Annotated in this window: 111 protein-coding genes, 1 tRNA gene, 1 pseudogene and 1 riboswitch (2 of these 114 only partly in view); of the genes and pseudogenes, 58 read left to right on the forward strand and 55 right to left on the reverse strand. The window is 68.1% G+C overall.

Annotation, left to right across the window (positions count from 1 at the left end):
* From B9C99_RS08100 to B9C99_RS08110, 3 genes are all read right to left on the reverse strand, one after another.
* Nucleotides 1–18, reverse strand: the 5' portion of a protein-coding gene (locus tag B9C99_RS08100) for a TetR/AcrR family transcriptional regulator (RefSeq protein ID WP_088897514.1). It extends 585 nt beyond the left edge of the window; only the first 18 of its 603 coding nucleotides appear in the window; the start codon lies at nt 16–18; the stop codon falls past the left edge of the window.
* A 105-nt stretch (nt 19–123) separates the two neighbouring features.
* Nucleotides 124–1,545: an adenylosuccinate lyase gene (gene purB / locus B9C99_RS08105; protein WP_016693981.1), complete on the reverse strand. Its 1,422-nt coding sequence runs from the start codon at nt 1,543–1,545 to the stop codon at nt 124–126.
* A 44-nt stretch (nt 1,546–1,589) separates the two neighbouring features.
* On the reverse strand, nt 1,590–2,204 hold the full coding sequence (locus B9C99_RS08110; RefSeq protein WP_088897515.1) for a TetR/AcrR family transcriptional regulator: 615 nt from the start codon (nt 2,202–2,204) through the stop codon (nt 1,590–1,592).
* 145 nt (nt 2,205–2,349) lie between these two features.
* Here B9C99_RS08110 and B9C99_RS08115 point away from each other — a divergent pair, with 145 nt between their 5' ends.
* On the forward strand, nt 2,350–3,993 hold the full coding sequence (locus B9C99_RS08115) for a GMC oxidoreductase (protein ID WP_088897516.1): 1,644 nt from the start codon (nt 2,350–2,352) through the stop codon (nt 3,991–3,993).
* Between the two features lie 22 nt (nt 3,994–4,015).
* Here the strand turns inward: B9C99_RS08115 and B9C99_RS08120 are convergent, their stop codons facing one another.
* The 4 genes from B9C99_RS08120 to B9C99_RS08135 all read right to left on the reverse strand — a co-directional run bounded on the left by B9C99_RS08120 (nt 4,016) and on the right by B9C99_RS08135 (nt 9,042).
* Nucleotides 4,016–5,215 (reverse strand): pyridoxal phosphate-dependent aminotransferase, encoded by a 1,200-nt coding sequence (locus B9C99_RS08120; protein WP_026061522.1) that lies wholly within the window; start codon nt 5,213–5,215, stop codon nt 4,016–4,018.
* Between the two features lie 31 nt (nt 5,216–5,246).
* Complete coding sequence (locus tag B9C99_RS08125) at nt 5,247–7,028, reverse strand: CocE/NonD family hydrolase (protein WP_237451062.1); 1,782 nt, start codon at nt 7,026–7,028, stop codon at nt 5,247–5,249.
* A gap of 84 nt (nt 7,029–7,112) precedes the next feature.
* Complete coding sequence (gene purD / locus B9C99_RS08130) at nt 7,113–8,366, reverse strand: phosphoribosylamine--glycine ligase (protein WP_088897517.1); 1,254 nt, start codon at nt 8,364–8,366, stop codon at nt 7,113–7,115.
* 10 nt (nt 8,367–8,376) lie between these two features.
* Nucleotides 8,377–9,042: a nucleoside/nucleotide kinase family protein gene (locus B9C99_RS08135; protein WP_026061702.1), complete on the reverse strand. Its 666-nt coding sequence runs from the start codon at nt 9,040–9,042 to the stop codon at nt 8,377–8,379.
* Between the two features lie 131 nt (nt 9,043–9,173).
* Between B9C99_RS08135 and B9C99_RS08140 the strand changes: the two genes are divergently transcribed.
* Genes B9C99_RS08140 through B9C99_RS08155 form a run of 4 tightly spaced genes read left to right on the forward strand, consistent with a single transcriptional unit; the run spans nt 9,174 to nt 12,795 of the window.
* Nucleotides 9,174–10,283, forward strand: coding sequence for a serine hydrolase (locus B9C99_RS08140; protein WP_064852814.1), 1,110 nt, complete (start codon nt 9,174–9,176; stop codon nt 10,281–10,283).
* Nucleotides 10,280–10,786 (forward strand): helix-turn-helix transcriptional regulator, encoded by a 507-nt coding sequence (locus B9C99_RS08145; protein ID WP_231913212.1) that lies wholly within the window; start codon nt 10,280–10,282, stop codon nt 10,784–10,786. The genes B9C99_RS08140 and B9C99_RS08145 overlap by 4 nt, the downstream gene beginning before the upstream one ends.
* Before the next feature lie 25 nt (nt 10,787–10,811).
* Nucleotides 10,812–11,237, forward strand: a complete 426-nt coding sequence (locus B9C99_RS08150; protein ID WP_006551872.1) for an HIT family protein — start codon at nt 10,812–10,814, stop codon at nt 11,235–11,237.
* 58 nt (nt 11,238–11,295) lie between these two features.
* Nucleotides 11,296–12,795 (forward strand): MDR family MFS transporter, encoded by a 1,500-nt coding sequence (locus tag B9C99_RS08155; RefSeq protein ID WP_088897518.1) that lies wholly within the window; start codon nt 11,296–11,298, stop codon nt 12,793–12,795.
* Nucleotides 12,796–12,819: 24 nt separating this feature from the next.
* On the opposite strand, the gene B9C99_RS08160 is transcribed toward B9C99_RS08155, so the two are convergent.
* The gene (locus B9C99_RS08160) at nt 12,820–13,917 is read right to left on the reverse strand and encodes an alpha/beta hydrolase (protein ID WP_088897519.1); all 1,098 of its coding nucleotides are present in this window, start codon (nt 13,915–13,917) and stop codon (nt 12,820–12,822) included.
* Nucleotides 13,918–14,065: 148 nt separating this feature from the next.
* Between B9C99_RS08160 and B9C99_RS08165 the strand changes: the two genes are divergently transcribed.
* The 3 genes from B9C99_RS08165 (at nt 14,066) to B9C99_RS08175 (ending at nt 15,602) form a co-directional block, all read left to right on the forward strand.
* Nucleotides 14,066–14,272, forward strand: coding sequence for a hypothetical protein (locus B9C99_RS08165; RefSeq protein WP_088897520.1), 207 nt, complete (start codon nt 14,066–14,068; stop codon nt 14,270–14,272).
* A gap of 40 nt (nt 14,273–14,312) precedes the next feature.
* Nucleotides 14,313–14,378: riboswitch (guanidine-III (ykkC-III) riboswitch) on the forward strand.
* A 13-nt stretch (nt 14,379–14,391) separates the two neighbouring features.
* The gene (locus tag B9C99_RS08170) at nt 14,392–14,706 is read left to right on the forward strand and encodes a multidrug efflux SMR transporter (protein ID WP_026061704.1); all 315 of its coding nucleotides are present in this window, start codon (nt 14,392–14,394) and stop codon (nt 14,704–14,706) included.
* 65 nt (nt 14,707–14,771) lie between these two features.
* Nucleotides 14,772–15,602 carry an ABC transporter gene (locus B9C99_RS08175; protein ID WP_088897521.1) on the forward strand — a complete coding sequence of 277 codons (831 nt, stop codon included), beginning with the start codon at nt 14,772–14,774 and terminating at the stop codon, nt 15,600–15,602.
* A 22-nt stretch (nt 15,603–15,624) separates the two neighbouring features.
* Here the strand turns inward: B9C99_RS08175 and B9C99_RS08180 are convergent, their stop codons facing one another.
* Nucleotides 15,625–16,494, reverse strand: a complete 870-nt coding sequence (locus B9C99_RS08180; protein WP_088897522.1) for a ribokinase — start codon at nt 16,492–16,494, stop codon at nt 15,625–15,627.
* 39 nt (nt 16,495–16,533) lie between these two features.
* Entirely contained in the window at nt 16,534–17,151 is a 618-nt protein-coding gene (locus B9C99_RS08185; protein ID WP_016694819.1) for a TetR/AcrR family transcriptional regulator, read from the reverse strand.
* Between the two features lie 134 nt (nt 17,152–17,285).
* Between B9C99_RS08185 and B9C99_RS08190 the strand changes: the two genes are divergently transcribed.
* From B9C99_RS08190 to B9C99_RS08220, 7 genes are all read left to right on the forward strand, one after another.
* Nucleotides 17,286–17,759, forward strand: a complete 474-nt coding sequence (locus B9C99_RS08190) for a general stress protein (RefSeq protein WP_088897523.1) — start codon at nt 17,286–17,288, stop codon at nt 17,757–17,759.
* A 181-nt stretch (nt 17,760–17,940) separates the two neighbouring features.
* Nucleotides 17,941–18,183, forward strand: a complete 243-nt coding sequence (locus tag B9C99_RS08195) for a hypothetical protein (RefSeq protein WP_026061175.1) — start codon at nt 17,941–17,943, stop codon at nt 18,181–18,183.
* 122 nt (nt 18,184–18,305) lie between these two features.
* A complete protein-coding gene (locus tag B9C99_RS08200; protein WP_088897524.1) occupies nt 18,306–18,488 on the forward strand; it encodes a hypothetical protein in 183 nt (60 codons plus the stop codon).
* A gap of 94 nt (nt 18,489–18,582) precedes the next feature.
* A complete protein-coding gene (efeU, locus tag B9C99_RS08205; RefSeq protein WP_088897525.1) occupies nt 18,583–19,464 on the forward strand; it encodes an iron uptake transporter permease EfeU in 882 nt (293 codons plus the stop codon).
* A 43-nt stretch (nt 19,465–19,507) separates the two neighbouring features.
* Nucleotides 19,508–20,647: an iron uptake system protein EfeO gene (gene efeO, locus B9C99_RS08210; protein WP_088897526.1), complete on the forward strand. Its 1,140-nt coding sequence runs from the start codon at nt 19,508–19,510 to the stop codon at nt 20,645–20,647.
* A complete protein-coding gene (gene efeB / locus B9C99_RS08215) occupies nt 20,644–21,900 on the forward strand; it encodes an iron uptake transporter deferrochelatase/peroxidase subunit (protein WP_088897527.1) in 1,257 nt (418 codons plus the stop codon). The genes efeO and efeB overlap by 4 nt, the downstream gene beginning before the upstream one ends.
* A 46-nt stretch (nt 21,901–21,946) precedes the next feature.
* Nucleotides 21,947–22,243 (forward strand): hypothetical protein, encoded by a 297-nt coding sequence (locus B9C99_RS08220; protein ID WP_088897528.1) that lies wholly within the window; start codon nt 21,947–21,949, stop codon nt 22,241–22,243.
* Nucleotides 22,244–22,280: 37 nt separating this feature from the next.
* Here B9C99_RS08220 and B9C99_RS08225 read toward each other — a convergent pair.
* A tRNA-Thr gene (locus tag B9C99_RS08225) sits at nt 22,281–22,352 on the reverse strand.
* A 145-nt stretch (nt 22,353–22,497) separates the two neighbouring features.
* Between B9C99_RS08225 and B9C99_RS08230 the strand changes: the two are divergent.
* Nucleotides 22,498–23,892, forward strand: a pseudogene (locus B9C99_RS08230) (threonine/serine exporter ThrE family protein); the annotation flags it as partial.
* A gap of 345 nt (nt 23,893–24,237) precedes the next feature.
* Here the strand turns inward: B9C99_RS08230 and B9C99_RS08235 are convergent.
* The 3 genes from B9C99_RS08235 to B9C99_RS08245 form a co-directional block, all read right to left on the reverse strand.
* Nucleotides 24,238–24,474, reverse strand: coding sequence for an MbtH family protein (locus B9C99_RS08235; protein ID WP_006551884.1), 237 nt, complete (start codon nt 24,472–24,474; stop codon nt 24,238–24,240).
* Nucleotides 24,471–25,862 (reverse strand): lysine N(6)-hydroxylase/L-ornithine N(5)-oxygenase family protein, encoded by a 1,392-nt coding sequence (locus tag B9C99_RS08240; RefSeq protein ID WP_088897530.1) that lies wholly within the window; start codon nt 25,860–25,862, stop codon nt 24,471–24,473. Before B9C99_RS08240 ends, B9C99_RS08235 begins: the two co-directional genes overlap by 4 nt.
* A gap of 233 nt (nt 25,863–26,095) precedes the next feature.
* A complete protein-coding gene (locus tag B9C99_RS08245) occupies nt 26,096–26,896 on the reverse strand; it encodes an alpha/beta fold hydrolase (RefSeq protein WP_088897531.1) in 801 nt (266 codons plus the stop codon).
* Between the two features lie 195 nt (nt 26,897–27,091).
* On the opposite strand from B9C99_RS08245, the gene B9C99_RS08250 reads away from it, so the two are divergent.
* Nucleotides 27,092–27,301, forward strand: coding sequence for a hypothetical protein (locus B9C99_RS08250; RefSeq protein WP_016692417.1), 210 nt, complete (start codon nt 27,092–27,094; stop codon nt 27,299–27,301).
* Nucleotides 27,302–27,386: 85 nt separating this feature from the next.
* Nucleotides 27,387–28,898 (forward strand): trehalose-6-phosphate synthase, encoded by a 1,512-nt coding sequence (locus tag B9C99_RS08255; RefSeq protein WP_016692416.1) that lies wholly within the window; start codon nt 27,387–27,389, stop codon nt 28,896–28,898.
* Nucleotides 28,899–28,908: 10 nt separating this feature from the next.
* Here B9C99_RS08255 and B9C99_RS08260 read toward each other — a convergent pair whose 3' ends face one another.
* From B9C99_RS08260 to B9C99_RS08315, 12 genes are all read right to left on the reverse strand, one after another.
* Nucleotides 28,909–29,544 (reverse strand): twin-arginine translocation pathway signal, encoded by a 636-nt coding sequence (locus tag B9C99_RS08260; RefSeq protein WP_088897532.1) that lies wholly within the window; start codon nt 29,542–29,544, stop codon nt 28,909–28,911.
* Nucleotides 29,541–30,053: a hypothetical protein gene (locus tag B9C99_RS08265; protein WP_016692414.1), complete on the reverse strand. Its 513-nt coding sequence runs from the start codon at nt 30,051–30,053 to the stop codon at nt 29,541–29,543. Before B9C99_RS08265 ends, B9C99_RS08260 begins: the two co-directional genes overlap by 4 nt.
* On the reverse strand, nt 30,053–31,465 hold the full coding sequence (locus tag B9C99_RS08270) for an MCE family protein (RefSeq protein ID WP_088897533.1): 1,413 nt from the start codon (nt 31,463–31,465) through the stop codon (nt 30,053–30,055). The genes B9C99_RS08265 and B9C99_RS08270 overlap by 1 nt, the downstream gene beginning before the upstream one ends.
* Nucleotides 31,462–32,679, reverse strand: a complete 1,218-nt coding sequence (locus B9C99_RS08275) for an MCE family protein (protein ID WP_088897534.1) — start codon at nt 32,677–32,679, stop codon at nt 31,462–31,464. Before B9C99_RS08275 ends, B9C99_RS08270 begins: the two co-directional genes overlap by 4 nt.
* Nucleotides 32,676–34,001, reverse strand: a complete 1,326-nt coding sequence (locus B9C99_RS08280; protein WP_088897535.1) for an MCE family protein — start codon at nt 33,999–34,001, stop codon at nt 32,676–32,678. Before B9C99_RS08280 ends, B9C99_RS08275 begins: the two co-directional genes overlap by 4 nt.
* Nucleotides 33,998–35,056 (reverse strand): MCE family protein, encoded by a 1,059-nt coding sequence (locus tag B9C99_RS08285; protein WP_088897536.1) that lies wholly within the window; start codon nt 35,054–35,056, stop codon nt 33,998–34,000. The genes B9C99_RS08280 and B9C99_RS08285 overlap by 4 nt, the downstream gene beginning before the upstream one ends.
* Nucleotides 35,053–36,072 carry an MCE family protein gene (locus tag B9C99_RS08290; protein WP_088897537.1) on the reverse strand — a complete coding sequence of 340 codons (1,020 nt, stop codon included), beginning with the start codon at nt 36,070–36,072 and terminating at the stop codon, nt 35,053–35,055. The genes B9C99_RS08285 and B9C99_RS08290 overlap by 4 nt, the downstream gene beginning before the upstream one ends.
* A gap of 2 nt (nt 36,073–36,074) precedes the next feature.
* Nucleotides 36,075–37,253 carry an MCE family protein gene (locus B9C99_RS08295; protein ID WP_016692408.1) on the reverse strand — a complete coding sequence of 393 codons (1,179 nt, stop codon included), beginning with the start codon at nt 37,251–37,253 and terminating at the stop codon, nt 36,075–36,077.
* A gap of 10 nt (nt 37,254–37,263) precedes the next feature.
* Nucleotides 37,264–38,112, reverse strand: a complete 849-nt coding sequence (locus B9C99_RS08300) for an ABC transporter permease (RefSeq protein WP_026061170.1) — start codon at nt 38,110–38,112, stop codon at nt 37,264–37,266.
* Between the two features lie 16 nt (nt 38,113–38,128).
* Entirely contained in the window at nt 38,129–38,893 is a 765-nt protein-coding gene (locus B9C99_RS08305) for an ABC transporter permease (protein WP_006551898.1), read from the reverse strand.
* Between the two features lie 463 nt (nt 38,894–39,356).
* A complete protein-coding gene (locus tag B9C99_RS08310; RefSeq protein ID WP_016692406.1) occupies nt 39,357–40,283 on the reverse strand; it encodes a 3-oxoacyl-ACP reductase in 927 nt (308 codons plus the stop codon).
* 133 nt (nt 40,284–40,416) lie between these two features.
* Nucleotides 40,417–40,602 (reverse strand): ferredoxin, encoded by a 186-nt coding sequence (locus B9C99_RS08315; RefSeq protein ID WP_016692405.1) that lies wholly within the window; start codon nt 40,600–40,602, stop codon nt 40,417–40,419.
* A gap of 132 nt (nt 40,603–40,734) precedes the next feature.
* On the opposite strand from B9C99_RS08315, the gene B9C99_RS08320 reads away from it, so the two are divergent.
* The 12 genes from B9C99_RS08320 (at nt 40,735) to B9C99_RS08375 (ending at nt 53,701) form a co-directional block, all read left to right on the forward strand.
* Nucleotides 40,735–41,919: an acyl-CoA dehydrogenase family protein gene (locus B9C99_RS08320; protein ID WP_016692404.1), complete on the forward strand. Its 1,185-nt coding sequence runs from the start codon at nt 40,735–40,737 to the stop codon at nt 41,917–41,919.
* Nucleotides 41,920–41,933: 14 nt separating this feature from the next.
* On the forward strand, nt 41,934–43,049 hold the full coding sequence (locus B9C99_RS08325; protein ID WP_016692403.1) for an acyl-CoA dehydrogenase family protein: 1,116 nt from the start codon (nt 41,934–41,936) through the stop codon (nt 43,047–43,049).
* Nucleotides 43,050–43,053: 4 nt separating this feature from the next.
* Nucleotides 43,054–44,688, forward strand: a complete 1,635-nt coding sequence (locus tag B9C99_RS08330; protein ID WP_088897538.1) for a long-chain-fatty-acid--CoA ligase — start codon at nt 43,054–43,056, stop codon at nt 44,686–44,688.
* Between the two features lie 119 nt (nt 44,689–44,807).
* Nucleotides 44,808–45,572 (forward strand): ABC transporter permease, encoded by a 765-nt coding sequence (locus tag B9C99_RS08335; RefSeq protein ID WP_016692401.1) that lies wholly within the window; start codon nt 44,808–44,810, stop codon nt 45,570–45,572.
* 25 nt (nt 45,573–45,597) lie between these two features.
* Nucleotides 45,598–46,458, forward strand: a complete 861-nt coding sequence (locus B9C99_RS08340) for an ABC transporter permease (RefSeq protein ID WP_037190328.1) — start codon at nt 45,598–45,600, stop codon at nt 46,456–46,458.
* Between the two features lie 5 nt (nt 46,459–46,463).
* Nucleotides 46,464–47,621 carry an MCE family protein gene (locus B9C99_RS08345; RefSeq protein WP_253250008.1) on the forward strand — a complete coding sequence of 386 codons (1,158 nt, stop codon included), beginning with the start codon at nt 46,464–46,466 and terminating at the stop codon, nt 47,619–47,621.
* Entirely contained in the window at nt 47,618–48,634 is a 1,017-nt protein-coding gene (locus B9C99_RS08350) for an MCE family protein (protein ID WP_088897540.1), read from the forward strand. The genes B9C99_RS08345 and B9C99_RS08350 overlap by 4 nt, the downstream gene beginning before the upstream one ends.
* Nucleotides 48,631–49,650, forward strand: a complete 1,020-nt coding sequence (locus B9C99_RS08355; protein WP_253250009.1) for an MCE family protein — start codon at nt 48,631–48,633, stop codon at nt 49,648–49,650. The genes B9C99_RS08350 and B9C99_RS08355 overlap by 4 nt, the downstream gene beginning before the upstream one ends.
* Nucleotides 49,647–50,864 (forward strand): MCE family protein, encoded by a 1,218-nt coding sequence (locus tag B9C99_RS08360; RefSeq protein WP_088897542.1) that lies wholly within the window; start codon nt 49,647–49,649, stop codon nt 50,862–50,864. The genes B9C99_RS08355 and B9C99_RS08360 overlap by 4 nt, the downstream gene beginning before the upstream one ends.
* Nucleotides 50,861–51,955: an MCE family protein gene (locus tag B9C99_RS08365; protein WP_088897543.1), complete on the forward strand. Its 1,095-nt coding sequence runs from the start codon at nt 50,861–50,863 to the stop codon at nt 51,953–51,955. Before B9C99_RS08360 ends, B9C99_RS08365 begins: the two co-directional genes overlap by 4 nt.
* Complete coding sequence (locus tag B9C99_RS08370; RefSeq protein ID WP_088897544.1) at nt 51,952–53,163, forward strand: MCE family protein; 1,212 nt, start codon at nt 51,952–51,954, stop codon at nt 53,161–53,163. The genes B9C99_RS08365 and B9C99_RS08370 overlap by 4 nt, the downstream gene beginning before the upstream one ends.
* 16 nt (nt 53,164–53,179) lie before the next feature.
* Complete coding sequence (locus tag B9C99_RS08375) at nt 53,180–53,701, forward strand: DUF3253 domain-containing protein (RefSeq protein WP_088897545.1); 522 nt, start codon at nt 53,180–53,182, stop codon at nt 53,699–53,701.
* 16 nt (nt 53,702–53,717) lie between these two features.
* Here the strand turns inward: B9C99_RS08375 and B9C99_RS08380 are convergent, their stop codons facing one another.
* The 8 genes from B9C99_RS08380 to B9C99_RS08415 all read right to left on the reverse strand — a co-directional run bounded on the left by B9C99_RS08380 (nt 53,718) and on the right by B9C99_RS08415 (nt 64,440).
* Nucleotides 53,718–54,848: a nitronate monooxygenase gene (locus tag B9C99_RS08380; RefSeq protein WP_016692392.1), complete on the reverse strand. Its 1,131-nt coding sequence runs from the start codon at nt 54,846–54,848 to the stop codon at nt 53,718–53,720.
* Nucleotides 54,849–54,999: 151 nt separating this feature from the next.
* Complete coding sequence (locus tag B9C99_RS08385) at nt 55,000–56,178, reverse strand: CaiB/BaiF CoA-transferase family protein (protein ID WP_232622131.1); 1,179 nt, start codon at nt 56,176–56,178, stop codon at nt 55,000–55,002.
* A 91-nt stretch (nt 56,179–56,269) separates the two neighbouring features.
* Nucleotides 56,270–57,745, reverse strand: coding sequence for an aldehyde dehydrogenase family protein (locus B9C99_RS08390; RefSeq protein WP_016692390.1), 1,476 nt, complete (start codon nt 57,743–57,745; stop codon nt 56,270–56,272).
* Nucleotides 57,745–59,088 carry a homogentisate 1,2-dioxygenase gene (gene hmgA / locus B9C99_RS08395; RefSeq protein ID WP_016692389.1) on the reverse strand — a complete coding sequence of 448 codons (1,344 nt, stop codon included), beginning with the start codon at nt 59,086–59,088 and terminating at the stop codon, nt 57,745–57,747. The genes B9C99_RS08390 and hmgA overlap by 1 nt, the downstream gene beginning before the upstream one ends.
* The gene (locus tag B9C99_RS08400; protein ID WP_016692388.1) at nt 59,085–60,137 is read right to left on the reverse strand and encodes a lipocalin-like domain-containing protein; all 1,053 of its coding nucleotides are present in this window, start codon (nt 60,135–60,137) and stop codon (nt 59,085–59,087) included. Before B9C99_RS08400 ends, hmgA begins: the two co-directional genes overlap by 4 nt.
* A gap of 39 nt (nt 60,138–60,176) precedes the next feature.
* On the reverse strand, nt 60,177–61,454 hold the full coding sequence (locus B9C99_RS08405; RefSeq protein WP_016692387.1) for an oxygenase MpaB family protein: 1,278 nt from the start codon (nt 61,452–61,454) through the stop codon (nt 60,177–60,179).
* Nucleotides 61,451–62,626 carry an alpha/beta hydrolase gene (locus tag B9C99_RS08410; protein ID WP_088897546.1) on the reverse strand — a complete coding sequence of 392 codons (1,176 nt, stop codon included), beginning with the start codon at nt 62,624–62,626 and terminating at the stop codon, nt 61,451–61,453. The genes B9C99_RS08405 and B9C99_RS08410 overlap by 4 nt, the downstream gene beginning before the upstream one ends.
* The gene (locus B9C99_RS08415; protein WP_016692385.1) at nt 62,623–64,440 is read right to left on the reverse strand and encodes a multicopper oxidase family protein; all 1,818 of its coding nucleotides are present in this window, start codon (nt 64,438–64,440) and stop codon (nt 62,623–62,625) included. The genes B9C99_RS08410 and B9C99_RS08415 overlap by 4 nt, the downstream gene beginning before the upstream one ends.
* A gap of 110 nt (nt 64,441–64,550) precedes the next feature.
* On the opposite strand from B9C99_RS08415, the gene B9C99_RS08420 reads away from it, so the two are divergent.
* On the forward strand, nt 64,551–65,372 hold the full coding sequence (locus B9C99_RS08420; protein ID WP_143543547.1) for a triacylglycerol lipase: 822 nt from the start codon (nt 64,551–64,553) through the stop codon (nt 65,370–65,372).
* 38 nt (nt 65,373–65,410) lie between these two features.
* Nucleotides 65,411–65,992 (forward strand): TetR/AcrR family transcriptional regulator, encoded by a 582-nt coding sequence (locus B9C99_RS08425; RefSeq protein WP_037190326.1) that lies wholly within the window; start codon nt 65,411–65,413, stop codon nt 65,990–65,992.
* 141 nt (nt 65,993–66,133) lie between these two features.
* Here B9C99_RS08425 and B9C99_RS08430 read toward each other — a convergent pair whose 3' ends face one another.
* Both B9C99_RS08430 and B9C99_RS08435 read right to left on the reverse strand, forming a co-directional pair.
* Nucleotides 66,134–67,246: a nitronate monooxygenase family protein gene (locus B9C99_RS08430; protein WP_016692382.1), complete on the reverse strand. Its 1,113-nt coding sequence runs from the start codon at nt 67,244–67,246 to the stop codon at nt 66,134–66,136.
* Between the two features lie 8 nt (nt 67,247–67,254).
* A complete protein-coding gene (locus tag B9C99_RS08435; RefSeq protein ID WP_088897547.1) occupies nt 67,255–68,922 on the reverse strand; it encodes an acyl-CoA synthetase in 1,668 nt (555 codons plus the stop codon).
* A gap of 81 nt (nt 68,923–69,003) precedes the next feature.
* On the opposite strand from B9C99_RS08435, the gene B9C99_RS08440 reads away from it, so the two are divergent.
* Nucleotides 69,004–69,867: a crotonase/enoyl-CoA hydratase family protein gene (locus B9C99_RS08440; RefSeq protein ID WP_026061165.1), complete on the forward strand. Its 864-nt coding sequence runs from the start codon at nt 69,004–69,006 to the stop codon at nt 69,865–69,867.
* A gap of 129 nt (nt 69,868–69,996) precedes the next feature.
* The gene (locus tag B9C99_RS08445) at nt 69,997–71,526 is read left to right on the forward strand and encodes an AMP-binding protein (protein WP_088897548.1); all 1,530 of its coding nucleotides are present in this window, start codon (nt 69,997–69,999) and stop codon (nt 71,524–71,526) included.
* A gap of 76 nt (nt 71,527–71,602) precedes the next feature.
* Here B9C99_RS08445 and B9C99_RS08450 read toward each other — a convergent pair whose 3' ends face one another.
* Complete coding sequence (locus B9C99_RS08450; RefSeq protein WP_016694659.1) at nt 71,603–72,640, reverse strand: LLM class F420-dependent oxidoreductase; 1,038 nt, start codon at nt 72,638–72,640, stop codon at nt 71,603–71,605.
* Between the two features lie 90 nt (nt 72,641–72,730).
* Here B9C99_RS08450 and B9C99_RS08455 point away from each other — a divergent pair, with 90 nt between their 5' ends.
* The 8 genes from B9C99_RS08455 (at nt 72,731) to B9C99_RS08490 (ending at nt 79,199) form a co-directional block, all read left to right on the forward strand.
* On the forward strand, nt 72,731–73,702 hold the full coding sequence (locus B9C99_RS08455; RefSeq protein ID WP_016694660.1) for a Zn-ribbon domain-containing OB-fold protein: 972 nt from the start codon (nt 72,731–72,733) through the stop codon (nt 73,700–73,702).
* Nucleotides 73,703–73,716: 14 nt separating this feature from the next.
* Nucleotides 73,717–74,778, forward strand: coding sequence for a thiolase domain-containing protein (locus B9C99_RS08460; protein ID WP_016694661.1), 1,062 nt, complete (start codon nt 73,717–73,719; stop codon nt 74,776–74,778).
* A complete protein-coding gene (locus B9C99_RS08465) occupies nt 74,778–75,953 on the forward strand; it encodes a thiolase domain-containing protein (RefSeq protein ID WP_088897549.1) in 1,176 nt (391 codons plus the stop codon). The genes B9C99_RS08460 and B9C99_RS08465 overlap by 1 nt, the downstream gene beginning before the upstream one ends.
* 9 nt (nt 75,954–75,962) lie before the next feature.
* The gene (locus B9C99_RS08470; protein WP_088897550.1) at nt 75,963–76,844 is read left to right on the forward strand and encodes a TIGR03619 family F420-dependent LLM class oxidoreductase; all 882 of its coding nucleotides are present in this window, start codon (nt 75,963–75,965) and stop codon (nt 76,842–76,844) included.
* Nucleotides 76,841–77,254: a nuclear transport factor 2 family protein gene (locus B9C99_RS08475; protein WP_088897551.1), complete on the forward strand. Its 414-nt coding sequence runs from the start codon at nt 76,841–76,843 to the stop codon at nt 77,252–77,254. Before B9C99_RS08470 ends, B9C99_RS08475 begins: the two co-directional genes overlap by 4 nt.
* Nucleotides 77,255–77,264: 10 nt before the next feature.
* On the forward strand, nt 77,265–77,837 hold the full coding sequence (locus B9C99_RS08480; protein WP_088897552.1) for an NTP transferase domain-containing protein: 573 nt from the start codon (nt 77,265–77,267) through the stop codon (nt 77,835–77,837).
* 79 nt (nt 77,838–77,916) lie between these two features.
* The gene (locus tag B9C99_RS08485; RefSeq protein ID WP_088897553.1) at nt 77,917–78,519 is read left to right on the forward strand and encodes a TetR/AcrR family transcriptional regulator; all 603 of its coding nucleotides are present in this window, start codon (nt 77,917–77,919) and stop codon (nt 78,517–78,519) included.
* Nucleotides 78,516–79,199, forward strand: coding sequence for a hypothetical protein (locus tag B9C99_RS08490; protein ID WP_143543548.1), 684 nt, complete (start codon nt 78,516–78,518; stop codon nt 79,197–79,199). The genes B9C99_RS08485 and B9C99_RS08490 overlap by 4 nt, the downstream gene beginning before the upstream one ends.
* Before the next feature lie 9 nt (nt 79,200–79,208).
* Here B9C99_RS08490 and B9C99_RS08495 read toward each other — a convergent pair whose 3' ends face one another.
* On the reverse strand, nt 79,209–79,562 hold the full coding sequence (locus B9C99_RS08495; protein ID WP_088897555.1) for a hypothetical protein: 354 nt from the start codon (nt 79,560–79,562) through the stop codon (nt 79,209–79,211).
* Between the two features lie 66 nt (nt 79,563–79,628).
* Here B9C99_RS08495 and B9C99_RS08500 point away from each other — a divergent pair, with 66 nt between their 5' ends.
* Nucleotides 79,629–80,183: a helix-turn-helix domain-containing protein gene (locus B9C99_RS08500; protein ID WP_088897556.1), complete on the forward strand. Its 555-nt coding sequence runs from the start codon at nt 79,629–79,631 to the stop codon at nt 80,181–80,183.
* A 64-nt stretch (nt 80,184–80,247) separates the two neighbouring features.
* Here the strand turns inward: B9C99_RS08500 and B9C99_RS08505 are convergent, their stop codons facing one another.
* Nucleotides 80,248–81,501: a cytochrome P450 gene (locus B9C99_RS08505; RefSeq protein ID WP_088897557.1), complete on the reverse strand. Its 1,254-nt coding sequence runs from the start codon at nt 81,499–81,501 to the stop codon at nt 80,248–80,250.
* A gap of 181 nt (nt 81,502–81,682) precedes the next feature.
* Here B9C99_RS08505 and B9C99_RS08510 point away from each other — a divergent pair, with 181 nt between their 5' ends.
* The 3 genes from B9C99_RS08510 to B9C99_RS08520 all read left to right on the forward strand — a co-directional run bounded on the left by B9C99_RS08510 (nt 81,683) and on the right by B9C99_RS08520 (nt 84,071).
* Nucleotides 81,683–82,846, forward strand: coding sequence for a steroid 3-ketoacyl-CoA thiolase (locus tag B9C99_RS08510; protein WP_088897558.1), 1,164 nt, complete (start codon nt 81,683–81,685; stop codon nt 82,844–82,846).
* Between the two features lies 1 nt (nt 82,847).
* Complete coding sequence (locus B9C99_RS08515) at nt 82,848–83,321, forward strand: nitroreductase family deazaflavin-dependent oxidoreductase (RefSeq protein ID WP_016694672.1); 474 nt, start codon at nt 82,848–82,850, stop codon at nt 83,319–83,321.
* A 90-nt stretch (nt 83,322–83,411) separates the two neighbouring features.
* On the forward strand, nt 83,412–84,071 hold the full coding sequence (locus B9C99_RS08520) for a GNAT family N-acetyltransferase (RefSeq protein ID WP_016694673.1): 660 nt from the start codon (nt 83,412–83,414) through the stop codon (nt 84,069–84,071).
* A 59-nt stretch (nt 84,072–84,130) separates the two neighbouring features.
* Here B9C99_RS08520 and B9C99_RS08525 read toward each other — a convergent pair whose 3' ends face one another.
* Complete coding sequence (locus B9C99_RS08525; protein ID WP_088897559.1) at nt 84,131–85,045, reverse strand: SDR family oxidoreductase; 915 nt, start codon at nt 85,043–85,045, stop codon at nt 84,131–84,133.
* The gene (locus tag B9C99_RS08530; RefSeq protein WP_088897560.1) at nt 85,042–85,818 is read right to left on the reverse strand and encodes an SDR family oxidoreductase; all 777 of its coding nucleotides are present in this window, start codon (nt 85,816–85,818) and stop codon (nt 85,042–85,044) included. The genes B9C99_RS08525 and B9C99_RS08530 overlap by 4 nt, the downstream gene beginning before the upstream one ends.
* Nucleotides 85,819–86,013: 195 nt before the next feature.
* On the opposite strand from B9C99_RS08530, the gene B9C99_RS08535 reads away from it, so the two are divergent.
* From B9C99_RS08535 to B9C99_RS08560, 6 genes are read left to right on the forward strand one after another with little or no spacing between them, the layout of a single operon-like run.
* Entirely contained in the window at nt 86,014–86,568 is a 555-nt protein-coding gene (locus tag B9C99_RS08535) for a MaoC family dehydratase N-terminal domain-containing protein (protein WP_088897561.1), read from the forward strand.
* Nucleotides 86,565–86,972: a Zn-ribbon domain-containing OB-fold protein gene (locus tag B9C99_RS08540; RefSeq protein WP_088897562.1), complete on the forward strand. Its 408-nt coding sequence runs from the start codon at nt 86,565–86,567 to the stop codon at nt 86,970–86,972. Before B9C99_RS08535 ends, B9C99_RS08540 begins: the two co-directional genes overlap by 4 nt.
* Nucleotides 86,969–87,379, forward strand: a complete 411-nt coding sequence (locus B9C99_RS08545; protein ID WP_006551927.1) for a MaoC/PaaZ C-terminal domain-containing protein — start codon at nt 86,969–86,971, stop codon at nt 87,377–87,379. The genes B9C99_RS08540 and B9C99_RS08545 overlap by 4 nt, the downstream gene beginning before the upstream one ends.
* Nucleotides 87,376–88,560, forward strand: a complete 1,185-nt coding sequence (locus tag B9C99_RS08550) for a lipid-transfer protein (protein ID WP_088897563.1) — start codon at nt 87,376–87,378, stop codon at nt 88,558–88,560. Before B9C99_RS08545 ends, B9C99_RS08550 begins: the two co-directional genes overlap by 4 nt.
* Before the next feature lie 39 nt (nt 88,561–88,599).
* Nucleotides 88,600–89,832 carry an acyl-CoA dehydrogenase family protein gene (locus tag B9C99_RS08555; RefSeq protein WP_016694679.1) on the forward strand — a complete coding sequence of 411 codons (1,233 nt, stop codon included), beginning with the start codon at nt 88,600–88,602 and terminating at the stop codon, nt 89,830–89,832.
* Between the two features lies 1 nt (nt 89,833).
* Nucleotides 89,834–90,964: an acyl-CoA dehydrogenase family protein gene (locus B9C99_RS08560; RefSeq protein ID WP_088897564.1), complete on the forward strand. Its 1,131-nt coding sequence runs from the start codon at nt 89,834–89,836 to the stop codon at nt 90,962–90,964.
* Nucleotides 90,965–91,035: 71 nt separating this feature from the next.
* Here B9C99_RS08560 and B9C99_RS08565 read toward each other — a convergent pair whose 3' ends face one another.
* Complete coding sequence (locus B9C99_RS08565; protein ID WP_225623709.1) at nt 91,036–91,641, reverse strand: TetR family transcriptional regulator; 606 nt, start codon at nt 91,639–91,641, stop codon at nt 91,036–91,038.
* Nucleotides 91,642–91,879: 238 nt separating this feature from the next.
* Between B9C99_RS08565 and B9C99_RS08570 the strand changes: the two genes are divergently transcribed.
* The gene (locus B9C99_RS08570) at nt 91,880–92,398 is read left to right on the forward strand and encodes a flavin reductase family protein (protein WP_088897565.1); all 519 of its coding nucleotides are present in this window, start codon (nt 91,880–91,882) and stop codon (nt 92,396–92,398) included.
* 214 nt (nt 92,399–92,612) lie between these two features.
* Here B9C99_RS08570 and B9C99_RS08580 read toward each other — a convergent pair whose 3' ends face one another.
* Nucleotides 92,613–92,924, reverse strand: a complete 312-nt coding sequence (locus tag B9C99_RS08580; RefSeq protein WP_088897566.1) for a hypothetical protein — start codon at nt 92,922–92,924, stop codon at nt 92,613–92,615.
* Nucleotides 92,925–93,074: 150 nt separating this feature from the next.
* Between B9C99_RS08580 and B9C99_RS25820 the strand changes: the two genes are divergently transcribed.
* Nucleotides 93,075–93,212 (forward strand): hypothetical protein, encoded by a 138-nt coding sequence (locus tag B9C99_RS25820; protein ID WP_172414897.1) that lies wholly within the window; start codon nt 93,075–93,077, stop codon nt 93,210–93,212.
* A gap of 138 nt (nt 93,213–93,350) precedes the next feature.
* Here B9C99_RS25820 and B9C99_RS08585 read toward each other — a convergent pair whose 3' ends face one another.
* From B9C99_RS08585 to B9C99_RS08615, 7 genes are all read right to left on the reverse strand, one after another.
* On the reverse strand, nt 93,351–95,246 hold the full coding sequence (locus B9C99_RS08585) for an ATP-binding protein (RefSeq protein WP_253250011.1): 1,896 nt from the start codon (nt 95,244–95,246) through the stop codon (nt 93,351–93,353).
* A 687-nt stretch (nt 95,247–95,933) separates the two neighbouring features.
* The gene (locus B9C99_RS08590) at nt 95,934–97,400 is read right to left on the reverse strand and encodes an FAD-dependent oxidoreductase (protein ID WP_088897568.1); all 1,467 of its coding nucleotides are present in this window, start codon (nt 97,398–97,400) and stop codon (nt 95,934–95,936) included.
* Nucleotides 97,401–97,560: 160 nt separating this feature from the next.
* Entirely contained in the window at nt 97,561–98,733 is a 1,173-nt protein-coding gene (gene hsaA, locus B9C99_RS08595) for a 3-hydroxy-9,10-secoandrosta-1,3,5(10)-triene-9,17-dione monooxygenase oxygenase subunit (RefSeq protein WP_060653698.1), read from the reverse strand.
* 431 nt (nt 98,734–99,164) lie between these two features.
* Complete coding sequence (gene bphC / locus B9C99_RS08600; protein ID WP_088897569.1) at nt 99,165–100,088, reverse strand: biphenyl-2,3-diol 1,2-dioxygenase; 924 nt, start codon at nt 100,086–100,088, stop codon at nt 99,165–99,167.
* 34 nt (nt 100,089–100,122) lie between these two features.
* Nucleotides 100,123–101,301 carry an acyl-CoA dehydrogenase family protein gene (locus B9C99_RS08605; protein WP_016694687.1) on the reverse strand — a complete coding sequence of 393 codons (1,179 nt, stop codon included), beginning with the start codon at nt 101,299–101,301 and terminating at the stop codon, nt 100,123–100,125.
* Nucleotides 101,302–101,470: 169 nt separating this feature from the next.
* Nucleotides 101,471–102,337, reverse strand: coding sequence for an alpha/beta fold hydrolase (locus B9C99_RS08610; protein WP_088897570.1), 867 nt, complete (start codon nt 102,335–102,337; stop codon nt 101,471–101,473).
* A gap of 105 nt (nt 102,338–102,442) precedes the next feature.
* Complete coding sequence (locus B9C99_RS08615; RefSeq protein ID WP_026061674.1) at nt 102,443–103,330, reverse strand: IclR family transcriptional regulator; 888 nt, start codon at nt 103,328–103,330, stop codon at nt 102,443–102,445.
* Nucleotides 103,331–103,610: 280 nt separating this feature from the next.
* Between B9C99_RS08615 and B9C99_RS08620 the strand changes: the two genes are divergently transcribed.
* From B9C99_RS08620 to B9C99_RS08630, 3 genes are all read left to right on the forward strand, one after another.
* The gene (locus B9C99_RS08620; RefSeq protein WP_088897571.1) at nt 103,611–104,756 is read left to right on the forward strand and encodes a 12-oxophytodienoate reductase; all 1,146 of its coding nucleotides are present in this window, start codon (nt 103,611–103,613) and stop codon (nt 104,754–104,756) included.
* Nucleotides 104,757–104,982: 226 nt separating this feature from the next.
* Nucleotides 104,983–106,329 carry an MFS transporter gene (locus tag B9C99_RS08625; protein WP_016694691.1) on the forward strand — a complete coding sequence of 449 codons (1,347 nt, stop codon included), beginning with the start codon at nt 104,983–104,985 and terminating at the stop codon, nt 106,327–106,329.
* A gap of 117 nt (nt 106,330–106,446) precedes the next feature.
* On the forward strand, nt 106,447–107,499 hold the full coding sequence (locus B9C99_RS08630) for a ferredoxin--NADP reductase (protein WP_016694692.1): 1,053 nt from the start codon (nt 106,447–106,449) through the stop codon (nt 107,497–107,499).
* A gap of 171 nt (nt 107,500–107,670) precedes the next feature.
* On the opposite strand, the gene B9C99_RS08635 is transcribed toward B9C99_RS08630, so the two are convergent.
* From B9C99_RS08635 to B9C99_RS08655, 5 genes are all read right to left on the reverse strand, one after another.
* The gene (locus B9C99_RS08635) at nt 107,671–108,474 is read right to left on the reverse strand and encodes an SDR family oxidoreductase (protein WP_016694693.1); all 804 of its coding nucleotides are present in this window, start codon (nt 108,472–108,474) and stop codon (nt 107,671–107,673) included.
* A gap of 37 nt (nt 108,475–108,511) precedes the next feature.
* On the reverse strand, nt 108,512–108,781 hold the full coding sequence (locus B9C99_RS08640; protein ID WP_016694694.1) for a hypothetical protein: 270 nt from the start codon (nt 108,779–108,781) through the stop codon (nt 108,512–108,514).
* 11 nt (nt 108,782–108,792) lie between these two features.
* Nucleotides 108,793–109,974 (reverse strand): Rieske 2Fe-2S domain-containing protein, encoded by a 1,182-nt coding sequence (locus B9C99_RS08645; RefSeq protein WP_016694695.1) that lies wholly within the window; start codon nt 109,972–109,974, stop codon nt 108,793–108,795.
* A 167-nt stretch (nt 109,975–110,141) separates the two neighbouring features.
* Complete coding sequence (locus B9C99_RS08650; protein WP_088897572.1) at nt 110,142–111,821, reverse strand: AMP-binding protein; 1,680 nt, start codon at nt 111,819–111,821, stop codon at nt 110,142–110,144.
* 26 nt (nt 111,822–111,847) lie between these two features.
* Nucleotides 111,848–112,657 carry a MaoC/PaaZ C-terminal domain-containing protein gene (locus tag B9C99_RS08655; protein ID WP_088897573.1) on the reverse strand — a complete coding sequence of 270 codons (810 nt, stop codon included), beginning with the start codon at nt 112,655–112,657 and terminating at the stop codon, nt 111,848–111,850.
* Between the two features lie 236 nt (nt 112,658–112,893).
* Between B9C99_RS08655 and B9C99_RS08660 the strand changes: the two genes are divergently transcribed.
* Nucleotides 112,894–113,599: the beginning of a class I adenylate-forming enzyme family protein gene (locus tag B9C99_RS08660; protein ID WP_088897574.1), read on the forward strand. 974 nt of this gene lie beyond the right edge of the window; the window shows 706 of its 1,680 coding nt (coding positions 1–706); its start codon is at nt 112,894–112,896; its stop codon lies beyond the right edge, outside the window.

The raw sequence follows: 113,599 nt of genomic DNA on the forward strand, positions 1-113,599 counted from the left end.
TCGCGCTGCGTCACGCACCCGACCCGTATTTCCCGGTTTCACCGACACTTCGTTCTCCCCTGCTGATACCGCCACCCCCATCGGACATTCCCCCGTTGGTCGGCTCCCGTGATCCCGTGATTCCTACAGAATCGGCGCCGGCGTGTACTTCGCCGCCTCGGGATACTGCGTTACGAGGTCCTGCACCGCTGCGACGACCGCTTCGACCTGCGCGACCGCGGCTCCGGCGAAGACCTCCCGGTCGGCCAGCGCCGCATCGAGCGCGGCGCGGTCGAGCGGGAGCCGGTCGTCGGCGGCGAGACGGTCGAGCAGATCGGGTTCGCGGCCCTCCTCGCGCATCGCGAGTGCGACGGAGACCGCGTGCTCCTTGATGACCTCGTGGGCGGTCTCGCGACCCACCCCGGCCCGGACCGCAGCCATGAGGACCTTGGTGGTCGCGAGGAACGGCAGGTACCGCACGAGTTCCTTCTCGATCACCGCCGGGTAGGCGCCGAACTCGGCGAGGACCGTCAGGAAGGTCTCCATCTGGCCGTCGATCGCGAAGAAGGCGTCCGGTAGGGCCACACGGCGGACGACGGAGCAGAAGACGTCGCCCTCGTTCCACTGCGCGCCGGCGAGCTCGGCCGCCATCGAGGCATAGCCGCGCAGGACGACCTGCAGGCCGTCAACGCGCTCGCACGAACGGGTGTTCATCTTGTGCGGCATGGCGGACGACCCGACCTGGCCGGGCTGGAAGCCCTCGGTGACGAGTTCGTGGCCGGCCATGAGCCGGATGGTGTGGGCGAACGACGCGGGGCCGGCACCGACCTGCACGAGCGCGGAGAGCACGTCGTGGTCGAGCGAACGCGGGTAGACCTGGCCGACGCTCGTGAAGACGTTCGCGAAGCCGAGATGCTGCGCGACCTTCTGCTCGAGCTGCGCGAGCTTGGCGGAATCACCGCCGAGCAGGTCGAGCATGTCCTGGGCGGTGCCCATCGGGCCCTTGATCCCGCGCAGCGGGTAGCGGGCGATCAGTTCCCGGACGCGCTGCAGCGCGATGAGCAGTTCGTCGGCGGCCGACGCGAAACGCTTGCCGAGGGTGGTGGCCTGCGCCGCGACGTTGTGCGAGCGACCGGCCATGACGAGCGAGGCGTACTCGGTGGCGCGCTCGGCGAGGCGTGCGGCCACGGCGACACCGTGGGAGTGGACATGTTCGAGCGACCGCAGGATCTGCAACTGCTCGACGTTCTCGGTGAGGTCGCGGCTGGTCATGCCCTTGTGGACGTGCTCGTGACCGGCGAGGGCGTTGAACTCCTCGATGCGAGCCTTGACGTCGTGGCGGGTCACGCGTTCGCGCTGCGCGATGGACTCGAGGTCGACCTGCTCGACCACGCGTTCGTAGTCTGCGATCGCCTCGGCGGGAACGTCGATCCCGAGTTCGGCCTGCGCCCGCAGCACCGCGAGCCACAGCTGCCGCTCGAGCACGATCTTGTACTCGGGCGACCACAGGTCCCGGAGTTCGGGGCTGGCGTAGCGGGTGGCGAGGACGTTGGGGATGTGGCTCACAGAAGTGAGTTTACGGTCCGGGCCTGCTCCCGTATTCCCCGACCTCAATCCTCGACCGGGGGCGCGACGGTCTCCACGACGTCGAGCAGGATGCCGCGCGCGAGCGAGCGCGGGTCGGGATCGAGCTCGCCCAGTCCGCCGAGGACCGCCCCGTCCACGACCGCCACGAGCCGGCGCACCTCGCGGGGCCGCACCGATCGGCAGCAGCGTTCGAGCAGGTCGGTGAGCAGATGGTCGATCTGTTCGCGCATGCGTACCTGCACGTCGCGCAGTTCCGGATAGCGGGCCGTCGCGACGCACCGCTCGTACCGGGAGATCAGGCGCTCGCGGTCGATGCCGCCGTCGCAGTCCCGCGGTCCGATCAGCAGGTCGACGATGAGATCGGCCGTGCCCTCGAGACTGCGCGGGAGCGGCTCGATGTCGCGGACACGCTCCCGCATCGTGTCGAGTTCCCGCTCGCTGTTGTAGTCGACCGCGCACGCGACGAGGTCGTCGAGCGATTCGAAGTAGTAGGTGGTCGATGCGAGCGGCAGGCCCGCGCGGGTCGCGACGGCCCGGTGGCGGACGGCGTCGATCCCCCCTTCGAGGATGAGGTCGGCCGCTGCCTCGACCAGCGCCTGACGGCGCCGTTCGCCCTTCGGGGTCGCAGCAATCGACACCTTCTCATGGTGACAGTCCCGAGCGTCTCACCAGGGGAAAACGGAATTGGAGACCAACCGGTACCATTGCGCCCGCCCGCGCGTGTCGAGTCCTCGGCGGGCGCCGCCCCGCGAGTAGGTCATCGAACGATCGGAGCCGTACCGGATGAGACGTCGACGCTTTCTGCAGGCCTCGTTTCTCGGGGCCGCCCTGGCGGGTGCCGGCGCCGCGGCCCCGGGTCTGTCCGGTGTCGGCCTCCCGCGTGCGGATGCGCTGCCCGTCGGGGTCGACGAGTACCGCCGTCTCGTGCCCGAGCTGTTCGTTCCACCGCCCGCACCGCCGGAGCATTCCGAGGTCGTCGTGGTGGGCTCCGGTTTCGGGGCGAGCGTCGCCGCGCTGCGCCTGGCCGAGGCGGGGAACCGGGTCACGATGCTCGAGCGCGGCATGCGCTGGCCCCGCGACCCGCACCGCGAGATCTTCACGACCGACCTGCTCGCCGACGGTCGCGGCTACCACCACCGCACCCGGTTCACCGGCCCGACGGGCATCCCGGTGGTGTGCGACGACTTCGCCGGCGTCCTCGACGTGGTCGACTACCCGAACATGTCGGTGTGGCGCGGCGCCGCGGTGGGCGGCGGATCGATCGTGTTCACCGGCGTGATGATCGCTCCCGAACGGCACTTCTTCGAGCACGTCTTCGGCGGCCGTCTCTCCTACGACGAGATGGCGTCCACCTGGTACCCGAAGGTGCGCTCGATGCTGCGCCTCGATCCGATGCCCGACGACATCTACAACGCCGCCGAGTTCACGCACTCGCGGCGGTGGGACGACGACGCCCGCGCCGCCGGTTACAGCCCGCACCGCATCGACGGCATCTGGGACTGGGACGTCGTGCGCGCCGAACTCGCCGGCTCGGTCCGCCGCTCGGCTGTCGCGGGCGAGAGCAATCTCGGCAACTCGAACGGTGCGAAGTTCGATCTCACGCAGAACTACATCCCGGCGGCCGAGGCCACCGGGCGCACCCTGGTGTGCCACGGTCATCGGGTTCTCGCGGTCGGTCAGGACGGCGACGGCCGCTACTGGCTCGACGTACAGGCCGTCGACCCGACGGGTGCGGTGCTGCGCACCACCACGATCACGTGCGATCGCCTCGTCCTCGGCGCCGGATCGGTCGGCACCACCGAACTGCTCGTCAAGGCGCGGCACACCGGTTCGTTGCCGAACCTCGACGAGCGTGTGGGGCGGGGCTGGGGCACCAACGGCGACGCGGTGCTCGTCCGTTCGTTCGCGCTCACCGAGGGTTTCGGCGGCGACCAGGGCGCGCCGTCGGCGTCGCGCATCGTCGACGAGTCCGGTCTGCCGCTGAGCCTCGAGAACTGGTTCGTCGCGGGCACCGCGAAGGACGTCGGAATGCTCGCCTCCCTCGGCATGACCCTCGACCCCACCCGCGCCGACTTCGCGTACGACCCGGGTGCCGATCGCGCGGTCCTGAACTGGCCGGCCGGTGGCGAACGCGAGAGCGTCGATGCCCTGCGGGTCGTGCACAACGCGATGGCGCAGGCCGGGGGCACGATTCCGGGCGCATCGCCGATGGCCGAGGACGTCAACGCGACCTTCACGGCACATCCGCTCGGTGGTGCGGTGCTCGGCGACGCGACCGACGGCTACGGCCGTGTGCACGGCCATCCCGGCCTCTACGTCGTCGACGGCGCGCTGATCCCGGGCAGCACCGGCACCGCCAACCCGTCGCTGACCATCGCGGCGCTCGCCGAACGGAACATGGCGCGGATCATCGCCGACGGACGGTGACCGCCCCGCGGCAGACCCGTGATCAGGAGACGGGTAGCCAGCCCGCGAGCCGGTCGAGCGCCGCCGTGACGTCGGCGGTCGATCCCGCGAACGACAGTCGCACGGTCTCGTCGCCGCGCACGGTGTCGAAGTCGACGCCCGGTGCGAGCGCGAGACCGGTGTCGTGGAGCAGCCGCGCGCACCACGCTGTCGAGTTCTCGCCGTCGAGCAGATGGCCGATGTCGGCGTAGACGTAGAAGGCGCCGTCGGCCGGTGCGAGTTTCGTGATGCCGAGATCCGGCAGCCCTTCGAGCAGCAGTTCCCGGTTCACGGCGTAGCGGGAGACGTGCCCGTCGAGTTCGGTGCGGGCCTCGGTCCCGAACGCCTCGATCGCCGCGAACTGGGAGATCGACGGCGGGCACACCGTCATGTTCGACGCGAGTCGCTGCAGGGCCGGACGCATCGTCTCGGGCGCGAGCATCCAGCCGAGCCGCCAGCCGGTCATCGAGAAGTACTTCGACACCGAGCCGATCACCACCGAGTCGCGGGAGGTCGCCCACGCCGTGGAGGTCGCCGGTGATCCGGTGCCCTCACCGGTCTCGGACCGGGCGGTGCCGAACTCGATGCCGTGGTAGATCTCGTCGGAGATGAGCAAACTGCCGTGCTCGTCGCACCAGCGTGCGAGCGCCGCGAGCTCGGACGGTTCGATCATCGTGCCGGTCGGGTTGGCGGGGCTGGCGACGACGATTCCCGCGGGCGGAGCGTCGAGTTCCTCGAGCATCGCGACGGTCGGCTGGTAACGGGTCTGCGGGCCGCAGTCGAGTTCGACGACGCGGCAGCCGAGCGCGGCGAGGGTGTTGCGGTAGGCCGGATAACCGGGGCGGGCGACGACCACGGTGTCGCCGACGTCGAAGGCCGCGAGGAACACCAGCGTGAAGGCTCCGGAGGAGCCGGTGGTGACGACGACGTCGTCCGCGTCGACGTCGATGCCGTACTTGTGGCGGTGGTACGCCGCGATCTCCTCGCGCAGCGGCAGGATGCCGAAGGTCTCCGTGTAACCCAGCAGTTCGGCGTCGATCGCGAGGTTGGCGGCGCGGAGCACGGGAGCGGGTGCGGGGGTCGACGGTTGTCCGGCGGCGAGACTCAGGACGTCGCCGTGGCTGCGCTGCCGCTCGGCAGCCGCCTTCCACACATCCATGACATGGAACGTCTCGATACCGGAGCGTTGGGATTCGGGGCGCACGTCGACGACGGTAGTACGCGCGCGTCGTTCGTCAGAGCCGGACGCGCTGAAGTCGGGTGAGGGCGCCCCACGCGATCGGATAGTCCTGACGGTCGACGACCTTCGCGGGCACGACCTCCGCGTCGGCGGCCGTCTCGTCGGGTTCCGGCTCCGGTTGCGGCACGACCGGCAACAGCAGATGCGAGTCGAACTGTCCGCCGGCGTGCACGATGTGGAAGCCCTTGTTGATGGTGCGGTCGTGCCCGACGCGCGGGTTCTCGTCGAGGTCGTGGCCGGCGATGACGAGCACGAGACTCGATCCGGCCTCGAAGAAGGTGCTGTGCGGCATGATCTCGATGTCGACCGGCACGATCTGCTCGGGCAGCAACGGCCAGTACTTCTTCTGGTCGTGGACGGGCCGGTAGGCGGTGGAGGCCTCCGGGTCCAGCGCTCGGCGCGAGACCCGCATCCACCCGTGGGCGACGAATCCCTTCTCGTATCCACCGTGGCCTTCGAACCACACGTCGCGGCCGTGCTCGTCGCGCTTGGCGAGTCCGACGAACAGGTCCATGTCGTTGGCGTCCTTCGCCTGCACCCACAGACGCAGCGCCGCGTGCCCGGTGATCTCGGTGTCCTCGTCGAAGGCGTGGGTGAAGACGAGTTCGTCGCCCGCGACGGGGAAGGTGCGGCGGAACTGGCGGCTCTCGCACGGGGTGGTGCTCAGGTCGGCGTTCGCGTGGTCGAGGTGGAGTGCGACGTAGCGGGTGTCGGGCACCGGCCACTCGGATTCGAGGCGTTCGGAATAGGTGCGCAGGTCGTGGCGGGTCTCGAGGCGGATGCGCGGGGTGTCCTCGAAGCCGTTGTCCTCGTCCTTGAGGAAGCGGTCGAAGAATCGTCGCTGGTAGTCGAGGGCCTCGTTGCCGTAGAAGGTCTGCCACATCTTCCGGCCGTGGGTGTAGAGCCACTTGTGCTCCGACCCGATGCGGCGGTAGCCCTCGACCGAACCGCGGGCGCGCGGGCCCTGATCGGACCACGAGACGCCGACGAGGGCGGGCACGGTGACGTCCTCGAGCCGGGGCGGCGGGGCGACATGACGGAAGAAGTCGGGGAACCGGCGCAGCAACCACGGGGTGAACCGCCGGAGGGAGGCGGCGCCGCAGCGGGCGCCGGTGTTCATCGCGCTGTACCAGAACTCGCTGTAGCGGGTCTCGGGGATGCCGCCCTGGGTGAGGATGTCGCGGCAGGGGTCGCTTACACCCTCCCAGGGTGCGATGGCCGCAAGGTAGGGCGGGTTGAGCGCGGCGGTGTACCACTGCAGCGTGGCGAGATAGTCGGCGCCGGCGAGACCGACGCGGCCGTTGCTCCACTCCTGGCCACCGGCCCATTCCACGACGGACGCGCAGTCGAGCGCGGCCCGGCCGAGCAGCAGGCGGGGGCGGCCGCCGCTCGCGTGATGGCCGCGCATGTCCGCGACGACGAGGACGTAGCCGCGAGGAACCCAGTAGGCGGGGTCGGGTGCTTCGAAGGAGGTGCAGTCGCTGATCTCGAGATCGCCGACGTGGTTGCCGGATTCGGCGAGGTCGTCGAAGTCGACGGGATAGCGGTCGACGCCGGCGTCCTTGCCGTAGGGGGTGACGGCGACCAGCACGGGGCAGCGGTCGTGCTCACCGGAGTCGGCAGGGCGGTAGACGTCGGCTCTCAGTACGGTGCCGTCGCCCGTGCGGATGGGCACGTCGCGCTCGACGAGGACGTCGTCCGGCAGCCCGTGGACGACGACGTGGTGGTGCCGTAGCGGTGTCGGGTCCGGCGTCGGCGTTCGTCTTCGAGAAACCATGCAGTCACCCCTGGCGGCATCAAAGATGCACCGAGTGTGCAACATACACCCGGTAGGTGCAAGGTGAAGGACGCGGGTGAAAGGCTAGACCGAGATCCGGCCCTCGACGGCTGCCAGACCGATGTCGCGGCGGAAGTGACCGCCCGGCAGCTTGACGTCGGCGAGCCGATCATAAGCGGCCTCGCGCGCGGACGCGAGGTCGGCACCCACACCGATCACGTTGAGCACGCGCCCACCTGCGGAGACCAGTGCACCGTCGTCGCGACGCTTCGTGCCGGCGTGCAGCACGGTGTCGCCCTCGGCGCCGGTGATCACGTCGCCGGTGCGCGGGGTGGACGGGTAGTACTCGGCGGCGAGCACCACGGTCACCGCGGCGCCGTCCTTCCAGCGCAGCGGCGGGAGCTCGGCGAGCGTGCCGGTGGCGACCGCGTTCAGGGCCTCGCCCAGCGGCGACTCGAGCAGGGCGAGCACGGCCTGGGTCTCCGGGTCGCCGAAACGGCAGTTGAATTCGACCACGGCCGGGCCCTCGGCACCCATCGCCAGACCCGCATAGAGCAGTCCGGAGAAACCGCATCCGCGGCGCACCATCTCGGCCGCGACGGGCTCGACGACATCGGAGACGATCCGCTCGACGCTGCCCTCGGGCAGCCACGGCAGCGGCGTGTAAGCGCCCATGCCGCCGGTGTTGGGGCCGGTGTCGCCCTCGCCGACACGCTTGTGGTCCTGTGCCGGGAGCAGCGGCACGACCGTCTCACCGTCGACGAGGCAGAACAGGGAGACCTCGGGGCCGTCGAGGAAGGACTCCAGCAGGACGGGGTGCCCGTTCTCGAGGATCTCGGCGGCGTGGTCGCGGGCGGCGGCGCGGTCGGGAGTGACGACGACGCCCTTACCGGCGGCGAGACCGTCGTCCTTGACCACCCAGGTCGGTCCGAACCGGTCGAGCGCCTCGTCGAGGGTCGCGGGGCTGTCGACGACCTCGCTGTGGGCGGTGCGCACACCGGCGGCGGCCATGACGTCCTTCGCGAACGCCTTCGAGCCCTCGATGCGTGCAGCGGCGGCCGACGGTCCGAAGCAGGGGATGCCCGCGGCGCGGACGGCGTCGGCGACGCCGAGTACGAGCGGGACCTCGGGACCGATGACGACGAGGTCGGCCTTCTGCTCGGTGGCGAGGGCGACGACGCTGTCGGCGGAGGCCGCGTCGACCGGGAACAGCTCGGCGACGTTCGCGATACCGGGGTTGCCCGGCGCGGCCAGCACGGCGGTCACGCCCGGGTCGCGGGACAGAGCGAGAGCAAGAGCATGTTCACGGGCACCGGAGCCGATAACGAGTACGCGCACGCAGGACAGACTACGGGACCGGTCTCCACACGAGATCGGCGCGGGAGCGCGTGCGCTGGACGGCTTCCGCATTGGGCAGATCGACGGTCCGCACCCATTCGCGTGCTCCGTCGTCGTCCCGCCCGTGGTGCCGGTGCCGGCGCACGAGACGTCGGGTGAGCGTGCGGCGGGGTGTGTCGATGTAGATGACGAGGTCGAGCAGCGGGCGGATGTGTTCCCATCCCCCGGTCTCGAACATCAGGTAGTTGCCCTCGGTGACGATCACCCGCGCGTCGGCCGGCACGGCGTGCACCGCCGCGATCGGTTCGTCGAGCGGCCGCGAGAAATCCGGGGCGTAGATCGTCTCGTCGCGGCACTGCCGCACCCGGCTGAGCATGTCGCGGAAGCCGGCGACGTCGAAGGTGTCGGGTGCTCCCTTCCGGTCCCGCGCGCCGAAGGTGTCGAGCTGCCGGTTGGACAGGTGATAGCCGTCCATGGGCACCTGCCCGGTGGAGACCCCCGCGCACCGGAGGGCGTAGACGAGCAGCGCCGCGGCGCGGCTCTTCCCGGCACCCGGCGGCCCACACAGACCGACCACCGTGCGCCGATCCGCGGGAAGCCCGACGAGGACGTGCGTGACGAGTTCGTCCACGAGCACGCGCAGCGGCGCCTCCCGCACGCTCCCGTCACCTCCCATGAGCCCGACGATACGACCGCTCGCGACGTCGGAGTCGCCGTGAGCTCTCGACACGCCCACCCGGCCGGTCTATCGTTATTTCGTAAGTTCGAAATTCCGAACTAACGACCCCGACACGGACGGATATCGCCATGCCGAACAGGATCGGAACCACCCTCGCCGCGACGAGCGTCGTGATCGCACTCGCCGGATGCGGACAGACCGACCCCTCGGAGCCCGACGTCGCCGCATCTTCCGGTGCCGGAGCCTCCGCGCCGACCGGTGAATGCGTGCCCACCCCCGCCGCCGACGTGACCACCGCCGAAGGCTGGATCGGCTACCTCGCCGAGAACTCCGACACGGTCGCCATCGCGGTCGACGACGGCAACGGCGGGACCTTCGAACAACGACCCGAGGAGCGGCAACCGCTCGCGTCGGCAGTGAAGGTCGTGCATCTCGCCGCCTATGCCCGCGCCGTCGCAGCCGGCGAACTCTCCCCCGACGAACGCGTACCGCTCGCCGACTGGGAACGCTGGCATCTCCCCGGCACCGACGGCGGCGCACACCCCCGGGCTCTCGAACGCCTCGGCGTGAACGACCCGGAGGACACCGTCACCCTCGACGAGATGGTGTCGGCGATGATCCAGGAGAGCGACAACGCCGTCCCCGACTACCTGCGCGACCGGCTCGGCGACGACGCCCTGCGCGAGGCCGCTGCCCAGGGCGGCTGGGACGACTTCACGCCACCGACAATGCTCGGCAACACGCTCGCACTGCTCGACCCGACACTCGACGACTCGTCGGCGGTCCGGGACGCCGCGCGCCGCTATGCCTCCGACCCGGCCTACCGCACCGAAGTGGCGCAGAACCCGGTGCCGGAGGATCTGTTCGCCCGGGTCGACCGCGTCCAGCGCTTCGACAACACCGGATCGGCCGCCGAACTCACCGCCCTGCATCGCGCGATCGCCGACGGCTCGTTCGGTGCCGGCGGCGACCTCGCGCGCACCCACCTCGAATGGCAACCGTCCCCGCTTCCGGGATTCGAGGGAATCGGTTTCAAGGGCGGCAGCCTGCCCGGCGTCCTCACCGACGCGATCACCTTCCGCCGCGACGACGGCACGATCGCGACCACGGTGATGCTCGCGTCCGGCATGTCGGACAGCGACTACGCGGGAGCCCTCGAATCGTTCGCCCACCAGGAGATGCTCGCCGCGGCAGCGAACGATCCCGATTTCCTCGAGCGGATACGCTGCGCGATGTGAGCGACGGCGACGTGAACGACGAGTACGAGGCCCGGCTCGCGGATCTCGAACGCCGTGTGCGGATCCTCGAGGGCGACGCGACCCGCCCGGGCGCCGGGGACGGTCCCGGTGGTGCCGGTCCCGTGGCGGCGGGCACCGGGTTCGTGACCTACGGGGGCGCGGTCTCCCTGCACGGGAACGTCCGCTGGAACATCGAGTACGACGCGGGTGCATCCCTCGCGCTCGATCCGGTTCCCGTCGCCGCCGTCCTCGACGCGCTGGGCAACCCCGCGCGACTGGCGATCGTGCGGACCCTGCTGCGCGGTCCCGCCACCGCCACCGAACTCCAGGAGGCCACCGACCTCACGTCGACCGGCCGGCTCTACCACCATCTCCGGGCACTGTCGGCTGCGCGCGTGGTCGAGCAGGAGAGCCGCAACCGCTACCGGATCGCACCGGAGAAGGTCGTGCCGCTGCTCGTCCTCACCGTCGCCGCGGCCGATGTCGGGGAACAGCTCCGGTGAACCAGGTGTCCCTTATCCTCCCGGTATGACTTCCGTGTTCAGCAAGATCATCGCCGGTGAACTGCCGGGCCGCTTCGTCTGGCAGGACGACGACGTCGTCTCCTTCCTGACCATCAACCCCTTCACCGAGGGGCACGTGCTGGTCGTGCCGCGGCAGGAGGTCGACCACTGGCAGAGCGTGGACGACGACCTGTGGGCGAAGGTGAACGACGTCGCCCGCATCCTCGGCCGCGCCGTCACCGCCGCCTTCGACGCCCCGCGCGCCGGCCTGATGATCGCCGGCCTGGAGGTCCCCCACCTGCATCTGCACGTCTTCCCCGCCTACTCCCTCGGCGACTTCGACTTCGCGACGGCCGAGAAGGATCCGTCGCCCGAATCGCTCGACCGCGCGCATCGGAAGATCAAGGACGCGCTGCGCGAACAGGGTCACGGCGAGCACGTCCCGGACTGATCTCCGCTCGACGGGATATCGGCGGAACAATTCCGACCGGTATCCCGTTGAGTTCCTCGTGTCTTCTACTCCACCGAGTTCCCCAGCCCCGGCCGGTACGGCCGAGCCGCAGGCCGCTGCCGCACCGCGCGCCGGTCTGCTGATCGCCGTTCTCGTCGGGGCCGCATTCGTCGTCATCCTCAACGAGACGATCATGAGCGTCGCGTTGCCGAAGCTGATGGTCGAGTTCGACGTCGGCGCGGCCACCGCCCAATGGCTCACCACGGCGTTCATGCTGACCATGGCCGTCGTCATCCCGATCACGGGCTACCTGCTCACCCGGCTGTCGCTGCGCACCGTCTTCGCGATCGCGATGGGCAGCTTCCTGCTCGGCACCCTGATCGCCGCGAGCGCCCCGATCTTCCCGGTCCTCGTGCTGGGTCGTGTCGTCCAGGCCGTGGGCACCGCGGTGATGTTGCCGCTGCTGTTCACGACGGTGCTCAATCTGGTTCCCGCCGATCGTCGCGGACGCACGATGGGCGTGATCTCGATCGTCATCGCGGTCGCTCCCGCGGTCGGCCCGACCATCGGTGGCGTCGTGCTCGACCAGCTGAGCTGGCGGTGGATGTTCTGGCTGGTGCTGCCGATCGCGGTCGTCGCGACGGCGCTCGGCCTGAGCTGGATCCGCAACGTCACCGAACCGGTCGCGGTGCCGCTCGACGCTCCGTCGGTGGTGTTGTCGGCCCTCGGGTTCAGCGGTCTCGTCTTCGGTCTGAGCAGTCTCGGTGAGGCCGCCGAGGGCGATCCGCTCATGCCACCGTGGCTGCCGCTGGTCGTCGGCATCGCGTCCTTGACGGTCTTCGTCCTGCGTCAGATCCGCCTCGGCGACGGCGCGCTGCTGGACATGCGCGCGTTCCGCACCCCGGCGTTCTCCCTCGCGGTCGCACTCGTGTCCGTGAGCATGATGTCGCTGTTCGGCACCCTCATCCTGCTGCCGATCTACCTGCAGAACGTCCTGGGTCAGTCGACACTGACCACCGGCCTGATGCTGCTGCCCGGCGGTCTGGTCATGGGTCTGCTCGGCTACATCGTCGGACGCCTGTTCGACCGGTTCGGTCCGCGGCCGCTCGTCGCACCGGGCGCGATCATCGCCTGCGTCGCGATGTGGGGCATGACGACCTTCGACGCGACCACCGCGATCGGCACGGTCATCGCCTGGCACGTGCTGCTCAACATCGGCCTCGCGTTGATGTTCTCGCCGCTGCTGACCTCGGCACTCGGGGCGCTGCCGCGACGGCTGTACTCCCACGGCAGTGCCATCGTCAGCACGATGCAGCAGGTCGCCGGCGCGGCCGGTACGGCGCTGTTCATCACGGTGCTGACCCGCACGACCGTCGCGGGCGCCGAGAGCGCCGGCGATCCCGCCGGTGCCCTCGCGGACGGTGTCCACGGCGCCTTCACATGGGGCGCGGTGATCGCGGTGATCGCCGTCGTCGGCTCGCTGTTCGTCCGGCGGGCCCCGGAGCCCGAGCCGGATGCGGTGGAGGCGTCGGTCCCCGAGACCACCGGAACGCACTAGCCGGTAGCACTCACCGGCCCGCACTCACGCGCCGGTCGTCACGACTTCCTGTTCGACGGGAAGCGTGGCGGCCGGCGCGTTGCTGTTCGTGGGTTCGCGGAGGAAGGCGTCCAGTTCGACCCACGAGGTGTCGCGCGCGGCGCTGCCGGTGAGCATGCCGAGGTGCGTTCCCGGGACGCGGACGAAGCGCACCTGCGTGCCGACGAGCAGCCTCGTGATGGGCTCGACAGCCGGGATCGGGGCGAGCACGTCGTCCTCGCCGCCGAACGCGAGCACCGGGACCGTGACGTCGGCGAGGTCGACGACCCGGTCGCCGAGGTGCAGTCGTCCGGTGGCGAGTTGGTTGTCGACCGTCACGTTCGTCGCGAGCTGGTGGAACACGCGTCCGGCGTAGCCGTGGATCTCGTCCTGGAACCGGTCGACGCGTTCCATCCGCGCGAGCGTCTCTGCGTCGGCGAGGTGCGTCGCGACGAACCACGGACGCTGGATCTCGCGTTCGATCGCGGTGAGGCGGTAGGCCGTGCGGACGATGGGTGCGGGCACTCCGCCGAAAACGGCGTCGAGCAGGCCGAGTGCGGGCTCGGCGACGAACCGGCCGACGAGCCGGGGCAGCGCCATCAGCGGGATCGCGGAGTAGTCGAGCGGACTGCCGAAGGCCGTCAGCGACCGCATCGGCAGGTCGGGATGTGCCGCGGCGGTGAGCATCGCGAGCGTGCCGCCGATGCTCCATGCCACGACGTCCACCTCGCGGTTCCCGCACAGTTCGGACGTGCGGGCGATCGCTTCGGGGATGACGTCGTCGATCCAGAACTCGAGTCCGAGGTCGCGGTCGTCGGAGGTCATCTCGCCGTATTCGACGAGGAAGACGCTGCGGCCGAGCTCGAGGAGGTGCTCGACGAGACTCTGGCCGGGCATCAGGTCGAAGCAGGTGGGCGAGGCGGCGAGCGGGGTCACGAGCAGCACCGGCGGACCGGCGTTCTCCGGGCCGAAGCGACGCAGCGTGCGGTGGCGACCGTCCCCGACGACCACCGAGGGAGTGTGATGGGGCGGCGCGATTCCGTCGGCGACGAACAACGACCACGCGTTCCGCGCGGCCTTCCCGACCACGTCCGTGATCCCCATGTGTGACTCCTCCCCGAGTCGGCAGTACCTGGTTGTTGCGCGTGCTCACGATAGTCGTGGGACGTCGGGGCCCGCGCACCGGACGAACCGGACGGCACGACGACCCGCGTCGGAGAACCTGTCCGACGACAGTGCTATCAAGTGGTGCATGACGTGCTCACAGTGCAACCACGATCTCGACCACTGCCACGGCACCCTCGTGATCCACGCAGATGCCTCGGCCGACTGCACCGAACCCGACTGCGTCGACTTCGAGATCGTGCGGCACACCCTCGTTCTCGACTGCACCGAACTGGACGGCGGATGCTCGTGCGCGGTGGTTGCGCAGGAATCACAGCTGCTGCGCGTGTCCTGAGCAATTTGCCAATACTCGCCCGGAATTCCTAACCTCGACGGAGGTGGCCGCCGGTCGGCCTCCCGGACGAGCGCACCGTACCCGGCCAGCGACAAGACGGTGCAGGAGCGTTGTACGTCATGGCCTGGATCGTTCTCGTCCTCTCCGGTGTCCTCGAAGCCGTGTGGGCCACAGCCCTCGGCAGATCGGCCGGTTTCAGCCGGCTCACACCGACGCTGGTGTTCGTCGTCGCCCTCGTCCTGAGCATGGCCGGACTCGCCTACGCCCTGCGCACGCTGCCGGTCGGGACGTCCTATGCCGTCTGGGTGGGTATCGGCGCCGCCCTCACGGTCGGATATGCGATGGTCACCGGCACCGAGGCCGCCTCCCTGCTGAAGATCGCACTCATCACGGGCATCGTGCTGTGCGTCGTCGGTCTCAAACTCGTGCACTGACCTTCTCGGACACTGACGTTCTCCGACACTGACGTTCTCGGACACTGACCGTTACAGTCGGTTCCATGAACCTCGGGTCCGTACTCGTGATGCCGGTGCGTGTGGGTCTGACCGCCGCCGAGGCCGCCCTGAGCGTCGCCGAAACGGTCGTCGGCACCGTGCGGGTCGCGGTGTCGCCCACCACCTACTCCGCGCTCGGCGCGGTCGGCCTGCCCGACACCCGCAGCTCGGTGGGCCTGCTGCAGCAGATCTCGAGGCTCACGTCGGAGGACCGCGGACTCGGTCACGCGCTGCGTCCCGGTGGTCCCCTCGACCGGCTGCTCGCGCCGGGTGGGCCGGTGGATCGACTCACCGAGCCGGGTGGCCTGCTCGATCGGTTGCTCGAACCGGGCGGGCCCGTCGACCGGCTCACCGCACCGGGCGGTCCTCTCGACCGGATCCTCGCCGACGACGGCGCCCTCGACCGCCTCGTGTCCGAAGAGGGTCTGCTCGATCGCCTCACCGCGCACGACGGCCCGCTCGAGCGGCTGCTCGCCCAGGACGGTGCGGTGGAACGGCTCACCGCGCCGGGCGGCATCGTCGATGTCGCGATCCGGCCCGGTGGGGTCGTCGAGCGGGCTCTCGCCCAGGGCGGCGTGCTCGACGTCCTGCTCTCCGAGCGGGGTGCCCTCGAACGACTGCTCGCCGAGGGCGGTCCGCTCGATCAGATCGTCTCGCTCTCGGAGACACTCGCGCATCTCACGCCCGGCATCTCGCAGATGAACGCGAGCATCGACATGTTGCAGGAGACGGTCGAGCTGCTGCGCGGGGCCGTCGGTCCGCTCGGCGACCTCGCCGGCCGGCTTCCCGGCCGCTGGTTGCGCAGCGGCAAGGGCGAGCTGCTTCCGCCGCCCTGACGCGGTTCCCGCTACCGCCGTCTCAGCGATCGGCGCGGCGGGATGCAACCAGCCGGGCGGCGTCGGCCGAGGCCCGGCGCGCTGCCGCGAACAGGTCCTCCCCCGTGCCGAGCAGCGCAGCGAGCGTGCCGGCGAAGTGGTCGCCCGCCCCCGTGGTGTCGACGACGTCGACCTGCGGGACCCGCAGGTGTTCGATCGCGTCCTCGGTTCCGACCACGACGTCCTCCCCGCCCCGGGTGATCACCACGGTGCGCACCTGTTCGAGCAGGCGGGTCACGATCTCGTCGAAGGGGGTCCCCGCGGGAAGACCCGCGTAGTGCAGGGCTTCCTGTTCGTTGAGCACGAGCGGATCGGCGCCGGCGAGGACGTATTCGTCCAGGTCGACGACCGGGCTCGGATTGAGCACGAACCGGCGGTCGTGATCGCGCGCCCACCGGGCGGCGGCCCAGGTCACGGCGGGGAGCAGTTCGAGCTGGGTGAGCACCACCGCGGGATCGAGGGCATCGAGTGCGGCGGTCACGTCCTCGGCCTTCAGCAGTGAATTGGCCTCGGGTACGACGACGATGCGGTTCTCTCCGTCGTCGGAGACGACGATGACGGCCCGGCCGGTCGGGCCCGGTGTGGTGCGCAGATGGGATGTGTCGACGCCGGCCCTCTGCTGCACGCCGCGCAGCACGTCGGCGGCGTGATCGCTGCCCACGGCGCCGACGATGGCGGTGGGAGCCAGGCGTGCCGCACCGATGGCCTGGTTCGCGCCCTTGCCTCCCGGATAGGTGCGCAGATGCCGGCCGAGTACCGTCTCGCCCTCTTCGGGAGCACGTGCCACGACGACCGTCAGGTCGAGGTTCAGCGATCCCACGACCGCCACCACGCATCGACTCGACTCGGTCACGGGGTCGAGCCTACGGCCGATCGACCCGCGGCGGCCGACCTACGATCGCTGCCCCTTCGTGTCCGGTTCCAGTTCGGGACAGACGATGTGGACGACCTCGTCCGCCCACGACTCCCCCACCTCGCCGTGACGCAGGTAGGCGCCGAGATACGCGCCGACGAGCATCGAGACGGCGGTGTCGACGTCGATGTCCTTGCGGATCGCGCCCGAGTCGATCGCGGTGCGGAGCACGTCGGCGACGACCTCGCTGCGGGCGTTGATGATCTCGCGGATCGACTCGGTGAATCCGGGTTCCTGGTCGGTGAGCAGTGCGCTGACACTGCCCATGCCCACCTCGTTCGACAGTCCCCGGCGGATCAGCTCGAGGGTCCATTTGACGCGGTCGTAGACGCACAGCCCGTCGGGAACGCACGGTGAGGCGACCTGCGAGTGCAACGCCGCGTCGAGGATCTCCTCGCGGTTCGCGTAGCGCCGGTAGATCGTCGTCTTCGCGACGCCCGACAGTGCCGCGACCGCCTCGACGGTGACGCGGTTGGGTCCGTGAAGGCGCAGGATCTCGAGCGCGGCCTTCACGATGCGTGCGTCGGTCCCGGCACGCTCCTTGACGGGACGCCGCGGCGTCAGGGCCACGGACTCCGTCTCGACCTCGCCGACCATGTCTACATCCTCCTCGCGCGGGCATACACCCGCAGGATTCCCGAGTCTCCCCGAAGAGGCGACCCCGAATCAAACACTACGAAACGATACGCTACGATGAGCGTATCGTTCCAATCGTCGACGAAGGGGAACGCATGACAGATATCTACGCACCGACACCCGGGCACCTCGCCGAATCCGAAACCGTCCTCGAGAGCTACCGCACCTACGACGCCGTCGAGCGGGCCATCGACCACCTGTCCGACGAAGGTTTTCCCGTCGAGTACCTGCGGGTCGTCGGCCAGGGAGTCACCACCGTCGAACACATCGAAGGCCGCATGACCAACGGCAGGGCCGCCCTCCGCGGCGCCGCCGCAGGCGTCTGGACGGGCCTGCTCTTCGGCCTGCTCCTGGCACTGCTCCTGCCGGCGACCGGCATGGCCACCGTGATCCTCGCCGCTGTCGTCTTCGGCGCGGTATGGGGCGGATCACTCGGCTTCTTCACCCACTGGAGCACCGGGGGACGCCGCGACTTCGTCTCGAGGAAGAGCATCGAGGCCTCCCGCTACGACCTCATGGTCGATTCCGAGTTCGTCGATCAGGCGCGCGAGAAACTCGCACTGCGCTGACCGACCGTTGTTTCTCCGATTCGAGAACCTCTTCGCCCACGCCGACCCGGCGTGGGCGAAGTCGTTTCCCGAGGAAATAATCACGCAAAAAGGATATTCCGCCCGAATCTCCGCATTCTCCCGATGCGGATAATCCGTGTTTGCCCGGTCATTTCTTTCCACTGATGGCATGATTCGAGTTATGGCCGGATCGTCGAATACTCCCCCGAAGCCCGCTGTGGGCTCGAAGGTCGTCGTACGCGCGGGTGTCGCGGGAGACAAGGCATGCCCCGGCACGATCGTCGAGGACTTCGGTCCTGCACAGGAAGCCGTGGGCGACAAGCTGGGTCGCGACTGGGCGCCCGTACGCCGCTGGGCCGTGGCGCTCGACGACGGACGGCTGATATTCGTCGATATGGACGCATTCGAATCCTCGAAGTCCTGATATCCGCTCCATTTCGTCACTTCCGTATTCACACGCCCCTGCAGTGACATGCGAGGGGTGAACCACCGGGTGAACTGCACCGGATCCGTTAACGCTCCGTGCGCCCGAACCGTTCTCCGGATATGACATGGATCGGTTGGCCGCTGCTCGGATGGTTCACGGCATCCCCGGTGGTCGCCCTCGTATTCGGCCGCGTCGCCGCGGCCCGCGACCTCCACGAGGCGCCGCGCACGATCGCGCCGGTGATCGACCTGTCGCAATGCAGGGCGAACCGCACTCCGCCCGAGCGCCGACACCTCCCGTGAAGCGATGGCCGAAAGCCCCTCCCGCAGCAGCATCTTCCAGGTGTATGTTGGCGTTCCAGAATCGAAGGTTCGCCTTACCTGAGTAGGTGCGTTCATGACGCTGCTCGCCGCCGATGCGCCCTCCGTCGCCACCCAGCTGGCCGGCTCCGGCCTGATCGGCCTGCGCGAAGGTCTCGAAGCCGGCATCGTCGTGACCATCCTCGTCGCCTTCCTCGTCCGGGCGGAGCGCCGCGACGCACTCAAATGGGTGTGGTGCGGTGTCGGGGGCGCAATCGCGATGGTGGCCGCGACGTTCCTGATCATCCATCTCGGTACCAGCACCCTCGACGGTCTCGCCGCGGAGATCGCCGCCGGAATCGCCTCCCTCGTAGCGGTCGTCATCGTCACCGTGATGGTGCTGTGGATGCGTACGGCTGCTCGCTCGATCTCCGGCGAACTGCGGTCCGGGATGGAGAAGGCCCTGATCGTGGGGCCCTCCGCCGTCCTGTCCCTCGCGTTCTTCGCCGTCGGCCGGGAGGGCCTCGAGACGGCACTGCTCATGGTCGGATACGCCGAGAACACCGCAGGGAGCCCGTGGCCACTCGTCGGCCTGTTGCTCGGCATCGCACTCGCCGTCGTGCTGTCCGTCCTGCTCTACGTCGGTGCGGTCCGGATCGACATGGCGAAGTTCTTCAAGCTCACCGGGATCTGTCTGGTGGTCGTGGCTGCGGGAATTCTCGGATACGGGGTGCGGGCCCTGCAGATCGGCGGTGTACTACCGGGCGCCACGGCGACCCTCTTCGATGTCTCCGATCACTACGATTCCGGCAGTTGGTACGGCACGGTTCTCGGCGGCATCCTCAACCTGCGCCCGGATCCGACGGTCCTCCAGTTCGCCGTCTGGCTCACCTATCTGGTGGTCGTCCTGTTCCTCTTCCTCCGGCCCGTCCCCGCCGACCGGCATGCGCGATCGGTGCAGCAACCCGCCGCCACGTGATCCCGCCCCGACCTCACGATCCCGCCTTCGAAAGGTTCCGTAGATGCGCCGAACCACCTGCTTCCTCGCTACGGCCGCCGTCCTTCCGTTCGCCCTTGCGGGGTGCACCGAGAAGGCGACCTCCGACACGGACGCCGTGTCGGTCACCGCGACGGACTCGTCCTGCGAGGTATCCGCCGCCGAGGGGGTCACGGGGCATTCGACGTTCGCCGTCACCAACAACGGTTCGAAGGTCACCGAGTTCTACGTCTTCGCGGCCGGTGACCGGGCACTGGGCGAAGTGGAGAACATCGGTCCGGGGTTGACCCGGCAACTCATCGTGAACATCCCCGAACCCGGCGACTACGAATTGTCGTGCCGGCCGGGCATGGTGGGCGACGGTATTCGCCGACCGTTCACCGTGACCGGCGACTCGCAGGCGGCGACGGACGCCGACGGGAAACTCGCGGAGGCAGCGGACGGCTACCGCCGCTACATCAGGAGCCAGACCGACGCGCTGGTCGTCACCACCGGTGAGTTCGTGGCAGCGGTCCGCGCGAACGACATCGCCGAGGCGAAGCGGCTGTTCCCGCTCTCCCGCACCTACTTCGAACGGATCGAACCCGAGGCCGAGAGCTTCGGCGACCTGGATCCGCGCCTGGACCTGCGTGAGGCCGACCTCGAGCCGGGGCAGGAATGGACGGGCTTCCACCGTCTCGAGAAGGACCTGTGGGTGACCGGTCCGCAACCCGACACCGGCGCGATCTCCGACCGGCTCGTCGCCGACGTCGCCGAGCTGGCAGGTCTGGTGAACGCGGAGGACTACGTCATCGACCCGACCCGCATCGCGGGCGACGCGCAGGGGCTGCTCGACGAGATCTCCACGTCGAAGATCACCGGTGAGGAGGACATCTTCTCGCACACCGATCTGTACGACTTCCAGGCGAACGTCGACGGTTCGCAGGCCGCGGTCGCGGCACTGCGTCCGATCCTCGACGAACAGGACCCGGCGCTTGGTGCTGCCATCGACGCCCGGTTCGCGGACCTCGACGCAGCGCTGGCCCGGTATCGAGAGGGTGAAGGCTTCGTCTCGTACGACACCGTCCCCGAACCGGAGCGCCAGGAACTGTCGCGACTGATCGATGCCTTGTCCGCCGAGGTCAGCAAGGTGCAAGGGGTTGTGGCGGAAGCCGCAGGACTATGACCCGACCGGACTCCCCCTCAGGCATCTCGCGACGTCGGTTGCTCGGCACCGCGGGTGCGGGGGTGGTTCTCGCCGGTACCGGGGCAGTGGTCGGTCGTGTCACCGCGCCCTCCTCCGAGGACGCCGCCGCCGACGCCGTGGTCCCGTTCCGCGGCGAACATCAGGCCGGGATCATCACTCCCGCGCAGGATCGCATGCACTTCGTCACCTTCGATGTGACCACCCGCGACCGCAACGAGCTGATCGCGTTGCTGACGACGTGGACCGCGATGGCCGAACGCATGACTGCCGGCCTCGAAGCCACCGAGAACGGCGCGACCGGCGACGGCGGATACCGACCGCCGAGCGACACCGGTGAAGCACTGGACCTTGCGGCCTCCCGGTTGACCCTCACCATCGGTTTCGGACCGTCGTTGTTCGACGACCGCTTCGGCCTCGCCGACCTCAGGCCCGCCGCGCTGGTGGATCTGCCGCACTTTCCCGCCGACAACCTCGATCCGGCGCGCAGCGGTGGCGACATCGCCATCCAGGCCTGCGCCGACGATCCGCAGGTCGCGGTCCACGCGATCCGCAACCTCGCGCGGGTCGCCTTCGGCACGGCATCGGTGCGCTGGTCGCAACTGGGATTCGGTCGCACCTCCTCGACTTCGACGTCACAGACCACACCCCGCAACCTGTTCGGATTCAAGGACGGCACCAACAACCTCAAGGCGGAGGATCCCCAGGCGCTCACCGAGTCGGTGTGGGTGGCATCCGGCGACGACCGGCCGTGGCTCGCAGGCGGCACCTATCTGGTGGCACGGCGCATCCGCATGCTCATCGAACAGTGGGACCGCACGGTGCTGAACGAACAGGAAGCGGTCATCGGACGCGACAAGCGGGAAGGTGCGCCGCTCGGCAGGACGAACGAATTCGACGAACTCGATCTCGAGTCGAGCGGCCCGGACGGCCCGTTCGTTCCCACCACCGCCCACGTGCGGCTCGCGTCCGCTCAGCATCTCGGTGGCATCCGGATCCTGCGGCGCGGCTACAACTTCACCGACGGATCCGACGGGTTCGGCCATCTCGACGCCGGACTGTTCTTCATCGCCTTCTGCCGCAACCCGCTCGAACAGTTCGTACCGATGCAGCTCGAACTCGCCCGGCACGACGGCCTCAACGAGTACATCCAGCACGTCGGATCGGCTGTGTTCGCGTGCCCGCCCGGAACAGTGGGGGAAGACTATTGGGGTCGGTCGCTGTTCGAGGCCTGACATCTCCGGATCGACAACCGGACACAGCCCGTGAGCGGAGGAACTCATGTACGACGACCTGCCTGTTCCTCCTGCTCCCCCTGTTCTGCGCAACGGTGCCGGGAATGCGGCACTGATCGCAGGGATCGTCGCCCTCGTCTTCGCATTCGTCCCCGTCATCGGAGACTTCGTCGCGATCCCTGTCGGGCTGGTCGCGGTGGTGTGCGGATGGATCGGTCTCGAACGTGCCGACAAGGGCACGGCCACGAATCACCGTGAGGCCCTGTCCGGTGCCTGTCTGGGCGCTGCGGCACTGTTCGCCGTGTTCGTGGTCTTCGCAGCGGTTCACAGCAGCGCCGGATGAAACAGGCCCGCACGCTGCATGCGACGGGCCCTACCGGAGCCCCCTGTCAGGATTGAACTGACGACCGCTCGCTTACAAGGCGAGTGCTCTACCACTGAGCTAAGGAGGCACAGAACTCGACGGTCGCGGACGACGCGTGAGCGACGCCATCATATAGCGCGTCACACTCCCGGCGCGCACCCACCCGCCTTCGTTACGGTGGATTGCATGCCCACCCTCCCCGTTTCCCCCAGCCGTACCGGAGGCCGCGGACGGTGAGCCGCTTCGACGAATTCCTCGATCGACTTCTCGGTACCCGCCGCGCGACCATCGACGCGGTCACCGAGGCTCCGGCGCCCCTGCAGCCGATCGATCTGACCGACGATGCGGTGGTTGCCGAGGCCCTCGACGTCGCCGTGCGTGTCGGTGAGGTCCTGCTCGCCTCGGGCACCGGTGCGATCGACACCGCCGAGCAGGTGCGGTTCGTCGCCGCCACCTACGGCCTGGCCCAGTGCGACGTCGACGTCACCTACAACTCGATCGTGCTGTCGGCCTATCGCGGACCGACGATGCCGCCGTCGAGCACGATGCGGGTGGTGCACTACCGCTCGATGGACTTCACGCGACTCGCGGCCGTCGACCGTCTGACCCGACGCATCCGCCGCGACGCGATCTCCCCGGCGCAGGCGCACGAGGAACTGCTCGCCATCACCACCAAGGCGCATCCGTACAACCGCTGGGTGGCGACGGTCGCGTGGTCGGCGATGGCCGCCTCGATCTCCGTGCTCCTCGGCGGCGACGCGCTGGTCGCGCTCGTCGCCTTCGGTTCGACGTTCGTGATCGACCGCGTCAACCGCAAACTCAACGCGGCCGGGTTGCCGTTCTTCTTCCAGCATCTGGTGGGCGGCATCGTCGCGACGGCCCCGGCGATCACGCTGTACGGGATACGGGAGACCATCGGGATCGAAGTGTCGCCGGGACTGATCATCGCGGCCGGCGTGACGGTGCTGCTGTCCGGTCTGTCGCTCGTGGGTTCGGTGCAGGACGCCATCACCGGTGCCCCCATCACGGCGTCGGCGCGTTTCTTCGAAGTGCTGATGATGACGGGCGGCATCATCGCGGGCGTCGCGACGACCCTGCGGGTCGCGTCGGTGTTCGGCGCCGAACTCCCCCTCATCAGTTACGAGGCACTCCCCGACCTCACACAGCTGCCGACGAAGATCCTCGCCGGTGCCGCGGCGGCGTTGTTCTACGCCCTCGCCTGCTACGCCGAACGTCGGGCCCTCACGGTCGCCGCGCTCGCCGGCGCCACCGGCAGCCTCGGCTACCAGCTCGCGCTCGGGTTGTCGCTCGGCCCGATCATCTCGTCGGCGCTGGCCGCGACCGTCATCGGTTTCGCCGGTGGTCTGATGGCCCGCCGCGCGCTCACGCCGCCGCTGGTCGTCGCGGTCGCCGGCATCACGCCGCTGCTGCCCGGTCTCGCCCTCTATCGCGGCCTGTACGCGATGCTCCGGAATCAGATGGCCACCGGCATGACGGCGCTGTTCTCGGCGTTCGGCATCGGTTGTGCGCTCGCCGCGGGTGTCACGCTCGGTGAGTGGCTGGCCCGCCGCACCCGCAATCCGCGCGGTGTCCTGCGCGTCGGCGCGTTGCGTCGGCCGCAGCTGCGGCGGATCCCCCGGATCCGGCTCGACAAGAACCGCCCGGTGTGGCGCCCGGCGCCCGGACCCGCCACCGGTCCCATCCCGATGGGATCGCTGCACACCGGGCCGATACCCACAGCGCACACCGGCCCGATACCCACAGCTCCCGGGACGGGCCCCATCGCGACGGGACCGATCGCGACGGGACCGATACCCACGGGCCCGATCGCGTCCGGTCCGCTGGCCACGGGCCCGATCCCCGTCGATTCACACGGGTCGTCGAGCAGGGAGTCGGGATCGTCCGTACAGACGACGAGAGCCACGCTGCGCTTTCGGCGCGGGCGTGACTCTCGGCGGATCTGACGGAAGCGTTCAGCTGCCCTGGCGGGCCTTCTCGTCGGCTTCCATTGCGTCGCGAAGGCTCTTCGGACGCATATCGGTCCAATTCTGCTCGACGTACTCGACGCAAGCGGCGCGCGACTCTTCGCCGAATACCACCCGCCACCCCTGCGGAACCTCGGCGAAGGTCGGCCACAGCGAGTACTGCTCCTCATCGTTGATGAGGACGTAGAAGCGGCCGTCTTCGTCGTCAAATGGATTCGTGCTCATCTCGCCTCACTTGTTGCGTAGGTGTGATGGTCCGATATCCTACCAAGCTCGTCGATTCCTCCCCCGGCTCCGGGCAGACGGAGCTCTCGGCGTTCGACGATCGAGGTGAGGATCTCACCCGCGCGGATCGCTGCGTTGGACAGCAACGACGCGGTCAGACCGTGTGTCTTCTCGGTTCCGCCCTGCAGGTAGACGTCGGCCGTGACGTTCTCGGGCAGCGGCAGACGGTAGTCGCGGGCGACGGACAGGACGGGCGTCTCGGGCGCGAGATCGCCCAGCAGCGGCGCGAGGGGCGCGGGCTCGAAGCCGGTCGCGAGGACCACCGCGTCGCACTCGAGGGTCTCGGTGGCGCCTTCGAGATTGTCGCGGATCTCGACGGTGACTCCCGCGTCGCTCTCGAGCGCCGACACGACCTCCGAGGCACGCCGCATGAACAGGCGGCGACGACCGCTCACCCGTTCGCGGTACTCGGTCGCGTAGAGCGCCTCGATGAGTTCGGGCGAGACGACCGAGTAGTTGGTGCTGCGGTGCAGGGCGAGCAGCCGCTCACGCTCGGACAGCGGGGCCGCGTGCAGCTCGTCGACGACCTGCGGGTCGAAGATGCGGTTCGCGTACGGGCTGTCGTCGGCGGGGCTGTACCCGAAGCGGTTGAAGACGTTGTGGACCTCGGCCTGCGGGTAGTGCGTGTGCAGGTACTGCACGACCTCGGCAGCGCTCTGCCCTGCGCCGACCACCACGAAGCGCTGGTGCTGCGGCTCCGGCATGTCCTCGATGTGGAAGAGGAAGTGGTGGTTGTGGAAGCAGCGGGCAGACGCGACCGCCCACTTCGGGAGCCGGGCACGCAGTCCGACTCCGACCACGACGCTGTGCGCGTATACGACGGCGCCGTCGGCGGTCCGCACCGCGAACAGGTCGGCGACCCCGTTGTGGTTGCGCACGGTCTCGACCGAGACGACCTCGGTTCCGTAGCGGACGTCGGCGTCGACGCGCGTGGCCGCCCACTGCAGGTAGTCCTGGAACTCGTGACGCGTGGGGAAGAACGTCTGGTGGTTGACGAAGTCCACGAGACGGCCACGGTCGTGCAGGTAGGAGAAGAAGCTGTACGAGCTCGTGGGGTTACGGAAGGTGACCAGATCCTTGGGGAACGCGATCTGCATCGTGGCGCCCTCGAGCAGCATGCCCGGGTGCCAGGCGAAGGCCGACTGACGTTCGAAGAATCGTGCCCGGATCGCCGAGGAGGGGTTGTCGGTGTTGTGCTCCTCGACAGCGATCGCGAGCGCCAGGTTCGAGGGGCCGAAACCGATACCGACGAGGTCGAAGACGTCTCCTTGCGAGTTGCCCTCCGACCTCCCCGCGTCATCGGCGACAAGGCTGGAACGGTCGGTCATCACTCAACTTCCGTACTAGGGGGCCGGAGGGGCCCATGATCGGTTCGTACGAGACTCGAAGGTAGCCCAGGCTAACCTTTGTTCGGTGAGCGTACCAGTGCCCGACGGTCCGCGGGACGTCCCGATCTCCCGGATCACAGGGACCTTCGTCGCATTTCGCAGACGACGGGCGCGGTGGATCGTGACCGATTCCACCGCGCCCGCCTGCCGATTTCCCCTGCGAGGGGACTCCCCTACGAAGCCAGGAAATCCACCAGGATCTTGTTGACCGCCTCCGGCCGCTCGAGATAGCCGTAGTGCCCGGCGTCCGGGATCTCCTCGTAGCGCGCACCCGGAATGGCGTCCGCGACCTCGCGCGACAGATAGGCCGGGATCATCCGGTCGTCGGCGAACCCGACGGCCAGGCACGGCACGGTGATGCTCCGGTAGGCCGCGCGCCGATCGAACTCCCGGTCCATGCCGAGCTGCACGCGCACGCCCGCCGACACCTTTCCGCCGCTGAACTCGAAGACGTCCAGCCAGTCGCGGGCGGTGTGCTCGTCGGCCAGCGAGGCCGGCGACAGATTCATCACCGCCGTGACGGCGGCCTGGTACTTCGGCGGCAGTTCGACTCCGCTGTCGTAGAGCTGCCGCTCCCCCTCGGTGAGCGTCAGCTGGAACTGGTCCATGCGGGCGTGGCCGGCCAGGAAGACGGCCTTGCGGACGAGGTCGGGACGGGCGAGCGCCAACTCCTGCGCGACACGCGCACCCATCGACGTACCGATCACGTAGGCGGGACCGCCGAGCAGTTCGATCAGGCCGGCAGTGTCCTTCACCAGGTCGTCGATGGTCATGCCGCCGAGGCTCTCGCCCGACGGTGCGATGCCGCGGTTGTCGAAGGTGGCGACCCGGTAGCCGGCCTTCACGAGCGCGGGCACCTGGTGCAGATCCCACACGCGCCCCGGACTACCCGTTCCCATGATGAGGACGACGAGATCGCCCGTTCCCTTGACCTGGTAGTTCAGCGGGATGCCGTTCACGGTGGCAATGGGCATGAATACCTTCCTCGACGAGAGCGCGGTTGTGCGCCGCGGGTCGGCGCCGTGACGTCGCGCACCGGAAACACACACGGTGTACCTACAGCACGACCGTCCTACGGTACCGCGACGTAGACGTGCAGGACCGTGCCAGGACCGACCTCGGAAGGCGGGTGGCGGCGAGCTGTCCGATTCTCCTAGAGTCGAAGGACGATGCGTGCTCGCACAGAGCAGCGACCCCGGGAGGACATCATGGCCGCGGACCCGACCACCGCGAACGACATCGCCGACGAGGATCTCGAACCCGTCGCCGACGAAACCGCACGACAGGCGCAGCGAGTCGTCGCCGCCTACGCAGAGAATGCGGACGAGTGCCGCATGCTGCTGTCGATGCTCGGCATCGGTCCCAGCGACAAGCACTGACGAGCACGACACCCACCACGGTGCCGGTGACGGCACCCACCCTGCCGGGCCGGCGACGGCACCGGCCCCGAAAGAGGACCACAACGTGACAGCAGGCGAAGCGGACGCAGCGGGGAACCACGACTCGCACGCCGGGTCGGACTTCGTGGTCGTCGCCAATCGCCTGCCGGTCGACCTCGAACGGCTTCCCGACGGCACCACCCGCTGGAAGCGCAGTCCGGGCGGCCTCGTCACCGCGCTCGAGCCGATCCTGCGTTCGAACAACGGCGCCTGGGTCGGCTGGGCCGGTGTGGCCGACGCCGAGTCCGGCGTCATCGTCGAGGACGGTCTGACCCTGCACTCGGTGCGGTTGAGCACCGAGGACATCGCCGACTACTACGAGGGGTTCTCCAACGCCACGCTGTGGCCGCTCTACCACGACGTGATCGTGCGCCCGGAGTATCGGCGCGAATGGTGGAACTCCTACGTCGAGATCAACCGCCGCTTCGCGGAGGAGACCGCGAAGGCCGCTGCGGAGGGCGCGACCGTCTGGATCCAGGACTACCAGCTGCAGCTGGTGCCGAAGATGCTGCGGATGCTCCGCCCCGATCTGACGATCGGCTTCTTCCTGCACATCCCGTTCCCGCCGATCGAGCTGTTCATGCAGCTGCCGTGGCGCACCGAGATCGTCGAGGGCCTCCTCGGCGCCGATCTCATCGGCTTCCACCTCCCCGGTGGTGCCCAGAACTTCCTGTATCTCGCCCGACGTCTGGCAGGGGCCCAGACCTCCCGCGGCAACATCGGTATCCGGTCGAAGCTCGGCGTGGTCCAGGTCGGCTTCCGCTCGGTGCGCGTCGGTGCCTTCCCCATCTCCATCGAATCGGGCCGGCTCGACCAGCAGTCGCGCAGCAAGGCGATCCGCGATCGTGCCAAGGCGTTGCGCAAGGAACTCGGCAACCCGAAGAAGATCCTGCTCGGCGTCGACCGGCTCGACTACACCAAGGGCATCGACGTGCGGCTCGATGCGGTGCACGAACTCCTCGCCGAAGGTCGCATGGACCCGAAGGACACCGTGATGGTGCAGCTCGCGACCCCGAGCCGGGAGCGCGTCGATTCCTACGTCCACATGCGCGGCGAGATCGAGCGGACGGTCAGCCGCATCAACGGCGAGTACGCCGAGGTGGGGCGTCCGGTGGTGCACTACATCCACCGGCCGGTCCCCCGCGACGAGCTCATCGCGTTCTTCGTCGCGGCCGACGTCATGCTCGTGACCCCCTTGCGCGACGGTATGAATCTCGTCGCCAAGGAGTACATCGCGTGCCGCAGCGATCTCGGCGGCGCGTTGGTGCTCAGCGAGTTCACCGGTGCCGCAGCCGAACTGCGGCAGTCGTTCCAGTGCAACCCGCACGACCTCGAGGACGTCAAGGACAAGATCCAGGCCGCGATCGAGGTGCCGCGTGAGGACGGCCGCAAGAGGATGCGTGCGCTGCGCCGTCAGGTGCTCACGCACGATGTGGACCGTTGGGCCCGTTCGTTCCTCGACACTCTCGCCAACACCAATGCCGCCGGGCGCGCGCTGATCGCGCCGGGTGAGGCCGGCGAACCCGACCCCACCTGACGGCTCTCTCCTAGATCGGCGTCAGCCGGCTGACGAGCCAACGCCCGTCCTGCTTTTCGAGTTCGACGCGCACGCGACTGCCGCTGCTCACCGCTTCGGGGTTCTCCGAACTCGTCGTGATCTGGTTGAGGAACAGCAGGGTCACGGCGCTGTCGGCGTCGGCGGAGACCACCGACGACGCCTGCACGCTCACCTGCACGCTGATCGCCTTCTCCTTGGCGCCCGGCGCGATGATGTTCTTCATCAGATTCGTGTACTCGTCGCGGAAGTCGCCGGTGAGGCCCTCCGCGGCGGCCTCGGTCTGCGCATCGACCTGATCGTGGGTGTAGGCGAGCATCGCGACCGCCTGTTCCTCCGCAGCGACCCGCGCGTCGGTCCGCGCCGTCTCGGCGGCGGACTGCTGGACGGTGCCGTAGGCGAGCCACCCCACCAGGACCGCGAAAACCAGTGCCACGATCGACAATCCGATTGCGATGTGCGGCAGGTACGAGGCCTTCGGATCCGAAGTCGCGTCCGGGACCGAGGGGGCGGCCGAGGCCTCGGCGGCGGTGGATCCGCCCGTCTCCTCGGTCTTGTCGGCCACAGTGCCGGACACGGCTTCGTCGGTCTTGTCGAGCGTCACGCGATCGTCCTTCTCGTCGGTCACGGCACGAACTCCACCTTCGACGCCAACAATCTGCCGTTCTCGTCGCAGATCGTCACCCGCAGACGGAAGTCGCGCGCTTCGGGTTCGGTCTGGTCGGCGTTGCTCACCATCGCGCGGGAGGCGACGAGCGACGACGCGCACGTGCCGTCCTCGTTCTGGATCCCCGCCTCGAGGACCTCACCGGTGGTGTCGACACCGGCCTGCTGCACGACCTCCACGAAAGGTCCTTCGCGGCCCTCGAACTCGGCCTTGAAATCACCCGTCGCGCCTTCGAGCAGACGCGCGACGTCGGCGTCGGCGGTGTCGGCGTTGATGGTGGTCAGGTTGAGCACCGTCTGCCGCGCGGCCTGCAGGTACGCCTCCCGACGCTCGTCGCGTTCGTTCGCGGACTGCCGGTCGACGATGAGCCAGGCCCCGACCGCCACGAGTGCGATCACCAGCACGGACGCGATGATCGCGACCGGCTTGGCCCATCTCGGCTTCGTCTTCTTGTCGATCTCGTCTGCCATCAGCCCTGCTGCGCCTTCATGTAACTCTCCAAGCTCCGATCTCCACCGAGATCGGCGTGCGTGTACACGGTGCCGTCGGGACCAATGTACGTCCCGGTCTGCGGATCGATCCGTCGCGCCGCGACCCCGGCGGGAGCCGTGTCGTCTCCCCCGCCGTAGGAGGCGGGTGTGGGTGCGACGTTCTCCGAGGCCACCGGCGTGGGCGGCCCGGTCCACGGATTGTCCGAGTAGGTGGGGCTGTATCCGGTGCGGCACATGTCGGGCGTCGGTGCGCGACGGCCCGGGTACTCCATGCACGGCAGGTTCCGGGCACCGCGGATCGCGTTCGGATAGTCCTGCGGCAGTTGGCAGAAGACGTCGCCCGGGGTGTCGACCATGGACGTGTCGGCCGGGCTGCGCCACTGTTCCGGCGGCACGAAACCGGCCAGGCACGGCGGCGGGTCGTGCAGCTGCAGATGGAAGTCCACCACGGCACCGTCCTCCGGTGGGCCGTCGCCGGCCGCGGTGATCAGGGCCGTCGTCATCGGCGGGTACAGCACCAGGATCTGCTCGATGCCGGCGTTGTAGATGACGCCCACCTCGCCGACGCTCACCAGATTCGCGAGCAGCAGCGGCAGCGTCGGTTTCAGGTCCTGCAGCAACGATTCGGCTTCGGCGGCGGCACCCGGCCCGACGTCGAGCAGGGCACGAAGGTCGGGATCGCTCTCGCGCAGACGATCGGTGAAGGTCACCATGTCGCGTGTCCACGACCGGATGGCGTCGCTCGTGACCACCTGCGTGTCGAGCAGCGGACCGATCTGATCGATCAACTGCCGTGTCTCGGCGCTGTTCGCCGAGGCCTCCTGCACGAACAGGCGCGTCGAGTCGATCAGTTCCTGCAGTTCGGGTCCGGAGCCGTTGAACGCGTCGAACGCCTCGTCGACCACCGTCTGCAGTCGCGTGTCACCGATGGAGGCGAGCAGCACGTCGGCCTGGTCGAGCAGGGCACCGACCTCCTGAGGCACCGTCGTGCGGTCGATCGGGATCACGTCGCCGTCGGCCAGACGTTCGCCGCCCGAGCCGTCGGCCCGGGGCACGAGATCGACGTACTGTTCGCCGACCGCCGACACGCTGCGCACGGCCGCGTCGACGTCGGCGGGGATCTTCGCGTCGCTGTCGATGGACAACTTCGCCTCGACGCCCACCGGCGACAGCGAGACGCTCCGGACGGTGCCGACGGTGTTGCCGCGGTAGGTGACGTTCGAATGCGGGTACAGGCCGCCGGTCGACTGGAGTTCGACGACCACCTCGTACCGCCCGACCCCGAACAGGGCGGGCAGCCGCACGTACATCAGCGACATCACGACGAGTCCGAGGACCGTGAGGATCGCGAAGATCGTGAGCTGGATGCGGACGAACCGCGTGAGCATCATGGTGCGGGCACCCCCAGGGGAAGGCCGGGAATGGTGATCTCACCGATGCCGGGGATCGTCAGTTTCCCTTCGGGACCGGGCGGTGGTGGCGGTGGCGGTTCGAGCGGTGCACGGAACGGATCCGTCGCCTGCGCAGCGAGTCCCGCGTCGCGGCCGAGGATCCCCTCCGGACCCGCGAGACGTCCCGCGAGCGGCGTCCCGGACAGGAAGTTCAGGTCGAGACGTTCGAGACTGAGGTCGATCGTCATCGCGAGGTTCGCGTAGTCGCCGCGGATGATGTTGTTGATGCCCGCCTGCGGGAAGGGATAGGTGAGCAGCACACCGAGCACCTCGGTCAGGGCACTGCCCGAATCGGCCAGCGCCTTCAACGTCGGTGCGAGCCCCTCGAGATTCGCCTTCAGGTCATCGTTCGAGGTCTCCACGACCCGGCTGGCCACGGTGCTCAGCTCGCCGAGCGAACTCATCGCGGCCGTGAGGTTCGAGCGCTGATCGGCCAGGACCTCGATCGCGGGCGGCAGTTCCTCGAGAGCCCGGACGAGTGTCGCGTTCTGGTCGTTCACGGTCGCCGCCAGACGGTCCATGCCCTCCAGCGCTGCGATGATGTCGCCGCGCTGCGTGTCGAGGGTGGACACCAGTTCGTCCAGGCGCGGGAGCAGGTTCCGGATCGAGTCCTCCCGGCCGACGAGCGCAGCGTTCAACTCGGTGGTGATGTCGTTGATCTGCGCGAGTCCACCACCGTTGAGCACCACCGACAACGACGAGAGCGTCTGTTCGGTGGTCGGATACGCACCGGCGCGCTCGAGCGGGATGACGTCGCCGTCCTCGAGCCGGCCCTCCGGGGGTTCGCCGACAGGCGGGATCAGTTCGAGGTGCTGCGATCCGAGCAGACTCGTCTGCCCGATCCGGGCGAGCGAGTTGGCCGGAACGATCACGCCTTCGTCGAGCGAGACCGTCACGAGCGCGTGCCAGCCGTCGAGTTCGATCCCCGAAATCGACCCGACGGTGACGTCGTCGATCCGCACGGGCGAGTTCTGGGTCAGGGTCGTCACGTTGGGCATCTCGATCTGCACCTGATAGGCGCCTTCTCCGCGTCCGGCGGTGCCGGGCATGGGAATCGAGTTGAGCCCACCCCACTCGCACGCGGTGAGTGTCGTGCCCACCGCGACGGCGGTGACCGCGACGCCGAGGCGGCGGAACATCGATCGGCCGGTCATCGTCCTCCTCCCGGCTGCAGCAGGGAACCGAGATCCTGCGGGACCTGCAGCGACGGCAGGCCGCCGAGGATCCCGTCGAGCGGCGACGCCGCTTCCGACAGCGACGGACCGGGTGCGGTGCCGCGTCCTTCCGACGCCCCTTCGAGCCAGGGTTCGGAGTAGACGATGTCGCCGTCGAAGGCCTGCACACCGGCGAGCGGGTTGACCAGCAGCGGAAGGTAGTTGGCGTTGATGGACGACAGCACCGGTCCGAGCTGCTGGCGGCACAGTTCCTCGCTGCGTTCGGAGGTCGCGTTGGCGGCGGCCGCGACCGACCCGCACATCCACTCCACGGGGTTGGCGAGGTTGTTGATCGCGAGTGCGCCCGTGAGCGAACCCTGCGCCGGCTTGTAGATGTTGTAGAAGTTCGCGAGGGAGGTCGGGCCCGAGTGCAGCACCCGCTCGATCTCGGGTCGCTTGCGGGCGAGCACCTCGGTCGCGTCGGCGAGTCGCTGCACCGATTCGGTGAGACCGGCGCGGTTGTCCTGCACGAACCGTTGCACGTCGCCGACGGCGATGTTCAACTCGGACAACGAGACCCCGAGCTGGTCGGAGCTCTGCGCGAGCACGTCCGAGACCGACGCGAGACGACCTCCGAACTGCACGATCTGCTCGTTGCTCGACGAGAGGACCGACACGAAGGTCTGCAGGTTGCGGATCGTCGAGAACAGGTCGGTGCGCCCCTCGGAGAGCGTGCGCATGGTGTCCGACAACTCGCGCAGCGTCGCACGCACGGTCTGCCCGTTGCCCTCGAGATTGTCGGCCGCGGTGTCGATGAACCGGCCGAGGGATCCCTGCGGGTCGAGTTCCTCGGGACCGAGTGCTTCGGACAGCCGCATCAGTTCGGTCTTGATCTGGTCCCATTCGACCGGAGAGGCCGTGCGCTGCATCGGGATCGTGGTGCCGTCCTCGATCGTCGGACCACCCGAGTAGACCGGGGTGAGCTGGACGAAACGCGCCGAGACGAGGCTCTGCGCGATGACGACGGCCTTCGCGTCGGACGGGATCTCGACGCCGCTGTCGACCTGCATCGTCACGCGCACGAGGTCGTCGCGGGGTTCGATGTCGCTGATGCGTCCCACCGACACTCCGAGCACCCGCACGTCGTCGCCCTCGTACAGGCCGCTGGTGGAAGCGAATTCGGCGTGGATGGTGCGCTTGCCGAGGTCCGGCAGGACGAACACGGCGAGGGCGCCGAGCACGAGCACGACGACGGCACCGATGATCGCCGCCATCAGCCAGGGTGGGCGCCGCCGGGTCGTTGCGGCGGTATCGGTACTCATTCGCCGTCCCTCTTGATCGTCGGGGGTTCGTCCGGGATCACGTCCTGCAGATCCTCAGGGAGGAGATCGGGTGCGACCTGACTGTCCACCACGGCCTTCCACCACGGTGCCGGCAGGATGTTGGACACATAGGCGTTGAAGAACGGTCCGCTGGCGACGGATTCGCCGAGTGCGCTGATGTACGGGCCCAGACCGTCGAGTGCGCCGGCGATGTTCTCCTTGTTCGCCTGCAGGTTGGCCGTCACGAGGTTGAGCTTCTCGAGCGTCGGTGCCATCTGCGCCTGGTTGTCCTGCACGAGGCCGGTGAGCTGACGCGAGACGGACGAGATGTTCGCGATCAGTTCGGTGATGGCGTCGCGGCGCAGACTCAGCTCGCCGAACAGCGCATTCGCGTCGACGATGAGCGCGTTGACCTGGTCGCTGCGCTCGGCGAGGATGCTCGTCACGCCCTCGGCGCGTTCGAGCAGCTGGTCCAGCGATTCGTCGCGGGCGTTGATCGACTGCGACAGGCGGGTCATGCCCTCCAGGGCACCCTGGATCTCGGGTGGGGTGTTCTCGAGCGACTGCGACAACGCGTCGAGCGACTCGTTGATCCGGTCGGTGTCGAGTTCGGAAACCGACGTCGTGAGGTCGCCGAGAGCGTCGGTCAGCGAGTACGGCGAATTGGTGCGTTCGAGCGCGATCACCGAGCCCGGGCGCATCACGCCCTCGCCGCCGGGGCGCAGCGCCAAGGATTTCCGGCCGAGAACGGTGTTGGTCTTGATGTCGGCACCGGTGGTGTCGCCGAGCCCGATACCGTCGCGGATGCGGAAGGTGACCAGCACGGCCTGATCGTCGAGCCGCACGTCGGTGACGTCGCCGACGTTCACGCCGGCAAGCATGACGTCGTCGCCGGGGACGAGACCTCCGGCGTCCTGGAAACGGGCCGAGTAGCTCAGGCCACCGGAGAGGAAGTGCAGCTGGTCGTACTGCAGACCGGCGAGCACGATCGCGGCGGACACGGCCAGGCCGATGATGCCCGTCCGGATGTAGTTGGGGTCACGAGGTGCACTCATTCGACCTTCGCACACCTTCCCGTGTCGTGGTTCGCCGTGGTGTACCGGATGGTGGTGCCGTCCGGTCCGGAGAACTTGAAAGTATTGGCACAGAGGAAGAATTGGAAGAAGTTTCCGTATGCACCCACGCGGATGAGTTTCTTGTAATCGGAGGGCAGGCGTTCGAGCGTGCGGTTGATGTCGTCCTTGCCGAGGTCGAGCTGGGTCATGGTGCGGTTCGTCTCGGCGATGACCGTCTGCAGGTCGGGCCGGTTGTTCTGCAGCAGTGCGGCGAGATCCGCAGTGCCGGTAGCGATCTGCGGGATCGACGCGCCGATGGGATCACGGTCGGCGGACAGCCCGCCCACCAGGGTGTGCAGCTGTTCGATCGTGTTCTCGAACTCGCGATCGTGATCGTCGATCGTGCCGAGGACGGCGTTGAGGTTGTCGATGACGTCGCCGATCAGCTGGTCGCGGTCGGCGAGGGAGTTGGTGAACGAGTTGGTGTTCCCCAGCAGCGACACGAGCGTGTCGCCCTGACCCTGGAAGACCTGCAAGAGTGCTCCGGAGAGGTCGTTGACCTGCTGCGCGTCGAGGCCCTGCAGCAGCGGCTTGAACCCGCCGAGGAGCAGGTCGAGGTCGAGGGCCGGTTCGGTCTGTTCGATCGGGATGCTGCCACCGGCGGGCAGGACGTCGACGCTGCCGGCGCCTTCGAGCAGTTCGAGATACCGGTCGCCGACGAGGTTCTCGTACCGCACGGTGGCGCGGGTGCCGGTGAACAGCGTGTGCTTCGCGTCCACGTCGAACTCGATCTCGGCGGTGTTGTCGCGGCCGATGTCGACCTTCTTCACGGAGCCGACCTGCACCCCGGCGATGCGGACCTTGTCGCCGGCACCGAGACCGGAGACGTCCGTGAAGGTGGCCCGGTAGTTCTCGGTGCCGGTGAACCGTGCCTGGCTGAACACGACGGCGAGCCCGGCGAAGATCAATGCCATCGTGACGGCGAAGATCAGGAACTTGACGGTGGTCGCTCTCATGGTCACCGCCCGCCTGCGAGATGGTCGCCGAACAGGTACTGGAAGATCGTCGGGTAGCGGATCCAGGCCTCCGTTGCGGGCTTGTAGGGCGTTTCACCGGTGTTCGTCACGACGAACGGTGCGTGACCGTCGCGGCGCGGGTCGAAGTTCGGCAGACCCCAGCAGTTCGGTCCGCCGCTCGCGCCGACCACGGGCAGATCCTGGGCGTCGTTGTACGGCGTGGCACCACCCATGAAGCTCGTGCTCAGGGTCAGGGCCGCGTACTCGCCGGTGCCGGCCATCGGTTCGAACGCCACCCGGGCGTCGTTGAGACCGACGATGAAGCAGGTCAGTTCGGGCGAGTACTCACCGAGCAGGCCGGTGGTGTGGCTCAGGCTGTCGAGTGCGGTGGTCAACTGTGCTTCGTTCTCCCCCAGGACGTCCCGTCCGGTGTTCGCGAGACCGGTGAGGTTCATGAGCAGCAGGTCGAGCTGCTGTTGTTCGTCGACGACGGTGTTTCCGACGTCGGTGGCGTTGCCGATCGTGGTCATGAGGTCGGGTGCCGTGTCGGCGTAGACGTCGGTGACCTGCGCGGCCGAGACGAGGTCGGCCTGCAATTGCGGCAGCGACGGATTCATCTCGGCGAGATACGCATCGGCCTCGGACAGGGCGGCGCCGAGGGCGTCGCCGCGTCCGTTGAGCGCCTCCGACAACGCGCCGAGGGTGGCGTTGAGCTTCTCGGGCTGGATCTGGGCGAGCACGTCGGACAGGTGCTCGAAGACGGTGTTGAACTCGACGGTGACGTTGTCGGCCGCGATCACGGCGCCTTCCTGCATCGGCACGGAGGACGGATCGTCGGGGACGACGATGTCGACGAACTTGGCACCGAAGACGGTGGTGGATTCGATCGCCACCCGCGCGTTCGACGGGATGAGTTGCATCTGCCCGGGTTGCATGTCGAGATGCAGGACCGCGCCGGCGGGTGTGTGCTCGATCGACGCCACGCGGCCCACCTCGACGCCGCGCATCTTCACCTTGGCGTCGGGCTCCATCACCAGACCGGAGCGGGGTGAGGTGACGGTGAGCGGGACCGTCGAGGTGAATCCACCGGCGAACATCGTCAGTGCCACCGCGACGATCGCGGCGAGGCCGCCCACGAGACCGAAGGCGGCGAGCTTCTTCTTCCACGAAGGAGTGTCCATGTCGCGCGCCCTATCCCGACAGGTTGAAGTTGCCGGTCGCGCCGTAGACGGCGAGCGAGATGAGCAGGGTGACGGTGACGACCGCGACGAGCGAGGCCCGCACCGCGTTGCCGACCGCGACACCCACACCGACGGGGCCGCCACCTGCGGTGAAACCGTAGTAGGTGTGGATGAGCATCACGGCGATCGCCATCACGATGGCCTGGACGAACGACCACAGGATGTCGGTGGGTATCAGGAAGGTCGTGAAGTAGTGGTCGTACACGCCGGCCGACTGGCCGTAGAGCACCACCGTCGCGAAACGACTGGCGACGAACGAGGCGATCACGGCGAGCGAGTACAGCGGGACGATCGCGATCATCCCGGCGAGCACGCGTGTGGACACCAGATACGGGATGGACGGGATCGCCATGGTCTCGAGCGCGTCGATCTCCTCGGAGACACGCATGGCGCCGAGCTGGGCGGTGGAGCCGGCGCCGATGGTGGCCGCCAGTCCGATACCGGCGATCGTCGGGGCCGCGATACGCACGTTGATGAAGGCCGCGAAGAAGCCGGTGAGCGCTTCGACGCCGATGTTGCCGAGGGAGCTGAAGCCCTGCACGGCGATGATGCCGCCGGTGAAGAGCGTCAGGAACCCGACGATCACGACGGTGCCACCGATGACGGCGAGTGCGCCGGTGCCCATGCTGATCTCGGCGACCAGACGGACCGTCTCCTTGGGGTAGTGCATCAGCGCCCGGGGGACCGTCGCGAGGGCGCGCCCGAAGAACAGCGCCTGCTCCCCCACCCGGTCCACCGTGGACGACGCACGTGACATGCGCCGAACCGCACGGGGGAAGCGCCAGGACATCACTGCCATGAAATCTCCGCTCCCCTCATCCCGCGGTCAGCTTGATGCCGACGGCCGTGACGAGGAGGTTGACCACGAACAGCGCCATGAACGCGAACACGACCGTCTGGTTGACGGCGTCGCCGACACTTTTCGCTCCACCTTTGACATTGAGACCGAGATAGGACGCAACCAGCCCCGCGATCATGCCGAACAGCCCCGCCTTGACCTGGGAGATCATCAGTTCTCCGAAGCCGGTGAGCAGGGTGATGCCGTTGATGAACGCGCCGGGGTTGACGTCCTGGAGGAAGACCGAGAAGGCGAACCCGCCGAGGATGCCGATCGTGCACACGAGACCGTTGAGCAGCAGGGCGACGACGGTGGACGCGAGCACCCGGGGCACGACGAGACGCTGGATCGGATCGATGCCGAGCACACGCATCGCGTCGATCTCCTCGCGGATGGTGCGCGCCGCGAGATCGGCGCAGATCGCGGTGGCACCGGCGCCGGCGACGATGAGCACGGTGACCATGGGACCGACCTGCGTCACCGCGCCGAGGGCCGCGCCCGCTCCACTGAGGTCGGCCGCGCCGATCTCCCGGAGCAGGATGTTGAGGGTGAAGCTCACCAGGACCGTGAACGGCACCGCGACGAGCACGGTGGGCACGAGCGAGACGCGGGCGACGAACCATGCCTGGTCGATGAACTCGCGCCGTTGGAAGGGGCGACGGAAGGCCGCCCGGGCGGTCTCGCCGGTCATGGCGAACAGTCCGCCGACGGCCCGTAAGGGGACCTCGAGGAGGTCTACCATCGTGTGCCCCCTTCGATCCTCACGTCGTCGGCGCGCGGCCGATCGATGGCGTGTGCTGTGACCCGGGTCATAGTAACTAGAACGTGTTCACCTGTCAAAGATCCGCCGAGGGGCATCTCGATCCATTTCCGTCCGAACGGACACACGGGCGTCGACCGACGCGCATCGACACGCTCATAAGTGGTTTTACGCTGGGGTTTCGGTGAGATTTTCGACGCCGGTTCCGAGCTCGACCGCCTCGGCACGAGAAGCCGTCACGACCCGATCGGGTCGTCGCAGGAGGGAAAAACTAGAACACGTACCAGACGAAAATGCGGGGTCCGGCGAGAGCCGGAGGAACGGCCCGAGTGGGCGTGACGCTACCGGAATCCCCGGTGTCCGTCACCCGTGGTTGCAGGATCCGGCCCGGGGGCGAAGACACGGACCCCTGCTGTCCCCGAGCGGGAACAGCAGGGGGCCGGAACTAGAGATCGAGTGCCGCCGAGGCCGAGAACGTCCGGCCCGGGTCACGATCGGCGAAGTAACCGCCGAGCTCGTCGGCGAGCGCGGCGGGGGTCCACTGCCCGGCGGCATCGAAACGCTGTTCGACGACCGGTGCGGCCATCAGGGCCACCATGGGTCCGTAGACGATGAAGACCTGCCCGTTGACGCGATCGGCCGCCGGGGAGGCGAGATAGGCGACCAGATTCGCGACGTGGTCGGGCGAGAGCGGATCGATGCCGTCGTCCGGTGCGTCGCCGAAGACCGCTTCGGTCATCGACGTGCGCGCGCGGGGGCAGATCACGTTCGCCCGGACCCCGTACCGCTCGAGACCACGAGCGGCCGAGAGGGTGAGTGCGGTGATGCCGGCCTTGGCGGCGCCGTAGTTGGGCTGCCCGGGCGGACCGAGCAGACCGGCCTCCGAGGACGTGTTGACCAGGCGCCCGTAGACCGGTCCACCCTCCTGCTTCGACCGGTCGCGCCAGTAGGCCGCGGCATTGCGGGAGAGTAGGAAGTGACCGCGCAGGTGCACGGCGACCACCGAGTCCCATTCGTCATCGGACATGTTGGGCAGCATCCGATCCCGCGTGATGCCCGCATTGTTGACGACGATGTCGAGACCGCCGAACTTGCCCTGCGCCGCGGCGAGCATCGCATCGGCCGTCTCACGCTCGGCGACGCTGCCGGGCACGAACTCCGCCTCGGCACCGAGATCGCGGATCCGCGCGAGGGTGTCCTCCACCGCGTCGTTCTCCACGAGATCGTTGACCACCACCGATGCTCCGGCCCGCGCGAGCGCGAGCGCCTCGGCACGTCCGAGACCCGCTCCGGCTCCCGTGACGACGGCGACCCGTCCTTCGAGAGACACCCGATCGTCGTTCTCCACGCCACCGTTGGCGTCCGCACTCATCCACGTACTCCTCGAGATTCGGGCCGATTGCCGGCCGTACGCCGGTACTCTCCCCACCAGGACCCGGGGGCACCGAAAATGTAGAACTTGTTATTTTTCCTGACAAGGGCCGGGGCCGGTCACCGTCCGGCGCTCACGCCTCGGCGAGCGCCGCACGCGGGCACTGGGCGACGGCCTCGCGGACGGCGTCCTCACTACCCTCGGGTACGGGATGCGTGACGATCAGCTCGTCGTCGTCGTTGAGATCGAAGACGTCGGGCGCCAGCCCGACACACACGCCGTTCGCTTCGCAGCGGTCGAAGTCGACCTTGACATCCATTCCGGGACCTCGTTTCACATTCGCGCCGACCGATCGCGTCCAGACTAGAACGCGTTCCAATTCTGTGCAATGATTCGCGATGATCCCACAGAGACGATTCGCGGGGACACGCAGCGACGAAACGGAGCGTTCGTGGACATCTCCTACACCCCTGGGCAACAAGCCCTCCGCGAGGAATTGCGGGCCTATTTCGCACAGATCATGACACCCGAGCGCCGCGAGGCGCTCGCGGCCACGACCGGGGAGTACGGCTCCGGCAACGTGTACCGCGAGGTCGTGCAGCAGATGGGCAAGGACGGCTGGCTCACTCTCGGGTGGCCCGAGGAGTACGGCGGTCAGAACCGTTCCGCGATGGACCAATTGATCTTCACCGACGAGGCGGCCATCGCCGGCGCGCCCGTGCCGTTCCTCACCATCGACTCGGTCGCGCCGACGATCATGCACTACGGCACGGACGAGCAGAAGGAGTTCTTCCTCCCCCGCATCTCCGCGGGCGAACTGCACTTCTCGATCGGCTACTCCGAACCCGGCGCCGGTACCGACCTCGCCTCCCTGCGCACCACCGCGGTGCGCGACGGCGACGAGTGGGTCATCAACGGGCAGAAGATGTGGACGAGCCTGATCGCCTACGCCGACTACGTCTGGCTCGCCGCGCGCACCAACCCGGATGTCAAGAAGCACAAGGGGATCAGCGTCTTCATCGTGCCGACCGACGCTCCGGGCTTCTCGTACACCCCCGTGCACACGATGGCCGGCCCCGACACGAGCGCCACCTACTACCAGGACGTGCGTGTCCCGGCGTCCGCGCTCGTCGGTGAGGTCGACGGCGGGTGGGCGCTCATCACCAATCAGCTCAACCACGAGCGGGTCGCGCTCACCTCCGCCGGTCCCGTGCGCACCGCGCTGACCGAGGTCCGGCGCTGGGCGCAGGAGACGCATCTGCCCGACGGGCGACGGGTGATCGACCAGGAATGGGTGCAGATCAATCTGGCACGCGTCCATGCCAAGGCCGAATACCTGCAGCTGATGAACTGGGACATCGCCTCGAGCGCCGGCACCACCCCGCTCGGCCCGGAGGCCGCCTCCGCCAACAAGGTGTTCGGAACCGAATTCGCGACCGAGGCCTACCGGTTGCTCATGGAGGTCCTCGGCCCCGCGGCGACAGTGCGGCAGAACTCGGCCGGCGCACTGCTCCGCGGCCGGATCGAACGCATGCACCGCAGTTCCCTCATCCTCACCTTCGGTGGCGGCACCAACGAGGTCCAGCGCGACATCATCGCGATGACCGCTCTCGGCCAGCCGCCCGCCAAGCGTTAGAAAAGGACGCGCACGTGGACTTCACCCTTACCGAGGCCCAGCAGGATCTCGCAGAACTGACCCGCAGCATCGTCGCGGACATCGTCACCAACGAGCATCTGCGCACACTCGACGCCTCCGAGGACCGCATCGACCGCACCCTGTGGGACACGCTCGCATCGTCGGGCGTGCTCGGCGCCGCTCTTCCCGAGTCGCTCGGCGGAGACGGGTACGGGCCGCTCGAGCAGGCGAGCATCCTGCGCGAACTCGGCCGCGGCGTCGCCGCCGTTCCGTACATCGGCTCGATCGCCGCGTGCGCGTCGGCGATCGCGGAGTTCGGCACCGCCGAGCAGCAGGCCGAGTGGGGACGCCCCGCGGCGACCGGCGAGCAGATCCTCTCCGCCGCGCTCGCCGAGGAACTGAACCCCGACCCCACGGCCCCCGCGACCCGGGCGCAGGCCACGGGCGACGGGCACGTGCTCGACGGCGTGAAGATCGTCGTCGACGCCGCGCCGGTCGCCGACGGTTTCCTCGTCCCGGCCACCGTCGGCGACTCGGTGGCGGTGTTCCTCGTGCGACCCGACGATCCGGGTGTCTCGATCACCCGCCAGCAGACCACCGACTTCGACAGTCGCGGCATCGTCACCCTCGAGCAGGTCGCGCTCCCGGCCGACCGTGTCCTCGGCACCGACGGCCTCGCCGTGGCGACGTGGTTGCGCGACCGCAGCCTGCTCGGCTCCGCCGCCTACCAGTGCGGCGTCCTCGAACAGGCGCTCGAGCTCACCGCGCAGTACGCGCGCGAACGCGTCCAGTTCGACCGCCCGATCGGCAGTTTCCAGGCCGTCTCCCAGCGACTCGCCGACGCCTACATCGACGTCAAGGCGGTGCGACTGACCTTGTGGCAGGCCGCTTTCCGCATGGCCTCGGGTGAGCGTCACGACGACGCCCTGCGCACCGCGGCCTTCTGGGCGGCCGATGCGGGACACCGTGTCGCGCACACGACCGTGCACGTGCACGGCGGTGTCGGGCTCGACGAGGACCACCCGGTGCACCGCTACTTCCTCGCGGCCAAGCACCACGAGTTCCTGCTCGGCTCCGCCACCGACCAGTTGCGCGCGCTCGGACGCGAACTCGCCGACGTCCCGGCCTGATCGCATGACCGCCCTCACCGTCACCGAACTGCTCGAACGACTCGCCGACGTCGACGATCGGGGTCTGCGCTTCGAGGAGACCGAACTGTCGTGGCGCGAGCACGTCGCGCAGTCCCGGCGACGCGCCGCACTGTTGCGCGACCTGCTCGACGGCCCGGCGCCGAAGCACATCGGGATCCTCATGGACAACGTCCCGGAGTTCTCGTTGCTGCTCGGCGCCGCAGCCTTCTCCGGTTCGGTGGTGGTGGGCCTGAACACGACCCGGCGCGGCGCGGCGCTCGCCCGCGACATCGCGCTCGCCGACTGCCGGGTCGTGTTCACCGAGGCCGCCCATGCGTCCCTGCTCGACGGTGTGGATCTCGGCGACGTGCGGGTGATCGACGTCGACTCCCCGGAGTGGACGACGATGCTCGCCCCGTTCGCCGATACCGTCGTGGAGACTGCCGCGCCCTCCCCCGACGACCTGTTCATGCTGATCTTCACGTCGGGCACGAGCGGCGACCCGAAGGCCGTGCGGTGCACGCACCGCAAGTTCACCGATCCCGCGACGATGCTCGCCACGCGGTTCGGTCTCGGCCCCGACGACACCGTGTACGTGTCGATGCCGCTGTTCCACTCCAACGCGATGATCGCCGGTTGGTCGATCGGGCTCGCGGCGCGCGGCAGCATCGCCCTGCGTCGCCGGTTCTCGGCGTCGGGTTTCCTTTCCGACGTCCGCCGCTACGGCGTGACCTTCGCGAACTACGTCGGCAAGCCGCTGTCGTATGTGGTGGCGACTCCCGAGCAGCCCGACGACCACGACAACCCGCTGCGCATCGTGTACGGCAACGAGGCGTCGGCCGCCGACGTCACCGAGTTCACGCGGCGCTTCGGCGCGCGGGTGGTCGACGGGTTCGGCTCGACCGAGGGCGGCATCGCGATCGCGTCGGCACCCGACGCACCGGCCGGCGCCCTCGGTCGGCTTCCCGAGGGCATCGAGATCCTCGACCCCGAGACGGGGCGACCTTGCCCTCCCGCGGTGTTCGACGCGAACGGCAGGATCACCAACGCCGACGCCGCGACGGGCGAACTGGTCAACGTGCGCGGCGCCGGTCTGTTCGACGGCTATTACAACAATCCCGAGGCCGACGCCGAACGACTCCGCGACGGGCGCTATCACAGCGGCGACCTCGCCTACCGGGACGAGAACGACTTCGTCTACTTCGCCGGACGCAGCTCGGGCTGGCTCCGGGTGGACGGGGAGAATCTCGGTGCGGCACCCATCGAGCGCATTCTGATGCGGTACGAGGGCTTCGCTCAGGTCGCGGTGTACGGGGTGCCCGACCGCAACGTCGGCGACCGCGTGATGGCCGCGGTGATCCCGGCGGCAGGCTCCGACTTCGATCCGGTGGCGTTCGCCCGTTTCCTCGATGCGCAGACCGATCTCGGACCCAAGCAGATGCCCGGTCTGATCCGTGTCTGCAGCGAGTTCCCCCGCACCGCGACCTTCAAGGTCCTGACCCGTTCCCTGGCTGCCGAACGCTGGTCCTGCAGCGATCCGGTGTGGCTCCGGGAACGTGGTGATTCCGAATTCCGGCTGTTGTCAGACGAACTGGTGCACCTTCTCGAACCCGCCTCCGTCGGCACTTCTGCGCGATAGCGTCGTCCCGGGACCCGGGATCGCTCCCTTGCCGCTCTACATACCCTGGGGTATGTTCGGCGCACCCGAGAGGTCGGGACGCGGTTTCGTCGATGCGACCGTGGAAGAAGCGAGGATTCATGGGATCGGTGCCACGCGCGACCGCACACGCACTCGGCGGTTTCTATGCGCTGTCCCTCGACGCGTTCACCGCCCTGTTCCGCTCCCGCTTCCAGTGGCGCGAATTCCTCACCCAGTTCTGGTTCATCGCCCGGGTGTCGCTCGTGCCCACGATCCTGATGTCCGTCCCGTTCACCGTCCTCGTCGTGTTCACGCTCAACTCGCTGCTGCTCGAGATCGGTGCCGGCGACCTGAGCGGAGCGGGCGCCGGGCTCGGCGCCATCACACAGATCGGCCCGCTCGTGACGGTGCTGGTCGTCGCCGGGGCCGGCGCCACCGCGATCGCCGCCGACCTCGGTTCCCGCACCATCCGTGACGAGATCGCCGCGCTCGAGGTACTCGGCATCGACCCCGCCGCCCGGCTCGTGCTGCCGCGCGCACTGGCGTCGACCGCCGTCGCGGTCACGCTCAACGGGGCGGTGTGCGCGATCGGCCTGATCGGCGGGTTCTTCTTCTCGGTGACACTCCAGAACGTCGACCCCGGCGCGTACGCCGCGGGGGTCACGTTGCTCGTCGGTCCCGGTGAGCTGCTGCTCTCGGAGATCAAGGCGGCGGTCTTCGGTCTGCTCGCGGGCCTGATCGCGTGCCATCGCGGACTCTCGGTCAGCGGCGGCCCGAAGAGCGTCGGCGAGGCCGTCAACGAGACGGTGGTCTTCGCGTTCGTCGCGTTGTTCCTCGCGAACATGCTGCTCACCTCGATCGGTATCGCAGTGATGGGTCGGTGAACGCGATGAGCGTGGTGATGAGCCGATGAGTGTCACGGGGGCGGCCACCGGGCGGACTGCGCAGGTGGTGCGCCGCGTCGGCCATGGGATCTCGCGCAGCATCGACACCCTGGGGCGCCAGGTCGTCTTCCTCGTCGGCGCGCTGTTCTCGACGGTGCGAGCGGCCCGGCACTATCCGCGGGAGACACTGCGCGTCGTCTCGGAGATCGGTCTCGGCACCGGTGTGCTCGCGATGGTGGGCGGCAGCGTCGCCATCATGGGTTTCCTCACCCTGTTCGCCGGCGCGACCGTCGCCGTTCAGGGCTTCACCTCGCTCGGCAACATCGGTGTCGAAGCGCTCACCGGTTTCCTGTCCGCCTACGTCAACGTCCGGGTCGTCGCGCCCGTGACGGCCGGTGTCGGTCTCGCCGCGACCATCGGCGCCGGCACCACCGCGCAACTCGGCGCGATGCGGATCAGCGAGGAGATCGACGCGCTCGAGGTCATGGCCATCAAGTCGGTGCCGTATCTCGTCGGCACCCGGATCCTGGCGGGCCTGATCGCCGTCGTGCCGCTGTACTCGCTGTCGGTGCTGGCGTCGTTCCTGTCGAGCCGCATCGCGACCGTCGTGGTGCTCGGCCAGTCGCCCGGCGTCTACGACCACTACTTCGCGACCTTCCTGCGTCCCACCGACGTGTTGTGGTCCTTCGGGCAGGCGATCACCATGGCCGTGGTCGTCATGACCGTGCACAGCTACTACGGCTACACCGCCACGGGCGGACCGTCCGGTGTCGGTGTCGCGACGGGTCGCGCGGTGCGGATGTCGCTCATCGCGGTGGTGACGGTGACCCTGCTGATCTCCCTGGTCCTCTACGGCAGCAGCCGCCAGCTGCACCTGGCGGGGTGAGGATCGTGCCCACCTGGTTGCCGAAGGTCGCTGCGACGTGCTTCGTCGTCGTGTCCGCGCTCGTTCTCGTGTTCGTCTACCACGGCTTCCGCGGCTCGTTCACGCCCGGCGTGACGGTGACCGTCGAGAGCGGCCGTTCCGGTCTGATGCTCGAGGACGGCGCCATGGTCAAGGCGCACGGTGTGCACGTCGGCAGCGTCACCGCGGTGCAGCAGACGGCGTCCGGCGCGGTGATCGAACTGCGCCTGGATCCGGACGCCGCCGCCCGGCTGCCCGCGGACCCCGGCGCGGACATCCGTGCGACGACGGTCTTCGGGGCCAAGTACGTCACCCTCACCGACCCGCCGTCGCCCGGCCCGGTCGGCCTGGCCGAGGGCACGGTGCTGCGCGCGTCGAGCGTGACCGTGGAGACGAACACCGTCTTCGAGTCGCTGTCCGACGTCCTGCAGGCGGTCGATCCGGCGAAGCTGAACCGCACGCTCGGTGCGCTGTCGTCGGCGTTGCGCGGACAGGGTGAGTCGCTCGGCCGCGCGCTCGTCGACACCGACGCCGTCCTCACCCGGATCGAACCGCGCACCGAGACACTGCGACGCGATCTCGCCGCCGCCGAGACGACCGCCGACATCTACGCCGGAGCCACCGACGGGATCGTGGCGTCGTTCGACAATCTCGCCGTCACCGGCACGACCCTCGTCGACCGCGCCGACGACCTCGACCGCGTCCTGCTCGCCACGATCGGCGTGGGCGACGCCGGTCGCCGCGTGGTCGAGCCGAACAGCGAGCAGATCGTCGACGTGCTCGACCTGCTGCGGCCGACGGCCTCTCTCCTCGAGGAGTACTCGCCGGTCCTCCCCTGTTTCCTGCAGGGCGCCGACCGTGCCCGGCAGCTCGCCGAACCGGCGTCGGGCGGCAACGGCTCGTCGATGATGCTGAAGTCGACCTTCCTGCTCGGCACCGACCCGTACGAATATCCGCGCAACCTTCCGGTGGTCGAGGCCACCGGCGGGCCACGCTGCGGTCCCCTGCCGATCGTGACGGCCGACGAGACCCCCGCCCCGTACGTCGTGGCGAACACCGGCGCCAATCCGTTCGAGGCCGGCAACACCTCGCCGGTCTTCGTCCCCGACTCGCTGTTCGAACTGCTCACCGGAGGGGCCGGATGACACGCACCGCGATCGCCGCGGGCATCTACGCCCTCGTCATGGTTCTGATCCTCGCCGGACTGTTCGTCGTCTTCGGCCAGGTCCGGTTCGGTGACCACACGCGCTACCACGCGGTCTTCGACGACGTCTCCGGTCTCGAGGAGGGCCAGTTCGTCCGCGTCTCCGGGGTCGAGGTCGGCAGGGTCACCGCCGTGGAGTTCGGCGAGAACAACCGCATCGACGTGACCTTCGAGGTCGACTCGTCGTACACCCCGACCCGCGCGAGCATCGCCACCGTGCGCTATCTCAACCTCGTCGGCGACCGCTATCTCGAATTGTCCGACGGCGCCGGTGATCCCACGCCCATGGCGGCGGGCGAGACGATCGGCACCGACCGGACCCGGCCGGCACTCGATCTCGACGTGCTCATCGGCAGCTTCACACCGCTGTTCCGCGCGCTCGAACCCGAACAGGTCAACCGCTTGTCGGCCGATCTCATCACCGTGCTGCAGGGTCAGGGCGGCACCGTCGAATCCGTCCTCGCCCAGGCGGCCTCGCTGACCTCCCACATCGCCGACCGCGACGTGCTCGTCGGACAGGTGATCACGAACCTCGACTCGGTGCTCGCGACTCTCGCCGCGCACCGCGACACCTTCGACACCGCCCTGGTGCGTGCCCACGAGGTGGCCGCGCGACTCGCGCAGGATGCCACGCTCGTCGGCGACGCCGTCACCCACCTCGATGCGATCGGCGGGTCGCTCACCGATCTGCTCGCGCAGTCCCGCACCTCGCTCGCCGGCACGATCCGCGAAACCGGCAACGTCGCCGCGCAGGTCGACTCGCGCAGCGACACCGTCGAACAACTGACGACCGAGCTCCCCGACGCCTACAAGGCCCTCACGCGACTCGGCGCCTACGGCGGATTCTTCAACTACTACCTGTGCGGCATGCTCATCGAGATCAACGACCTGTCCGGGAACAAGGTCACCTCACCGCTGTTCGGGCAGACGACGGGCAGGTGCGCTCCGGCATGACCCGGTTCCGCGAGATGAATCCCGTGCGTGTCGGCGTCGTCGGCACGATCGTGCTCGTCGTGCTCGTGCTCGGCGCCCTGAACATCCGCTCCCTGCCGTTCCTCGACGGTGGCACGACCTACCGGGCGAGATTCGTCGACGCCGGCGGTCTGAACACCGGCGACACCGTGCAGGTCGCGGGCAAGGACGCCGGGCGGGTGACCGACATCGACATCGACCACGACGCCGTGGCCGTCACGTTCACCGTCGACGAGGCGGTGGTCCTGGGCACCGACACCACCGTCGAGATCGCCACCGCCACCGCGCTCGGGGCACGGAACCTGCGTGTGCGTCCCGCCGGTCCGGGACGACTCGAGGACGGCGCCACCATCGACCTCGACCGCACCGTCGCGCCCTATCAGTTGACCGACGCCCTCGGCGATCTCACCGACACCGCCGCGGCGATCGACACCGAGCAACTGCGCGAGTCGATGGAAGTGCTGTCCGACACCCTGCGCGAGACGCCCGACGACGTCGGAGCGGCGCTCGACGGTGTGCGGCGACTGTCCGAGACCGTCGCGTCGCGGGACGAATCCCTGCGGGCGCTGCTCGCGCACGCCGAACAGGTCACCGAGGTCCTTGCCGAGCGCAGCGACGCGATCGACGCCCTGATCGTCGATGCCGACCGCATCCTCGGCGAACTGCACCGCCGCCGAGCCGCTCTCGACACCCTGTTCGCGAACGTCGATGCGCTGTCGATCCAGATCTCGAATCTCGTCGCCGACAACGAGGCACAACTCGAACCCACCCTCGGCAAGCTGAACGCCGTCCTCAGGATCCTCGAACGCAACCGCGACAACATCGCTCTGGCCATCGAGCGGCTGGGCCCGTACGCGACCGAACTCGGCGAGGCCGTGGCGTCCGGCCCGTTCTTCAACTCGTACATCCAGAACCTGTTGCCCATGCAGATCATCGAGCCGGCCCTGACCGCCGCGCTCGAGAACGCGGGCATCACGCCGCCGGGAGGTACACCGTGACGCGACTGCGTCCCCTGATCTCGTGGGGTGTCCCGATCCTGCTCCTCGCCGTCGTCGCGGTGGTGTCGTTCACCGTCGCGCCGTGGCGGCCGGCCGACGAGTACGCGGCCGAATTCACCTCCAGCCGTGGCCTGTACGTCGGCGACGACGTGCGCATCATGGGTGTCGAGGTGGGACGCGTGACGAAGATCGAGCCGCGCGGCGATCGCGTGCTCGTACGCTTCGACGTCGACTCCGACCGCCGCATCCCCGCCGACGCGCAGGCCGCGATCGTCGCCCCCACCCTGGTCTCGGCCCGCTTCGTCCAGCTCACCCCACCGCACACGGGAGGACCCGAACTCCCGGTGGGAGCAACGATTCCCGTCGAACGCACCGCGGTCCCGGTCGAATGGGACGAGATCACCGAACAACTGACGCGGCTCACGACCGAACTCGGGCCCGACGACACCGACCCGCAGGGCGCGCTCGGTGAGGTCCTCGACGTCGCGGCCGCCAACGCCGAGGGACACGGTCCCGCCCTGCGCGACAGCCTGCAGCAACTCGCGATGGCGATGCGCACGATCTCCGACGGCCGGCACGACCTGTTCGGCACCCTCGGCAACCTGCAGGTGTTCGTCGAGGCGCTGTCGATGAGTGGCGATCAGATCGTCTCGTTCCACGACCGGCTCGCGTCCGTCACCGAGATCCTCGACGCCAACCGCGACGACATGGGCGCCGCCCTGGCGGGACTCGACGCCGTCCTCGTCGACGTCGAGCGGTTCGTCCGCGACAACCGCGAGCGCGTCGACACGACCGTCGATCGCACGGCCGCACTGACCGAGACCCTGGCGGCACAGCGTGACGGGATCGCGCAGGTACTGCACGTCGCACCGACGGCGTTGTCGAACCTGCAGGGCATCTACCAGCCCGCGCACAACACGGTGGTCTCGGCGTTGTCGCTGACCAACTTCGCCAATCCCGCCCAGTTCGTGTGCTCCGCGCTCGCCGCGGCCGAGCAGGTCGACGCGCACACCGCGTCCGAGTTGTGCGTGCAGTATCTCGGCCCGATCCTGCCGCTGCTCGCGATGGACTACCCGCCCGTGCGCATCAATCCGACGCGCGGCGTGGGCGCGCTGCCCGACCAGCTCGTCTACACCGAGCCCGAGTTGATGCCGGCGCCCGGTGCGCCCTCGCCGACCTCGCTGGCCGACCTGCTCTCCCCGGGGGCGCCGTGAGAACACGAGTCCTGCGCGTGGTCGGTGTCCTCGCCTGCCTGGCCCTCACCGCCGGATGCGAGTGGCGCGGCCTGAACAGCCTGCCCCTTCCCGGCACGCACGGTCGCGGCGACGACGCGTTCGCCGTGACCATCGAGATGCCCGACGTCACAACCCTCGAACGCAATTCGCGGGTCCGCGTCGGCGACGTCACCGTCGGGCGGGTCGCCGACCTGCGACTCGGTGACGGGCACGCACTCATGACGGTGATGGTCGACGGCGGCACGGTGCTCCCCGGGAACACGGTCGCGAAGATCGGGCAGACGAGCCTGCTCGGGTCCGCCCACGTCGAACTCGCTCCCCCGCTCGCCGAGCCCGCCCGCGGTCGTCTCGGGGACGGCGACGTCATCCCCCTCGAGCGGGCCGGGGCGTTCCCCACCACCGAGCAGACACTGTCGTCGCTGTCGCTGGTGCTCAGCGGCGGCGGCCTCGCCCAGGCCCAGGAGATAACCCGCGAACTCAACCGGGCGATGGACGGGCGGCAGGAGTCGGTGCGGGCCCTGCTCACCCGCCTCGACGCGGTGCTCGCCGGACTGGACGGTCAGAAGGAGCAGATCGTGAGCGCGATGGAATCGCTCGACGCACTCGCCGTCGAGGTCGCCGAGCACAACGCCGAGATCGCGGCGGCGACGGACGATCTCGCGCCCGCCACGGAGGTGTTGTCGTCCCAGCGCGACGACCTGACCCGCGCGGCCGACGCGCTCGGGCAGTTCGGGCGCGTAGCGAACGAGGTCGTCGAGTCGAGCGGAGACGACGTCGTCGCGAACCTGCGTGATCTCGAACCGGTGCTGGCGTCGCTCGCGTCGGCAGGCGACTCGCTCACCGAGTCGCTGCGCTACCTGCTCACCTTCCCGTTCCCCATCGACACCTACCGCAACGCGGTGCGCGGCGACTACGCGAACGGCACGGTCATCCTCGACCTCACCCTGCCGACCCTCGAGAACGCACTGCTGCTCGGCACGCCCTTCGAGAACGCACTCACCGGTGGCGGGCGACCCGTACCGGATCTGGTGTCGCTGCTCGTCCCGCCCGTGTCGGAGCCGACCCGATGAGCCCGCCCGCGGTGCTGCGCCGCAAACTGGCGGTGTTCTTCTCGGTCGGGATCGCGGCGGTGCTGATCGTCGCGCTGTTCATCGTCGAGGTGCCCGCCCTGTTCGGGGTGGGACGCTACGAGGTGCGTCTCGACCTCGCCGACGCCGGGGGTCTGTATCCCTCGGCGAACGTCACCTACCGCGGCATCGAGATCGGCCGGGTGACGTCGCTGACCATGACCACCAGCGGCGCCGAGGCGGTCCTGTCACTCGACTCGGATGTCCCGGTGCCCGCCGATTCGGCAGCACAGGTCCGCAGCATGTCGGCGATCGGCGAGCAGTACGTCGAGTTCCTGCCCGACGGCGAGGACGGCCCGTATCTGACCGCGGGGTCGATCGTTCCCCGCGACCGCATCTCCGTGCCCGAACCGATCGGCGGTGCACTCGACCAGCTCGACGCCACGCTGCAATCCGTGGGTCCCGACCGCCTCGCCCTGCTGCTCGACGAGACCCACACGGCGGTGGCAGATTCCGGCGACGCCCTGCGGATCCTCGTCGAGGCGGGCGCGGCGGTGAGCGCCGAGGCCGCCGCGAGCGCGGACAGCACCGCGGCACTGATCGATCAGGTCGGCCCGTTGCTCGACACGCAGGTCGCGTCGTCGGATGCGATCGCCCGCTGGGCGTCCTCCCTGGCGGGCACCACCGCGCAGCTGCGCGACTCCGACAGCGACGTGCGCACGCTCCTCGGCGTGACGGCCCCTGCCGCCGCGCAGGTGCAGGCACTGTTCGAGGAGGCAGAACCGACCCTCCCCCTGCTGCTCGCCAATCTCGTCACCGTCGAGCAGGTCGCCGCGGTGTACCGGTCGTCGCTCGAACAGATGCTGGTGCTGTTCCCGTCGATCATGGCGTCGACCCAGTCGGCGGGTCTGCCCAATGTCGACAACCCGTCGCAGAACACCTACTTCACCGCGACCTTCAACGACCCGCCACCGTGCATCACCGGCTTCCTGTCGCCGGAACAGCGGCGCTCACCCACCGAGTTCGACGTGCCCGACACCCCACCCGATCTGTACTGCAAGCTGCCGGCGGACTCCCCCATCGCGGTGCGCGGAGCACGGAACATGCCGTGCATCGAGTACCCGGGGCGCCGCGCCCCCACGGTACAGTTGTGCCGCGACGGTGGTTATTCGGCGACAAGCCTGGAAGGGCTTCTGTCGCCGCCGAACTGAGCGACGGGCGGGGCCGATGGACACCGACGGGTCATCCGGCGAGGCGGAACGCACGCCCGACGGCAGATATGTGGTGGTGAAGGGGCGGCGCTGGCGTGCCACCGATCCCGCGATTCCCGAACCGCTGCGGAAGCAGCTGGTGGCGGAGCTGATGCGCGCCCGCCGTCTCGTGAAGAGCGAGGGCGACGCCGCGCGACATCGTGTCCAGGACGCCAAGGTCGCGCTCGGTGAGCGCGGGCATCCGTGGTGGGAGCCGCTCGACGACGACGCGGCCCGCGAACGGCTCGCGGCCACGATCTGTGCGCTGCTCCGGGAACGGACTCCGTCGACCATCTGCCCGAGCGACGCCGCGCGGGTCGCGGGCGGACAGTCGTGGCGCGACCTGATGGACACCGCCCGCTCGGTGGCCGCCGAACTCGAACGCAGCGAGCACGTGGTGATCACGCAGAAGGGTGAGCCGGTGGACGTGGAGACGGCTCGAGGTCCGATCCGGATCGCCCCCGGACCGAACCTCGAGCATCCTCGTCCCTCCCCGTGAGACGAATCCGAACGGATCAGACGCTCGCGGCCTCGTTCAGCTTCTCCAGCGTGCCGGTCGCCTCGAGGTACTCCTGCACCCAGCGTTCGATGACGGCGGAGGTCTTGTCGACCTTCGTGAACTGCCCGACGACCTGACCGACGGGGTTGAACGCGACGTCGACCGACTCGTCGGGGTACTTGTGGGTGGCGGCGACGGCCATACCGGACACCATGTACTGCAACGGCATTCCGAGGGGCTTCGGATTGCCCTCCTGCTCCCACGCTTCGGTCCAGTCGTTGCGGAGCATGCGGCAGGGCTTGCCGGTGAACGACCGGCTGCGGACGGTGTCGCGGCTGCTCGCCTTGATGTAGGCCTCCTGCTGCACCGGGGTGTTCTCGGCCTCCTCGACCATGAGCCACTGCGAACCGGTCCACGCACCTTGGGCACCGAGCGCGAGCGCCGCGGCGATCTGCTGGCCGCTGCCGATACCGCCGGCCGCCAGCACCGGGACCGGTGCGACCTCCTTGACGACCTGCGGCCACAGCACGATCGAGCCGACCTCACCGCAGTGCCCGCCGCCTTCGCCGCCCTGGGCGATGATGATGTCGACTCCGGCGTCGGCGTGCTTGCGGGCCTGCTTCGGCGAGCCGCACAGTGCCGCGACCTTGCGACCGGCCTGGTGGATGTGCTCGATCATGTCGGCCGGCGGGGTGCCGAGCGCGTTGGCGATGAGCGTGACCTTCGGATGCTGCAGCGCCACCTCCACCTGCGGGGTCGCGGTGGCCTCGGTCCAGCCGAGAAGCTGCAACGCGTTATCGTCGCCTTCGGGCAGCGGGACGCCGTGGTCGGTGAGGATCTTGCGGCCGAATTCGAGGGTCTCCTGCGGCACCATCGACTGCAGCATCTTCGTGAGTTCCTCGGCGGAGAGGTTCGCGTCCATGCCTTCGTACTTGTTGGGGATGACGATGTCGACGCCGTACGGGCGGTCGCCGATGTGCTCGTCGATCCAGTTCAGCTCGATTTCGAGCTCTTCCGGCGTGAACCCGACGGCGCCGAGGACGCCGAAGCCGCCGGCCTTGGCGACGGCGACGACGACGTCGCGGCAGTGGGTGAACGCGAAGATCGGGAACTCGATGCCGAGTTCGTCGCAGATGGGCGTGTGCATTCGGCACTCCTCGATAGAAAGGCGCAAGACTGGAACACGTTCTACCTTAGTGCCAGATGGGTCTGTGCGGAAGGCACGCAACAACGGACGAAGGCTCGCAACATCGGCAGTCACTGCCGACGTTGCGAGCCTTCACCTCGCGTTGCGTACCTCAGATGACTCCCCGCTCGCGGAGTTCCTTCTGCTCGATGTCGCTCAGTCCGAGGATCTCGCCGTAGACCGCCGCATTGTCGTATCCCGCGACGGGCGGGCCGGCACGACGCACCGAACCCGGCGTCCCGGTGAGCGTCGGCACCACACCGGGGCCGAGCACGTCTGCGCCGGTGCGCTCGTCGTGATGCGGGACGATCATGTCGCGCGCCTGGAACTGCGGATCGGCGACGACCTCCGCGACCGTGTTCACCGGACCGGACACCACACCCGACGACGACAGGTGCGCCAGCAGGTCGTCGAGCGTCCACGTCGCCGCCCACTCACCGATGAGGGCGTCGAGCTCGTCCTGGTTCACGCCACGCGCGAGGTGGTCGGCGAAGCGCGGGTCGTCGGCGAGCTCGGGGCGTTCCATCGCCGCGCACAGGCGACGGAAGACCGTGTCCTGGTTGGCGGCGATGACGATCCACATGTCGTCGGACGTCCGGTACAGGTTCGACGGGGCGATGCCCTCGAGCCGGGTGCCGGAGGGGCCGCGGACGACGCCCGCGACGTCGTAGTCGGGGATCACCGATTCCTGGATGGCCAGGCACGCCTCGGTGAGCGCCACGTCGACGACCTGCCCGCGCCCGGTCCGTTCGCGGCCGAGAAGCGCGGCGAGGATGCCCTGCACGGCGAACATCCCGGCGAGGGAGTCGCCGAGGGAGAGCGCGAGTCGCGGCGGTGCCTGGCCGGGATAGCCGTTCAGGTGCCGCAGGCCGCTCTCCGCCTCGGCCACGGACGCGTAGCCGGCCTGCCCGGCCTTGGGACCGGTCTGCCCGTAGCCGGAGACCCGGGCCAGCACGATGCCCGGGTTGATCTCGGAGAGCACGTCGTAACCGAGTCCCCACTTCTCGAGCGTGCCGGGACGGAAGTTCTCGACCACCACGTCGGACTCGGCGACGAGACGCCGGAACAGTTCCTGTCCGTCGGGTGCCCGCAGATCGAGGGTGACGCAACGCTTGTTGCGCGCGTGCACCGTCCAGAAGTAGCGGTGCCCGTCCCGCTCGCCCTGTCCCCAGGTGCGGAGCGGGTCGGGACGCTTCGGATCCTCGATCTTGATGACGTCGGCACCCATGTCGCCGAGCAGACGTCCTGCATACGGGCCGGCGATCAGGGTTCCCAGTTCGAGCACCCTGATGTCCGCCAGCGCTCCCGCTGCCTGCGACGCGGCTGCCTGCGACCCGTCTTGTGTCGACTCGGCTTGTGTCACTGCCTCTTCCGTCCTCTGGTCAGTAACCGAGGTGAACCGTCTTCTCCTCGGTGAACGCTTCGAGCCCGCTGCGGCCCAGTTCACGCCCGATGCCGCTCGCGTCACGTCCACCCCAGGGTAGTGCCGGATCGGGCACACCCCAGCCGTTGACCCACACCGTGCCCACGCGCAACTGCGGGATCACGCTGTGCACGGTCGACAGGTTCTGACTGAAGATGAACGCGTTGAGACCGTACTTCGTGGCGTTCGCCAGCTGCACGGCCTCCTCGGTGGTCCTGAAGGTGATGACCGTGGCGACGGGGCCGAAGATCTCCTCGCGCGCGATGGTGAGGTCGTTGGTGCCGCGGAAGACGGTCGGCTCGACGAAGAAACCACGCTCCCCCACCCGCGACCCGCCGGTCAGCAGCTGAGCACCTTCGCTGCGGCCCTTCTCGATGTAGCCGAGGATGCGGTCGAGCTGCTTGCGGTTGACGATGGTGCCCTGCGTCGTCGATGCGTCGAAGGGATCACCGATCACCGCGCCGCGCGCGAACTCGACGAGTCCCTCGACGACCTGATCGGCGATCGACTCGTGCACGATCACACGCGTGCCCGCCGCGCACACCTGACCCTGGTGGTAGAAGTTGCCCATCGCGATCCACGGCAGCGACGCCTCGAGGTCGGCATCGGGGAAGATCAACTGCGGGGCCTTGCCGCCGAGTTCGAGGGTCACCTTGCGGAACTTCTCGCCGGCGAGCGAGGTGATGGTCTTGCCGACGGCAGGGCTGCCGGTGAAGGTGATCTTGTCGATGCCCTCGTGGGCGGCCAGCGCCGCACCGGCTTCGGAGCCGAGACCGGGCACGACGTTGAACGCGCCGTCCGGCACCCCCGCCTCGGCGAGCAGGTCGGCGAGCTTCAGGGTCGACAGCGAGGCGTCCTCGGCGGGTTTGACGACCACCGAGCATCCGGCGGCCAGGGCCGGGGCGATCTTCCAGGCCGCGACGACCGTCGGGTTGTTCCACGGGGTGATCGCACCGACCACGCCGAGCGGCTGGCGCAGGGTGAATCCGAAGCGGTGCTGCGGACCCACGTCGGGCAGGATCATCGCCTCACCGGCGATCTTGTCGGCCCAGCCGGCGTAGTGCCGGAACGACGCCGCAGCGGCGGGGATGTCCCCCGCGACGGTGTCGGCGTAGAGCTTGCCCATCTCCGCGGTCTCGAGCGCCGACAGTTCGGGGGCGTGCTCCTCGATGAGGTCGGCGGCGCGGGAGAGGATCCGGCCGCGTTCGGCACCGGCCATCCGCGACCACGCACCGGAGTCGAAGGTGTCGCGCGCGGCGAGGACGGCCGCGTCGACGTCGGCGGCGCCACCGGCCGCGACCTCGGCGACGACCTCTTCCGTCGCCGGGTTGATCGACGAGAAGTGGGCACCCGAACGGGCGGGCACGGCCCGGCCGCCGATCCGCAACTGCGGGTCGGGTACGACGACGGGTGCGGGGGTGGACAGTTCGGTCATCACAACTCCTGGGGAGAAGGTGGGGTGAAGCGTCGGGTGAGGCCGGACCACGAGGAGTCGTAGTTCGGCTGACGATGCGCTGCGCGGTGGGCCGCGTCGGTGACGGACAGGGCCAGTCTCGTCTCGAACATGAACGACAGGGTGTTCACGAGCTTGACCGGCTTCAGTTCGGCCGACGTCGCGAGGTCGAAGGTCTCGACGTCGGGTCCGTGGGCGCCCCATTGGTTGTGGAGCGAGGCGCCACCGGGAACGAATCCTTCCGCCTTCGAGTCGTGCTGTCCACGAACGAGTCCCATGAACTCGGTCATGACGTTGCGATGGAAGTGCGGCGGCCGGAAGGTGTGCTCTCCGACCACCCAGCGGTCGGGGAAGACACAGAAGTCGACGTTGGCCTGCCCCGGAATCGGGGTGGGAGAGGTGAGCACGGTGAAGATCGACGGATCGGGATGGTCCCAGCCGGCCGTGGTCATCGCGTTGAAGCGACCGAGATCGTATTTGTAGGCACCGTGCGTGCCGTGCCAGGCGACGACGTCGAGGGGCGAGTGGTCGAGTTCGGTGGCCCACAGGTGCCCACCGAACTTCTGCACGAGTTGCACCGTGCCCGAACGGTCCTCGTACCAGGCCGTCGGGTACAGGAAGTCGCGGGCGTGGGCGAGACCGTTCGCGCCGATGGGGCCGAGTTCCGGCAGGGTCAGGGCGGCACCGTAGTTCTCGAGCAGGTAGCCGGTCGCCTTCTCCCCCACCAGGTCCACGCGGAACCGCAGGCCCCTCCCGATCACGGCGATCTCACCGGGTTCGACGAGCAGACGTCCGAGTTCGGTGCACAGCAGCAGCGCACCGCCCTGGGGCACGAACAGCAGCTCCCCGTCGGCGTCGACGAAGTACCGGTCGGTCATCGACTGCGACGCCGCGTACAGGTGGATGGCGATGCCGGTGCGGGACCGCACGTCCCCGTTGACGGCGTAGGTCGTCACGCCGTCGAGGAAGTCCGTGCCCGGCGCCGGTTCCGGCTGCGGATCCCATCGCAACCGGTTCGGGGTGAGCACTCCCCCGGCGTCGGGTGCCGACACCCAGCCGGCGTCGTCGATGCGCTCGAAGGGGCCGTGCGCGGCGGACGGCATGATCCGGTACGTCCATGTGCGGCGGTTGATCTCGCGGGGCTCGGTGAACGCGGTGGCCGAGTGTTGTTCGGCGTAGAGCCCGTACGCGACCCGCTGGGGCGAATTCTGTCCCCACGGAAGCACACCCGGGACGGCCTCGCTGTGGTGCTCGTTGCCGAAGCCGTGCAGATACTCGATGCCCGCGCAGCCGGGCTCCGCACCGACGTCCGCGCGCTCGCTCATGTCAACGCGACCATCTCGTGCAGCGTCGAACCCGAACGCTCGTAATCGGTTCCGTCGACGGTCACCGTCATCGTGAAGTCCGACCGGAATCGGAAGTAGCCGGGATGACCGACGAGCCGGTTGACGAGCGGCTTGAGCAGCCTGCTCGACGCGAGCGGGACGTCCTCGAGCAGGTTGTGGGCGTGCACGATCTCGCGGACGGTGAGCTTGACGTCGAGCGAACCCGGGATGCGGAGGCGGATCCACGCCGGGTAGGTGCGGTCGGCGACCGCGTTGTGCACGATCGGCCCTTCCGTCAGTTCCACCTCGCCGTTGCTGAGGATCACGTCGCGTCCCTGCGCGACCATCACCGGCTGCGACCAGTGCGAGCCGTACTTCTTCTGGGTGTGCACCATCGCGTAGACGAGGGTGAAGTCCTCGGTGTACAGCCGGCCCCAGTACCACTTGTCGATGAGGCGCTTCATGTCGCCGACGCCCCAGTTGTGGTCGTGGTAGCCGCGACCGGTGACCTCGGTGGTCTTCCCGTCCACCGTCACCGTCCCTGCGACCCGCGCTCGGGGTGCGCCGACGACCCACGCGAAGAATTCGCGTTCGTTGTAACTGGTCTGGCCACGACCGGGCATCCACGGCGGGACCTCGGCGGTGAAGGTCAGGTCGAAGGCGAGGTCTCCTTCGGACACCGACACATGGTAGACGGGCAGCCCGTCCTCCTCGCCGACGAGCTTCGCGAAGCTCTGACCGACACGCACGTCACACCGTTCGGTGGACACCGAGAGGTCGGCGTCGGTGTACGACCGGCTCGCCTCGCGTCGCTTGCCGTCCGCGCTGTAGACGTGGATCTCCACACCGGGCTTGCGGTGCACCAGCTCCCGGGTCTGGATCATCGCCACGACGATCCGTCCGTCGTCGAGATGGGCGTCGAAGTACCAGTGTTCGAAGGCGTGCTTGTCGGTGGACGGGTGGGCGCCGTTGTCGGCGGCCTCCACGGCGGTGATCTCGCCGTCGCGTCGTCCGGGGCCGTTCCAGGCTTCGATGATCTGCAGGGTCATTGGGTTCTCTCCGTACGAGGGTGAAGTGGGGCGGGCCGGTTATCTCCGGAGCGCTCCGCTGGCGTCGAATTGCGCTTCGCGGCCTTCCATCTGGGCGCGGTACCAGTTCTCGCGGTGGGCGCACATGATCTTCTCGTGCACGCCGGCCGCGCCGGGGACGAACCGCCGGGCCAGTTCCATCGCGGTGATGAGCGGGAAGCGGACGATCGGGATGATCATCCACGGAAGCACTTTCGGCATCGAGTACTTGCGTCGCGTGCCCGGTCCCATGAACATCGCCGAGTACACCGAGTTGATGCGGAAGTTGTAGTGCTCCCGCAGTCTCTTCAGACCGCGGTGCCCGTCGCGGGGCGCGAACGCCTGCGGGTAGGACTCGATGAGTTCCTTGCCGTGCTCACCCGAGTCGTACGAACGGGAGATCACGGTGGTCATGAGCGCGCGGATGCTGTCGGCGATGGTCTCGGGGTACCACTGCATGCGCACCCCGAGCAGGTAGCCCATGTACTTCTGGAAGTGGATGAGCGCGCGGATCTCTCGTGGGGTGGTGTGGTAGCCGAGGGTCCACAGGGCCAGGCCGGGGGTGAGGCTTCCGGCGATGAGGGTGAGCAGCATGTAGGTCTGGCTGATCGGCAGTCCCCACTTGGCGATGTCCCATTCGGGGTGCTTCGCGACACGGGAACGCACCGACACGTGCATCACGCGGACCTTCAGGGCGGTGGCCCGCCCCTTCGAACCCGGGGTGAGCAGGGCACCGGGTTCGGATACGTCGATCCAGAACCGGCAGGTCTCGAGGAAACGTCGCAGGGCGTTGTCGCCGGCATAACCTCCGGCGAGCGACAGCGGTGTCGCGACGGCCGCCTCGGTGTAGATCTCGAGGGTCTCGGCTCCGGCGAAGCTGAACAGCATCGTGCCCCAGCGACGCCAGATCGCGGCGCCCTGTTCGACGAGTTCGGGTTGCACCCAGTCGGGCACGGTCTCGAACTCCTCGAACAGTGCCTTCATCGCGTCGGGCACGTCGTCGAGCGAGTCCATGCCGTCGACGAGGGCCTTGTCGAGCATCTCGCGGGTCTTCTTCGGCCCGAGTTCACCGTGGTAGACCTCGTCGACGAAGCGCTCGGCCGTGGGGTCGCCGCTGAACAGGTCGTTGCACAGGGCCCGGGCCTGCTCGTCGGTGGGCAGGAAGTCGAATCCGGTGAGCCGGCGGACGAGGTTGCGGGTGCGCTTCACACCGGGCTTCTCCAGCGCCTGCCAGTAGGGGAAGGCGCTCGGGCATCGGTCCTGTGCGGTGGTTCCGGGACTTGCGAGAGTTCGGGTCATGCCGATACCTCCTCGAGTACCGTTCGGCGGATCCACGCGACGAGCCGTCCGACGACGTCGGAGAGACCGTCCGGTTGATCCACGAGATAGTGGTTGAGGTTCCGCATCTCGATCAGTTCGTTGTGGCTGCCCGCCAGCGCGTCGTACATCGACCGGGAGTCCTCGGCGAAGGCCGCCTGGTCGCCGAGCAGGCTCATCACCATCGTCGGGGTGGTGACGTTGCGGAGATCGGTGAGGGCGTCGGCGTGGGTGTGGTCGACGCTCCACGTGCTGAGCCAGCTGCGCACGGTGACGAAGCGGGCCAGGCCACCGGCAGCGGTGTTGGCCGCTTTCGGATCTCCGTACATGGAGCCGAGTTCGCGGTCGCTCGGGTCGAGGTTCAGGTCGACGAAGCGCGGGTCCGCGACGGTGCGGTGCACGACGAAGCCACGATCGGAGGCGCCGGTGCGTTCGAGGTCGGCGAGCTGTTCGAGCGCCCACGCGTCGATGCGGCGCATGCGTGCGAGCTGCGCGTCGCGGTAACGCTCCACCCATTCGGGATCGAGGGGTGCGGTGCGCTCGGGGGCGTAGAGGTCGAGTTCGGGATCGGTGGCGTAAGGATCGGATTCGTCGGTGACCGCGCCGTCGATCCAGTGCCGGAGAACGCGTGCCCGGCCGGGGTGTGCGCCGACGAGCATCAGGGCGTCGGCCGGTCGCAGGTTCGCCTCGGCGAACGGTGCGGGGTCGCCCGCGGGTGTGGTCGTCACGGTCGGGTTCTGTGCCTGCGACTGGTAGAACGACGCGAGCGATCCACCACCGCTGAACCCGAGCAGCACGACCTTCTCGAAGCCGAGTTCGTCGGCCATCCACCGCACTCCGGTGCCGAGGTCGAAGGCGGCCCGCTCCATGATGAGTGCCGGTTCGTTGGACGAGTAGCGGGTGTTGAGTCCCATTGCGGGGACACCTGCTTCGGCGAAGGCGCGGAACAGGAAGTGGCTCAGGAAGTTCGAGGCCGGGTGGCACATGACCACACCGACGTCCTTCGAGTACCCGGGTTGTGCGACGAGGTTGCCGTGCAGCGTCGGGTAGTGGCGGCTGAGCCCGGAGTGCATCTCGACGCGACCGTCGTTCGCCGGTTCGTACGGGATGCGCTGGAAGTGGTCTCGGGTCGTGGTGGAACTGGTGGAAGTCATGTCACCGTCCGGTATTTGAGCATCATGTCGTGGTCTTCGTGGTCGAGGATGTGGCAGTGCCACACATATCCCTGCAGGTCGCCGCCGGCAGTGCCGGCGGTGCCGGCGGTGTCGCCGTGGCCGGCGTGGTCACCGTGTCCGCCCTGCCCGGCGCGGTGCGGATCGAAGGTGTGCACCTCGCGCGAGAACGTCGCGTCGGGGTCGAAGCCGAGTTCGTCGGCCGTCGGGAAGTACGCGACGATGCGCGTCACCGAGTTCGGGTCGCAGATGACCGTGTCCTTGTAGCCGGTCTCCCACGGCTCCGGTCCCCGCATCGGTTCGACGACGTACGGGTCGGGATCGGGCGTCCACTTGAGCCCGATGGGCGGCTGCGGCTGCCGTGCACACATCGCGAGGGTGTTGATCGCCTGCCGTCCCAGCACGCGGAAGTGCACCAGGTGCAGGTGGATCGGGTGCGGGTCGGGCGTCGCATTGACGATGTTCCACTGCTCGACGGTGCCCTGACGCGGCATCTCGATGTCGGTGCTGTGGTACATCAGGTTGTTCAGCGACATGATCGACGGCGGGATCCGCACCTCCGAGGGCTGGCTCAGCGACACGTTCCGCACGTTCTGCGGCGCCGGGATCGGCCCGACCGCGGGCGGAAGGCCGGGACCACCGCGCAGGCGGTCCGGGACCGGTCCGGTGAAGCCTCGCGAGCGATCTGCCCGGAACCGCATGAACAGCGGCATGAGCACGGCACCGATCTGCGCGGCCTGCGGCGCGGCGGGTTCGGAGTTGCGTAGTTCGACGGTGGCGTCCGCATCGAGCTGCGCGAAGTCGACGAGCAGGTCCACGCGTTCGCCGGGCGACAGTCGCACGCGGGTCGTGGGGACGGGGGCGTCGAGCAGGCCGCCTTCCATGCCGATCACCCAGAACGGCATGCCGTTGGAGAAGTGCAGGTCCCAGATGCTGAACGACGCCGCGTTGAGCAGCCGGAGCCGGTAGAGACCCCGCGCGACCCGCGCCTCGGGCCAGATCTTTCCGTTCACGACACCGACATCACCGACCGCGCCACCCTCCCAGCGCCCCTGCGGGACGATCGGGGTGGATCGGATGCTCTGCGAACCGTCACCGTTGACGATCTTCTCCTGCAGCACCAGATCGAGCTCGAACTCCCCGGCGGGCAGGCCCAGCGGGTTGCCGGGCAGACCGGTGTCGTAGTCGTCGCGGAGCAGGTACATGCCGGCCAGTCCCGCGTAGGCGTTCAGTCGGGTGACGGCCATGGCGTGGTCGTGGTACCACAGCGTCGTCGCGCCCTGGCGGTTCGGGAAGCGGTACGTGAATCCCTGTCCGGGCCGGGAGATCTGCTCGGGGTTGCCGTCGAATTCCGGAGGCGTGACCCCACCGTGCAGGTGCATCGAGGTGGGGACGTCGGTGCGGTCGCGTTCGCTCAGACCGTGCAGCGAGGTGTCGAAGTCGACGGCGAAAGGGTGCGCGTCGATGCGGTTGCGGTACTCGATCGCCGTCTCCTGCCCGCGGTGCGCCACGAGAGTCGGCCCGCCGTAGGTGTTGTCGCCGTAGGCGAGGGCGGGACCGGGCGGAAGGTCGCGGTGGAAGCTGTGCATCGTGCTGACGGCGTCGATCCGGTAGGACGCCGAGTCCAGACGCGGCAGGAGGGGCAGGTCGTCGACGAAGGGTTCGAGTCGCGGGGAGTGGAACAACAGGGGGCGGGAGATGTCCGGCCCGTCCGCGAACGCTCGGCCGCCGAGAAGCACCGCACCGGTTCCTGCGGCGAGCCCGGCGAGAAGGGTTCTACGGGTGAGTCTCTGCATGACGCGGCTTTCTGTGTTCCGGATCGGGAGTCGATGCGGACAGTCATCGTGACCGCCGCCACAGTACCATACGGTATGGTTTGGTCAATAGTGCGCACGGAGGAGTACAGATGGCTCGATTCCCCTGGTCGGCGATGGTTTCGACGGTCGCTGTTCTCACCCTCGGCGCGGTGGCTCCGGCGCCCGCAGCGGCCGATCCGAGCCCTGCGCCGTGCTCGGGCGCAGACGCTGCGGTAGTGCTCGTCCACGACCTCGCGAGCACGCCGGACGTGTGGTCCGATCTACGCACGGACCTCACCGCGGCGGGCTTCTGCACCGTCCCGGTGACCTGGGGCGAACCGGCGGGCACCGATGTCCCGCTCCCCCTCGCCGGCCTGCGCGGGGTCGAGGCGGGCGCACGCGACCTGGCCTACGCTCTGGACGGGCTGTGCGGGCAGCGATCGCGGTGCACGGTCGACGTCGTGGCGCACGGCGCGGGGTCCCTCGTCACCCAGCGATACCTGCAGGATCACGGCAACGACCGGGTCCGGTCGCTGACCACACTCGGCCCGATGTGGCACGGCACGGAGATCGCCGGGCTGGCCGCCGCCGAGCAGATCAGCCGCGACCTCGGCACCTACAATGCGGTCCTCGCCCTCGAGAAGCCGCTCGTCGACCCCCTGTGCGCCGGATGCCGCGAGATCATCGCCGGATCGGATCTCCTCCGCGACCTGCATGCGCGCGGCGTGCCCACGGCCGGGATCGACTACACCGACATCGTCTCCCGCTGCGACGGACTCGTCGTCCCACCTGGGATCGGGGCACTATCCACCTCGACGGTGGTCACGTTGCCCGGGCCGGATTCGTCTCCATGCGTTCACCATTGGGAACTTCCGCACGACGGCTCGGCACGCGACGCCGTCCTCACGGCACTGTCCGGTTCGGGCATGTAGTCTCGATTTCGGATCCGATCGAGACGAGGTGACCATCCGTGGCAGAGCAACCGGCGAGGAGTGGTCGCCGGTCGGGCAGACGACCACGGTTGTCCCTCGACGACTGGACCGAGGCGGGTCTGCGCCTGCTCGTCTCCGAAGGACGCAGCGCCGTGAAGATCTCGCGCCTGTGCGACGACCTCGGAGTCACCAAAGGTAGCTTCTACTGGCACTTCTCCGACATCGACGACCTGATGAAGGCCATCGCCACCCGCTACACCTCGCAGGACAACGACGCCGCCCGCGGTCTGACGAGCCTCGAGGAACTGCCGGTCGACGAACGGCTCGCCCACATGGGTGCGATGCTCGTCGACGAACGCGCCTGGGAGGCCGAGGTCGCGGTGCGCGAATGGGCGCGCAGCGACCCGCAGGTCGCCGAGTCGGTCCGCGCACTCGACCAGCGCATCCTCGCCGTCGTCCGAAACTGTTTCCTCGAACTGGGTTTCGACGAGGAAGAGGCGGAGCTGCGTGCAGGCACCCTCGTCTACGCTGGGATCGGCTTCCTGTACGGCCGCGACAGTCTGCCCTCCCCCACGGCCACGCAGATCCAGGAACTGTTGAAGATCCTGGTCCGCCGCTGATCCCTGTCCGGCGCTGATCCCTGTCCGGCGCTGATCCCTGTCCGGCGCTGATCCCTGTCCGGCGCCGATCCCGAAACGGGACGATGCCCGGGGCGGATCACTCCGCCCCGGGCATCTGCCACCCCACCACCGTGGTCCTGTCTAGCGCGCCTCGTTCAGCCGCTCGACCGCCTCGTCGTAGCCCCGGACGAGTTCGGCCATGATCTCCGCGACGGGACGAATCTCGTTCATCCGCCCCACCACCTGCCCGACCGGCATCGCGACGGCCTCGGGGTCGTCGGCCGCCGACATGCGCTGGTGCGCCTCGCTCACGAGGATGTTCTGCAGCGGCATCGGCAGCGGTTCGGGCGCATCGGGTTTCGACCACGCCTCGGTCCACTTGGTCTTGAGCAGGCGCGCGGGCTTGCCCGAGTAGATCCGCGACCGCACGGTGTCGGACGAGCTCGCTCCGAGCAACGCGCGCTGGATCGACGACGGGCCGTGCGCGGCCGCCCCGAGCTTGTACTCCGAGGTGGTGAGCCAGTACGAACCCATCCACACACCGGAGGCACCGAGGGCCAGTGCCGCCGCGACCTGCCGTCCCGATCCCACACCGCCGGCGGCGAGCACGGCCGCCGAATCGCCGAGTGCATCGACGATTTCGGGCCACAACACCATCGACGCGATCTCACCGGTGTGCCCGCCGGCCTCGTAACCCTGCGCGATCACGATGTCGACACCGTTCTCGACGTGCCGCTTCGCGTGCTCGACCGCACCCGCGAGTGCCGCAACCGGCACTCCCTTCTCGTGTGCGAGGTCGATGACGTCCTTCGGCGGCGATCCCAATGCGTTGGCGATCAGGGCCGGCCGGTGCGCGAGGGCGACGTCGACGTGCGAGCGTGCGACCGAATGCAGCCAGCCCAGAACACCGCTCGCCTCACCGACGTCGTCGGACAGCGGCGGCACACCGAGTTCGTCGAGCGTGCGGTTGACGAAGGCACGGTGCTCGGCGGGGATCAGTTTGTCGAGGTCCACGGCGGTGCCCTCCGTGGGCACCTTGGCGGGCATCACGATGTCGACGCCGTACGGCTTACCGTCGGTGTTCTCGTCCATCCAGGTCAGGACGGCGTCGAGTTCCTCCGGGTCGTTGAACCGCACGCACCCGAGGACGCCGAGTCCGCCTGCGCGGCTGATCGCCGCCGCGACGTGTTCGGAGGGCGTGAATCCGAAGATCGGATACTCGATACCGAACTTCTTGCTGAGGCCGGTCTGCATGTGTCCTTCTACCCCGTCGCCGCGGCGCCGTTGCCGTCGCCGTTGTTGTAGACCTCGTCGGCCGGACGCAGCCCGGTCTGGTCCTTGGCCCACCGGTAGTCGGGCTTACCCGCCGGCGACCGCTTGATCTCGTCGACGAACCACACCGCGCGCGGCACCTTGTACCCCGCGATCTTCGACCGTGCCGTCGTCATGAGTTCGTCGAGCGTCACCTGCTCGCCGTCGCGCAGCGCGACGACGGCGGAGACCCGCTCACCGAAGCGCTCGTCCGGCACACCGACCACCAGGGCGTCGAAGACGGCGGGGTGCTGCTTGAGTGCGCCCTCGACCTCTTCGGGGTAGACCTTCTCGCCACCGCTGTTGATGGAGACCGAACCGCGACCGAGCATCGTGACGGTGCCGTCGGCCTCGACGCGCGCGTAGTCGCCGGGGATCGAGTAGCGGATCCCGTTGTACTCGCGGAAGGTCGCTTTGGTCTTGGCCTCGTCCTTGTAGTAGCCGAGCGGGATGTTGCCGGTGCGCGCGACCATGCCGACCTTGCCGGAGCCCGGTTCGATCGGGTTGCCGTCGTCGTCGAGGACGGTGGTCGATTCGTCGATCTTCACCGTGGGTCCGCCACCGAGGGTCTTGCCCTTCTCGGCGATACCGATGCCGCCGAAGCCGGTCTCGGACGAGCCGATGGAGTCGGTGATGACCTTGCCGGGCAGCAGGTCGAGGAAACGGTCCTTGATGGACGGGGAGAACAGAGCAGCACTCGACGCCATGGCGAACAGCGTCGAGAGGTCGTAGGGCTCACCGGTCTTCGGGTTGCCCTCCTCGAGCGCGTCGAGCATGGGGCGGGCCATCGCGTCGCCGGTGATGAAGATGACGTTGACCTTGTGGTCGTCGATGATGCGCCACACCTCGTGGCCCGAGAACTCGGGATGCATGATGACCTTGCCGCCGCTGAACAGCGACTGGAACAGCGCCCACTGCGCGCCACCGTGGATCATCGGCGGGATGGGATAGCGCACGAGACCGGGGTTCTCGGCGCCCTCCTTCGCCAGCTGCCATTCGTCCTTGACCCACTCGCCGGTCATGAAGTTGATGCCGCCGCCGAGGACGCGCCAGACGTCCTCGTGACGCCACATCACGCCCTTGGGGTGGCCGGTGGTGCCGCCGGTGTAGAGGATGTAGACGTCGTCGGCGCTGCGGTCTTCGAAGTCGCGTTCGGGCGAGCTCTGCGCCAGTGCCGCTTCGTATTCGATGCCGCCGTAGGCCGAGAAGTCGACGTCGGTGCCGTCCTCGACCACCACGACGGTCTTCACCAGCGGTGTGCTCGGGAGGACGTTCGCCACCTTGTCGGAGTACCGGCGCTCGTGGATGAGGGCCACCATGTCGGAGTTGTCGAAGATGTACTGCAACTCGTTCTCGACATAGCGGTAGTTGACGTTGATCATGATGGCGCGGATCTTGAAGACCGCGATCATCGCCTCTACGGCCTCGATGGTGTTCCGGGAGTAGATGCCGACCTTGTCGCCCGGCTCCACTCCTTGTTCGCGCAGGTAATGAGCAAGTCGGTTGGCTCGTTCCTCCAGCTGTGCGTAGGTGACCTCACGTCCGTCCGAGGCCAGCGCGACGCGCTCGGGAACGAGGTCGATTGCGTGTTCGACGAGGTCTGCGATGTTTAGGGCCACGCTGACAAAAGTAGAACGTGTTACCGTTTCTGACAAGACCCGAATATGATCCAGTTCACAACACCGCGAGGAGTCCTGCCAGTGTCCGCTACCGAAGCCCCCGGCGCAGCCGATTCGGACATCTCGTCCCGCGAACCGCACTGCCTCGTCGAGCAACGCGGCCACGTCCTGATCGTCACGCTCAATCGCCCCGAAGCACGAAATGCACTGTCCGGCGAGATGATGGCGATCATGAACGAGGCCTGGGACCGCGTCGACAACGATCCCGAGATCCGCGTCGCGATCCTCACCGGCGCCGGTGGCGCGTTCTGCGCGGGTGCCGATCTCAAGGCCATGAATGCAGCGCCTCCCGGAGACAAGTTCGAGCAGGGCGAGCGGAGCGACCGGAATGGCAACGGCGGTGGGTGGGACCTGTCGCGCCTGCCGGCGTTGCTCAAGGGTCGCCGCCTGACGAAGCCGCTGATCGCGGCCGTCGAGGGCGCCGCGATCGCCGGCGGCACCGAGATCCTGCAGGGCACCGACATCCGCGTCGCCGGGGAGAGCGCGAAATTCGGCGTCTCCGAGGCGAAGTGGGGACTGTTCCCGCTCGGCGGATCCGCCGTGCGCCTCGTCCGCCAGATCCCGTACACGATCGCCGCCGACATCCTGCTCACCGGCCGCCACATCAAGGCCGCCGAGGCCAAGGAGATCGGGCTCATCGGTTACGTCGTCCCCGACGGCACCGCACTCGACAAGGCCCTCGAGATCGCCGAGACGATCGCGAACAACGGCCCGGTCGCGGTGCAGGCCATCCTCCGGACCATCCGCGACTCGGAGGGTCTGCACGAGGAGGAGGCATTCCGGATCGACGCCGAGCTCGGCGCCGCCGTCTTCAAGAGCGCAGATGCCAAGGAGGGTCCGCGGGCGTTCGCCGAGAAGCGTGCCCCGAAGTTCACCGGTTCCTGACCTGCGCTGCTGTGGACCGCGCTCCCATCCGTGAGAGCGCGGTCACAGTCATGTTCTTAGCTCTGCTACATTGCCCGCTGTGACCCACAACACAGGGCCACAGCGTTCGCCGAGGTAATGAGGAGCCCCATGTATCCAGGAGTCCACGCCCGCACCGCCCCGGACAAGCTCGCCGTCGTCCTGGCCGACAGCGGCCGGAGCCTGACCTACCGCGAACTCGACGACCGGTCGGCAGCGCTCGCCCGAGTGCTGCACGACGCCGGGCTCCGCTCCGGCGACGTCGTCGCCCTCCTCACCGAGAACCTGCCGGAGGCCTTCGAGGTGTTCTGGGCCGCAATGCGGTCCGGGTTGTACATCACGGCGGTCAACAGTCATCTCACCGCCGGCGAGGTGGCGTACATCGTCGAGGACAGCGGCGCGAAGGCATTGATCGTCTCGGCGACGCTGGGTGAGCTCTCCGAACAGGTCGGCGAGAAGGTCACGATCGGTTCCGCGCGACTCGCGTTCGGCGGCGCCGTGCGCGGTTTCGAGTCGTACGAGGATGCCCTCGCCGCGGCCGGCCCGCGACTCGAGGAGGAACCGTGCGGCGCCATCATGCTGTATTCGTCCGGAACCACGGGCTTTCCCAAGGGAATCCAGCCGGATCTCCCGGACCGTCGCGTCGACGAACCCGGTGAGCCGCTGGTGACGGTAGCGCAGTTCCTCTTCGGCCTCACCGACTCCGACGTCTACTACTCCCCCGCCCCGATCTATCACGCAGCGCCACTGCGCTGGGGTGGGGCGATCCACGCGCTCGGCGGCACGGTGGTCCTCGCCGAGAAGTTCGACGCCGAGACCGCGCTCCGGCACATCGAGGAGCACAAGATCACCGCCGGGCAGATGGTGCCGACGATGTTCGTCCGCATGCTCAAACTCGACGAGGAGATCCGTGCCCGTCACGACCTGTCGAGTCTGCGCGTGCTCGTCCACGCCGCCGCGCCGTGCCCGCCGGAGGTCAAGCGCGCGATGATCGACTGGCTCGGACCGGTGATCTACGAGTACTACAGCTCCACCGAGGCCAACGGGATCACGTTCATCAACAGCCAGGAATGGCTCGAACATCCGGGCTCGGTGGGCAAGAGCGTGCTCGGGCCCGCGCACATCTGCGACGAGGAAGGGCGGGAACTCCCGGCCGGCGAGGTAGGGACGATCTATCTCGAATACGAGAAGGTTCCGTTCTCGTACCACAACGATCCCGAGAAGACCGCGGCGTCGCAGCATCCCGAGCATCCCACCTGGACCACCGTCGGCGACCTCGGTTATCTCGACGAGGACGGTTATCTGTATCTGACCGACCGCAAGTCGTTCACGATCATCTCCGGCGGGGTGAACATCTATCCGCAGGAGATCGAGAACGTGCTCGCCCTGCACCCGGCCGTCGAGGACGTCGCCGTCATCGGCGTACCCCATCCGGAGATGGGCGAGGAGGTCAAGGCCGTCGTGCAGGTGTCGTCCGGTACCACCGCATCACCCGATCTCGCCGACGACCTCATCGCGTACGTCCGCGAGCGGGTCGCCCACTTCAAGGTGCCGCGGTCGGTGGACTTCGTCGACGAACTGCCCCGCACACCCACGGGCAAGCTGGTGAAGGGCAAACTGAAGGCCGCCTACGCCTCCTGACGCCACACGCGGCGGGCGGAAGCCGTCCTCACGGAACGGTTTCCGCCCGCCGTGGCGTTCAGCCCAGCGCCACGGTCTAGCGCAACACCACGTCGGCGATCGTGCGGACCTGGTCGACGTCGCGGCAACCGACCAGCAGCATGGTCACGCCGGCCTCCTCCCACCGCTTCACGCCTTCGCGTACCTCGTCGGCGTTGCCGACGATCATCGTCTCGGTGATCATCTCGTCCGGGATGGCGGCGGCCGCCTCGTCCTTGCGACCGGCGCGGAACAGCGCGGTCACCTCCTCGACCACGGCGTCGTACCCCATCCGCCGGTAGACCTGCGCGTGGAAGTTCAACTCCGGCGCGCCCATTCCCCCGACGTACAGCGCCGTCACCGGTTTCATCGCCGCGATGGTCGCCGCGCGGTCGTCGGTGACGACCACCTGGCAGGTCGCGGCGATCTCGAAGTCCTCGCGGCTGCGCCGCGCGCCCGGCCGGGCGAACCCCTCGTCGAGCCACTCGTCGTACATCGACGCCAGTCGCGGGGTGTAGTAGATCGCGAGCCAGCCGTCGGCGATCTCGGCGGTGAGTGCGACGTTCTTCGGGCCCTCGGCGCCGATCCAGATCGGAATGTCCGGCCGCAGCGGATGCGTGATGGGCTTGAGGGGTTTGCCGAGCCCGGTGGATCCAGCGCCCGCATAGGGCAGCGGGAAGTGTGGTCCGTCGCTGGTCACCGGCTCTTCGCGCGCGAGCACCTTGCGGATCACGTCGACGTACTCGCGGGTGCGCGCGAGGGGCTTCGCGAACGGTCGCCCGTACCAGCCCTCCACCACCTGCGGCCCCGAGACGCCGAGGCCGAGAATGTGCCGGCCACCCGAGAGGTGATCGAGCGTGAGCGCGTGCATCGCGCAACTCGTCGGTGTGCGCGCGGAGATCTGCACGACGGACGTGCCGAGCCGCACCCGTTCGGTGGACGAACCCCACCACGCGAGCGGAGTGAACGCGTCGGACCCCCACGATTCGGCGGCAAAGACGGCGTCGAATCCTTCGGCCTCGGCCGCAGCAACGAGTTCCGGTGCGTTCGGGGGTGGCTGGGCCCCCCAGTAACCGAGTTGCAGTCCCAGTTTCATTGGACGCCTTTCCTGTCGGACGAATCGCGGCGAGGTGCAGTTCGCGCGCCGCTCTTGCCAGCAACACTAGAACCTGTTCTACTCGAAATTGTGAGCCTGGGAAAGAGCGCGGTTGCCGAGCCACCGCTGAGCGCACCGCTGAATCTGAAGTTCGACTACACACGATCCACCGGGCCGACCGTCGGAGCCTTCGTCACCGGACTGCGCGACGGCCGCATTCTCGGCGCGCGCGGATCCGACGGACGGGTCCTCGTCCCACCCCCCGAATTCGACGCGGTCACCCATGAACCGCTCACCGATTTCGTCGAGGTCGGGCAGACCGGCACCGTGGTGAGCTGGACGTGGAACGCCGAGCCGTTGCCCGGACAGCCGTTCGACCGGCCGTTCGCGTGGGCGCTGATCCGTCTCGACGGAGCCGACACGACGCTGCTGCACGCGGTCGACGTCGCGTCCCCGGACGAGATCGAGACGGGTCTGCGTGTGCGCGTGCGCTGGGCCGCCGAGCGCACCGGCGAGATCCACGACATCGAGGCCTTCGAACCCGGCGAGGCGACCCTCACCGTACAAGCGGCCGACGGCGAACCGGTCACCATGATCACCACCCCCGTCGACCTGCACTACCGGCACTCGGCCTCGCCCGAGGAGTCCTGGTACCTGCGCGGTCTCAAGGAGGGGAAGATCATCGGTGGTCGCACCGGCCCCGGCGGGAAGGTCTACGTGCCGCCGCGCGGCGCGAGCCCGACCGACGGTGTGCCCACCAAGGAACCGGTGGAGGTGCCCGACAAGGGCATCGTCACCACCTTCTGCATCGTCAACGTCCCGTTCATGGGCCAGCAGATCAAGCCGCCCTACGTCGCGGCCTACGTGCTGCTCGACGGCGCCGACATCCCGTTCCTGCACCTGATCCTCGAGTGCGACGCCTCCGAGGTGCGCATGGGCATGCGGGTCGAGGCCAAGTGGCGTCCGCGCGACGAGTGGGACCACACGCTGCGCAACATCGAGTACTTCCGGCCCACCGGTGAACCCGACGCCGACTACGACACCTTCAAACACCACCTCTAGGAGCAGCGGACACCATGACAGACATCGCAGTCGTCGGCTTCGCGCATGCTCCGCACGTGCGCGAGACGTTCGGCACCACCAACGGCGTCGAGATGCTCGTCCCGTGCTTCCAGGAGCTGTACGACAAGCTCGGCATCACCAAGTCCGACATCGGATTCTGGTGCTCGGGTTCCTCCGATTACCTTGCCGGACGCGCGTTCTCGTTCATCTCGGCGATCGACGCGATCGGCGCGGTCCCGCCCATCAACGAGTCGCACGTCGAGATGGACGCGGCCTGGGCGCTCTACGAAGCGTGGGTCAAGCTCATCACCGGTGAGGTCGACACCGCCCTCGTCTACGGCTTCGGCAAGTCCTCGGCCGGCACCCTGCGGCGCACCCTCTCCCTGCAGCTCGATCCGTACCTCGTGGCACCGCTCGGCGTCGACTCCGTCTCGCTCGCCGGTCTGCAGGCCCGCATGGGTCTCGACTCCGGCAAGTGGACCGACCGCGAGATGGCCGAGGTCGCGGTGCGCAGTCGCGCGGCCGCGAAGAACAACCCGAAGGCCCAGCTCTCGGGCGATCTCGACATCGAGGACCTGCTCTCGCAGCCGTACATCGCCGACCCGCTGCGCAAGCACGACTGCGCTCCGGTCACCGACGGTGCCGCCGCGATCGTCCTCGCGAGCGGCGACCGGGCCCGCGAGCTGTGCGAGAACCCCGCGTGGATCACCGGGATCGAACACCGCACCGACTCACCGAACTTCGGCTCGCTCGATCTCACGGTGTCGGCCTCCGCACGGGCCGCCGCGCAGGCGGTCACCGGTGGCGACACCTCCTTCGACGTCGCCGAACTGCACGCGCCGTTCACGCACCAGGAGCTCATCCTCCGTGAGGCGATCGGCCTGGACGATTCGACGACGATCAACCCGTCCGGCGGACCGCTGACGGGCAACCCGATGTTCTCCGGCGGTCTCGAGCGCATCGGTTACGCAGCGCAGGCGATCATGGACGGCACCGCCGGACGTGCACTCGCGCACGCGACGAGCGGCGCTGTGCTGCAACAGAATCTGGTAGCCGTTCTGGAGGGACGCAACTGATGGCGAAGCAACCCGCAGCTGTCCTCGGAACCGGGCAGACCCACTACGTCGCCAAGCGGCACGACGTGTCGATGTCCGGCCTCGTCCGCGAGGCGATCGACCGGGCCATGGCGGACGCCCAGGTGGGCTGGGACGACATCGACGCCGTCGTGATCGGCAAGGCCCCCGACCTGTTCGAGGGCGTCATGATGCCCGAACTGTCGATGGTCGACGCCATCGGCGCCACAGGCAAGCCGATGCTGCGCGTGCACACCGCCGGGTCCGTCGGGGGCTCGACGGCGAACGTCGCGGCAAGCCTCGTCCAGGCCGGTGTGCACCGCCGGGTGCTCGCGGTGGCCTGGGAGAAGCAGTCCGAGTCGAACGCGATGTGGGCGCTGTCCACACCGGTCCCGTTCACCATGCCGGTCGGCGCCGGCGCGGGCGGCTACTTCGCGCCGCACGTCCGTTCGTACATCCGCCGGTCCGGTGCACCCGAGCACATCGGGGCGATGGTCGCTGTCAAGGACCGCCTCAACGGCGCGAAGAATCCGTACGCGCATCTGAAGCAGCCCGAGATCACCCTCGAGAAGGTCCAGGCCTCGCAGATGCTGTGGGATCCGATCCGGTACGACGAGACGTGCCCGTCGTCCGACGGTGCGTGCGCGGTCGTGCTCGGTGACGAGGACACCGCGAAGGCCGCCGAGCAGGCGGGCCGCCGGGTGGCCTGGATCCACGCCACCGCGATGCGCACCGAACCGACCACCTATGCCGGTCGCGACCAGGTCAATCCGGAGGCCGGTCGCATCGCTGCCGCGGCGCTGTGGAAGCAGGCCGGTATCACCGATCCGCTCACCGAGATCGACTGCGCCGAGATCTACGTGCCGTTCTCGTGGTTCGAGCCGATGTGGCTCGAGAATCTCGGTTTCACCCCCGAGGGTTCGGGCTGGAAGCTCACCGAGGCCGGCGAGACGGCGATCGGCGGCCAGTTGCCGATCAACATGTCCGGCGGCGTGCTCTGCTCCAACCCGATCGGCGCGTCGGGCATGATCCGCTTCGCCGAGGCCGCGATCCAGGTGATGGGCAAGGCGGGAGACCACCAGGTGGACGGTGCCCGCAAGGCGCTCGGACACGCCTACGGTGGTGGCTCGCAGTACTTCTCCATGTGGGTCGTGGGCGCCGACCGGCCCACGAACTAGGAGGCGGGCATGGTCTCGTTCACCGTCGGGGTCGCGATGACCCCGCTCGACCAGCTCACCGGCATCGCACAGACCGCCGAGGAGTGCGGATACACCTCGATCGCCCTGCCCGACTCCCTGTTCTACATGGAGAAGCAGACGGTCGACTATCCGTACACCCCCGACGGTTCGAGGATGTGGACGCCCGACACCCCGTGGGTCGATCCGCTCATCGCCGCGGCGTCCATGGCGGCCGCCACGTCGACGATCCGGTTCTACACGCAGGTACTCAAGCTCGGCTCGCGTAATCCGGTGCTGCTGGCACGGCAGGTCGGTTCGGTCGCCAATCTCACCGGCAACCGGTTCGGTCTCGGAGTCGGGATCGGATGGGCGCCGGAGGAATTCGAGTGGTGCGGCGTCCCGTATGCCAAGCGCGGCAAGCGCGTGGACGAGATGATCGACGTGCTCAAGCTGATCCTCGGCGGCGGCATGGTCGAGCACCACGGTGAGTTCTACGATTTCGACCGGCTCCAGATGAGCCCCGCACCCACCGAGCCGGTGCCGTTCTACGTCGGTGGGCACACCGATGTGGCACTGCGTCGCGCGGCCCGGGTCGGGGACGGGTGGACGTCGGCGATGATCGAGTACGGCGATCTCGTCGAGGTCATCACGCGCCTGCGCGAGTTGCGTGCCGAGTACGGCCGCGGCGACGAGCCGTTCGAGATCCAGGCCGTGTGTGTCGACAGGTTCGGCAGCTCCGGCTATGCCGAACTCGCCGACGCCGGGGTCACCGACATCATCGTGGTGCCGTGGATCTTCGACGGGCACGGATTCGACTCGCCGCTCGAGGCGAAGCAGGAATCGTTGCGGAAGTTCGCCGACAAGTACATCCACGGAAAGGATGCGGCATGAGCGAGGAACATCCGGCGCGCGTGGCGGCCCGGGCGTCGCAGGCGGCGGCGAGCGGGAAACGCAAGGACGAGTGGCTCGCGCTGTTCGCCGAGAACGCCTGCGTCGAGGATCCCGTCGGCCCGTCCGGTTTCGACCCCGAGGGCAAGGGGCACCACGGCCACGAGGCGATCGCGAAGTTCTACGACATGACCATCGCGAACACCGACAAGCTCGAGTTCCTCGTCGACGACGTGCTGGTGTGCGGCAGCGAGTGCGTCAACATCGGCACGATCCGCACCACGATGGCGGGCAATCTCATCGACGCGGAGGGCGTGTTCGTCTATCGGGTCGACGACGACGGGAAGATCGTGTCGCTGCGTGCGTTCTGGGAAGTGGATCGCGCGATGAAGACTCTGCGGCCGGTCTCGTAGCATCGGCGGTATGCCGACCGCCGGAATCGTTCTCGCAGCAGGGGACGGCTCGCGGTTGGGTGGGCGCGCGAAGGCGCTGCTCCCCCACCGTGGCCGTCCCCTGCTCCATACCGTCGTCGATGCGCTGCTCGGCGGTGGCTGCGACGAGGTCGTGGTGGTGGTCGGGGCGTTCGGCGACGAGGTCGCCGCCGCCTGCCCGGCCGGCGTCACAGCGGTGCACAATCCCGACTGGCCCGACGGCATGTCGACCTCCCTGCGCCGTGGGGTCGACGCTGCGCGCACCCACGACCGGGTCGCGCTCACCGTCGTCGACTTTCCCGGCATCACGGCCGATCTGGTGCGCCACGTCCTGGCAGAGCACCGGCCGGGCACGGTCACGCTCCCCGTCTTCGAGGATCGTCCCGGTCACCCGGTGGTGTTCGACCACGCCGACGCGCTGACTGCGGCCGACGAGGCCACCGGCGACGAAGGTGCGCGGTCGTTCCTCGCCCGCAACCGGGATCGGGTACGCCGGGTGGACTGCAGCGATCTCGCCGAGGCCGGCGACGTGGATACGCCCGAGGATCTTCGGCGCCTGCGCTGAGGCCGCCTCGCGACACCGAGCCCGCTCGGCTTTGGTCAATTAATTGACTGACCAGTCGATCAATTAATACAGTGGAGTCATGGCACGCACCGTCGACCCAGAACTCCGAGCCCGCCGCCGCACCGCGATCATCGACTCCGCCGCCACCCTGTTCGCCGAGCGCGGCTTCGACGCCACCCCGGTGACGGCGATCGCCGAGGCGGCAGGTGTCAGTTCCGGCACGGTCTTCCACTACTTCGGCGACAAGCGCGGAGTGTTCCGCGCGATCTTCGAGCAGGGCCTACCCGAGACCCGAGCCCTCGTGGAGCGTCATCGCGACGCCGACGATCCCCTGGAGGCCCTCCTCGACATGGTCGCCGAACTCGTCGGGCAGGCCACGGATCCTGCAGCCGGAGGACTCGTGGTCGAGGTGATCCGCCAGGTCGGCCACGACCCCGTCCTCGCCGAGATCCTCGACGAGGACGACGGCATCGTGATCGAGGGTCTCACCCACCTCCTACGCAGAGCGGGCGACCGGATCGACCCGTCGCTCGATCCGGTGGCCACCGCAACCTGGATCAGCGCGATCAAGGATTCGGCGTTCCTGTACGCGGACAACCCCGCGGCCGTCGATCCGGTCGGGACGATCCGGACGATCGTGCAGCGCTATCTCACCGGACACACGAAAGGACCACGATCATGAGGATGCACGACGACGCCACTCGCGTAACCGTCTCCCCCGTCGTTCCCTGGGTGCTGGGAATCCTGAGCGCTCTCGCCGGTCTCGGACTCGGCTTCGTCGCGCCGGCCGTCTCGAAGTGGGCCGTCGAGACCCTTCCGGCGGTCCCCGGTCCGCTCGAACTCCTGGCCGGTCTCACCACGACCTGGACGATCCCGATCCTGACGGTCGTCGGGATCGGCGTGGGACTCTTCCTCGCCTCGTCCATGATCCACGAATCCCTTGCCCTTGCCGTGGATTCCGAAGGAGCACTGCTGACTCAGAACGACCGCGATCTGTACGTGCCGCGCGCGAAGGTCGGATCGGTGTTCCGCGAGGGCCGCGATCTCGTCCTGCTCGATTCTGCGGAGCGAGAACTCGCGCGACGCAAGGCCGACGACCTGAACGACCGAGCCGTCGCCGACGCATTCACGGCGCACGGTTATCCGTGGAGCGAGAAGAACACCCACGAGGAATCGTTCACCCGGTGGATCGAGGGAGACCCCGGCCTGGACGAGCAAACCCACACCCTGCTGCGGGAGCGACGGGAAGCGCTGTCCGGCAAGAACACACATCTTGCCACCGCACTGCACGAGCAACTGCAGGAACTCGGCGTCGTCGTACGCGACCGGGGGCATCACCAGGAGTACCGCCTCCTGGCGTAGATCCACCTCTCAGCAGTGGGCCGCAGTGCGCAGCTTCTGCGCCCACTGCTCTGCGTCGTCGGCACCCAGCACGAGCGCGGTGCGCTTGCGCCCTTCCAGTTCGATGCGCAGCGCCGGCTGCCCGCGCCGGACCGAGACGAGGTCGTTGCGGCCGGGCCCGCGCCACGAGCCGATGTTGCGCACACCCGGCAGACCGAGCCCCGGAGCACGGATGCCCCGCACCGCGGCGAGTCCGTCCTGATGCACTTCCACCTTCCGGATCGACGCGAGGGGCACGTCGACGTTGCCGAGGAGTCCCGCGATCTTCTCGAAGGTGGTGAGCCGCACTCGCAGGGTTCCGTTGTCGATACGCATTGTCGTCATGACAGCGATTATTCTCATTGTTGAGATCAATGTCAACTGTGAGAAGGTTGGGACGGAAGGGGGAGCATGACCACCGCAGAACTGCTGCTGCATCCGGTCCGGCTACGCATCGTCCAGGCACTGCTCGGCGACCGCACCGCGACCACCGCTCGGCTGCGCACACTGCTCGACGACGTCTCCACCGCGACGCTCTACCGCCAGATCTCGACCCTCGTCGACGCCGGGGTACTCGAGGTCGTCTCCGAACGTCGGGTGCGCGGCACCGTCGAGCGCACGTTCCGGCTCGTCACCGAACGCGCCCAGGTCACCGGCGCCCAGGCCGAGGAGATGAGCGCCGACGACCACCGGCGCGCCTTCCTCGTCTTCGCCGCGCAGTTGCTCGACGACTTCGACGCGTATCTCGTCGACCCGAACCGGCGAGGCATGGCCGACGACGTCGTGGGCTATCGGCAGGTCGCGCTCGAGCTCACCGACTCGGAGGCCCTGGATCTCGTGGGTGAGATGGCGCAGTTGTTCGCGCGCTATGCCGAACTCGGCCCGGGCCCCGGCAGGCGACGGCGGCTGATCAGCCGCGTCATCATGCCGGCCCGCGATCCGGGAGACCCCCCATCCGAGGAGTGATCGGCACAGAGACAACGAGATCCCCGGACGCCTGACGGCGTCCGGGGATCTGCGCTGTGGTCGCTCAGTGCTTGACCGGGCATCCTCCCGAGGTCTTGTAGTCGACCTGGAACTCCTTGATGCCGTTGAGCCAGCCCGACCGCAGACGGTGCGGGTCGCCGATCTTGGTGATGTCGGGGATGTGATCGGCGATGGCGTTGAAGATCAGGTCGATCTCCATGCGGGCGAGGTTCGCGCCGAGGCAGTAGTGCGCACCGGTGCCACCGAAGGCGAGGTGCGGGTTGGGATCCCGGAGAATATCGAACTCGCGGGGATTCTCGAACACCTCTTCGTCGTTGTTGGCCGAGGCGTACAGCATGACCACGCGCTCGCCCTTGCGGATCGTCTGTCCGCCGAGCTCGGTGTCCTCGAGCGCCGTGCGCTGGAACGAGGTGACCGGGGTGGCCCAGCGGATGATCTCGTCGGCGGCGGTCTTCGGCCGGTCGCGCTTGAAGATCTCCCACTGCTCGGGGTTGTCGAGGAAGGCCGCCATGCCGTGGGTGATGGCGTTGCGGGTGGTCTCGTTGCCAGCCACCGCGAGGACGATGAAGAAGAAGCCGAACTCCTCGGGAGCCAGCTCGTCGCCGTCGATGTCGGCCTCAATGAGGGTGGTGACGATGTCGTCGGCCGGGTTCTCCTTGCGGGCGGCGGCCATCTGGTAGGCGTAGCCCAGCACCTCCATGGAGGCGGCCGCCGGATCGGCGGTGTTGTCCGGGTCGTCGTAGCCCGTCATCTGGTTGGACCACTCGAAGATCTTCGCGCGGTCCTCCTGCGGGACGCCGATGAGATCGGCGATCGCCTGCAGCGGTAGTTCCGCGGCGATCTGCGTGACGAAGTCGCCCTGACCGGCCTGGCAGGCCTCCTGGACGATCATCTTGGAGCGACGGTCGAGCTCGTCGCGCAGGCCGTTGATCGCACGGGGCGTGAAGCCTCGGGCGACGAGTTTGCGCAGCTTGGTGTGCTCGGGAGCGTCCTTGTTGAGCAGGACGTGACGCTGCAGTTCGATGGCCTCGCGCGGAATGTCGTCGTTGAACCGCGGAATCGCAGTGTTCTCCCAGTTGGAGAACACGTCGCTCCGGCGGGAGACCTCACGGACCTCCTCGTGCCGGGAGACAACCCAGAAACCCTCGTCGTGGAAACCACCGACGTCGGGAGACTTCTTGTTCCACCACACCGGTGCCGTCTTGCGCAGTTCCGCGAACTCTTCGAACGGCATACGGTCTGCGTACAGATCGGGATCGGTGAAGTCGATGTCTTCGGGGATGTTCGGCTGCGCCACTGATATCTCTCCTGCCCTGGCGAGTACCGCTCGCGTGATTTGGAACACGTTCTAGAACCATTCAAACACAGGTGCGCCGTGCGACCAAGAGATCCGCACGTCCCGTGGGATAATCAGGTTCTGTTGCCTATCGGGGAAACCTGTTCTATTTTGCGAAGAACGTAGGAGAAAGGAGCCCGAAGTGGGCACACCAGTCATCGTCGAGGCCGCACGGACCCCGATCGGCAAGCGGGGTGGATGGCTCGCGGGCCTGCACGCTGCCGAGATCCTGGGCGCCGTCCAGGCCGGACTCGTCGAACGCGCCGGCATCGACGCCGAGCTCGTCGAACAGGTCATCGGTGGCTGCGTCACCCAGGCGGGCGCCCAGTCCAACAACATCACCCGCACCGCGTGGCTCAACGCGGGCCTGCCCTGGCAGGTCGGCGCGACCACCATCGACGCCCAGTGCGGATCGGCGCAGCAGGCCAACCACCTCATCGCAGGCCTCATCGCCACCGGCGCCATCGACGTGGGCATCGCGTGCGGTATCGAGGCGATGACCCAGGTGCCCCTCGGCGCCAACGTCGGCGACCAGGCGGGCCCGCGTCGGCCGGAGTCCTGGAACATCGACATGCCCAACCAGTTCGAGGCCGCCGAACGCATCGCGCGGCGCCGCGGCATCACCCGCGAGGACGTCGACGCACTCGGCGTGCGCTCGCAGCAGCTCGCGAAGCAGGCCTGGGACGAGGGCCGGTTCGACCGCGAGGTGCTGCCGGTCGTCGCACCCGTCGTCGACAAGGAGGGCAACCGCACCGGCGAGAAGGCGACCGTCACCCGCGACCAGGGTCTGCGCGAGACGTCGGCCGAGTCGCTGGCGAAGCTGAAGCCCGTGCTCGAGGGCGGCATCCACACCGCCGGCACCTCGTCGCAGATCTCCGATGGAGCCGCGGCCGTGCTGCTCATGGATTCCGACCGCGCGAAGGCACTCGGATTGAAGCCGCGGGCGCGGATCGTCGCGCAGGCACTCGTCGGCGCCGAACCCGAGTTTCACCTCGACGGCCCCGTCCAGGCCACCGCGAAGGTTCTCGAGAAGGCCGACATGAGCATCGGCGATCTCGACCTGTTCGAGGTCAACGAAGCGTTCGCGTCGGTGTTGCTGTCCTGGGCGCAGGTGCACGGACCCGACATGGACAAGGTCAACGTCAACGGTGGCGCGATCGCCCTCGGTCACCCCGTCGGATCCACCGGTTCCCGCCTCATCACCACCGCGCTGCACGAACTCGAGCGCCGCGACGCATCGACCGCTCTGATCTCGATGTGCGCCGGTGGCGCGCTGGCGACGGGCACCATCATCGAGCGCATCTGACATGGGTACCGAAGCGGCACCGAAGGGCCTCGATTCGAAGGCCACGGTCTCGATCATCAAGTGGATGTCGCGGTTCAACGTCGCGGCGTACCGGGCGACCGGCGGTCGCATCGGCGGGAAGTGGCGTGTGGGAAGCGCCTTCCCGTGGGGCATCCCGGTGTGCCTGGTGACCACGATCGGGAGGAAGACCGGGCAGCCGCGGACGGCCCCGCTGTTGTTCCTCGAGGACGGCGACAAGGTGGTCCTGGTCGCCTCCCAGGGCGGACTGCCCAAGCACCCCTTGTGGTTCCGCAACATCCAGGCGAACCCGGAGGTCACGGTGCAGATCAAGTCGCGCATCCGGACCATGCGGGCGCGGGTCGCGAGCGACGAGGAACGAGCGGCCTACTGGCCGCGCCTGACGGCGATGTACCCGGACTTCGACAACTACCAGTCGTGGACCGACCGTGTGATTCCCGTCGTCGTGTGCGAGTGAGCATCCCGGTCGGCACGGCTCGCCGGGACGGTCCCGTGCGGGAATACTGAGTCTCGTACGTCCAGGTTCTCGACGAAGGGATGTCGCACGATGGCAACCACGAATCACGACAAGGTGCTCGACCGGCGGGAGATCGCGGCCGCGCTGCTCCGGGCGCTCGAACAACGCCACGAGGTGCTCGACGTGATCGTCGAGAGCAGGGATCGGGGCGATGCGGTCGCGAAGCTCGCCTCTCTGCTCGACACCGACGAGTTCTGCGCGGAGGCCGTGCTGAACCTTCCCTTCCGCCGCCTCACCCAGGCGGAGCGGAAGAAGATCCGTGAAGAACTCGACGATCTCGATGCGGTGCTGCAGTGGACGACGGCAGCGCGTCCGTACGCGACCGGCGCGCATTTCCGGTTGCGGCCCATCTCCCACAGTGCGGCCGACACCGCGCTGTTCAAGCAGCGCTGCGCCGACCAGCTGGGCGACGACAGCGACGAGCGGGTCGAATCCGAGCGGCAACGCGGCAGCGAGCTGATGGACGACGAGTCCGGGATGTGGCTTGTGGCCGAAGATCTTTCGGGTGACGAGCCGAAGGCCATCGGGTTCGCGTTCGGTGAGCTGACCGGCAACGAGGTCGACGTGCGGATCTGGGTGCATCCCGAGTTCCGCAAGCAGGGTTACGGCACGGCCACGCTCAAGCAGGCGCGTTCCGAGCTCGCTGCCTACTTCCCCGGCTCCACCCTCACCATCCGTACGCCCGCCTAGACCGGCGGCGCCGTCCGTGCGCGTTTCCGGTGACGATCACCGGAAACGCGCACGGGACATCACGCTCCGTAGACCGGCGTCGGCGGCTGCGACGCTGCGATCAGCTTCTCGACGACGGGACCGAGTTCCTTCGGATCCCAGCGGTCGCCCTTGTCGATCGCCTCACCGTGCCGCCATCCGTCGGCCAGCGACACCTTGCCGCCCTCGGCCTCGAACACGCGACCGGTCACGTCCTTCGATTCGGCACTGCCGAGCCACACGACCAGCGGCGAGACGTTCTCCGGCGCCATGGCGTCGAAACCCTCTTCGGGTGCGGCCATCGCCTCGGCCATCGCGCCACCGGCGCCGACGGTCATGCGGGTGCGCGCCGACGGTGCGATCGCGTTGACGGTCACGCCGTAGCGGCCGAATTCGGCTGCGGCCTGGATCGTGAGCGTCGCGATGCCGGCCTTGGCGGCGGCGTAGTTGCCCTGACCGATGCTGCCCATCAGTCCGGCACCCGAGCTGGTGTTGATGATGCGGGCGTCGACGGGGTTGCCGGCCTTGGACTCGGCGCGCCAGTAGCTCATGGCGTGACGCATCGGCGCGAAGTGCCCCTTGAGGTGCACGCGGATGACAGCGTCCCACTCCTCCTCGCTCATGTTGGCGAGCATGCGGTCGCGCAGGAATCCGGCGTTGTTGACGAGCACGTCGAGTCGGCCGAAGTTGTCGAGGGCGGTCTTGACGAGGTTCTCGGCGCCGGCCCAGTCGGCGACGTCGTCGCCGTTGACGACGGCTTCTCCCCCGGCCGCGCGGATCTCCTCGACGACCAGCTCGCCGGGCGACTCACCCGTGGCCGAACCGTCGCTGCCGACACCGATGTCGTTGACGACGACCTTCGCACCCTCCGCGGCGAAGGCGAGGGCATGGGCGCGACCCAGTCCTCGCCCGGCGCCGGTCACGATGACGACGCGCCCGTCCAGCAGTCCACTCACTTCGTCTCCTTCGTTTCGGCCGCTGCCATGTAGGCAGGGCGTTCACCGCCACCGTGGACGGTCAATGTCGATCCGCTGACGTAGGCCGACAGCGGAGAGGCCAGGAATGCGGCGCAGTGGCCGATGTCCTCGGGTTGGGCCAGCCGCCCCAGCGGAACGGTCTCGCCGACTGCGGCGACGCCTGCCTTGTCGCCGTAGAACAGATGCGACTGTTCGGTTTCGACGAGCCCGACCACCACCGAGTTCACCCGTACCTTCGGTGCCCACTCGACGGCGAGCGACTGTGCGAGACTGTCGACGCCCGCCTTGGCCGCACCGTAGGCCGCGGTTCCCGGCGAGGGGCGCGATCCGCTCACGCTCGAGATGTTGACGATCGAGCCGCCGGTGTCCTGCTTCTGCATCACCGCGTTGGCAGCCTGCGCGACCAGCAGCGGGGACAGCAGGTTCAGTTCCACGATCTTGGCGTGGAACTTCGGGCTGGCATCGGCCGCCAGTGCGTACGGCGACCCGCCGGCGTTGTTCACCACGGCGTCGAGCCGACCGTGACGCTCCACGATGGTCTCGATCAACGTGCCGACCTGATCGGCGTCGCGAACGTCGCACTTCAGGAACTCCGCGGTCCGCCCGTCCACTTCGACAGGCTGTTCGGGTTCGTTGCGTGCGCATGTCACGACGGTCGCTCCGGCGCGCAGGAACACCCTGGTGATGCCCGCACCGACTCCTCGTATCCCCCCGGTGACGAGCACGACCGCGCCGTCGAGTCCCAGATCCATTCGCTGCCTCCACGTCGTTCACCCCGCAGGATGCGCGGGTCTCGCGTTGACAACTTACCAAGCAATCGCTTGGTTCGGTACTGCTCCCTCTCGTCCTCCGCCGCTGCTCCTGCTCAGTGGGAATCACGGGAACTTGCTTGTCGGCCCCACTTAGCGTGACGACGAACGCGCGTGTCGAAGAGGAGTGACTGGGCCATGCAGACCGTCGAGCAGGATTACGAGAAATACGTCGGGCAGGTGGCCGAACCACCCCGCGTGGCCCGGTACGCCGTCAACGACGCCATGATCCGCAACTGGGTCGAGGCCCACGACGACTTCAACCCGATCTACGTCGACGCCGAGGCCGCCCGCGAAACCGGGCGCGACTCCATCGTCTGCCCGCCCGCCATGATCTCCACTTGGATCATGGCCGGCTACCGCCGCTGGCGTGATGTGCAGCGCAAGCGGGCCGAGGGCGTCGTGGAGGATTTCGCGTACTCCCGGATGCTCGCCGACCTCGATCGCGAGGGTTTCACCTCCGTCGTGGCGACGAACGTCGAGCAGGACTACCACCGCGAACTCGTCCCGGGCGATCACATCACTGCCCACTACACGATCGAGTCCGTATCTCAGATCAAGCGAACGGGTCTCGGCGACGGCCGATTCTTCACGCTGTACAAGCGCTACGAGGACCAGAACGGCGAAGTCGTCGCCGAGGAACGCTTCCGGATGCTCCGGTTCAACCCGAACACCGACAAGGAGACGCGATGACCGCCGTCCCCCGGCTCACCATCACCCAGGACAACCAGTTCTGGTTCGACGCCGTCCGTGAGGGCCGACTCGAGATCCAGCAGTGCAGCGACTGCGGCACTCTGCGCCATCCCCCGGGCCCGGCCTGCCCCGCGTGCCGCTCGTTCGAGTGGAAGACCGTCGAATCCTCGCGGCGCGGAACGCTTCACAGCTGGACGATCATCCACCACCCGCAGGATCCGGCCTTCGAGTACCCGCTCGCCGTCGGGCTGATCGACCTCGACGAAGGAATCCGCATCGTCGCCGACATCGCGGGCGTCGACCACGACACCCTCGAGATCGGCATGGAACTCGAGGTGGGATTCTCCGAGCACGCGCACGGCGAGATCCTGCCCCAGCTGCGCAAGCCCGGAGGAGACGCATGAATCTCACCGAATGCACTGTCGGACAGTCGCTTCCCGAACTCGTCCTGCCGATGGATCGCACGACCATCGTGGCCACCGCGATCGCGTCACAGGATTTCGAGGACGTGCATCACGACCCGGCTGCCGCACTCGGACGCGGCACCCCGGACGTGTTCATGAGCATCAACGCCACCAACGGTTTCGTCGACCGGTACGTCACCGACTGGACCGGGCCGTCGGCGCGTGTACGCCGCGCGTCGCTGCGCCTGGGCGTGCCCTGCTTCCCCGGCGACCCCATGCACATGAACGGTGAGGTGACCGCAGTCGACGGCGCGGCCGTCACCCTGAAGGTGCAGGGCCGCAACAGCAGAGGCGTCCACGTCACCGCCGAGGTCGTGGTGGAGCCCTACGAGAGGAAGAGCCGATGACCGTCAAGGGCTTCTCCGGAGCCGCCGCTATCGCCGGTATCGGAGCCACCGAATTCTCCAAGAACTCCGGCCGCAGCGAATGGCAACTCGCGTGCGAGTCGGTCCTCGCCGCTCTCGAGGACGCGCAGATCGGCGTCGAAGAGGTCGACGGCTTCGCGCTGTTCACCATGGAGACCAACCCCGAGATCGCCGTCGCCCGCGCGCTCGGCATCCCGGAACTGAAGTTCTTCAGCCGGATCCCGCACGGCGGTGGCGGCGCCTGCGCGCCCGTGCAGCAGGCCGCCCTCGCCGTCTCGAGCGGTGTCGCCGACGTCGTGGTCGTCTATCGCGCCTTCAACGAGCGCTCGGGCCATCGTTTCGGCGCCGGGCCGCCGCCCTTCGCGTACAACTCCAGCACCGACCAGGAATACCGGAACTGGATCAACCCGTACGGTCTGCTCACTCCCGCTCAGCAGGAGGCCTTCCTGGCCCGCACCTACATGCACAAGTACGGGGCGACCAGCGCGGACTTCGGGCAGATCTCGGTGCTCTCGCGCAAGCACGCGGCGAACAATCCCAAGGCCTGGTTCTACGAGCGGCCTATCACCCTCGACGACCACCAGAACTCGCGGATGCTCGCCGACCCGCTGCGTCTGCTGGACTGCTGCCAGGAGAGCGACGGCGGCCAGGCACTGGTCATCGTGAGTGCCGAACGCGCACGGGATCTTCCGCACCCGCCGGCGATCATCACCGCTGCAGCGCAGGGTGTCGGCCCTCAGCAGATCTCGATGAGCAGCTACTACCGCGAGGACATCGACGCGATGCCCGAGGTGGAGCTCGTCGCCCGGCAGATGTGGGCACAGGCCGGTTTCGGCCCCGAAGGTATCGACGCCGCGATCCTGTACGACGCGTTCACCCCCATGGTCCTGCTCCAGCTCGAGGAGTACGGCTTCTGCGGTCGCGGTGAGGCGAAGGACTTCATCGCCGACGGCAACCTCGAGGTGGACGGGCGACTGCCGATCAACACCCACGGCGGTCAGCTCGGTGAAGGCTACATCCACGGCGTCAACGGCATCGCCGAAGGCGTCCGGCTCATCCGCGGCACCTCCGTGAACCAGCCGGCGAAGACACTCGACAACGTGCTCGTCACGGGCGGATCGCCGGTGCCGCACAGTGCGATCGTCCTCTCGGCCGACCGTTAGGCCCGCAACCCGGGCCCCGACCACCTCTCAGGAGACCACATGCATCCCGAGCTGTCCGACAAGTCACGGCGGCTGCGCACCGAACTGCGGGAGTACTTCGCCCGCATCATCGACGACGACGATCGACGCGCCCTGGTCGATCAGACCGAGGGTGGACCGGTCTTCGACAAGATCTACCGGCAGATGGGCGCCGACGGCTGGCTCGGCCTGGGATGGCCCGAGGAGTACGGCGGACGTGGTGAGGACCCTGAGGCGCTCTACGTCTTCTACGACGAGACGATCCGCGCCGGCGCGCCGGTCTCGTTGGTCACGCTCAACACCGTCGCCCCGGCACTGATGAAGTACGGCACGCAGGAGCAGAAGGACTTCTTCCTTCCCAAGATCCTCACGGGTGAACTGAAGTTCGCGATCGGGTACACCGAGCCCGGCGCCGGCACCGACCTCGCCGCGCTCCAGACGCGGGCCCGCATCGACGGTGACGAACTCGTCATCGACGGCAACAAGCTGTTCACGAGTTCGGCCATCTTCGCCGACTGGATCTGGCTCGCCGTGCGCACCGATCCGGACGCGCCCCGCCACAAGGGGATCTCGGTCGTGCTCGTGCCGACCTCGTCGCCGGGCTTCTCCGCCACCGAGATCCAGACCGTCGGCGGAATCAGCACGGCGGTCACGTACTACGAGAACATCCGCGTTCCGCTGAGCAACGTCGTCGGCGAGCTCAACGGCGGCTGGACCCTGATCACGAGCCAGCTCAACCACGAGCGTGTCGCGCTGGCCGCCCGCGGTGGCATCGCCAACGAGATGTACGACGAGGTGCTCGCCTGGGCGAAGCAGGAGCCCTTCGGCCCCGGCGTGCTGTTCGACGTCCCGTGGGTCCGTTCGACTCTGGCCGAGGTCTACGCGCTGTTGTCGGCCGCCGACCTGGTGAACCTGCGTCTGGTGTCGGACATCGCGGCCAACACCCTCGACGGTGGCGACTCCGCCGCGGCGAAGGTGTTCGGAACCGAGGGCGTGGTCGCGGCCTACGGCATGTTGCAGGAGGTGCTCGGCGCCCGCGGTCTGCTGCGTCCCGGTAGCCACGGCGCCGTGATCGAAGGCCGCGTCGAAGCGCTCGGCCGACGCGCGCAGAACAACACCTTCGGTGGTGGCAGCAACGAGGTGATGCGCGAGATCGTGGCGGCGAAGACCCTCGGAATGACCCTGGGCGCCCGTAGGCGCCCCGACGCGACGGCACAGGCTGCGGTGAAGACGCCGGCCGAGACGAGGAGCTGACATGGAATTCGAACTCGATGACGACCTGATCGCGGTCGAGGACCTCGCGTCGCAGGTCTTCGGTTCGCTGGCCAAGGTCGAGCGTGTGGTCGAGGTGGAGCGCAAGGAAGGCGGCTTCGACGCCACCCTGTGGCAGGCACTCGCCGACGCCGGGCTCCTCGGACTCGCTCTACCCGAGTCCGTCGGCGGCGCCGGCATGGGCATGCTCGGGCTCACGACGATCCTGCAGCAGCAGGGCCGTCGCGTCGCCCCCGTTCCCGTGTGGTCCACTGTGGCCGGTGCGGCTCTTCCGCTCGCACAGTTCGGCACGGAAACCCAGGTCGAGCGTTACGTTCCGAAGCTCATCGACGGGTCGGTCGTCCTGACCGGCGCGTTCGACGACACTCCGGGCGCGAGCCCCACCGTGACCGCGATCCGCAAGGGCGACGACCTCGTCATCAGCGGTGAGATTCCGTCCGTTCCGTGGGCTCCCATCATCGCCGGCGTCGTCGTCCCGGTCCGCTGTGACGACGACTCGGTCGCCGTGGTGGTGGCGCCGGCGGACGCGACCGGCGTCGAGGCCGTTCCGGTCGCCGTGACCGGACGTGGCGCCGAAGCGGCGGTGCGCTTCACGGACGTGCACATCGGAGCCGAGGACGTCCTGCCCGGTGACGGTGAGGAGATCGCGGCCTGGACCCGTCGTCGTATCCGCATCGCTCTTGCTGCCGTTCAGCTCGGGGTGTGCGAGGAGACGCTGCGGGCGACGGCCAAGTACACCTCCGAACGCGTGCAGTTCGGCCGCCCGTTATCCACGAATCAGGCTGTCGCGGTGCGCGCGGCCGACGCCTACCTCGACACCGAAGCGATCCGGCTCACGGTGCGCAAGGCGGCATGGTTGATCGACGTCGGACGCGAGGACGAAGCCGAGTCCGCGGCCCTGGTCGCCAAGTGGTGGGCATCCCGCGGCGGTGTGCGGGTCGGTCTGACCGGCCAGCACCTGCACGGTGGTATCGGCGCCGACATCAACTACCCGATCCACCGCTACTTCCTGTGGGGACGGCAGTTGGCGTTCACCTTCGGCGGGGCGGACGCGACCGCCGCTGCGCTCGGGGACGTCCTCGACACCGCACCCTCGATCGGCGCCGCCGGATAGCCGGCCCGCACTCACGACGCGAGTCCCTTTTCCACACGGGAGAGGGACTCGCGTCGTATCCGGACCTGTCGCTATTCCGTCAGATGGACGAGCAACAGCTCGCAGCTGCTCCGCACGTCCGCCTCGGTCTCCTCGAGCGTCGCTGCACCGTTGAGATACGCGACCAGCAGACCGGACCACATCATCGACAGCAGCCGCACGGCGTTCCGATCCTGTTCGGTCGGGTCGTCGAGGCCCGCCTTGTCGAACAGGATGCGGTGGAACGTCCGCCTCACCTCTTCGGAATCCGGCACCACCGCCGCGGGGGCGGTGCTGTTGGACAGCAACATCGCGGAGGCCAGGAGAGGCCGGTCGACGAACCGCCTGGTCATCTCGATCAGCACCTCGGTGATCGCATCCCGGGCACTCATACCCGGTTTCCGCGCCGGCAACCGATCCGCGCCGAGTTCGAGCCGGTGGAGCAGCACCGCCACGAACAGGTGCGTCTTCGACGGGAAGTACCGGTAGAGGGTCCCGATCGCCACCCCGGCACTCTTCGCGACCTCGGTCATCTGCACGCGGGCCAGTTCGTGTTCGGATCCCAGCCGTGCTGCGGCCTCGAGGATCCGCACCTGCCGTCGCCGCTGCTCGGCCGAGGTCGGCTCGGCTCCGTCCCGCGCCTTACCGATTCTGGGCACCGGTTCCCCTTTCCACGATGACGGCCCGTCGTTTCTGTCCCGCGCCGTCGGGCAGATTGTCGCATCGCGGTTTTTCTGCGGTCCCGAACGGTGGGAGCTCGGGGCCTCGCCGACCCGGGTCGTTCCGGCAGGAAGTCCACTCAGCGAGAAGCCGTTCCGAGGTGTCACGCGTCACCCATACGCTCGATTCGAAGGACGTCGCCGGAGGCAGCGACCAGAGCGAATCGGAGTGAGTCACATGCAGACCCGGATACCGACCTACGAAGCCGAGTTCGACGTCGACGTGCCCGGCCCGGACGAGATGCGCCGCGCCATGGGGCGCTTCGCGAGCGGCGTCACCGTCGTGACCGGCCTCGACGAGGACGGCCCCACCGGCTTCGCGTGCCAGTCGTTCGCGTCGGTCTCGCTCGAACCTCCCCTCGTGCTGTTCTGTGCCGATCACCGCGGACGGGCATGGCCGCGGCTTCGCCGCACCGGCCGGTTCACCGTGAACGTGCTCGGTGCGGACCAGACCGATCTGTGCTCCCGGTTCGGTTCGAGCCGCGGACTGAAGTTCGACGGTCTCGACTGGGAACTCTCCCGCTGGGGCACCCCGTCCCTGCCGGGTGTGCTCATGCGGGTGCACGCCTCGATCGAAGACGTGCACGTAGCAGGTGACCACGATGTCGTCATCGGACGTGTCGCCGAACTGGAGTGCGTCGGCGACCAGAGTCCGATGGTGTTCTACCGCGGTGGTTTCGGGCTCGACACGCGGTAACTCCGCCCGGCGCGATTGCGGGAATGGCGACGGTGAGGACGGCGGATACGGAGGACGTGCCGACCGACCGCATGAGACTGTTCACGCTGTCAGCGGCTGCGGTATACGTGGCGGGGACCTTCCCCATGATCAGGGCGGGCATCGCACCGTATGCGAATCCGACTTCCGTGCTGCAGAATCAGATCACCCGGCGCCATGCACGGACCTGTCATGATCATGGACTGCACCGTCTCCATACCACGAGCAGCAGGACGACAGCGGCGAGGAAACCGATCGTGAGGGTGCTCGACCAGCCCCGATCGACACCCTTGGAGATCGCCGGCAACAGGCACACGAGGGCCGCGCTCGGACCGAGCGCCCCCACCGCGTCGAAGCGTCCGCAGGACGGGAACATCGCGGAGAACCCACGACAACGCACCCGGCGCCACCACACCGAGTACCGCCACACCGAGTACCGCCACGCCCCAGAACAGGGTCCGGTGACCGGAGTCGCCACGGCACCGGCGAGCAAGGTCACGGTGATCACCGCAACGTGGCGACCTACTCGGGTGGCGTTCTTCACGAATGACTTCGGATGACCGAGCCGACCCACTCGATCTGGACAGCTCGACACTCAACCGGCACATCTCGGCGATGACCGCCGCCGGACTGGTCGAGCATATCCCCGAACCGGACGGTGGCATGGCCCCGCAAATTCCGGATCACCTCCTCGGGCGAGGAGAAGCTCCCCGCCGAGCGCGCCCACGGAGTCGCCGCGCTCGAGCGCGTGCTGACCGACCGGTCCGAGGACGAGGTCGCCACCTTCGCACGGTGATTCGAACGCTTCAACAACGACATCGAACGCTTGACGGGGCATCCGTGGCCGGCCGAGACCACCGGCAGACCGGAACACCTGCGGTACGGGTGATGCCACCGCCGTCGCGACGGCGGTGGCATCACTTCCGGTCACACGTCAACCACGATGCTTTCCGTGGGCAATACCTCCGGTGGGCGTCGTCGACGGCGCGAAGGACGGAAGCTCCTCGGTCCTGAGGCGGCGGGGACGTTCCGTCATCATGGCGGGCTGGACCGTGTGCACCTCGCTGAGCAGGGCTGCCGGGAAGTAGACCGACGCCGTGACACCGGCGTTCGTCTCGGTGTCGAAGGTCGGCCTCAGACGCACGCTCATGCCGTTGCGGGCCGCCAGACGCCCGATCACGAACAATCCCAATTGACGCGGGGCGTCGACGTCGGCATTCTCACCCGCCGCGAGACGGATATTGATCTCCTCCATGGCATCTCGGGGAATACCGATTCCGCGATCGGCGATATCGAGAAGCAGGCCACCCTCCACGGCGGAGGAGAACTCGAACCTGACGGGGCTGGTGGGCGGGGACGCCCGCAGCGCGTTGTCGACGAGTTCGGCCACCAGATGCACCACGTCGTTCACCGCCTTACCGACGAGATATCCGTTCGGGGTGTTCCCGATCTGCACCCGCTGGTAGTTCTCCACCTGGGACACCGCACCGCGGAGCACGTCGGCAAGCGGTGCGGGCCCACTGCGAGTACGCGGACGCGTGCCCGCGAGAACCAGCAGGGATTCGCCGGTACGCCGCATGCGCGTCGCCAGATGGTCGAGAGCGAACATGCTCTGCAACCGCGCAGGATCCTTCTCCTCGTATTCGAGAGATTCGATCAGCGAGAGCTGTTGTTCGACGAGGGTCTTGTTGCGACGCGCCAGCGTCTCGAGCATCACGTTCACCTGTTTTCTCAGGTGGGCCTGCTCGCCGGCGAGACGCAGCGCCTGCGCGTTCATCGAATCCACCGCGCGGGAGAGTTCACCGATCTCCTCGTCCGTATCGGTGCCGACGGGAGCGAGACGGACTGTTTCGATGTCGGCCCCGTCCTTGACCGCCGCGATGGCGGCGGGAAGCTCGGTGTTCGCCGCTGCGAGAGTGTTGTCCCGCAGACGTCCCAGGGGCACCGACAGGGAACGGATGACTGCTATCGCGAGGAGCAGGGCGAGTACGAGTGCTGCCGTGACAAGGAGTGCGTCGCGGGTGGCCGCGGTACGTGTCTCGTCCGCCAGTTCTTCGAGCGTCCCGATGATGCGCGCGCTGGCGCTGTCGATCCCCTCCGCATAAGGCTGGGACGCCGAAATCATGGCGTTGCGGAGGTCTTCCCCGAATTGCCTGCTCGGCGTGAAGTTCTCGATCAGCCTACGGCGCGCTTCGATATCGCCGAGCATCCCGTCGATCTGCCCGGTATCGAGCCCCGATCCTCGAAGGAGTCGCAGCGTCGACTCCTCGGTGTTCATGGCATTGGTCGCCAGGAGCCGGGCGGCCTCGGGATTGGTGGACAGCAGCCGGAAGGACTCCATCTGGTCGAGGAGGTTGAGCTGCGCGTCCCACATCAGGAGCAGGTTCGTGGCGTCGACGAGAGCATCGTGGTTCTCGAACAGGTCGAACAGGTCCCGGAAGAGATTCTTGCACCGCGCCAGGAAGTCGGTGGTCCGGCGACCGAGCTCCTCGGCTTCGAGGGAGGAGTTCATGACCGCGGCGTAGAGCTGGTCGCCGTCGGTCAGTAGCGCATCGAGTTCTACGGCGACCTCGGAGTTGAGATCGGTTCCTGCGGCGAGTTCCCTCAGAGCGGCCATGGACTGCGTCACATCGTCCGAGGTTGCGTTCTTGGGGGTGAATCCGAGGCTCGTGGCGGTAGCCACGCTGATAAGAGCGGTGGAGAAGTCGAGCAAAGCCGGCGCGACAACGGTCTGCTCGGACAATGCGGCCGACCGCTGCGCCTCGTCGAGTTGAGTCGTGACGCGCACGACACCGAGAGCGACAGCGACGACGAGGGGGATCGACAGCACGGCCGCGAGTCTGTATTTCAGACGCCAACGACCGATCTGCAGGGCACGTATTCGGCTCGGATCCACTTCTCGGATCTCCCTTTCACGATGAGAAAAACGTGCTTTTCGGACATAAGTAACATCTTTTCGGAACGTTCTACACCAGATCTTCGTGCGGGTAAATACTTCATCCCAGGCACGGAGACGAATTCCGTGCCGGTCACCCGAGTCCGAGGACCGGACCACCCTACGAACCGGTCAGGCGGACCGCCGATCGACGAATGGTGAGCACCGTCGTCGGGAACCGGGCCGGACACTTCCGTAGCGGAGACGACGACGAGGAATCCCGGCGGTCACCCGCCCCTGCCGGCTCCCGACAACCGTGCGCAGTCCCGTGTTCGTTCATCGATGCCCCCCCGTTTCGCGGCGTCGAACTTACACAATGCGTGGAGAGGGCGGTGAGGAGGTCCGCCCTTCGGTGCACGGCGACAACGCTCCTCGGGTGCCCGAATACCCGATCGGCCCGCACGCCCGGCACCGATGTCCGGTCACCGGCCGTTGGCGCGAACTGCAGAGTTCGCGCACGGCAAGGGTCGCGAGCACGACATCCCCCCGCGGCACGCCCGCGCGACACGAGATGTGGAGCCCTCCCGGACTCGGATCCGGAGCGCCCCGCTCATCGCACCCGAGGGGACATTCCGGTGCCACTCACTTCGTCGCCGCACGCCTGCCTGCGCGCCGGCCGAAGAAGCTACCGTCGCCGAGAGAGATGCCGCTGCAGTAGCCCCACGCGGAAAGACCGGATGTACAGCGACCCGCCGCATACAGACCGGGAATCGGTTCTCCGTCCACGTGAAGGACTTCCGAGTCCACCGAGGTCTGCAGTCCGCCCAGAGTGAAACCTCCGGTCATGCCGCGCAGATCGATCGCGGCGATCGGCGATCGGAGGGGCCGCACCCACTCCGACTCCTTTCCGAGTACCGGATCCGTCCCCGATTCGGCGTGCCGATTGTACAGCTCTACCGTCGAAACGAGAGTTCCTGCGGGAAGACCTATTTCGGACTCGAGTTCCGACACCGTTTCACACACCCAGGTCGGCTGGTGACGGAGTTGCGGACTCGAGGTCGGTGCGGCCATTCCTTCCTCGTAGGCTTGTTCGTCGATGACCAGGAATGCCTGATTGTCGTTCTGGTACATGGTGAGCTGGCCGATCCGCCCGGGATAGGTGTCCTCGGTGACGTAGCGCTGTCCCCGGCCGTTGACGAGGATGCCTCGCGCGATCAGTTGCGGGTCGCAGAAGAACGCGACCTCACAGGCGTCCATATGCGCCAGTCGCGCACCGAGTGCCTGAGCCATCGCGATACCGTGACCGTCGTGCTCCTCTACGGTCGCGGCCGGCCGCTTGTACAACCGCGGGGCGTGCGCCTGCATCATCTCGTCGTTGTAGGCGAACGACCCGGTGGCGAGTACGACACCGCCGCGCGCACGTACCGTGAGCGGAGCACCGAACCTCGTGGCGACGATCCCCACGACACGTCCGGTCTCGTCGACGACGAGACGCTGGACCCGAACATCGGATTCGACACGCACGCCGAGATCGGCGGCCTTCGCGATCAGGGTGGTCATGAGCACGTAGCCGGCAGCCTGATCACCGTTGCGCGGCATCGGCACCTGAGCGAGATGCCCACGGGGAGCGGGGTCGACGAGTGTGGCGAACGGCGCGGCGTTCTCACCACCGCTGTACATGAGCGAGTCGTCCACGGGGCACTCCCACCCCGGCTGCGACCAGAAACTCTCCTTGTAGGGCACGCCGCATGCTTCGAGCCACTCGAAATGGCCGACGCTGCCCTCGCAGTAGACGTCGAGTTTGTCCTCGTCCACCCCCGGACCGAGAGCCGCGGCGAGAAAGGTCTTCATCTGCTCGGGGGTGTCGTCGAATCCGCAGGCCTTCTGCAGTCGCGTGCCACCGCCGAGATAGACGATGCCGCCCGACAGCGCCGCCGCTCCCCCACCGCCACCGGTACGCTCGAGCACCAGCGCATCCGCGCCACTCTCGGCCGCACCGATCGCCGCGGAGACACCGGCGATACCGAAACCGGCGACCACGACGTCGGCCTCGAGATCCCAGCGTTCGATCTCGCCCGCAGGAACAGGGCGAACCGGAGAAGTGCTCATGGGAGGTCCTTCCGAGAACGAAGAGCGGCACACGATTCCGCAGAGGGGTGGAGCGATCCCTTCGGACCGTAGACGCCGTTCCCCCTCGGCGGTGAGGACTTCCCGGTGTTCGGGAGGACGGGCAGAAACACTCGCGGCGTCCCCACCGCGAGCGCAGAGATCAGACGAGGTTGTCCTCGACCGGCAACCCGAATGCGTCCCGTCCGTACAAGGCATAGGCCCGCTCCGGTTCGTTCGCGACGTGGACGCTTCCGGCATGCGCGTCGCGCCAGGCACGTTCGATGACTCCACCGAGGAACAACGACGTCCCCCCGGCCGTCTTGAACAACAGGTCGATCGCCTCGACCGCTCGTTCGGTGGCCCGCACCTGATCCCGTCGGGTACGCAAGCGCAGCTGCAGCGGAATCTCCGTGCCCGCCCGCGCCAGCTTCCACAGCTCACGCATATTGTGGTCGAGTTGGAGCGTCGCCGCGTCGATATCCGATGCTGCCCGTCCCACGGCGACCTGCGCGAACGGATCGTCCACGAAACGTCCCCCGCCCAGGCTCAGCCGCACGCGTTCGCGCATCGCCGACAGGTACTCGTCGTAACATCCGGCGACCACTCCCACGATGGGCACGGCGACGGTGGTGGTGAACATGGCGGCGAACGGAAGCCTATAGAGCGGACCGGTGTTGACCTTCCGGCCCGGACCCCGCAGCTGCGAGGTCTCGTAGTTGCTCTTGACCCGGTAGTCGGGGACGAACACGTCGTCGACGACGATCTCGTTGCTGCTCGTTCCCCGTAATCCCACGACGTTCCACACGTCGCGAATCACGTAGTCGCACTTCGGAACGAGAACAGTGACGAAATCGACGGGCCGCCCCTCCGACCCGACGATCACCGCACCCAGCAGCGCCCACGACGCGAACCCGCAGCCGGAGGAGAACATCCACGTTCCGGACAGGCGGTAACCACCACCGTCGACGGGGACGAGTCTTCCGACCGGGGCGTACGCCGAGGAGATGAGCACGGAATCGTCCTCACCCCACACGTCGCGTTGCGCCCGATCGTCGAACAGAGCGAGATGCCAGGGGTGGACACCGACGATGGAGGCGATCCATCCCGTCGAACCGCACGCCTCCGAAATCGTCCGCACCACTTCGTAGAACCGTGCGGGTTCGGTCTCCCATCCGCCGTACCGGCGGGGCTGCAACATGCGGAACACTCCGGCCGAGACGAGATCGCGGATGGCCTCGTCGGGAATGCGGCCGAACTGGTCGACACGTGCGGCCCGATCGGCGATCCCCGGGGTCAATTCGCGGACCGCGCCCAGAACGTCGTCGGCGGTCATCGGACTCCTCGTGTCGTGTGTGCGTCTCCCCCGCAGCATATCCGGGTTCACGCGCCGACCCCTGTGCCCCCGTGTGCAACCACAGCGTCTCCCCAGTCACGGGGATGTTGAAGGCTCCGTGGATCGTGGCACGATGGCCGTGTTGACGGACGAGCGCGCGCAACGCATCGATGGGGCACCCGTGTAGTGGCAGGCGGGGTTGTACTTCACGGCGCTGTCGCATATCCACCAGTGGTCTCCGATTCCTCGGTGATCGCCTCACGTCGCACCGAACGGAATCTTCGAGCCTCGAAGAATCCCGGTTCGAGGTCGAGCCGCGCGGTCATGTCGTAGCCGACAGTGACAGGCGAGCGAACAGGCCGCCGACGCGACGATGCCACGGCGTCGTACGCCGTGGCATCGTCGGAAAGTACCCGGGTGAACGAACTCGATCAGCCCACCGGAGGCGAGAACGCCGCGAGCGGTTCGGAACCCGACCAGTCGTGACCCCAGTAACTGTCCGCGGTGATTTCCTCTGCGGTGTAGAAGGTCTCGTCGACGAGCATCCCCTCCGTGCCGAACTCGATGTCCCATCCGCCCGGAGCCCGGACATAGAACGAGACCATCTTGTCGTTGGTGTGGCGGCCCAGCGTCGACGAAATCGAGAAACCGAGCTTGTTCACCCGGTCCAGGGCCTGACCGACCGCGTCGAGGGTGTCGACCTCGAGCATCAGGTGCACGAGACCGGGTTCGGCGGTGGACGGCGCCGGGCACAACGCGAGGCTGTGGTGACGGCGGTTGACACCCAGGAACCGCACGCGTCGCACAGGCGGCGGTGCCGACAGACCACCGAGCCGCGTCGCTCCGCGCGGCAGGAAACCGAGTACCTCCGTGTAGAACTCGTAGGACTCCGCGAAAGCGGCGGTGGGTAGGACGACGTGGCCGAGCCCCTCCTCGCCGGTGTGGAAGACACCGGCGAAGGGCGTCACGACCGGGCTGTGGTCGAGCACCGGGCCGAAGAACACCTCGGTGCGGGTGCCGCCCGGATCGTCGAATGCGATGACCTGCTCGGCGTCGCGATAGGTCGACTCCTCCTCGGAGAGGACCTCGACGGCGACGCCGGCCTTCTCGACCGCTTCGCGCACGCGACGCAGCGCGAACTCGTCGCGCACCTCCCAGCCGACGGCGAGTGCCTTGTCGACCTCACCGGGCAGCACGATCAACCGTGCCCGCCGCTCGTCGACGCGCAGGTACAGGCCGTCGGTCTCGGGGCCGGCGCCGATCGCCATCCCGAGTCCGTCGACGACGAGTTCGCGCCACCGTGCGATGTCTGTGGTCTGGATCCTGAGATAGCCCAGTCCCCGGATGTCCGTCATATCCGAATGTTCCTTCGCCGTAATGGATGTGATGTCAGATCATCGACCGCATCATGCCCTGCGGTTCTTCACCGAGCTGGGTGAGCGTCGCGGCATGGAAGATCGAACCGGGCACGTGGATGGCGTGGCTCAGACCAGCGTGCGCGTCGCGCCAGAAGCGCTGCAGCGGATTGCTCAGCTGCAGTGCGCCGCCACCGGCCCGCGCGAAGATCTCGTCGACGGCGCGCACAGCCCGCCAGGCCGCAGCGACCTGTGTGCGACGTCCGATCGCGCGCTGCTCGAAGGTGACCTCGATGCCCCGCTCGGTCAGATCCCAGAAACGGTCGACGGTTTCGAGCAGGGCGGCGCGCGACGCGGCGATCTCCGCCGCTGCGTCGCCGAGGTTCGACAGCACGTACGGGTCCTGCTTGATCGCGGTGCCGGACACCGTGACCCGCTCGCGCTGGGACTCGATGTAGCAGTTCAGCGCACCCTCGGCGATGCCGATGAGCGACGAGGTGATGCCGAGCGGAAAGATGCACGAGAAGGGGAACTTGTAGAGCGTCTCGTCGCGTCCGGCGTCCTGCCACGCCACACCGCCCATGACGCGCTCGGCGCGCAGGGTCCGGTACTCGGGGAGGAAGGCGTTCTCGACGATGAGATCCTTCGAACCCGTGCCGCGCAGGCCGACGACGTTCCAGCTGTCGTGGTCGATCCGGTAGTCCGACCGCGGCAGCAACACGTGCAGGCTCTGCGGCGGATTCAGGCGGTTGCCGTCCTTGTCGCCCACGGCCGCGCCGATCATCACCCAGTCGCAGTGGTCGGTGCCCGACGAGAACGACCAGCGGCCGTTGAGGATGTACCCGCCGTCGACGGGGGTCGCGACACCCATCGGCGCGTACGGGGAGGCGATCCAGGTGTCGGGGTTCTCGCCCCACACCTCCTGCTGGGCCTTCGGGTCGAAGAAGGCCATCTCCCACGGGTGGACACCGACGATGCCGCTGACCCAGCCCGTCGCGCCGTCCATGGCTCCGATGGCCATGGCGGTCTCCGCGAACTCGCGCGGATGCGCCTCGAGGCCCCCGAATTCCTTCGGCTGCAGGAGCCGTACGACACCGGCGTCGCGGAGCCTCTTCGCGCTGCGGTCGGTCAGCCGCATCAGCGTGTCGCCTTCGGCGCCGTCCGCGCGGATCTCGTCTGCGAACTCCGAAACGGAGTCGAGCACCTGTCCCATGATCTCTCCAGCTCTGTGAGGGTGACGCCCCCGATACGGCGTGGTGAGCGTCGGTTCCGTTGACGCCTACGGTCCCAGGTGGACCGCTCCCGTATCGTCGTTTTTCCACTGAGCGGGAGCGGTCGATGGGGCTGAGCGGGATCGGGTCACGAGTCCGCGCGGACGGGGCCTACGCGTCGTCGCGGCGAAGGAACGCGAGCACCGCCGACAGCCACGCCTCGCGCGCCTCGATCATCGTCCAGTGGCCGCAGTTGGGGAAGACGTGGAGCTCGCCGCGGCGCAGTTCGCGCATGGGAAGCATCGCCATGTCGACGGGGCTGACACGGTCGTCGCGACCCCAGGTCAGCAGCACCGGCGCGGTGATCTTGTGGAGCTGCGCCCAGTACGGGGTGGCGTCGGAGGCGGCAGCGGCCTTCGCGCCCGCAGCGAAGGCCGCGGTGCTGTACATGCGACGAGCGATCTCGAGGGTCTTCGGTTCGGTGGCCAGGGCCCACCGCTCCTCGATGAGTTCCTCGGTGACGATGGTGGGGTCGTAGACCATCGACCGCAACCAGCGGACGAGCTTGTCGCGCGTGGGGTCGTCCGTGAACTCCATGAGTAGACGGATGCCCTCGCCCGGGGAGGGCGCGAAGACCGAACGGCCGGCACCACCGATGGTGACGAGCTTCTTCACCCGCTCGGGCTGCGCGATCGCGAACTGCGTCCCGACGATGCCCCCCATCGAGTTCCCGATGATCGACACGCGGTCGAGGCCGAGTCCGTCGAGGAAGTCGGTCACCGCGACCGAGGCCATCGCCATCGGGTGTCCTTCGCACGGGTCGCTCACGCCGAAGCCGGGGAACTCCAGGACGAGGCACCGGTAGTGCTGGGCGAGATCGGCGAGCACACCGCGGTAGTTCCGCCAGCCGGTGACGCCCGGCCCGGAGCCGTGGAGCAGCAGGAGTGGTTCACCCTGACCGGCTTCGTGGTAACGGAGGGTGCCGCGGTCGGTCGCGAGTTCTCTCGCCGTGTTCTCGAAAGTCGATTCCATCGTCATGACGAGAAGGTTTCCAGTGATCCACCTCACGCGGCTCGAACGTTCCCGATCACCGGGATGTTCCGCCCGCCAGGGGACGGTGCGTGATGCTGCCGGCTCCGGTCGTCAGATCCAGCCATTCGACTGCGTGGCGAGCATTCGCTCCATGACCTGCGGCGACCACGACGCTCCGGACGTGCGTGCGGCGCGATTGCGTCGAGGGGTGTCGAGTTCGGGATAGAGCGTGCGCGAGATCGTGCGGACCGCATCGGCGACCAGCGGCGCGATGCGTTCGAGGTGGCCGGGGCGGGTGGGACCGCACAGGGAGATCGCGGCGACCGGCGAGGCAGGGCTGCGGACCGCGGCGCCCACACAGGACATACCGGCGGTGGCCTCTCCGGTCTCGAAGGCCAGACCGTGGCGACGGCGGATGCGGTTGAGTTCGAGGTGCAGGGTCGACAGATCGGTGATGGTCCGCTCGGTGCGACGCGGCAGTTGCGGGCCGGGGTAGAGGGCATCGACCTGCTCCGGCTCGAGTCCGGCGAGCAGCGCCTTGCCGCCGGCGGTGGCGTAGGCGGGGACACGTCCGCCGACCCGCGACGGCAGTGCCGCGGCGAGCTGGCCGCCGATCTTGTCGAGGTAGACGCAGTCGGGCCCGTCGAGCACGGACAGGTGCGCGACCATCCCGGTTGTCATGTGCAGTTCGTGGAGGAGCGGTGCTGCGGCCTCACGGACGCGGATGTGCCCACTGTCGCCCTCTCCCATGGACTTCGCACGACGTCCGAGGCAATACCCGAAAGACGCGTGGTCGATCCAGTCGAGTCGCACCATCTGGTCGAGGATGCGGTGGACCGTCGAGCGCGGAAGCTGGGTGCGGCACGCGACTTCTTCCAGGGTGAGCCGCGACGAGAGATCGTCGAAGGCATCGAGGATGAGGGTCATTCGCTCGACCATCGATGCAGGCAGTTCGCGCTTCGGTGCCTGGGAGACCTGCGTACGTTGCGCCTCGGACATCGTCACCCTTTCTCCGGAATCCGATCACCCACGAAAGCAAGAATTGAAATTGATTCTTGTGAGTGATGCCCAGAGTACAAGGCGAGTGACCTGTTGCACAATTCCCGATCAGCGGACTCGATGTATCCCGCGATCCACGTCCCTCCCCTCGACCTTCCGCCGGCACGTCTCACTGAGCAGGAGGTCCCTGTCCCGCGGACCGGGCGGTGGGTACAACCTCGGATGTGGGCCGAACCGCCTGCACCCGTCGCCCGCACGAGCCGAAAGAGTCGAGACCGAGATGCCAGAGACCGAGTCCCCCCTCTTCCGCCCCCTGACGGTGCGATCCCTCGAGCTCCGCAACCGCATCGTAATGTCCCCGATGACCCGGTCGCACTCGCCGGGCGGCGTGCCCGGACCGGACGTCGTCGAGTACTACCGGCGACGCGCCGCGGGCGGCACGGCCCTGATCGTCACCGAGGGCGTCGCGATCGATCACCCGACAGCAGTCGACAATCCCCGCGTGCCCCACATGCACGGCGAAGAAGCCCTCGACGGTTGGCGTCGCGTCGTCGACGCGGTCCACGCCGAGGGTGGACGCATCGTCCCCCAGCTCTGGCACGTCGGCCCCCTCTGGGGCGCGATGACCGCAGATGTCGACCCCGACCTCGTCCCCATGCGGCCGTCGGGAGTCTGGGGTGAGCTCGGCGTGACGTCCTACGGCGAGGACTACATCTCCCGGGCCTCCGCGCCCACGCGGGCCATGACCGTGGAGGACATCGAGCAGGTCGTCGCGGCCTATGCCGACGCGGCGGCCGCCGCTGCCCAAGTCGGATTCGACGGCATCGCGCTGCACGGAGGGCACGGTTACCTGCTCGACTCGTTCCTCTGGGAGGGAACGAACCTCCGCGACGACGAATGGGGCGGAGATCTCGAGCGCCGCACCCGTTTCCCCGCCGCGGTGGTCGCGGCCATCCGCGCGCGCATCGGCGACGACCTGCCGATCTTCTACCGGTTCTCGCAGCACAAGCAGCAGAACTACGAAGCCCGGATCGCGCACACTCCCGACGAGCTGAAAGCCGTCCTCACCCCCTTGAAGGAAGCCGGCGTCGACGTCTTCGACGCGAGCATCCGCCGCTTCGACATGCCGGCCTTCGAAGGCAGCGACCTGACACTCGCAGGCTGGGCCAAGAAGGTCACCGGCGCACATTCGATGGCCGTAGGCAGTGTCGGAATCGCGACGACGTTGCGGGAGAGCCGCCTCCAGGGCAGCGCACCTGTGCGCAACAACGTTCCCGAACTCGAACGACGGCTGGGTGACGACGAGTTCGATCTGATCGCCATCGGACGTCTGCATCTCGCCGACCCGTCGCTCGCGACGACCCTTCGCAACGGCGCGGAACTGCCCGAGTTCGACCGCGCCGTACACGAGGCCGCGCTCATCTGACGCACCAAAACCGGTCTCGCTCAGCGAGATAGAACAGCGTGACAGCTCTCACCTGCGATACCAAGTGATCCGAGCCACTCCCATTCGTGGGGCAGGAAACACGGCCCGCGCCCGGGCCGCCGAGAGTCTGGAATGTGCTTTGACGTCCTACGCCAATGAACTCTCCCAGCCGGAATCCGCAACCCCGAAGGGGCGGAGCCGGTTCGACCGGCAGCAACCGGTATGGGTGATCGTGTCGGTCCTGATCGCCGTCGAGATCATCAGTGCGTTCGAAACATCGATGATGTTCGCCGCGATCCCGACGTTGATCACCGAATTCGACAGCAACGCATCGACGGTCGGATGGGCGGTAACGGCCTTCCTTCTCGTCTCGGCCGCCTCGGCCGCCGTGTGTGGTCGACTCGGCGACATGTACGGCCGGGAACGGATCCTGATGGTCCTGCTCGCCGTCGCGGCGCTCGGCTCGATCGTCAGCGCCCTCGGTGACAGCCTCACCAGCATCATCATCGGCCGCGCGATCCAAGGTGTGGCCGGTGCGATCCTGCCGCTGTGCATCGGGCTGGCGCGCGAGCATCTTCCCGCTTCCCGTGTTCCCGTTGCCGTCGCACTGATCTCCGGCTCGGCGGTCGCCGCAGGTTCGGCGTCGCTGCTCGTCGCCGGTCTGCTGATCGACAACGCCAGCTGGCACATGATCTTCGTCGTCGCAGCCGCATATGCGATCTTCGCCCTGCTGCTCGTCTGGTTCGTCCTCCCGTGGCGCCGGCCCACCGGGACCTCCGAGAAGATCGACTACATCGGGGCGGTCACCTTCGCCGGCGCGGTCGCCGCGATCCTGCTCGGCGTCAACAAGTCCCAGGCATGGGGCTGGTCGGACCCGCGGACCCTCGGTCTCATCCTGGGTGGGGCCGTCGCTCTGGTCCTGCTCGTGCGGTGGGAACTGCGCACCCCCTCCCCCATCATCAACGTGCGTCTGTTCGTCGACCGCAAGTTCTCGCTCACGATGCTGGCCACCGTCGCGATCGCGGCGGGACCGCTGGGCGTGGTCACCATGATCATTCCGATCATCATGCAGACGCCGTCCACCGGCGACTTCGGCCTGGGCCTGAGCGCGACGCACGCGGGTTGGCTCTCGTTCGTCGGCTCCCTGTTCGGATTCGTCTGCACTCCGCTGAGCGGCCGGATCTCCGCCGCGGTGGGTTCACGCGCGTCGATGCTGCTCGGCACCGCCCTGTTCATCGTCGGCGTCGTCGTCATGCTCACCGCGCACCACTCCGTGGTGGCCATGACCGCGATGGTCGTCGTGGTGTCGGTCGCGACCGCCTTCGCCTACACGGCGATTCCGAACCTGATCGTCGAGTCCGTGCCCGAGCACAACACCAGCGAGACGACCGGCACGAACGCCGTGCTGCGCACAGCAGGCCAGGGTGTCGGAACATCGATCGCGACCATGCTGCTCGCGTTCGCTGCGACCCCACTCGCGGGAATCAACATGGTCGGCGGCATGCTCATCGCGCTCTCCGTGGTGACCATCGGGATCACCTTGCTGATCCCACGCAGCGTGCGCACCGCCTGATCCGAACGTCCGTCTCCTCCTGTGTCCCGATTACCGGGAGGAGACGGGCGTCGGCGTCCGTCGGCGTTCTACCGTGGTCCGATCGAGAAGTATTCGTATCGAAGGGAACCCACTGCGATGACAGCCGTTGAGACACCGGTCGGTTCACGCTCCGTCGTACTGACCGTCGGTGCAGTCGTCCAGGAAACCGCCGACGCCGTTTCGCTGGTGTTCGACGTGCCCGAAGAGCGCCGCGCGGACTTCGCCTACAAACCGGGACAGTTCCTCACCCTGCGCATCCCGAGCGATCGGACCGGTTCCGTGGCACGGTGCTACTCGCTCGCGAGTTCCCCCCACACCGGCGAGCCGCTCAAGGTCACCGTCAAGCGCACCGCGGACGGGTACGGCTCGAACTGGCTGTGCGACAACATCACTGCAGGGCAAACCCTCGAGGTGCTGCCCCCGGCAGGTGTGTTCACTCCGGTCGATCTCACCGAGAAGCTCGTACTGTTCGCCGGAGGCAGCGGTATCACGCCGGTGCTGTCCATCCTCGAGTCGGCTCTGCACAGCGGCAATCGCAACGTGGTGCTCGTCTACGGCAACCGCGACGAGAAGTCCGTCATCTTCGCCGAGAGGCTGCGCGAACTCGCCGCCCGGCACGCCGATGCCCTCACCGTCGTGCACTGGCTTGAGAGCGTGCAAGGCCTGCCGTCGCCACAGCAGCTCGCGACCCTGGTCTCCTCCTTCGCCGATCACCGCGCGTACATGTGCGGACCCGGCCCGTTCATGGACACCGTCCGTGAAGGCCTGCTGCTGGCCGGCGTCCCGAAGGACCGGATCCACGCCGAGGTCTTCACCTCCCTGTCCGGCGATCCGTTCGCCGACGTACCTGCCGTCGAGATCGACGAGTCGGACACCGACGCCGCCTCCGTGACAGTGCAGCTCGACGGTGAGGAACACGACCTCGTCTGGCCACGCAGCGCGACTCTGGTCGACGTCATGCTGTCGAAGGGCCTCGACGTACCCTACTCGTGCCGAGAGGGCGAGTGCGGGTCGTGCGCGTGCACCGTCGTCGAAGGCGACGTCGACACCCCGCCGTCCGCGATCCTCGATGAGGAGGACATCGCCAACGGGTACGTCCTCGCATGCCAGGCCAGGCCCAAGAGCGACCGCGTGCGCATCGACTTCTGAACCCGTTGCACCGATCGAAGACCCCGTACCGCCTCTGCGGTGCGGGGTCTTCGATCGTCCGGACGGGATTCCCGCCGTCGCGGATGGGTCTCCGGGTGAACGAAGTCTCGTGAAATGGGGCGTCCCCGGGCGCCGTACGGCACCCGGGGACGAGTAGGTGGGATCTGCGGATCAGCGGTTCAGCAGGGCCCGCATCGCTGCTGCTGCACCCTCGACGAGCTTGTTCCGCGGGAAGCCGCTGCGCTTGACCGCAGCCTCGTAGTTGCCGCCGGCGACCCACACCGGGCCGTCCTGGAGGTGCTCGAGACCCTCACGTGCGACGTCCTCCGGCTCGGCGACGAGCATCCCCGGGATGTCGAAGTTCAGGCCCGCGCGCACCATCGCCGGGGTGCGGGTGACACCGAGGACGAGCTCGACCACGTGCACACCGTGCGGTGCGAGTTCGAGCCACAGGCTCTCGGCGAAGACGCGGCTGAACGCCTTCGACGCCGCGTAGATGCTCTGGTGTTCGGCACCCATGTACCCGGAGAGCGACCCGAGCAGCATGATGCCGCCGCGCCCGCGCTCCTTCATCGGCCCACCGAACAGGTGCGACAACTCGATCTGCCGGTGGACGTTCAGTTCGATCACGCCGCGGAACCCGTCCAGGTCGCCGGTGACGAACTCGTGGCCGTAGCTGTTCGCGCCGGCGTTGAAGATGAACAGGCCGACCTCGATGTCCTCGGTCGCCTTGCGGATCTCTTCCACGGCGTCGTCGTCGAGCAGATCCAGCGCCAGGGTGCGCACCTGCACGCCGTTGCTCCGCGCCTTGTCCGCCGTCTCCTCCAGCGGGCCCGGCTTACGCGCGATGAGCACGAGATCGAAACCCGCGCGGCTCAATTCGTCGGCGAATGCCGCGCCGACGCCTTCGGAGCCCCCGGCGATGACGGCCCACGGGCCGTAGTACGAGCGGTCGAGATCGAGGGTTTCGGTCATCACTGGTCCTTCGGGAGGTAGTCGGAAGCTGAAGAGGTCACTGCACGATGGGGGCTCGGATCGGGGTGTCGTCGAAGACCTCGATGACCCCCGATGCGGCCGCCTTGGCGATCGCGGCGTCGAGGTGCGAGCACGACATCCGGGGCGCACCGGGACGGCCGTCGCGCCCGTCGTCGTCCCGGACGACGGGGCAACGACGGCGCGCGTCGGTGTTCCACTGGATGGACGTGTGCTCCCAGCTGTTCTTCTGGACCAGCACCTGCGCGGCGCACTCGCCGCACCGCAGCGGCTCCATCCGGTTCTGCATGTTCTTCGCTCCTACCCCGCCGTCGTGGGTTGCTGCGCAGAGCCGGCCTGTCCTTCGAGGGCGGCGTTGCGGGCGATGTTCTCCTCGACCTCCTTCATCCACGCGGCCACCGGACGGGTGGTGTCCATCTCGAACTCGAAACGGTCGGTCATCTCCGGCTTGACGTCCTCGACGTCGACGTAGAACTGCTCGTACCAGCGTCGCAGCTGGTAGACGGGGCCGTCCTCCTCGCACAGGAGCGGGTTGTCGATGCGGGTCTTGTTCCGCCAGATCTCGATGTCCTGCTCGAAGCCCTTCGCGATGAAGTTCCCGAACTGCTGGGCGGTCTGCAGGGCCTGCTCGCCTTCGAGGCGATCGGACTTCTTGACGATCATGCCGTACATCAGGACGAACTTGTCCTGGGAGACCGGGTAGTGGCAGTTGATGAGGACCGACTCGACGTCGTAACCCTCGTACTGGTAGACGAGATCGTCGATCATGAAGGACGGTCCGAAGTAGCTCGCGTCGGAGCGGCTACCGAGCATCTTCGGCTGTCCGTCCGCGTGCGGACGAGCGTCCATACGAGCCTGACCCCGCATGAACTGGCTGGCCACGTGGCCTTCGAAGACGTTCTTGAAGTAGACCGGGAAGGAGTAGTGCACGTAGAAGAAGTGCGCCATGTCGACGATGTTGTCGATGATCTCCCGGCAGTTCGTGTCGACCTCGGTGGTGTACCAGACCCAGTCGGTCCACTCGTCACTCGTCGCACCTTCGATGCGCGGGATGGTCACGTCCGCGGGCGGCGGGTTCCCCTGGGGGTCGTGCCACACGAAGAGCATGCCGTCCTGGTCGAGGGTGTGCCACGCGCGGGTCTTGGCGATCGGGGGAACACGTCGCGCGTACGGGATGTTCTTGCAGCGCCCGTTGCCGCCCCAGCGCCAGTCGTGGAACGGACACGCGATCTCGTCGCCCTTGACCGTGCCCTGGCTGAGATCCCCGCCCATGTGCCGGCAGTACGCGTCGAGGATCTTGATCTCGTCGTTGCTGTCGGCCCACACCACGAGCTTGGTCCCGAAGGCCTCGATCGAGTGCGGCTTGCCGTCCTTGAAATCCTTCGACAGACCGAGGCAGTGCCAGCCTCGGGCGAAGCGGGCGGGAGCCGACCCGGCGACGATCTCGCGGATCTCGGATTGTTCGGAAGTGCCGATGCTCACGGTCGTCCGTCCTTTCGGGAGGGAAGCGTTGAGGAGGTCAGGCGGCGGAGTCCGCTGGAGCATTCCGTCGCGATACGACCGAAACGCTAGGTGATCGGTATCACCCCTGATGAGGACATCTCACTGGTCGAGACCTTCCGATGTCGTGAGACCGGGTCGGGCCACGATCACGCGACCGGTGCAGGCTCGGTGGTCGGCAGCAGGGCCGCCCGGCCGTTGGCCACGAACTCCTGCTCGATGTGGGCTCGTTCCGCATCGTCGAGCAGGACGTACTCGGAGGTCCGTCCGACACGCACGTAGACCGGGTCGGAGGTGTTCCACGCGACCGCCCGCAGCGGGGCCTTGTTCACCTTGTTGCTGCCCGTCAGCGGGATCTGCGCGGTGACGCGCACGAATCGCGGCCACCACTTGTCACCCATGTCGGGCTGCTCGGCCAGGGTCGACCCGAACACCGCCGGATCGAACTCCGCGCCGGGCTCGAGTTCGACGGCGCACATGACCTGATCCCCGGTCGTGGGGTCGGGCACGGCGAAGACCGGGGCGGACAGGATGCCCGGCACTCGCAGGATGATGCGCTCGACCGGAGTGGCGGAGAAGTTCTCGCTGTCCACGCGAAGCCAGTCGGAGGATCGTCCGGCGAAGTAGAAGAAACCGTTCTCGTCGCGGTACCCGAGGTCCCCCGACCAGAAATCGTCGCCCTTGACCCGATCGGCCATCGCCTCGGGATTCTTGTAGTAGCCCTCGAAGGTGTGGGCGGCACCGCACGCGACGATCTGACCGACGGCGTCACTGTTGAGGAGGCGACCGGTCTCGTCGAAACGGGCGCGGGGGCACTCCTGCCCGGTGTCCTCGTCGAGGATCCGCACATCGACGCCTCCGACGGCGACCCCGAGCGATCCGCTCGGGGTGTCGGGAGTGCGGTTGATGCGGAAGACGCCTTCGCTCATGCCGTAGCCTTCGACGACCGTGCAGCCGAAGCGTTCGGAGAAGCGGGCCACGTCGGCTTCGGACGCCTCGGTGCCGAACGCCAGTTCCAGGGTGCTCGTGCGGTCACGGGGGTCTTCCGGCCGACTCAGGATGTACGACAGGGCGCGTCCGACGTAGTTGACGAAGGTTGCGCCGTAGCGGTGGATGTCGGGGGCGAATCTGCTCGCGGAGAATTTCCGGATCAGACAGACGGTCGCACCGGCCTGCATGGCCGTGCCGAGGTTGAGCATGAGGGCGTTGCCGTGGAAGAGCGGCATGCACAGATAGGCGACCGAATCCTCGCGCATGCGCACACGTTCGGTGAGCGGCCCGAGAAGGCGGGCCAATCGTCCCTGACCGACGATGACGGCCTTCGGGGCACCGGTGGACCCGGAACTGAACAGCAGCAGCGCGATGTCGTCGGCGGACGGGATCGTCTCCGGCAGGTCTGCGCCGCGGAACGGCTCGAGGAACTGCCCGTACCGCGCGTCGTCGATGTCGTAGATCCGGTCGGCGGGCAATCCGTGATCGGTGCCCTCGAGGAGATGTGCGAGGCGGGACTCGGTGATCACGAGGTCGATATCCGCGTGCCGGATGTCCCGGGCGATCTCCGGACCGCTACGGCTGGCGTTGATACCCACCACGGCCGCCCCGGCCAGAGCCCCTGCACCGATCCAGAACACGAAGTCCGGGACGTTCTCGAGCAGCACTCCGATGTGACGCTGCCGGTCTGCCGGAGCGGGCACGGTCGCGACGATCGCGGCGGCACGATCGGCGCTTTCCTGGACCACCTCGCCCCAGGTCCACTGCTGGTCCTCGAAACGCAACCCCACCTTCGGGTCACCGTGACGAGCGCGCACTACTTCTGCGAACGTGTCCAAGTCTTTCCTCCAGACGGTTGTGGCGATCAAGCGAAAACGGCGCGACCGCCGGACAGGACGGCGCCGGTCTCCGTGACGACGTCGAAGCGGGCATCCGCTGAGTCACCCCAGGCGCGGACCTGTGCCGCATCACCGGGGAAGACAGGGGCCGCGAACCGCCCGAACAGCATCTTCAGGTCGGCTGGATGCGCTCCGAGCATGTCCGCCAGAGGCAACGTCGCGGCCGCCAGCGTGCACAGTCCGTGCAGGATCGGGCGGGGCTGGCCGATGCGCGCTGCAGCCTCGGGATCGATGTGGATGTGGTGCCGGTCGCCGGTCAGCCGGTAGAGCGCGGCCTGGTCGGCACGGGTGGTGAGCGTACCGATCAGGTCGGCCTCCCCCTCCGGCGCAGCCGGCGCCGACGGTCCGCGTTCGCCGCCGAAGCCTCCCGCTCCGGGTGCGAACAGCGACCAGGTCGCGACGAAGAACTCGCTCTCGACGACGACCTCGAACACCGCGGCCCGGCCCTTGTCCCAGACCTCCCCGACGCGCGCCGCCATCGCGATCTCCCCGGAGCGGGGCAACGGTGCGAGCACCTCGAGGCTCTGGGAACCGTGGAGCGCGGTGGACGTGTCGAAGGCACCGAGTGCGCCGAGCGCATCCGGTGCCCATTGGGCCAGCGTCAGGGCGAACGTCGGCAGTACCCGCAACCGATCCTCGAACACCAGATCGAGATCCGTGGCACCGGCGCCCACCGCGAGGGCGTACAGGATCGCGTCCCGTTCGTCGTAGCGGACCGTGCGGGCACCCAGGTCGTGGCCTCGCCACTGCGCGGGCGTCGACGTCGTTGCGGTCATTCGGTCTTCAGTCCTTTCTCATGGGGGCGCCGGGCGGCGGCCCGACGGAGACAGGACCTCGCTTTCCACAGACGCCCAGGTCACAGGCTAGGGAGGCCGGTGGTGACCGTCACCGCCCGTCCCACTCACCGGTACATTCGAAGTCGGGGTGACCCGTCGTGAGATTCTGGCGGTACGCACTCGATGGAGGAGGGGACGTTCGTGAAGCGTGCAGGGGCACCGGTGGGATACAGGCGATGACCATCCCCTCCGATCCCTCCCATTTCCTCGATCAGCTGGTATCGCGACTCACCGGTCCGGGCGGCGAGTTCGAGATCGTCGTGCAGGACGTCCTGGGCACCGAGATCCCCGTCATGCGCAGACGCGACGTCGCCGTGGCGGATCTGCTCTCGCAGTCCCTCGCCTGGGGCGACCGCGAGTACCTGGTCACGACCGATCAGCGGATCACCTTCGCCCGGAACGCGCGCATGTCGTACGCCCTCGCCGCGGCGCTCCACGAGCGGTACGGGGTGGGCGTGGGCGACCGGGTCGCGATCCTCTCGGCGAACCGGTCCGAGTGGGTCACCGCCTTCTGGGCGACGCAGGCCCTCGGTGCGATCTCGGTGGGCCTGAACGCGTGGTGGGTGCAACCGGAACTCGAATTCGGTATCCGTCATTCGCGGCCCCGGGTGCTCTTCGTCGACGGTCCGCGTGCTGCGGCCGTGGCCGGCATCGACCGTGCGCAGACGGTGGTGCTGTCGATCGAGGAGGATCTGCCGCACCTCATCGCCGAATTCGACGGCGCGCAACCGCCGCCTCCGAGGGTCGCCGAGGACGATCCGGCCGTCCTCCTGTACACCTCGGGCACGAGCGGGGATCCGAAGGGTGCGTTGCACTCGCAGCGGAATCTGCTGGCAGTGGTCGACTACCACCGGTACCTCGACGCGATCGCGACGATCTGGA

This window comes from Rhodococcus sp. BUPNP1, from assembly GCF_002215235.1.
GTDB lineage: Bacteria > Actinomycetota > Actinomycetes > Mycobacteriales > Mycobacteriaceae > Rhodococcus.

Excerpts from the sequence above, each read along its gene's own strand:
- B9C99_RS08655 (WP_088897573.1), bottom strand. The coding sequence starts at position 112,657 with ATGACCGCAACGACGTCGACGCCCGCGCAGTGGCGAGGCCACGACCTG.
- B9C99_RS08175 (WP_088897521.1), top strand. The coding sequence starts at position 14,772 with ATGAACCTCGGGTCCGTACTCGTGATGCCGGTGCGTGTGGGTCTGACC.
- B9C99_RS08300 (WP_026061170.1), bottom strand. The coding sequence starts at position 38,112 with ATGGCAGTGATGTCCTGGCGCTTCCCCCGTGCGGTTCGGCGCATGTCA.
- B9C99_RS08485 (WP_088897553.1), top strand. The coding sequence starts at position 77,917 with ATGGCACGCACCGTCGACCCAGAACTCCGAGCCCGCCGCCGCACCGCG.
- B9C99_RS08480 (WP_088897552.1), top strand. The coding sequence starts at position 77,265 with ATGCCGACCGCCGGAATCGTTCTCGCAGCAGGGGACGGCTCGCGGTTG.
- B9C99_RS08465 (WP_088897549.1), top strand. The coding sequence starts at position 74,778 with ATGGCGAAGCAACCCGCAGCTGTCCTCGGAACCGGGCAGACCCACTAC.
- B9C99_RS08265 (WP_016692414.1), bottom strand. The coding sequence starts at position 30,053 with ATGGCAGACGAGATCGACAAGAAGACGAAGCCGAGATGGGCCAAGCCG.
- B9C99_RS08390 (WP_016692390.1), bottom strand. The coding sequence starts at position 57,745 with ATGACCGAACTGTCCACCCCCGCACCCGTCGTCGTACCCGACCCGCAG.
- B9C99_RS08295 (WP_016692408.1), bottom strand. The coding sequence starts at position 37,253 with ATGGACACTCCTTCGTGGAAGAAGAAGCTCGCCGCCTTCGGTCTCGTG.
- B9C99_RS08380 (WP_016692392.1), bottom strand. The coding sequence starts at position 54,848 with ATGCACACGCCCATCTGCGACGAACTCGGCATCGAGTTCCCGATCTTC.
- B9C99_RS08615 (WP_026061674.1), bottom strand. The coding sequence starts at position 103,330 with ATGTCCGAGGCGCAACGTACGCAGGTCTCCCAGGCACCGAAGCGCGAA.
- B9C99_RS08340 (WP_037190328.1), top strand. The coding sequence starts at position 45,598 with ATGAGTGTCACGGGGGCGGCCACCGGGCGGACTGCGCAGGTGGTGCGC.
- B9C99_RS08200 (WP_088897524.1), top strand. The coding sequence starts at position 18,306 with ATGACATGGATCGGTTGGCCGCTGCTCGGATGGTTCACGGCATCCCCG.
- B9C99_RS08430 (WP_016692382.1), bottom strand. The coding sequence starts at position 67,246 with ATGCAGACCGGCCTCAGCAAGAAGTTCGGTATCGAGTATCCGATCTTC.
- B9C99_RS08270 (WP_088897533.1), bottom strand. The coding sequence starts at position 31,465 with ATGATGCTCACGCGGTTCGTCCGCATCCAGCTCACGATCTTCGCGATC.
- B9C99_RS08250 (WP_016692417.1), top strand. The coding sequence starts at position 27,092 with ATGCGTGCTCGCACAGAGCAGCGACCCCGGGAGGACATCATGGCCGCG.
- B9C99_RS08635 (WP_016694693.1), bottom strand. The coding sequence starts at position 108,474 with ATGACCGAAACCCTCGATCTCGACCGCTCGTACTACGGCCCGTGGGCC.
- B9C99_RS08405 (WP_016692387.1), bottom strand. The coding sequence starts at position 61,454 with ATGACCCGAACTCTCGCAAGTCCCGGAACCACCGCACAGGACCGATGC.
- B9C99_RS08450 (WP_016694659.1), bottom strand. The coding sequence starts at position 72,640 with ATGAAACTGGGACTGCAACTCGGTTACTGGGGGGCCCAGCCACCCCCG.
- B9C99_RS08280 (WP_088897535.1), bottom strand. The coding sequence starts at position 34,001 with ATGAGTACCGATACCGCCGCAACGACCCGGCGGCGCCCACCCTGGCTG.
- bphC (WP_088897569.1), bottom strand. The coding sequence starts at position 100,088 with ATGACGGACATCCGGGGACTGGGCTATCTCAGGATCCAGACCACAGAC.
- B9C99_RS08285 (WP_088897536.1), bottom strand. The coding sequence starts at position 35,056 with ATGAGTGCACCTCGTGACCCCAACTACATCCGGACGGGCATCATCGGC.
- efeU (WP_088897525.1), top strand. The coding sequence starts at position 18,583 with ATGACGCTGCTCGCCGCCGATGCGCCCTCCGTCGCCACCCAGCTGGCC.
- B9C99_RS08515 (WP_016694672.1), top strand. The coding sequence starts at position 82,848 with ATGGGTACCGAAGCGGCACCGAAGGGCCTCGATTCGAAGGCCACGGTC.
- B9C99_RS08160 (WP_088897519.1), bottom strand. The coding sequence starts at position 13,917 with ATGGGGATCACGGACGTGGTCGGGAAGGCCGCGCGGAACGCGTGGTCG.
- hmgA (WP_016692389.1), bottom strand. The coding sequence starts at position 59,088 with ATGAGCGAGCGCGCGGACGTCGGTGCGGAGCCCGGCTGCGCGGGCATC.
- B9C99_RS08140 (WP_064852814.1), top strand. The coding sequence starts at position 9,174 with ATGCCGAACAGGATCGGAACCACCCTCGCCGCGACGAGCGTCGTGATC.
- B9C99_RS08460 (WP_016694661.1), top strand. The coding sequence starts at position 73,717 with ATGACAGACATCGCAGTCGTCGGCTTCGCGCATGCTCCGCACGTGCGC.
- B9C99_RS08630 (WP_016694692.1), top strand. The coding sequence starts at position 106,447 with ATGACAGCCGTTGAGACACCGGTCGGTTCACGCTCCGTCGTACTGACC.
- B9C99_RS08495 (WP_088897555.1), bottom strand. The coding sequence starts at position 79,562 with ATGACGACAATGCGTATCGACAACGGAACCCTGCGAGTGCGGCTCACC.
- efeO (WP_088897526.1), top strand. The coding sequence starts at position 19,508 with ATGCGCCGAACCACCTGCTTCCTCGCTACGGCCGCCGTCCTTCCGTTC.
- B9C99_RS08220 (WP_088897528.1), top strand. The coding sequence starts at position 21,947 with ATGTACGACGACCTGCCTGTTCCTCCTGCTCCCCCTGTTCTGCGCAAC.
- B9C99_RS08535 (WP_088897561.1), top strand. The coding sequence starts at position 86,014 with ATGCAGACCGTCGAGCAGGATTACGAGAAATACGTCGGGCAGGTGGCC.
- B9C99_RS08640 (WP_016694694.1), bottom strand. The coding sequence starts at position 108,781 with ATGCAGAACCGGATGGAGCCGCTGCGGTGCGGCGAGTGCGCCGCGCAG.
- B9C99_RS08420 (WP_143543547.1), top strand. The coding sequence starts at position 64,551 with ATGGCTCGATTCCCCTGGTCGGCGATGGTTTCGACGGTCGCTGTTCTC.
- efeB (WP_088897527.1), top strand. The coding sequence starts at position 20,644 with ATGACCCGACCGGACTCCCCCTCAGGCATCTCGCGACGTCGGTTGCTC.
- B9C99_RS08555 (WP_016694679.1), top strand. The coding sequence starts at position 88,600 with ATGCATCCCGAGCTGTCCGACAAGTCACGGCGGCTGCGCACCGAACTG.
- B9C99_RS08275 (WP_088897534.1), bottom strand. The coding sequence starts at position 32,679 with ATGACCGGCCGATCGATGTTCCGCCGCCTCGGCGTCGCGGTCACCGCC.
- B9C99_RS08165 (WP_088897520.1), top strand. The coding sequence starts at position 14,066 with ATGACGTGCTCACAGTGCAACCACGATCTCGACCACTGCCACGGCACC.
- B9C99_RS08170 (WP_026061704.1), top strand. The coding sequence starts at position 14,392 with ATGGCCTGGATCGTTCTCGTCCTCTCCGGTGTCCTCGAAGCCGTGTGG.
- B9C99_RS08620 (WP_088897571.1), top strand. The coding sequence starts at position 103,611 with ATGCCAGAGACCGAGTCCCCCCTCTTCCGCCCCCTGACGGTGCGATCC.
- B9C99_RS08305 (WP_006551898.1), bottom strand. The coding sequence starts at position 38,893 with ATGGTAGACCTCCTCGAGGTCCCCTTACGGGCCGTCGGCGGACTGTTC.
- B9C99_RS08335 (WP_016692401.1), top strand. The coding sequence starts at position 44,808 with ATGGGATCGGTGCCACGCGCGACCGCACACGCACTCGGCGGTTTCTAT.
- B9C99_RS08235 (WP_006551884.1), bottom strand. The coding sequence starts at position 24,474 with ATGAGCACGAATCCATTTGACGACGAAGACGGCCGCTTCTACGTCCTC.
- B9C99_RS08540 (WP_088897562.1), top strand. The coding sequence starts at position 86,565 with ATGACCGCCGTCCCCCGGCTCACCATCACCCAGGACAACCAGTTCTGG.
- B9C99_RS08590 (WP_088897568.1), bottom strand. The coding sequence starts at position 97,400 with ATGAGCACTTCTCCGGTTCGCCCTGTTCCTGCGGGCGAGATCGAACGC.
- B9C99_RS08520 (WP_016694673.1), top strand. The coding sequence starts at position 83,412 with ATGGCAACCACGAATCACGACAAGGTGCTCGACCGGCGGGAGATCGCG.
- B9C99_RS08490 (WP_143543548.1), top strand. The coding sequence starts at position 78,516 with ATGAGGATGCACGACGACGCCACTCGCGTAACCGTCTCCCCCGTCGTT.
- B9C99_RS08185 (WP_016694819.1), bottom strand. The coding sequence starts at position 17,151 with ATGGTCGGCGAGGTCGAGACGGAGTCCGTGGCCCTGACGCCGCGGCGT.
- B9C99_RS08370 (WP_088897544.1), top strand. The coding sequence starts at position 51,952 with ATGAGCCCGCCCGCGGTGCTGCGCCGCAAACTGGCGGTGTTCTTCTCG.
- B9C99_RS08410 (WP_088897546.1), bottom strand. The coding sequence starts at position 62,626 with ATGACTTCCACCAGTTCCACCACGACCCGAGACCACTTCCAGCGCATC.
- B9C99_RS08355 (WP_253250009.1), top strand. The coding sequence starts at position 48,631 with ATGACCCGGTTCCGCGAGATGAATCCCGTGCGTGTCGGCGTCGTCGGC.
- B9C99_RS08135 (WP_026061702.1), bottom strand. The coding sequence starts at position 9,042 with ATGGGAGGTGACGGGAGCGTGCGGGAGGCGCCGCTGCGCGTGCTCGTG.
- B9C99_RS08190 (WP_088897523.1), top strand. The coding sequence starts at position 17,286 with ATGACAGATATCTACGCACCGACACCCGGGCACCTCGCCGAATCCGAA.
- B9C99_RS08400 (WP_016692388.1), bottom strand. The coding sequence starts at position 60,137 with ATGACCCTGCAGATCATCGAAGCCTGGAACGGCCCCGGACGACGCGAC.
- B9C99_RS08310 (WP_016692406.1), bottom strand. The coding sequence starts at position 40,283 with ATGAGTGCGGACGCCAACGGTGGCGTGGAGAACGACGATCGGGTGTCT.
- B9C99_RS08470 (WP_088897550.1), top strand. The coding sequence starts at position 75,963 with ATGGTCTCGTTCACCGTCGGGGTCGCGATGACCCCGCTCGACCAGCTC.
- B9C99_RS08570 (WP_088897565.1), top strand. The coding sequence starts at position 91,880 with ATGCAGACCCGGATACCGACCTACGAAGCCGAGTTCGACGTCGACGTG.
- B9C99_RS08290 (WP_088897537.1), bottom strand. The coding sequence starts at position 36,072 with ATGAGAGCGACCACCGTCAAGTTCCTGATCTTCGCCGTCACGATGGCA.
- B9C99_RS08445 (WP_088897548.1), top strand. The coding sequence starts at position 69,997 with ATGTATCCAGGAGTCCACGCCCGCACCGCCCCGGACAAGCTCGCCGTC.
- B9C99_RS08315 (WP_016692405.1), bottom strand. The coding sequence starts at position 40,602 with ATGGATGTCAAGGTCGACTTCGACCGCTGCGAAGCGAACGGCGTGTGT.
- B9C99_RS08475 (WP_088897551.1), top strand. The coding sequence starts at position 76,841 with ATGAGCGAGGAACATCCGGCGCGCGTGGCGGCCCGGGCGTCGCAGGCG.
- B9C99_RS08545 (WP_006551927.1), top strand. The coding sequence starts at position 86,969 with ATGAATCTCACCGAATGCACTGTCGGACAGTCGCTTCCCGAACTCGTC.
- B9C99_RS08245 (WP_088897531.1), bottom strand. The coding sequence starts at position 26,896 with ATGCCCATTGCCACCGTGAACGGCATCCCGCTGAACTACCAGGTCAAG.
- B9C99_RS08605 (WP_016694687.1), bottom strand. The coding sequence starts at position 101,301 with ATGGGACAGGTGCTCGACTCCGTTTCGGAGTTCGCAGACGAGATCCGC.
- B9C99_RS08195 (WP_026061175.1), top strand. The coding sequence starts at position 17,941 with ATGGCCGGATCGTCGAATACTCCCCCGAAGCCCGCTGTGGGCTCGAAG.
- B9C99_RS08375 (WP_088897545.1), top strand. The coding sequence starts at position 53,180 with ATGGACACCGACGGGTCATCCGGCGAGGCGGAACGCACGCCCGACGGC.
- B9C99_RS08115 (WP_088897516.1), top strand. The coding sequence starts at position 2,350 with ATGAGACGTCGACGCTTTCTGCAGGCCTCGTTTCTCGGGGCCGCCCTG.
- B9C99_RS08125 (WP_237451062.1), bottom strand. The coding sequence starts at position 7,028 with ATGGTTTCTCGAAGACGAACGCCGACGCCGGACCCGACACCGCTACGG.
- hsaA (WP_060653698.1), bottom strand. The coding sequence starts at position 98,733 with ATGACCGCCGACGACGTTCTGGGCGCGGTCCGCGAATTGACCCCGGGG.
- B9C99_RS08330 (WP_088897538.1), top strand. The coding sequence starts at position 43,054 with ATGACCGCCCTCACCGTCACCGAACTGCTCGAACGACTCGCCGACGTC.
- B9C99_RS08150 (WP_006551872.1), top strand. The coding sequence starts at position 10,812 with ATGACTTCCGTGTTCAGCAAGATCATCGCCGGTGAACTGCCGGGCCGC.
- B9C99_RS08415 (WP_016692385.1), bottom strand. The coding sequence starts at position 64,440 with ATGCAGAGACTCACCCGTAGAACCCTTCTCGCCGGGCTCGCCGCAGGA.
- B9C99_RS08500 (WP_088897556.1), top strand. The coding sequence starts at position 79,629 with ATGACCACCGCAGAACTGCTGCTGCATCCGGTCCGGCTACGCATCGTC.
- B9C99_RS08560 (WP_088897564.1), top strand. The coding sequence starts at position 89,834 with ATGGAATTCGAACTCGATGACGACCTGATCGCGGTCGAGGACCTCGCG.
- B9C99_RS08530 (WP_088897560.1), bottom strand. The coding sequence starts at position 85,818 with ATGGATCTGGGACTCGACGGCGCGGTCGTGCTCGTCACCGGGGGGATA.
- B9C99_RS08240 (WP_088897530.1), bottom strand. The coding sequence starts at position 25,862 with ATGACCGACCGTTCCAGCCTTGTCGCCGATGACGCGGGGAGGTCGGAG.
- B9C99_RS08350 (WP_088897540.1), top strand. The coding sequence starts at position 47,618 with ATGACACGCACCGCGATCGCCGCGGGCATCTACGCCCTCGTCATGGTT.
- B9C99_RS08550 (WP_088897563.1), top strand. The coding sequence starts at position 87,376 with ATGACCGTCAAGGGCTTCTCCGGAGCCGCCGCTATCGCCGGTATCGGA.
- B9C99_RS08610 (WP_088897570.1), bottom strand. The coding sequence starts at position 102,337 with ATGACGATGGAATCGACTTTCGAGAACACGGCGAGAGAACTCGCGACC.